We start from the raw sequence: 111634 nt of genomic DNA, 5'->3' as shown, positions 1-111634 counted from the left end.
GACCAGGCGTGGCAGGCGGAGCTGCAGAAGTATCTTTCGTCGCCGCAGGGCCGTCTGGTGAATCGTGGCTTCGATGTCGCCGATTTCAAGCAGATCTTCTGGCTCGAATACCTGCATCGCCTGTGGGGCCGCCTGATCGGCGTGGCGGTTGCCCTGCCGCTCCTGTGGTTCTGGCTGCGCGGGCAGCTCTCGCCGTGGCTCAAGCCGCGACTGTTTGCCCTGCTGGTCCTGGGGGGCCTGCAAGGCGCGCTGGGCTGGGCGATGGTCGCCTCGGGCCTCGTCGACCGCCCCTCGGTCAGCCAATACCGGCTGGCGGCCCATCTGCTGCTGGCGATCGTCCTCTACGGCTACACGGTGTGGCTGGTGCTCGAGCTCGGCTCGGCGCCGCGCCGCGACGATCCCAAGATCCGGCGCGAAGCAAGCGGGATGATCGCGTTCCTGCTCGTCGTCGTGACCTTCGGCGCCCTGATGGCCGGTCTTCGCGCCGGCACCGCGCACAACACATTTCCGACAATGTCCGGCTATTGGATCCCGCCCGGCATGTTCGATCTCTCGCCCTGGTGGATCAATCCGTTCGAAAACGGCACGACCATCCAGTTCATCCATCGCTGGCTCGCCAAGATCCTGGTCCTGGGCGTGATCGTGCTGGCGATCCGCACACGCCGCCCGGAGACGCTGGCCGCCGGCGCCATGGCCCTCGTGCAGCTCGGCCTCGGTATTGCCACGATCCTGAGCGGCGTCGACATCGCGCTCGCTTCGGCGCACCAGGCGGGCGCGGTCCTGCTGCTGACGACCCTGCTCGTCGTGCGGCATCGCGCGGCCGCTTCTCCGTCACGCCCGCTGTCGGCTATTGTCGGAGGATGACCGGCAGGCTCGCATGGCGCTCCGTCCGTCCGGCCCTGCTGGTCGGATTGCCGCTCGTCGCCGTCCTGGTCACCGCGGCCGTGATGCGCTCCCCCGACTCGCAGCCGGCATCGCCACCCGTGCCACCTTCGGCCCCGCCGACACTGCCGGCTCCGCCGCCGCGTCCCGAAACCGCCATCAGGCCGGCGCCTCTGCCGGCTCCACCACCGCCCGCGGCGGCTGCGCCTGCGCCGTCCCCGCCGCCGATTCCGATGTCCCCCAAGCCGACCAGCACGGCCGAATGGATGGCCCTGCCGATCGACGACCTGCGTGCCTTCGCCCATGGCGGCGACCTGCGCGCGATGGAGGAGCTGGCGCGCCGGCTGGTGTCGGGCATCGGGGTGCCGCAGGATTCTCAGTCCGGCGCCGGCTGGCTGCTGCGCGCGGCCGAAGCGGGCTCGCCCGCCGCGGCGTTCAACGTGGGCGTGATGTATGAGCGCGGCTTCGTCGTGGAGCGCGATTCGACCAAGGCTGTCGAATGGTACCGGAAGGCTGCCGACGGCAACGTGGCCGTGGCCAAGCACAATCTTGCCTTGCTGCTGCGCGACGGCAAGGGCGCACCGCGCGACGGCAGCAAGGCCATCGAGCTGCTCCGCTCGGCGGCGCTGCAGGGCATGGTGGCCTCGATGTTCCTGCTCGGCGACATCTACGAGCGCGGCGACGCGGCCTCCCGCGACGCGCCCCTGGCGCTGGCCTGGTTTGCGGTCACCGTCGAGTTCGAGCGCCAGGTCAATCACGCAGCGGAGACGCCGCTGGCGAAATCCGCGCGACAGAGGATAGAGATCCTGCACCGCGTCCTGACGCCGGCGGAACTCGAGCGCGCGGAGAAGATCGGCCAGGTCGAATTCCAGCAAATCCTCGGCGCGCTTGGCCTTCCGAAGGCCGGTTCCGCGCCGGGCGCTCCCCCGTCGGCAGCCGCAGGACCGGCGGTGCCGCCCGACGACGATCGGACCATCGGCTGGCCCAAGGCCCCGAGCGAGCGCGTCAGGGCGGTCCAGCAGGCGCTGATCGACCTGCGCCGCCTCAGCGGCAAGGCGGACGGCATCATGGGACCGGCAACGCGCGGCGCGATCATCGCCTTCGAGAAGAGTGTCGGCCTGCGCGAAACCGGCGAGGCCTCGCGCGAGGTCTATGTCGCAGCGCTCAACGCGATCGCCCAGCACGACGCCGTTGCTCGGTCGCCCTTGCCGCTGCCGCCCAGAAGCGAGCCGGCCGGGACCGGCAGCGCGACGCCGTAACCGTCGTGCTGGAAGTGCGGCTCTCCAGAGCTGCTCATGGGATGTGGCAATGCGAAGAAGAGCGGCTTTGGAAAGCCGCGCTCCCAGCAAACCAGGCACTCCGTGGCGCTCTTGCTCGTGAGACGAGCGCCCCGGGGCTTGTGAGGATATTGCCGCCTAGACGAAATCTCCGGTGGTGAGCGTGCCCGACAGGCCGTTGACCCGCATCACCAGATCCGCGCCCGATTGGTAGCCTGTGGTGCTGTTCTGGTCGACGACAAGGAACGTCACACCGGAAAGCGTGCCGGAATTCGCGGTGAAGAGCACCGCGTGGTTGGCCTGCAGTCCGCTCATCGCCGCGGCGAGGTTCGTGTCGAACGTCGCCGTGCTGAGGGTGCCAGTGGTGATTGGCGTGTCCACATCGGACACGCCCGTCACGACGTCGAAGAAGTCGATGGCGGCCTGGAAGCCGACGACGGTGTCGTAGTTCACACCGGTCGAATCCGAGGCACTGGTGTAGATATGAGTGTCGCTGCCGGCCCCGCCTGTCAGCGTGTCCGCTCCGGCGCCACCCGTGAGGGAGTCGTCGCCAGCGTTGCCGGTCAACGTGTCGTTGTTAGCACCGCCATCGAGGGTGTCGCTGCCATTGGTGCCGGTCAGCGTATCATTGCCGCCGTTGCCGTAGAGCGTGGCGTAGTACCCCGCCGTCGAGGGATCCAGGATCGTCACCGTGTCGGCGCCGGCACCGCCATTCACTGTGTACCAATAATCGTTGTCCAGGGTCAGGCTGTTGCCCGATCCCGACAGGTTGAAGGTCTGCGTTGAGACGGTGGCATTGGACAGATTGACCGTGCCGGCGCTCGACAGCGTGATGGCGCCCGTATTGATCGTGCCGGTGAACGAAGCGAGCTGAGTCGCCGTCAGCGTCAGGCCATTGTAAAAGTCCTGCAGGTTCTCGATATTGGTGAACGTCACACCCGCATCGATGGTGACAGCGACAATGCTGGTGCCACCGTCGGTCAGCCAGTCGTTGTCGGCGCCGCCATTGTAGGTCTCGCCCGCGGCCGTGTCGGCCGAGGCGTAAATATACAGGGTGTCGTTGCCCGCGCCGCCGGAAACCGTGTCCGCTCCAGCGCCGCCCGTCAGGTAGTCGTTGCCGTCTCCGCCCGTCAGCGTGTCGTTGCCGGTTCCACCGTCGATGGTGTCGCCGCCATCAGCGCCGGTTAGCGTGTCATTGCCATCATTGCCATAAAGTTGGGAGTAGTACCCACTTCCAGTTGCAAGGATCGTCACCGTGTCGGCGCCAGCGCCGCCATTCACTGTGTAGTAATAGTAGTTGTCCAAAGTCAGGCTGTTGCCTGATGCCGACAGGTTGAAGGTCTGCGTCCAGACGGTGGCGCCGGACAGATCGACGGCGCCGGCACTCGACAGCGTGATGGCGCCTGTATTGATCGTGCCGGTGAACGAATCGAGCTGCGCCGCTGTCAGCGTCAGGCCGCTGTAAAAGCCATACAGGTCCTCCAGGTTGGTGAAGGTCGCACCGGCCGTAAGCGTCACCGCAGAGCCGACGGCGGTTCCATCCAGGGTATCGATGTCGGCGCCACCGTCGTAGCTCTCGCCGGCACCGAGCCCATCGGCATCGACGTACAGAGTGTCATTGCCCGCGCCGCCGGAAACCGTGTCCACTCCAGTGCCGCCGGTCAGGTAATCGTTACCGTCTCCGCCCGTCAGCGTGTCGTCGCCAGCCCCACCCGTCAGGGTGTCACCGCCAGCGCCGCCGGTCAGCGTATCGTTGCCGGTTCCACCGTCGATGGTGTCGCTGCCATCAGCGCCGGTCAGCGTGTCGTTGCCGTCATTGCCGTAAAGCTGGGAGTAATATCCATACCCGGTTTCGAGGATCGTCACCGTGTCGGCGCCAGCGCCGCCATTCACTGTGTAGTAATAGTAGTTGTCCAAAGTCAGGCTGTTACCCGAAGCCGACAGGTTGAAGGTCTGCGTCCAGACGGTGGCGCCGGACAGATCGACGGCGCCGGCACTCGACAGCGTGATGGCGCCCGTATCGACCCCACTGGTGAACGAATCGAGCTGCGCCGCCGTCAGCGTCAGGCCATAGGAGAAGCCGTACAGGTTCTCCATGTTGGCGAAGGTCGCACCGGCCGTAAGCGTCACTGCAGAGCCGACGGCGGTTCCGTCCAGGGTATCGATGTCGGCGCCACCGTCGTAGCTCTCGCCGGCACCAAGCCCATCGGCATCGACGTACAGAGTGTCGTTGCCCGCGCCGCCGGAAACCGTGTCCACTCCGGCTCCGCCTGTCAGGGTATCGTTACCGTCGTCGCCCGTCAGCGTGTCGTCGCCAGCCCCACCCGTCAGGGTGTCACCGCCAGCGCCGCCGGTCAGCGTATCGTTGCCGGTTCCACCGTCGATGGTGTCGCTGCCATCAGCGCCGGTCAGCGTGTCGTTGCCGTCATTGCCGTAAAGTTGGGAGTAATACCCGTTTCCAGTTGCGAGGAGCGTCACCGTGTCGGCGCCAGCGCCGCCATTCACCGTGTAATAATAATAGTTGTCCAAAGTCAGGCTGTTGCCAGAAGCCGACAGGTTGAAGGTCTGCGTCCAGACGGTGGCGCCGGACAGATCGACCGCGCCGGCACTCGACAGCGTGATGGCGCCCGTATCGACCCCACTGGTGAACGAATCGAGCTGCGCCGCCGTCAGCGTCAGACCGGAGTAGAAGCCGTACAGGTTCTCCATGTTGGCGAAGGTCGCACCGGCCGTAAGCGTCACTGCAGAGCCGACGGCGGTTCCGTCCAGGGTATCGATGTCGGCGCCGCCGTCGTAGCTCTCGCCGGCACCGAGCCCGTCAGCATCGACGTACAGAGTGTCGTTGCCCGCGCCGCCGGAAACCGTGTCCACTCCAGCGCCGCCGGTCAGGTAGTCGTTGCCGGCTCCGCCCGTCAGCGTGTCGTCGCCGATTCCGCCGTCGATAGTGTCACCGCCATTAGCGCCGGTCAGCGTGTCATTGCCCCCGTTGCCGAAAAGTTGGGAGTAATACCCATACACGGTGTCGAGGATCGTCACCGTGTCTCCGGCAGCACCTCCGTTCACCAGGTAGTAGGTAAAGTTGTTCAAGATCAGGCTGTTGCCCGAAGCCGATAGGTTGAAGGTCGGGGTATAGACGCTCGCCTCGGACAGATCGACCGTGCCGGCGCTCGACAGCGTGATGGCGCCCGTATCAATCGTGCCAGTGAACGAATCAAGCTGCGCCGCCGTCAACGTCAGGCCGCTGTAGAAGCCCTGCAGGTTCTCGATGCCGGTGAAGGTCACACCGGTGTTGATGGTTACAGCGACGCCGCTGGAGTTGTCGTCGGTCAGCGTATCCGTGCCGTCGCCGCCATTGTAGGTCTCCCCTGCAGCTGTCTCGGCTGAGGCGTAGATGTACAGGGTATCGTTACCCGCGCCGCCGGAAACCGTGTCCGCTCCGGCGCCGCCATAGAGGCTGTCGTTGCCCGACGTGCCGACGATGGCGTTCGCGTTGGCGTTTCCGGTGAAAGTCGCTACACCCGAAATATCCGTCACGGCGCTCGCATCGACATTGTTGAAGCCGGTTTGGCTAGAACCGTCCATCGTGAGTTGGTCGACGACCGTGAGATTCACGTCCAGGTAGCCGTAATACAGAACGCTTCCTGTCAGGACGAGGGTGTCACCGGCATTGCCGCCGGCGCTGGCGCCATCCGTGGGGTCTTCCGTGATGTCGACCGTGATGCGGTCGTTGCCCGTCCCGCCTGTCAGATCATCCTGGCCCGCGCCGCCGACCAGCGTGTCGTCGCCGTCGCCGCCGTTCAGCACGTTGTTGCCGTCATTGCCGATGATGACGTTGGCCAGGCCGTTGCCGGTGCCGTTGATGTTGGCGGCCCCGGTCAGGGTCAGGTTCTCGGCATGCTGGCCCGACAGGCTGTAGGTGACCGAACTGAAGACCTGATCGGTTCCCGAGTCGGCCGCCTCGATCGCGGTGTCGCCGGAGGCGTTGACGTAGTAGGTGTCATTGCCAGCCCCGCCCGCCATCGTATCCGCGCCGGTCCCGCCGTTCAGCACGTTGTTGCCCGAATTGCCGGTCAACGTGTTGGCTTGGCCGTTGCCGGTGGCGTCGATGTTCGCGCTGCCGGTCAGGGTCAGGTTCTCGGTAAACTGGCCGGCCAGGCTGTACGTGACCGAGCTCTGCACCAGGTCCGTCCCGCCGCCCGTGGCCTCGACCGTCGTATCGCCGGCATTGTCCACCACGTAGGTGTCGTCGCCCGCACCGCCCGTCATCGTGTCGGCGCCCGCGCCGCCGTCCAGCAGGTTGTTGCCCGAATTGCCGAGGATCGCGTTCGCCAGCGCGTTGCCGGTGCCGTTGATGTTCGTGCTTCCGGTCAGGGTCAGGTTCTCGACCTCCACCCCCAGCGTGAAGCTCGCCGAGCTCTGCACAAGGTCGGTCCCGCCGCTCGCGGCTTCCACGGCCGTGTCGCCGGCATTGTCCACCAGGTAGGTGTCGTTGCCCGCGCCACCCGTCATCGTGTCGGCACCCGCCCCGCCATCCAGCAGGTTGTTGCCCGAATTGCCGGCGATGCTGTTGGCCAGTCCGTTGCCGGTGCCATTGAGATTGGCGCTACCGGTCAGGATCAGGTTCTCGACTTCCGCCCCCAGCGTGAGGCTCAACGAGCTCTGCACCAGGTCCGTCCCGCCGCCCGCCGCCTCGACGACCGTGTCGCCGGCAGTCTCCACAGTGTAGGTGTCGTTGCCCGCACCGCCCGTCATCGTGTCGGCACCGACCGCGCCGTCCAGCGCGTTGTTGCCCGAATTGCCGACGATGCCGTTGGCCAGCGAATTGCCGGTGCCGTTGATGTTGGCGCTGCCGGTCAGGGTCAGGTTCTCGACCTCCGCGCCCAGTGTGTAGCTCAACGAGCTCTGCACCAGGTCCGTTCCGCCGCCTGCCGCCTCGACGACCGTGTCGCCAGCATTGTCCACCGTGTAGGTGTCGTTGCCCGCACCGCCCGTCATCGTGTCCGCACCGACTGCGCCATCCAGCGCGTTGTTGCCCGAATTGCCGGTGATGCTGTTGGCCAGCGCATTGCCGGTGCCGTTGATGTGGGCGCTCCCGGTCAGCGTCAGGTTCTCGACCTCCGCGCCCAGTGTGAAGCTCACCGAGCTCTGCACCAGGTCCGTCCCGCCGCCTGCCGCCTCGACCACCGTGTCGCCGGCATTTTCCACCGCATAGGTGTCGTCGCCCGCGCCACCCGTCATCGTGTCCGCGCCGGTCCCGCCATCCAGTGCGTTGTTGCCCGAATTGCCGGTGAGGATGTTCGCCAGCGTATTGCCGGTGCCGTTGATATTGGCATTACCGGTCAGGGTCAGGTTCTCGACCTCCCCTCCCAGCGTGAAGCTCGCCGAGCTCTGCACCAGGTCCGTCCCGCCGCCCGCGGCTTCCACCGCCGTGTCGCCGGCATTGTCCACCAGGTAGGTGTCGTTGCCAGCACCGCCCGTCATCGTATCGGCACCCACCCCGCCATCCAGCAGGTTGTTGCCCGAATTGCCGGCGATGCTGTTGGCCAGCGCGTTGCCGGTGCCGTTGATGTTCGCGCTGCCGGTCAGGGTCAGGTTCTCGACCTCCGCTCCCAGCGTGTAGCTCAACGAGCTCTGCACCAGGTCCGTCCCACCGCCTGCCGCTTCGACGACCGTGTCGCCGGCATTGTCCACCGCATAGGTGTCGTTGCCCGCACCGCCCGTCATCGAGTCCGCGCCGGTCCCGCCATCCAGTGCGTTGTTGCCCGAATTGCCCGTGATGCTGTTCGCCAGTGCGTTGCCGGTGGCGTTGATGCTGGCGCTACCGGTCAGGGTCAGGTTCTCGACCTCCGCCCCTAGCGTGAAGCTCACCGAGCTCTGCACCAGGTCGGTCCCGCCGCCCGCGACTTCCACGGCCGTGTCGCCGGCATTGTCCACCCCATAGGTGTCGTTGCCCGCGCCGCCCGTCATCGTGTCGGCACCGGTTCCGCCATCCAGCACGTTGTTGCCCGAATTGCCGGTGAGGCTGTTGGCCAGCGTATTGCCGGTGCCGTTGATGTTCGCGCTGCCGGTCAGGGTCAGGTTCTCGACCTCCAACCCCAGCGTGTAGCTCACCGAACTCTGCACCAGGTCCGTCCCGCCGCCCGCGACCTCCACCACCGTGTCGCTGACACTGTTCACCCCGTAGGTGTCGTTGCCCGCGCCGCCCGTCATCGTGTCCGCGCCGGTCCCGCCGTCCAGCACGTTGTTGCCCGAATTGCCGGTCAACGCGTTGGCTTGGCCGTTGCCGGTGGCGTTGGTGTTCCCGCTGCCGGTCAAGGTCAGGTTCTCGATAAACTGGCCGGCCAGGCTGTACGTGACCGAGCTCTGCACCAGGTCCGTCCCACCGCCCGAGGCCTCCACCGCCGTGTCGCCGGCATTGTCCACCAGGTAGGTGTCGTCGCCCGCGCCGCCCGTCATCGTGTCCGCGCCGGTCCCGCCGTTCAGGACGTTGTTGCCCGAATTGCCGGTCAACGCGTTGGCCAGCGAGTTGCCTGTGCCGTTGGTGTTCCCGCTCCCTGTCAGGGTCAGGTTCTCGATATGCTGGCCCGACAGGCTGTAGCTGCGCGAGCTGAACACCTGGTCGATGCCCTCGTTGGCCACCTCGATCACGCGGTCGGTGCTGCCGTTGACGTAGTAGGTATCATTGCCCGCCCCGCCCGCCATCGTATCCGCGCCGGTCCCGCCGTTCAGGACGTTGTTGCCCGAATTGCCGGTCAAGGTGTTGGCTTGGCCGTTGCCGGTGGCGTCGATGTTCGCGCTGCCGGTCAGGGTCAGGTTCTCGGTAAACTGGCCGGCCAGGCTGTAGGTGACCGAGCTCTGCACCAGGTCCGTCCCGCCACCCGAGGCCTCGACCGTCGTGTCGCCGGCATTGTCCACAACGTAGGTGTCGTTGCCCGCGCCGCCCGTCATGGTGTCCGCGCCGGCCCCGCCGTCGATCAGATCGTTGCCGGCGTCGGCAAAGATAATGTCATCGTCACCGAGCCCGCTGATTACGTCATCGCCGGTCGTGACCCCCGTCACGTCCGCGTAGCCCACCGGTGCAACCTTCCCGTCGCCGAGCCGGTGGATGAAGTCCTTGCCCGCGCTGCCCGTTACCGTTGCCATTGTTCCCCTCCCAATAAATACAGCTGTAAATACAGCTGTGACATGGCGAACCGATGCGCGGCTCGCGCTTGTTCACCCATTCGAGTGATCGACAAACTTTCCAGAGACAACCGCGACGTGCGCGGCTCCTGGGTTCGAAAGCCTGGTCAGAAACCTGACATGCCAGTCACCAATGCGCGCCCCCGCGCGACGGTCCGGCGGGTTCCCCGTGGACAGCTCCGGCCGGTCCGCAACCGGTCCACCGAACGTGCACGCTTGTGCACTCTGCGGTTGCTCGACTGCTGTCATCCCACACTCCGACTGGCGGTACCCCAAGCTTCATTCCCGCTTGGCACGGTAGCGAAGATCGGAGCGAGGCTTGTCCCCCAATCGAGTGACAGGTGGAAAGAATTCTGGGGCAGCAACCGGGCCAATGGCGGTAACACCTATGCGCCTCCGGCCTCAGGCTGGCCTTCACCGCCAAGAACCGACCGCCCGATCAGCGAGCCATGCACGCTTCCCGTGACTTCTTTTCTTGTCCACAATCGAATAACGGGCCACAGTCGAAGGACGCTCGCTATGCATGGTGGTTCGCTGGGGGGCGGGGGGCAGGCATGGAATCAGGGGAGGAAAGCGGCCTAGTCGAAGCTCTCTACGATGCGGCGCTCGGGTATCGGCTCTGGGAAGAGGTGGCCCGGCAGATTGCGGACTACATGGGGGGCAACCTCCTGATGTTGTCGGCACACGATTCCCGCAGTTCCGCCGTCGATGTCGTGTCGACAGTGGGGCTGACGCCGGACCATATCCGGCAATACGGGCATTTCGCCCCGCACGATCTCTGGGCGTCGGGCTACCTGAAGCAGGGGCTGAACGGCACGCGCATCGGCTCGCATATCGTCGACGATCGTGTGCTGGTGAAGAGCTACATCTATAACGAGTATCTGCGGCCGCAGGTGGATTCGCGGTACGTGGCGGGAGCGGTGCTGCCGCTGGATGGCGGCCACCATGCCGTTTTCGGCGTTCATCGCCCCCATGGCGCCACGGACTTTTCACTGCAGGAAGCAGCCCGGCTCGACCGGCTTCTTCCGCATGTCCAGCGGTCAATGGAAGTGCGGCGGCGCCTTCAGGGCGTCCAACAGGGCAATCATTCGGCCTACGCCGTCCTGGACCGGCTGAGCCTCGGCGTCATCCTGATGGCGGCAACGGGGCGTCTGCTGCATGTGAACGCCGCCGGAGAGACGATCTTGCGCAGCGGCGATGGGCTTGTGCGCAGCCCCGAGGGCCTGCAGGCCGCGAACAAGGAGGATGACAAACGCCTGCAGCACCTCATCGACGGCGTTCGCCTTGGTTCGGGGGACGCTCGCTTGACCGGCGGACACCTGAGCGTCCGCCGCCCGTCCGGGCGGCAATCCTACGCCGTGATGGTGAGCCCGGCGGGACAAGGTCTGGTGACTGTGGCAAAGGCCTCGCCCGCCGTGCTCGTCTTCGTGTCCGACCCTGCGGCGAAGATCGTTTCCGATCTCGCCGTGCTGGCTGACGTGTTCGGTTTCACACCGGCAGAAGGCCAATTGGTCCTGGCGCTGCTTTCGGGCGTGGCGCTTCCCGAATATGCCCGACGGACAGGCGTTTCGTACCATACGGTCCGTACGCTCCTCGCCCGGGCCATGTCCCGGACCGACACCCGCTCCCAGCTCGACCTCGTCCTGTTGGTCGCGCGGTCCCAGCCATGAGGAAGCTGCAAGCCCGGACGGACACCCGCCCGAAATGATCCTAGCCGCAGAGCGTTCCGGCGTGATGCCACCACGCCGCCGGCACACGCGCGGCGGCGCGTTCGGCGTGTTGCGCGGTTTCGTAGAGCGCGAAGCAGGTCGCGCCGCTGCCGCTCATGGCGGCATGCAGTGCGCCCTCGCTCGTCTGCAGGAAAGCGAGCACCCGGGCGATCTCCGGCCGTAGCGCGACCGCCGCATCGGTCAGGTCGTTGCCGTGCCCGGCCAGCGTCGCGGCGAAGCTCGCCGCATCCGTCCAGGGTCGCAGGCTACGCGCCGGTGAAAACGCACCTTGCCGCCGGGCGAAGACCTCGGGCGTCGGCAACGGGGTGCCGGGATTGACCAGGAGGATCGCGCAGGGCGGCAAAGGCGGGGCCGGTGCCAGCCGCTCGCCGACACCCGAAGCCAGCGCGGCGCGGCCGGCGAGGCACATCGGCACATCGGCGCCCAGCCGTGCAGCCAGATCGAACAGTTCCTCGACCGGCAGCGCCACGCGCCACAGGTCGATCAGCAGGCGCAGCACGGCGGCCGCATCGGCAGATCCGCCGCCGAGGCCTGCCGCCACGGGGATATGCTTGCCGAGACGCAGCGCGACGCGCGGCGCGATGCCGGCCCGGTCGGCCAGCAGGCGCGCCGCCTTGAGCACGAGATTGTCGGCTTCATCCGCCAGCGTCCCGGCAAAAGGACCGTCGACGGCCAGGGAGAGGCGATCGGACGGCGAGGCCTCGATCTCGTCGGCGAGGTCGGTGAATGCGACCAGCGTGTCGAGCAGGTGGTAGCCGTCGGCGCGCCGGCCGACGACGTTCAGCCAGAGATTGATCTTGGCCGGCGCCAGCACGGAAGCCGCAGCGCGCGCGATCAGCCGCCCTGCTTGTTGTCGGCCGCCTTCTCGTAGACGGTCGGCTTGTCGTTGGTCGAGTTCAGCCCGTTGCTGACCTTGTCGAGGATCACGGGAATGCGGTCCTTGTCGGGCTTCTGGTTCATCGCGCGCGCCCACTGGAAGCGCGCCTCGCGGCGGCGGCCGACATGCCAGTAGGCGTCGCCGAGATGCTCGACCACGGTGGCGTCGTCGCCCTTCTGCTCGCTCGCGCGCTCCAGCCACTCGACGGCCTTGTCGAACTGGCCGAGCCGGTAATAGGCCCAGCCCACCGAGTCGGTGATGGCGCCGTCGTCGGGCCGCAGCTCGGTCGCGCGCTTGAGCATCTTCATGCCGGCGTCGAGGTTCAGGCCCTGATCGATCCAGCTGTAGCCCAGATAGTTCAGCACGTAGGGCTGCTCGGGCGAAAGCTCGAGCGCCTTCTTCATGTCCACTTCGGCCCGCGGCCACTGCTTGATGCGCTCGAGCACCATGCCGCGGCCGAAGAATACCGGCCAGTGGCGCTCCCCGACGGTGCCGATCCGCTGGATCGCGGTGTCGTAGGCGGCGACCGCGTCGGCGTAGCGTTCCTTGCTGCGCAGCAGGTCGGCCAGGGTCAAGGCGGCGTCGATGCGGTCGGGCTTCTCCGCCACCAGGGCACGCAGCTTGCTCACCGCCGCGTCGAACCGCTCGTCCTGGGCGTCGAGCGCCGCCGAGCGCAGGCGCGCCTGCCAATAGAGCGGCGAGGCCGGCCCGACCTTGCCATAGGCCGCCAGCGCCTTCGCCGAATTGCCCCATTGCTCGTAGAGGCTGGCGATGGTCAGCCAGGCGAAGTCGTGATCGGGCTTCAGGTCGACCGCGAACTGCTCGAAGATCAGGGCGAGGTCGCTGCGCTGGTTGCGCGCGTCGCCATTCAGCGCGCTGCCGATATCGAACAGGATTTCCGCGATTCCCGAGGCAGGCGACGGCGGCTTCGGTGCCGGCGCATTGGCCGCCATCACCCCGTCCATCACCACGGAGTCGCTGTACTTGTCGCCGAAGGCCTTGAGGAGCGCGCGCGCATCGTCGGCCTTGCCCAGACGCCGCAGCCCGTCGGCCGCGGTCATGACGACCCGCAGGGCCGACGGATCGAGCTCGACGGCGCGGCGATACTTGGTCTCCGCCGCCGCCTTGTCGCCGGCCATCTCCTCGATCTGCGCCTCGACCACCATGATCGGCGCCTGGGCGCGTTCATTGTCGGTCTTCAGCCGGGCAAGGGCGGTGCGCGCCGCGACGAAATCCTTCTGCCCGGCACGCAGCCAGGCCACGACGAGCTCGCGCAACGGACCGAACTGGTTTTCCGCACCGATGCGGCCGAGCTGCTGCTCGGCGGCGCGGTATTCGCCGCGCCTGATCTGCTGGACCGCCAGCACGAGATTGGCGATCCCGTCGCCCGGCCGGACGGCCAGGACCTGCGGGGCAAGCTGCGCGGCGGCGTCGATCCGGCCGGCATAGGTGCGCAGCCGGAAAGTGCTGTAGAGCAGCTCGAGATCGCCGGGCCGCTGCGCCAGGGCAAGGTCGAGCTGGTCGGCGCCGCCGTCGTAATCATGGTCCTGCTCGGCGACCCGGCTGGCCAGGTATCGGCCGCTGAGAGAGATCAAGGCAGCCTGTCGGCCGGAGACGCGCGGCTGTTGCCCGCCGCCGCCCGACTGGGCGTGACCGGCGAGAGGAAGGGAGAGCACGAGCGCCGCCGACAGCAGCGCGAAGGAAATGGGTCGCATACCTGTCACATGTTCGGGTAATTGGGCCCGCCGCCGCCCTCCGGTACCGTCCAGTCGATATTCTGCGCCGGATCCTTGATATCGCAGGTCTTGCAGTGAACGCAGTTCTGCGCGTTGATCTGGAAGCGCGGCTGGCCGCTGTCGGAGGTGACGACTTCGTATACGCCAGCCGGACAATAGCGCTGCGCCGGCTCGGCATAGAGCGGCAAATTGACCGCGATGGGAATGGACGGGTCGCGCAGCTTGAGGTGAACCGGCTGGTCCTCCTCGTGGTTGGTGTTCGACAGGAAGACCGAGGAGAGCTTGTCGAACGACACCACGCCGTCCGGCCGGGGGTACTGGATCGGCTGGAATTCGGCGGCGGGCCGTAGGGTCTCGTGGTCGGCCTTCTTATGATGGAACGTCCACGGCAGGCGGATGCCGAGGTCGTGGCACCACATGTCGAAGCCGCCATAGATCGTACCCAGCACCGAGCCCCACTTCAGCGCGGGCTTGACGTTGCGGACCTTGTCGAGGTCCTTCCACAGCCACGACGACTTCAGCGCTTCCGGATAGGCCGTCAGCTCGTCGCCGCCGGTCTTGCCTGCGGCCAGCGCCGCGAACGCTGCCTCGGCGCCCAGCATGCCGCTCTTGATCGCGTTGTGGCTGCCCTTGATGCGCGGCACGTTCACAAACCCGGCCGAGCAGCCGATCAGCGCGCCGCCGGGGAAGGTGAGCTTCGGCACCGACTGGACGCCGCCCTCGTTGATGGCGCGCGAGCCGTAGACCAGCCGCTTGCCGCCCTTGAGGTGCTTGGCAACGTCAGGATGGGTCTTGAAGCGCTGGAACTCGTCGAACGGCGAGAGGTACGGGTTCTCGTACGACAGATGCACCACGAGGCCGATGGCGACCAGGTTCTCGCCGAAATGGTACATGAACGAGCCGCCCTGACTGCCGGTTTCCGACAGCGGCCAGCCCTGCGTATGCACCACCAGGCCTTTCTTGAAGCTCTCGGCCGGGACCTCCCACAGCTCCTTGATGCCGATGCCGAATTTCTGCGGATCGACGCCGGCGCGCAGGTCGAACTTGGCGAACAGCATCTTCGACAGCGAGCCGCGCGCACCCTCGGCGATCAGCGTGTACTTGGCATGCAGCTCCATGCCCTCGGTGTAGGTGTCCTTCTTCGTGCCGTCCTTGCCGATGCCCATGTCGCCGGTGGCGACGCCCTTCACCGAACCGTCCTCGTTGTAGAGCACCTCCGCGGCAGCAAAGCCGGGATAGATCTCGACGCCCAAGGCCTCGGCCTGGGTCGCCAGCCAGCGGCAGACATCGCCCAGGCTGACGATGTAGTTGCCGTGATTGTTCATCAGCGGCGGCATGGTGAAATTCGGGAAGCGGAACGAGCCGGTCCTGGTCAGCCACAGGAACTGGTCGTCGCTGACCTGGGTCTCGATCGGCGCGCCCTTCTCCTTCCAGTCGGGAATGAGCTCGTTGAGGCCGATCGGATCGATCACCGCGCCGGACAGGATGTGGGCGCCGACCTCCGAACCCTTCTCGAGCAGGCACACGGAAACGTCGTGACTAAGCTCTGCAGCCAGCTGCTTGAGGCGAATTGCCGCCGCCAGCCCGGCCGGGCCGCCGCCGACGATCACCACGTCATATTCCATTGCCTCGCGTGCCATTGCCATCTCGCCTTGCCAAACCGTCAACTCTAATTAGCCTGTCGGGGGCCGGATCGCCACCGGCGGAAAAAGGGGACCCCTGTGCCGGCTTTGACCGATATCGAAAGCAAGATCTTCAGTTCCAGGGACTTCCGGCTGGAAAACGGCCAGGTCCTGCCCGTCCTCGAGCTCGCCTACGAAACTTACGGCACGCTCAATGCAAAGCGCGACAATGCCGTTCTGGCGGTCCACGGCTACACGTCGAGCCACCACGCCGCCGGCAAGAATGCCCCGGGCAAGCAGGGCCGCGGCGTGGCCGAGGGATCGGCCGGCTGGTTCGACGGGCTGATCGGGCCGGGCAAGGCGGTCGACACCGACAAGTACTTCGTCATTTCTGTCAATGCGCTGGGCTCCGCGCACGGCAGCACCGGACCGAACACGAACGATCCCGGGACCGGCAAGCCCTACGGCCCGACCTTCCCGGAGATCACGATGCGCGACATCGTGGCGAGCCAGAAGCGGCTGGTCGATTCGCTCGGCATTCCCGGGCTCGTCGCGGTGATCGGGCCGTCGATGGGCGGCTTCCAGTCGTTCCAGTGGGCCGCGTCCTATCCCGGCTTCATGAAAGGCATCGCCGCGTCGGTCACCGCACCACGCTCACCCGGCGGGCTCGAGCAACTGGCGGCGCTGCAGAAACGTTTGGCAAGCGATCCCAACTGGAACGGCGGCTGGTACTACGACAATGGCGGCATCAGGAAGGTGCTGGCCGAGATCCGCTTCGACACGCTCAGCAACTACGGCCAGAACGAGATCCTGGCCGAGACGATCGCCGATCCCGAGAAGCGCAAGGAGGCGATGCGCGCCAACGCCAGGGCGTGGGCCGAGATCTACGACGGTCATTCGATGGTGGCACTGCGCCGCGCGATCGGCTCGTTCGACATCACCGGGGAATACGACAAGCTCAAGGGCACCAAGGTGCTCTACGTCAATTCCAAGACCGACAAGCTGTTCAACATCGCGGATTGCCCCGCCTACGTGGCCGACATGCGCAAGGCCGGCGTCGACATCACCTATGTCGAGCTGCCCTCGAACAAGGGCCACATGGCAAGCCACGCCGATTCGGCGCTGTGGGCGCCGATCCTGGCGGCCTTCATGAAAGGTCTTTGATGGAGGGCGCTGCCGCCCTCCTGCGCTGGTACGTCGACAATGGCGTCGACGAGGCGATCGGCGAGGAGCCGGTCGACCGCTTCGCCATCCCGCCCCCACTACCGGCTGCCGCAGCACCGGTCGCGTCGCCTCCAGCAGCCCGTTCGCCCGTCCCGCTGCGGCCACCCCCGGCACCGTCGACACCGCCGCCGCCACGCGCGCCGGTGCCGCTCGAATCGCCCCAGCTCGTCGAGGATGCACGCGCGCTCGCCGAAGGCTGCACGTCGCTGGCCGAGCTCGAGGCAGCGATCCGGGGTTTCGACAGCTGCGCACTCAAGCGCACCGCGAAGAACACCGTCTTCGCCGACGGCACGCCGGGCGCGCCGGTGATGATCGTGGGCGAGGCGCCCGGTGCCGACGAGGACCGGCTGGGCAAGCCGTTCGTCGGCGTGAGCGGCCAGCTGATGGACCGCATGATGGCTGCCATCGGCCTGACGCGCGACGGCGGCTTCTACATCACCAACATCCTGTTCTGGCGTCCGCCCGGCAACCGCACGCCGACGCTCACCGAGCAGGGCATGTGCCTCGCCTTCGTCCGCCGCCATATCGAGCTGGTCCGGCCCAAGGTCCTCGTGCTGGCGGGCGCCACCGCCGCGAAGGCCGTTCTCGACACCACCGAGGGCATCACCCGCCTGCGCGGCAAATGGACGAGCCATCGCCTCTCCGACGGCACCGAGATCCCCACCATGCCGACCTTCCATCCCGCCTATCTGCTGCGCACCCCCGCCAGCAAGCGCCTGAGCTGGCAGGACCTGCTGGCGATCGACAAGAAGCTGAAGGAGCTGGCCTGAAACACGTTCCGAGTGGCGCGGTCCGAGCAAAGATGACGCCCTGAGCAGAGCCGGCCCCCTTACCGCAAAGACAAACCCAAATCGCGTTTGATGTCTGCCAGAGTGGCGACGGGCTCGTCTGGATTGGTGCGGTATTCGGCCAACCTACGGCGGACCAATTCACGCTGCGCATCGGTCACTTCCTCCACGGCGTCTTGGCGCGGCATGGCTTTGGCTCCGACAGTCTTGTCCATCTTCTATAACCTCTTCCTCAGGAAGAACTTCTTGTGGCCTTCGGGATAGTCGTCGAGCGTGCCGAACACCTCGTAGCCGCGGGCTTCGTAGAACGGCCGGGCCTGGAAGGAGTGGGTATCGAGCGTAGCCGAGTGGCAGCCGCGCTCGCGCGCGTAGGCTTCGGCATGGTCCATCAGGCGCGTGCCCCAGTCCTCCCCACGCACCGACTCGTCGATCCACAGGAAGGTGATGTGCAGCCAACCACCCCAGATGCCGCCCAGGACGCCGCCCCTGGTTTCGCCCAGGCTGCTCTTCACGAAGAAATGCAGCGGATAGTAGGTCGATACGCCGGTCGCGCCGACGTTAAACATATCGAGCCTTTCGCGCACGAGTTGAGCGTCCGCGCCGCCTTTCTCGTCGAAAACAATGGTGAGGTCGCTCGTCGTCATGGTGCGTGCTCCAACCGCCATCCGTGCTTTGCACGTCTCATCGACGAAACGCAACGAGCTGGCGTGCGATCTTGACGGGTTTACCCATGGCGCCCAAGATTGCCGCAAAAAACATGGGGATAGGCCTCGACGGCCTTGGGAGGAATAAGATGGCAATGACCGACTTCCGGTGGCGCTCGCGCGTCATGGCGATGGCAGCTGCTGTGGTCGCCAGCCTTTTTTGCCCCGCCGCATGGGCATGGGAGCCGACCCGCACCGTCGAGTTCATCGTCCCGGCGGGGACCGGCGGCGGCGCCGACCAGATGGCGCGCATGATCCAGGGGATCGTCGCCAAGCACGGTCTGATGAAGCAGACCATGGTCGTGATCAACAAGGCGGGCGGCGCCGGCGGCGAGGGCTTCCTCGACATCAAGAACGCCAAGGGCAACCCGCACAAGCTCGTGATCACGCTGTCGAACCTGTTCACGACACCGCTTGCCACGGGCATCCCCTTCTCCTGGAAGGACATGACACCGGTCTCGATGATGGCGCTCGACGAGTTCGTGCTGTGGGTCAACGCCGAAGCGCCGTTCAAGACGGCGCAGGAGTTCATCGCGGCAGTGAAGGCTGCTCCCGAGGGCCAGTTCAAATTGGGCGGCACGGGCTCCAAGCAGGAAGACCAGATCATCACCGTCGCGATGCAGCGGGCGATCGGCAAGAAGATGACCTACATTCCCTACAAGGGCGGGGGCGAGGTCGCTGTCCAGCTCGTCGGCAAGCACATCGATGCGACGGTCAACAATCCGATCGAGGCGGTCGCGCAATGGCGCGCCGGGGCGCTGCGGCCGCTGTGCGTGTTCGACGGCAAGCCGCTGCCGGTCAAGGACAAGATCGCCGGCGACATGTCGTGGGCCGACATCCCGACCTGCAAGTCGCAAGGCCTGGATATCGAATATCTGATGCTGCGCGGCATATTCATGCCGGCTGGCGTGCCCAAGGACGCGGTCGAATACTATGTCCAGCTCATGCAGAAGGTGCGTGCCACGCCGGAGTGGGCGCAGCTCATGCACGACGGTGCCTTCAATCCGACCTTCATGGCAGGCGCCGAATACGGCAAGTGGGTCGAGAGCGAGGAGAAGCGCCATCGCGAGCTGATGAAGGAAGCGGGCTTCCTGGCCAACTGACGGTGGGACGGACGATGCCTGTCCGGCCATCGCCCATCATTCCGTAGCGTCAGCGGGAACCGTCGATGTCCACTCCTCCGCAAACCTCCGGCTCGCCCGGACCGCGGCAGCGCACTGTCGAAGCGGGCGTCGCCCTCTTCGTCCTGGCTCTCGGCGTGATCACCATTGTCGGCAGCCTGAAGGTCGGCATCGGGTGGGCCGAGGAAGGGCCCAAATCCGGCTTCTTCCCGTTCTGGGTCGGCCTGATCGTCGTGCTGGCGAGCGTCGTGAACTTCGTGCGGGCGCTGGCCATCTCGCCGGGCAGGCTGTTCGCCGAATGGGGCCAGCTCGCAGAGGTGCGCAAGGTCGTCATCCCGATGGCGATCTATGTCTCGGCGGTGCCGTGGCTCGGAATCTATCTCTCGTCCGCGTTGTTGATCGCGGGCTTCATGCGCTGGCTCGGCCGTTACGGCTGGCCGTTGACCCTGTGCATCAGCCTTGCGTTGCCGATCCTGACCTATGTGACGTTCGAACGATGGTTCCTGGTGCCGCTGCCCAAGGGTCCGATCGAGGACTGGCTCGGGCTCTAGAGTCCGGAAGCGGAGAGGATCGATGGAAGGCATAAGCGATCTGCTGCACGGATTTTCCGTCGTGCTGAGCTGGACCAATTTCTTCTACATGCTGGTCGGCATCATCCTGGGCGTGATCATCGGTGTGCTGCCGGGCCTGGGAGGCGCCAACGGCGTCGCGATCCTGCTGCCGCTCACCTTCAGCATGCCGCCGACCTCCGCCATCATCCTGCTGTCCTGCATCTATTGGGGCGCCCTGTTCGGCGGTGCCATCACCTCGATCCTGTTCAACATCCCGGGCGAGCCGTGGTCGGTCGCCACCACCTTCGACGGCCATCCGATGGCCCAGAAGGGCCAGGCCGGCGAGGCGCTCACCGCCGCCTTCACCTCCTCCTTCATCGGCGCCCTGTTCGCCGTCATCGTCATCACCCTCGCCGCCCCGCTGGTCGCCAGCTTCGCCCTCCAGTTCGGCCCCGCCGAGAAATTCTCGGTCTTCTTCCTCGCCTTCTGCAGCTTCGTCGGCATGGGCAAGGAGCCACCGGCCAAGACCATTGCGGCGATGATGCTGGGCTTCGCGCTCGCCGCCGTCGGCACCGATACCGTGACCGGCAGCCTGCGGCTGACCTTCGGCTCGACCGAGCTGCTCAGCGGCTTCGACTTCCTCGTGGCCGTGATCGGCCTGTTCGGCATCGGCGAGATCCTGCTCACCATGGAAGAGGGCTTGAGCTTCCGGGGCAAGGCCGCCGCGATCAATCCGGCCGTGGTGTGGCAGACCTGGAGGGGCCTGCCGCGCCACTGGATGACGATGCTGCGCTCCTGCCTGATCGGCTGCTGGATGGGCATCACCCCGGCCGGCGCGACGCCTGCCTCGTTCATGAGCTACGGCATTGCCAAGCGTTCCTCCAGGAACGGCGGCAAGTTCGGCACCGGCGAGATCGAAGGCGTGATCGCGCCCGAGACCGCGGCGCACGCCGCCGGCACCTCCGCCCTGCTGCCGATGCTGGCGCTCGGCGTCCCCGGCTCGCCGACCGCGGCCGTGCTGCTGGGCGGCCTGCTGATCTGGGGGCTGCAGCCCGGCCCGCTGCTGTTCGTCGAGCAGAAGGATTTCGTCTGGGGCCTGATCGCCAGCATGTATCTCGGCAATATCGTCGGGCTGGCCGTCGTCCTCACCATGGTGCCGGTGTTCGCGGCGATCCTGCGCGTGCCGTTCGGCATCATCGCCCCGATCATCCTGGTGATCTGCGCCATCGGCGCCTACACCGTGCACAACAACAGCTTCGACGTGATCATGATGCTGGTGTTCGGTGTCGTCGGTTACTTCTTCAAGAAATGCAACTATCCGCTGGCGCCGCTGGTGCTGGCGATCGTGCTCGGCGACAGGGCCGAGGAGGCGTTCCGCCAGTCCCTGCTGATCTCCCAGGGCAGCGTTTCCATCTTCTGGTCGAGCGGGTTGGTGAGCACGATCATGGCCCTTGGCCTGGTGGCCCTGTTCTGGCCGGCAATCTCCAACCTCCTTGCCCGCCTCTTCCGGCAGCGCAGTCCCGCGTGATTATCCTCACCGGACCCTGCAGGTGGCTGGACGCGTCAGCCGCCGTGGAATAATGAATAATGTATCTCAGCAGCCGGCGGCCTCGAGGGGGACAAGCGGTTCATGAGCGAAGCGCGCCTGTTCATCGCTCCGATCGACAGCAAGGAGACGTTCAAGGACAAGGCGTACGCCGCCTTGCGCAACGTCATCGTGTCGTCGGACGTGTACCGCTCGCGCACCGACATCAGGCTCGACGAGCGCCAGCTGGCCCAGGATTTCGGCGTGTCTCGCACGCCGGTGCGCGAGGCCATGGCGCAGCTCGAACGCGAGGGCTTCGTCCGCTCCGTCCCGCGCCGCGGCGTCTACGTCGTTCGCAAGACCAAGCGCGAGGTCATCGAGATGATCACTGCCTGGGCGGCGCTGGAGAGCATGGCGGCCCGTCTCATCACCGAGACCGCCCGGGACGAGGACATCGCCGGCCTCAGGCGCATGTTCGCCCAGTTCGACGGCGAGACGCTGCACGCCAGGCTCGACGAATATTCCGAGGTCAACATCACCTTTCACCAGGCCATCATCGAGCTCAGCGGCAACCAGGTGCTGATCCGGCTGGCCGAGAACCTGTTCACCCACATGCGCATGATCCGCGGCCAGACGATCGGCGAGGACGACCGGGTCGACCGCTCGATCCACGACCACATGAACATCATCCGGGCGCTCGAGGCACGCGACACCACGCGCGCCGAGAACCTGGTGCGCCAGCATGCGCTCGGCCTCGCCGCGCATGTCGCCAAGCACGCCGACTATCTCGACTGAATTCGTAACGGGAGGAACCAATGGCCGAAGCAGCGGCAATCAAGAAACCCGAAACCGACACCGAGGAACTGACCGACGGCTTCAACCTCATCATCGACGCGATGAAGCTGAACGGCCTCACAACGATCTACGGTGTTCCGGGCATTCCGATCACCGACTTCGGCCGCATGGCGCAGGCCGCGGGCATCCGCGTGCTGTCGTTCCGCCACGAGCAGAATGCGGGCTATGCCGCGGCGATCGCGGGCTTCCTGACCAAGAAGCCGGGCGTCTGCCTGACCGTCTCCGCGCCGGGCTTCCTGAACGGCCTGACCGCGCTCGCGCATGCGACCACCAACTGCTTCCCGATGATCCTGGTCTCGGGCTCGTCGGAGCGCGAGATCGTCGACCTGCAGCAGGGCGACTACGAGGAGATGGACCAGCTCGCCGTCGCCAAGACGATGTGCAAGGCGGCCTATCGCGTGCTGCACGCCGCCGACATCGGCATCGGCTTCGCGCGCGCTATCCGCGCCGCCGTGTCGGGCCGTCCCGGCGGCGTCTATCTCGACCTGCCGGCCAAGCTGTTCGGCCAGGTGATGAATGCCGAAGCCGGCAGGAAGTCGCTGGTCAAGGTGATCGATGCGGCTCCGGCGCAGATCCCCTCGCCCGACTCGATCAAGCGCGCGCTCGATGTGCTGAAGGGCGCGAAGAAGCCGCTGATCATCCTCGGCAAGGGCGCGGCCTACGCGCAGGCCGACGAGGCGATCAAGGCGCTGGTCGAGAAGAGCGGCGTGCCGTTCCTGCCGATGAGCATGGCCAAGGGCCTGCTGCCCGACACCCATCCGCAATGCGCCGGCGCCGCGCGCTCGACGGTGCTGAAGGACTCCGATGTCGTGATGATGATCGGCGCCCGCCTCAACTGGCTGCTGAGCCACGGCAAGGGCAAGGCGTGGGGCGATGCGCCGAAGAAGTTCATCCAGGTCGACATCGAGCCCAGGGAGATGGACTCCAACGTCGAGATCGCCGCCCCGGTCGTGGGCGACATCGGCTCGTGCGTCGCGGCCCTGCTCGAGGCCATGGGCGGCAACTGGACCAAGGGCCCGTCGGACTGGATGGGCGCGGTCACCGCCAAGCGCGAGGAGAATGTCGCCAAGATGGCGCCGCGCCTGATGAACAACAACAACCCGATGGACTATCACGGCGCGCTCGGCGTGCTGCGCACCGTCATCAAGGAACGGCCCGACGCGATCCTGGTCAACGAGGGCGCCAACACGCTCGACCTGACGCGCGGCGTGATCGACATGTACAAGCCGCGCAAGCGGCTCGATGTCGGCACCTGGGGCGTGATGGGCATCGGCATGGGCCAGTGCATCGCCGCCGCGGTCGAGACCGGCAAGCCGGTGCTGGCGATCGAGGGCGACTCTGCGTTCGGCTTCTCCGGCATGGAGGTCGAGACGATCTGCCGGTACAACCTCCCGGTCTGCATCGTCGTCTTCAACAACGACGGCATCTATCGTGGCACCGACGTCAACAAGGCGGGTTCCGACCCGGCGACGACGGTGTTCGTGAAGGGCTCGCGCTACGACAAGATGATGGAGGCCTTCGGCGGCGTCGGCGTCAACGCCACGACCCCCGACGAGCTGAAGCGCGCCGTCAACGCGGCGATGGACTCGGGCAAGCCCACCCTCATCAACGCGGTGATCGATCCGGCGGCCGGCAGCGAGAGCGGCCGCATCGGCAATCTCAATCCGCAAAGCAAGCTGAAGAAGAAGTAGGGGACGACGATGGCGAAGAAGAAGGACAAGAAGGCGAAAGCCAAGGACAAGGACAAGCGCGAGAAGAAGGCCCTGAAGAACGCGAAGACGGCCAAGAAGCCCAAGCTGACGCTGGCGGCCAAGGCGCCGAAGATGTCGAAGAAGCCGTGGGGCGAAGACGGCAAGGCGCTCGACGGCGTGAAGATCCTCGACTTCACCCACGTCCAGTCGGGCCCGACCTGCACGCAGCTGCTGGCCTGGTTCGGCGCCGACGTGATCAAGGTCGAGCGTCCCGGCACCGGCGACATCACGCGCGGCCAGCTGCAGGACGTGCCGGGCGCCGACAGCCTCTATTTCACCATGCTCAACCACAACAAGCGCTCGATCACGCTCGACTCCAAGAGCAAGCAGGGCATGGCCGTGCTCGAGCGGCTGGTGAAGAGCTGCGACGTGCTGGTCGAGAACTTCGCGCCCGGTGCGCTCGATCGCATGGGCCTCACCTGGGAGCACATCCACGCGCTCAACCCGCGCATGATCGTGGCCTCGGTCAAGGGTTTCGGCCCCGGCCCGTACGAGGACTGCAAGGTCTACGAGAACGTGGCGCAGTGCGCCGGCGGCTCGGCCTCGACCACCGGCTTTCACGACGGCATCCCACTGGTAACCGGCGCGCAGATCGGCGACTCGGGCACCGGTCTGCATCTCGCGCTCGGCATCGTGAGCGCGCTCTATCAGCGCAACCGCACGGGCCGCGGCCAAAGGGTGCTCTGCGCCATGCAGGACGGAGTTCTGAATCTGTGCCGCGTGAAGCTGCGCGACCAGCAGCGCCTCGCGCACGGGCCGCTCAAGGAATACACCCAGTACGGCCAGGGCATCCCGTTCGGCGAGGCGACGCCGCGCGCCGGCAACGACTCGGGCGGCGGCCAGCCCGGCGTCATCCTGAAGTGCAAGGGCTGGGAGACCGATCCCAATGCGTATATCTATTTCATCACCCAGGCGCCGGTGTGGGAGAAGATCTGCGACCTGATCGGCGAGCCGGAATGGAAGACTCATCCGGACTTTGCCAAACCGCCGGCCCGCCTGCCGCGGCTGAAACAGATCTTCGAGCGCATCGAGCAGTGGACCATGACGCTGAGCAAGTTCGACGTCATGAACGCCTGCAACGAGCTCGACATCCCGGTCGGCCCCATCCTGTCGATGAAGGAGCTGGCCGAGGAACCGTCACTGCGCCAGACCGGCACCGTGGTCGAGGTCGATCATCCGACGCGCGGCAAGTACCTGTCGGTCGGCAACCCCATCAAGCTGTCCGACAGCGTCACCGAGGTCGCGCGTTCGCCGCTGCTCGGTGAGCACACCGACGAGATCCTGTCGAAGGTGCTGAAGTTCACGCCGCGCCAGATCGCCGAAATCAAGGCGTCCGGCGCGACCGGCGAAGCCCCCAAGGCCCCCGAAAACGCCATCGCGGCGGAGTAACCCCATGCGCATCGTGGTCCATGGACAGCAGGCCTTCGGCAAGGCCGTGCTCGAGGCACTCCTCAAGCGCGGCGACGAGGTCGTCGGCGTATATGTCGCGCCTGAGAAGCCCGGCCAGAAGGCCGACCCTCTCAAGGAGGCGGCACTCGCCGCAAAGCTACCGGTGTTCCAACCGGCCTCCTACCGCAAGCCTGAGGTGTGGGAAGAGTTCAAGGCGCTGAAGCCCGACCTGCAGGTCATGGCTTTCGTCACCCTGTTCGTGCCCGAGGAGTTTCTCAACATCCCGACGCACGGCTCGATCCAGTATCACCCGTCGCTGCTGCCGGCCTATCGCGGGGCGTCGGCGATCAACTGGCCGATCATCCTCGGCGAGAAGGAGACCGGCCTGTCGATCTTCTGGCCCGACAACGGCCTCGATACCGGCGATGTGCTGCTCGCCAAGACGACGCCGCTCGGCCCGACCGACACGATGGGCGACCTCTACTTCAAGCGCCTGTTCCCGATGGGCGTCGATGCGATGGTCGAAGCGGTCGACCTGGTGAAGGCCGGCAAGGCGCCGCGCATCAAGCAGGACGAATCGAAGGCGACCTACGAGGGCCGCGCCACCGCCGACATCGCCCGCATCGACTGGGGCAAGTCGTGGCGCCAGATCGACCCGCTGGTGCGCGGCTGCAATCCGGTGCCCGGCGCCTGGACGACGCTCGACGGCAAGACCCTGCAGATCTTCGAGGTGACGCCGCTGCCGGCCAAGGATCCCAAGGGCATCGGCGGCAAGTACGGCGACGTGGTCGCCGTCGATGCCGACGGCTTCACCGTCGTCTGTCCCGACGGCCGCATCAAGGTCACCCGCGTGAAGCCCGCCGACGGCCCGAAGGTCGGCGCCGGCGAATGGGCGGCGGCGAGCGGCCTCGCAGTCGGCGCGCGGTTCGTATGACCGACGCTCCTTAGCCATAGCCCCCTCCCCTTCGCGGACTCCGCGAAGGGGAGGTGTCGGCGTCATACGCCGACGGAGGGGTCGGGAGGCGACATCGTGCGCAACGCCCCCTCCGTCGCCGTATGACGGCGCCACCTCCCCCGAAGACGGGGGAGGGACAAGAAACTTGAGAGAGGAAACGTCCGATGCCCGCATCACAGCACACCAGTCCGAAGTCAGACATCCAGATCGCCCAGGAGGCCAGGAAGCGGCCGATCATGGAGCTGGCGAAGGAGAAGCTCGGCATCGCGCCGGAGAATCTCGAGCCCTACGGCCACTACAAGGCCAAGGTATCGATGGACTACATCAAGTCGCTGCAATCGAAGCCCAACGGCAAGCTGATCCTGGTCTCCGCGATCTCCCCTACGCCGGCGGGTGAGGGCAAGACCACCACCACCGTGGGCCTGACCGACGCGCTGAACCATATCGGCAAGAAGGCGATGCTCTGCCTGCGCGAGCCCTCGCTCGGGCCAAGCTTCGGCATGAAGGGCGGCGCGGCGGGCGGCGGCTACGCCCAGGTCGTGCCGATGGAGGACATCAACCTCCATTTCACCGGCGACTTCCACGCCATCGGCGCGGCACATAATCTCCTCTCGGCGCTGATCGACAACCACATCTACTGGGGCAACCCGCTCGGCATCGACGGCCGCCGCGTGGCCTGGCGCCGGGTCGTCGACATGAACGACCGCAGCCTGCGCCAGATCGTGTCCTCGCTCGGCGGCGTCGCCAACGGCTTCCCGCGCGAGGACGGCTTCGACATCACCGTCGCTTCCGAAGTGATGGCGATCTTCTGCCTCGCCAAGGACCTCGCCGATCTCAAGACGCGGCTCGGCAACGTGATCGTGGCCTACACGCGCGACCGCAAGCCGGTCCATGCCAAGGACCTCAAGGCGCACGGCCCGATGACCGTGCTGCTGAAGGACGCGCTGTCGCCCAACCTCGTGCAGACGCTCGAAGGCACGCCCGCCTTCATCCACGGCGGCCCGTTCGCCAACATCGCGCATGGCTGCAACTCGGTGCTGGCGACCACGACGGCGCTCAAGCTCGCCGACTATGTGGTGACCGAAGCAGGCTTCGGCGCCGACCTTGGCGGCGAGAAGTTCATCGACATCAAGTGCCGCAAGACCGGCCTCAAGCCCGACGCGGTCGTGCTGGTCGCCACCATCCGCGCGCTCAAGATGCATGGCGGCGTGAAGAAGGAAGAGCTCAAGACCGAGAACCTGAAGGCGCTCGAAGCCGGCATGTCCAACCTGCAACGCCATGTCGAGAACGTGAAGAAGTTCGGCCTGGTGCCGGTGATCTCGATCAACCGCTTCAGCGCCGACACGGCGGCCGAGATCGAGCTGGTCAAGTCGGCCTGCGCGAAGCTCGGCGTCGAGGCGGTGATGGCCGACCATTGGGCCGAAGGTGGCAAGGGCGCCGCCGACGTCGCCCGCGCCGTGGTGAAGGTCATCGAAAGCGGAAAGAGCGACATGAAGCTGCTCTATCCCGACGAGATGCCGCTGGTGGAGAAGATCCGCACCATCGCGAAGGAGATCTACCGCGCGTCGGACATCTCGGTGCCGAAGCCGGTGCGCGACCAGCTCGCCTCGTTCGAGGCGATGGGGTTCGGCAAGGTGCCGGTCTGCATCGCCAAGACGCAGTACAGCTTCTCGACCAACCCGGATGCCAAGGGCGCCCCGGTCGACCACATCGTCGCCGTGCGCGAGGTTCGCCTGTCGGCGGGCGCGGAGTTCGTGGTGGCGGTGTGCGGCGACATCATGACCATGCCCGGCCTCCCCCGCGTGCCCGCCGCCGACTCGATCGATGTCGACGCGGAAGGCAAGATCGTCGGGCTGTTCTAGGGCGAGATAGCCCGAACGCGCACGAACCTCCCTGCCCCGCTTGCGGGGGAGGGAATTCGGCCCAGACGGTCTAGTCGCGCTGCGCCACCCGTTGCTGACCCTGATGGCCGCAGGAGGTGAGCGGCACGCCGATCGCCACGGTCCGGTCGCCGCTCTTGAAGCAGCCCGCCCGCCATTGGCCGGAGAAGGTATGGCCGGCGATCGAGGCCGTGCCCAGGCCGTGCGGCACGTTGTTCTCGTAGAAGCCGACATACCACTCCGACTCGTTCCAGGTGTAGCGGCCGGGACCCTGGCGCTTGCCGTCGACGAAAGCCCCTTCGAAGCGGTCGATCGGGCGCTCGTGCTCGGTCCATTGCAGCTTGCCGGCGCCAACCATCGCGCCCTTCCGGCAGGCGCCCGTCCAGGTCACCTTGTCGGAGGGCGCGGGATGCCAATCCCACATCCGGCAGCCGACGCCGGGTTCGAACAACCAGGAGCCTTCGTCGCACGGGTCGTTCCAGCTGATCTGCACGGGGTCCGGCTCGATTCCGGCGCAGTCGGTCTTGTCCGACAGGGCGGCGATGCTTTGCGCCACGGCGACCACGGGGTTGGCGAGCCAGCCGATCAGCAAAGCGCCGCAGAAGGTCTTGGTGAGGAGCGATGCGAAGGTCATGCCGGTCTCTCGGATGAAGCGGCGCTGTCATACTTGAAGATCGTCGGCCTGGGTATCGGACAAAAGTAGCACCACCCTGAACAAAGGTATGAGCGGCAGCCGCGCCGTGACCTATTCTGCCACCATGCCTTCTGTCACCGAGACGATGACCATCTCCTCCCCGGCCGAGCAGGTCTGGCCGTTGCTGCGCGATCCGGCGCTCGTCGCATCCTGCATCCCCGGCGCCACGCTCTCGCCCGACCAGGGCGACGGCGTGTGGCGCGGCTCGGTGCGCGTGAAGTTCGGGCCGACCGTCGCGGTGTTCCGCGGCGAGGCGACGCTGGCTTTCGACGACACCGCCCGCACCTGCACGATCGAGGGCCGCGGCATCGACGGACGCGGCGCCTCGCGCGCGCTGGCCTCGGGCGTCGTCAAGGTGTCGGGCGGCGATACGACCGAAATCGCCGTCGACGGCAGCTTCTCGGTGAGCGGGCCGCTCGAAACCTTCGCCAATGCCGGCGGCATCCACGTGGCACGCGCGCTGCTGGCGGAATTCTCTGCCAACATGGCGAAGAAGATCGGCGAGCTCAGTCCGTCGGTTCAGCAAGAAGCTCCAGCAGACGCCATTCGGCCAGCATCCATTCCGCCTGACGGGGTCGACCCGCTTGCCGCACCGCCACCCGTGGCTCCACCATCGCCGCCGACGAGATCGACGCCAACACCAGCACCGACGCCCGCCGCGGAGATCAGCGGCTTCCGCATCCTGTGGCAGGCCTTCCTGTCCTGGCTGCGCGGCAAGAAATAGGGAGAGAACGAGGTTATGAGCAGCAAGCTTAAGGTCTCCGACATGCTGGCGCGCGCCTTCGCGGCCGAGGGCGTCGACCATCTGTTCACCCTGATGGGTGACGCCAACATGTACTGGTCGACGGCGATGGCCGAGCTGCCGGGCATGAAGGTCGTGCATGCCCGTCACGAGCATTGTGCCGTGGCGATGGCCGACGGCTACGCCCGCGCCACCGGCAAGGTCGGCGTCGCCTCGACGACCTGCGGCCCGGGCTTCACCCAGATCATGACCGCGCTCACCATCGCCGCGCGCGGCAACGTCCCGCTGGTGGTGTTCGCGGGCGATTCGCCGCTCGCTGCCGCGTGGTACCTCCAGCAGATCGACATGGCGCCTTTGGCGCTCGCCTGCGGCGCGCACTACGTCACCGTCAAGCACATGGACCGCCTGCTCGACTGCGTGCGCGAGGCATTCCTCGTCGCGGCGCTCGAGCAGAAGCCTGTGGTGCTGAGCGTGCCGATGGACCTGCAGAAGCAGGCCTGGCCGCACATGACCGACTATACGCCTTCCGCCGACCTGATGCCGGCGGCGCAGCGGCCGGTGCCCGATCCCACGATCGTCGACCGGGTCATCGACATGATCGCCGAGGCGGAGAAGCCGATCCTGATCGCCGGCCGCGGCGCGCTGCTGTCCGGCGCCGGCCCGGCGCTGGAAGCACTGGCCGCGGAAGCCGGCGCGCTGACGGCGACGTCGCTGCTCGGCAAGGGCCTGTTCGACGGCAATCCCTACGCGCTCGACATCGCCGGCGCCTTCGCCAGCGACTTCTCGCGCGAGCGCTTCGCCGAGGCCGACCTGGTGATCGGCGCCGGCGCGGCGCTCGGCCACTACACCACCGAGGGCGGCTACCTCTATCCCGGCGCGCGCACCATCCAGATCGACACCAACCCGCGCGGCCTGTGGCAGGGCCTGCGCACCGCCGACCTGCACGTCCGCGCCGACGCCAAGGCGGCGGCCGAAGCGATCGTGGCGCGCATGAAGCAGCGCGGCGTCGCGCGCACCGGCTTCCGCACCAACGAGATGGCGAAGCTCATCGCGGGCGACTCGCCCGACAGCAAGGAGTACCCGGTGCAGCCCAACACGCTCGACCCGCGCAAGGCGGTGCTCGAGCTCGACCAGGCCATCCCGAAGGATTGGGAGGTCGTGGTCGGCGCCGGCCACTACTTCAGCATGGTGATGACCCACATGAAGGGCCGGGCGGCCGAGCGCTATCATGTGGTCAACGACTTCGGCGCGATCGGCTCGGCGCTGCCCGCCGCCATCGGCATCGCCGCGGCGAAGGGCGACGGCAAGGTGCTGCTGGTCGAGGGCGACGGCAGCCTGATGATGCATGTGCAGGAGCTCGAGACCGTCCGCCGCCAGGGCATCCGCATGCTGATGGCGATCATGAACGACGGCGGCTACGGCGCGGAGTTCCACAAGTTCCGCGCCAACGGCGTCACCCCCAAGGAGGCAATCCACGGCCGCGGCGACCTCGCGGCGGCTGCCACCGGCTTCGGCCTGCGCGGCGCATCAGTCACACAGCCCGGCAAATTCGCGCCGCTGTTCAAGGAGCACCAGGGCGCCAACATCGGCACCGTGTGGGACGTCCACATCGACGACCTGATCCCGTCACGCGCCTATCGCCGGGTGCACTACGGCGAGGCGTAGGACGCGATGCGTTGATCATCTTCCCTCCCCCGCTCGCGGGGGGTGGTGTCAGCGTCTTACGCTGACGGAGGGGGAAGGCAGCGGAGATGGTGCGTCACACCCCCTCCGTCGCGGATTACCGCGCCACCTCCCCCGCGAGCGGGGGAGGCTCAGCTCATCTGGCTCTTAAGGGCCTGACCTGGTCTCTCAAACCCCGAGCGCGCGGCGGTAGTCGGCGAGGAGGGTGGCGCCATCGGCGCCCATGGCCGCGGTCCAGCGCCGGACAGCCGGTTCGGCAACCCGGCGCAACGCCGTCATGAGCTTGGCGGGAGGCTCGGCGGACACCAGCACGCCACGGCTGATGGTCTCCTGCTGGTCGCGCTGCACGAACGGCCTGATCTCGCGCCAGAGCTGGGCCTCGGTTGCCCGGCCGATGGCGAGGAGATCCTCGCGCTCCGCTTCGGTCATGGCCTCGAACGCCTCCCGGTTCGCCGTCAGGAACGAGAGCTGCAGGGCGAAGAAGATCTCGGCGACGCAAGCGAACTCCCGGGCCAGCGTGGCGCTCGATGCGTAACCGCTGGAGAGAGTGATTTCGGCTTCCGAATAGGAGGAGCGCTGGGCCCCCACCCTCTCGAACAGTTCCGCCCATCCGTCGCCGGTGTAGAACGTCTCGTCCAGCGCGAACCGCGCGCCCCGCAGATCGCCGGCCGAGCGGAGGCGGAAGGTGCTCCACAGCGCCGCCGGTCGCCACGGCTCGACCGCCAGCAGAACCTGGCCGTGCCGCGCCAGCGCGGCCTCGTAATGCGGCCGCGCGACGCGCAGCAGCGTCTCGGCCTCGTCGAAGGTGGCGGCCAGCATCGGTACGGCGGACAGGCCGAGGACGGGTTCGTCCCGCGCGAACATCGGCGCATGGAAGGACGCCAGGATCGACGCCCTGCCCATCGTGGCGAAGGGCAACGTGGGCGGCAGTTCCGACACCTCGATCCGGAACGGCCGGGCCGAAAGCGCGCCGGCCTTGTCCGCGAACCGCTGCGCCGCCGTGCCCACAATGGTCTGGGAGGAATAGGCCGCCAGATCGAGCCGCATCGGGTCGGCCTGGGCACGGCCGGCAAGCAACGCGGCCGGGAACGCAGCGAAAAGTACTCTACGACGCATGATCGACAATGCGGTAGCAAACGGCATGCCGACCTGTGCCCACAACGGCGCGCACCCGTGTGAGTGGCTCGCCAAATCGCCGCGGAGGGCGGGATCAGCGCCGACGGTCGGAAACCCCGAGTTCCTCCCATAGCCAGCGCGCGTCGTAGCTGGCGATCGCCGAGCCCGGCTCGAGTCGCGCGTTCGAGTTCTCGAGCCCCTTGAGCCAGCCGACCAGCCTTTCGCGGCCCTCCGTCGTCCTGGCGGACTCCCGCGGGCTCACATCTCCCAGTGCGGGAACGGGTTGGTCGAGCACAGCGCGATAATGACGGTCGAGTGTGTCGTGAACGAATTTGCGCTCTTCTTCCGCGGAGAGGTCCGCCAGCGGGGGCGGCTCTTCATTGGCCGGTTGCGAGGCCGCAATCTCGTCGAGCGTCTTCACTTCCACGACGGCTTCTCCAACGAACGGGCCGATGACGGCCTCGAGCAGGGCGCGGGCCCTTTCCGCACGCTGCGGCGAGTTGGTTTCCAGCTTCAGCCAATTGCCCTCGAACTCGACAATCCCCAGCGAGACGGAACCGTCCGGCAAGAGCATCATGAGGCGCTCGGCCCCCTCCGACGCGTCGTCGGGCGTAGGCGTGGCCGGCGGTCCGGCCCAGTCCCAGTGGCCGTCGTCCGCCTCGTGGAAGCCCGGAATCGCAGCAATTCCATCGCCGAGGGCCTTGCGGTCCGCACCCGGCTTCAGGGGATAGCGAACGGTCGTGAGCTCGATCGTGTCGCCGTCGCTGGTGACCAGCGCCGGCCGGATGGGATCGAGCACCTGCTGCAAGGCGTCTTGCAGCCACGCGGTGGTGAACATGGACGCCGCCTGACGCAGGACTTCGGTGTCGAAGGCATAGGGGTCGAGCTCGGGGGGCCCCTCCCCCCGCCGCCTTTGGATGTACGGGCGCATCTTCTCCCGCAGATCGGCGAAGCGGTCGCACAGGCCTTCGCCGACGTGGCGCGGCATAGGCAGCGCCCCTCCCGTGATCTCGGTCCTCGGCCCCATATTCACGATGCGGGCAGCGAGCACGTCCCATGGCTTCATGCCGCGCGTGGCGAGCTTCTCGCTGACCCTCACCGGCTCTCCGCCGCGGATCAGGTCGCGCGCCAGGAACGACTGGTCGCGCACGATGTCGCTCACCTCGTACAGGCTCATGACCGACGAGCGCAGAGCCATCAGGTAGCGCCTGTTGGGAACGGTCTCCTTCCAGCCGCGCCGCTTCAGGTAGTCGTCGACGATGTTGCTTCCGTCCTCGAGCTCGCCCGCCAGCATGTCCTCGAAGATGCAGCCGAAGAGGTTCGACACGAGGTCCTCGCCGATCAGGTCATCCAGCTCTTCGATCTCGATGCCGGCCGCCTCGCACGCCGCCTCCAAATGGATCTGGAGCAGTTCGTCGAACGCCTCCGCCCACTCCTCGCGCTCGAGCCACGTCCTCACGCCGGAAAGCCGATCAGCCTTTGCCATTGCCAAGCCTTGCGCGGGCGATGCTGCGGATCAAGCGGAAGCGGGTGTCGCTTTACCCACAAGGCCTCTCCACCACCCGGACCCGTTCCTCTTTGCCAAGGCGCAACGCGGGCTCCTCAACGTTCGCGCAACCAGTTCTCGCGCGGCAGCTCTTCGATACGGGCGAATTCGCGCTCGTTGTCGGTCACGATCGTGTGGCCGAGCGCCAGGGCCTGAGCGGCGATCAGCAGATCGTTGCCGCCGATCGGCGTGCCAGCCCGCTCGAGCCGCGCGCGAAGCAGGCCGTAGGTCACGTCGGCCGGCGCCTCGAAAGGCACGACGTCAATGGCGCTGAGCACCGCCTCCAATTGAGCGGTCAGCCTCGGCGACGCCCTCTTCGCAGCCCCGTAACGCAGTTCGGAGGCGACGATAATGCTGGTGCACACCCGGGCTTCGCCGACGTGGCCGACGTGCTCGGCCACTGGACCGTGAGGATGGCGAACGAACTCGGAAAGGACGTTCGTGTCGAGCAGGTAACGTGTCAAAGCCGGACGGGATCAGGCAGAGAGTCCGGGATCGGCGGAAAGTCCTCATCGAGCGACTCGAGGGTCGCGAGCACCGCCAACAGCGATTTCGGCGGCACTGGCTCGATGATCAGCTTCCCGCCTTCCTTGCGCATGATCGCATCTTCACCGGGAAGCTCGAATTCGCGAGGAATGCGCACCGCCTGGTTCCGCCCATTCTTGAAGAATTTGACGTGCCGCTCGGGGATCATGGTGGACCTCGTTGGCATATGCCATGGCATATGCTAAAATAGGACGAATGCCTTGTAGAGTCAAGTCACAGCGGTCACGTGCTCTCGCGCCAACCCCGCTTGGGCAGCGTCAGGGCCGCCGCCATGCCGGTCACGTTGGCAGCGGCGGCGATCATCATCACGATGACGTAGCTGTGCGTCGTGTCGAACAGGTAGCCGGCCAGCACCGGCAGGCCGATCGCCGCGGCGCACCAGGCGATGTACGTGCGGCCGGCGACGCGGCCGTAGTCGGCCGGCGGCCAGTAGAGGCCCACCCCGGCGGCCGTCGAGCCGGAGACGAAGCCGTAGCCCACGCCGATCATCGCCAGCCCCAGCACCGCCGTGACGGGTGCCGGAAGGAACGTCACCAGCAGGCCCCCGCACAGCGCCAGCGCATGCGCCGCGCACATCACGTGCGGCACGGCGAAGCGATCGACGAGCCAGCCGCCACTGATGCGCGCCGCCGCGATCGCGGCGGAAAGGCCGGTCGTGGCGGCGACCGCCAAGGTGGTCGCGCCGCCATAGGTGGCGATGATCTCGCGCGCCTGGCTCAGCACCATCAGCCCGGCCGAGGCGGCGAGGAAGAACGTGCCCGAGAGCTTGACGAAGGTCAGGCCGAGCGCCGCCGGACGCTCCGGCGCGGCACCGCCAGCCGGCACGACCAGCCGCGCCCCGCTGTGCCGGGCGAGCAGCGCCGCGGCGATGCCGCAGGCCAGCAGCACCGCCGCCAGCGCGCCGAGCGTGGTGCGCCAGCCGAACGCCTCGTTGCAGGCATGGAAGGCAGGCGTCGCGATCATGGCGCCCATCGGGTAGAGGCTCACGATATAGCCGTTCACCAGCCCGCGCCGACGCTGCACCAGCATGTTCACGCCCTGCTGGCACAGGATGTAGGCCGCGCCGCCGCCCGTGCCGAACACGACGCCGTAGCCCAGCAGCAGCTGCGGCAGCCCGGTCGCCGTCGCCGCGACCGCGACCCCGCCGGCCGCGACCACCGCGCTCGCGAAGATCAGGACCGGCGCGGAGGCGAGGCGGTACAGATAGGCCGCGCCGACCGAGCCCACGGTGAACCCCGCCGTCGCCAGGCCGAAGACGAGCGACAGCGACGAGCGCGTGACGCCGAGGTCCTGCTCGAGCGGGCGCAGGAGCACGCTGAAGGAGTAGACCGACCCGAGCGGCAGGTTCAGGAGCGTCGATGCCAGCAACGCCGCCCACAGGCGGCCGGCGTGGGCGGAAGCAATGGATGAAGAGACTGACATGACGCGGAGGTTTACTGATCCCGCCTTCGCCGCCAAGTGAACTCTGAGATCTTCATCCTGCCTTTCACGTCCAGTAGCAAGTTCTGCCATCCCTCCACGGGCCGACTACCCTAAGTTCGCCCTTCAGCACTGATACGCACCCGCTCCATTAAGCCAGCAAACCCCGAATTCTCGATCCGGAATACATATCTAGCGTTCCCCGCTCGCGTCGGCCCTTCAAAACGTCGACTGCCTACTCGTAGTTGCAGGCACCGGGCCAATTCCGTTACGGTTTCTGCAGGCAAGTTCATTCGAGTACAGGCTGAAAGGGCGAGCTGACACCACAGGGGCTTGCTCAAGAGAGCAAGGGTGAGTCCTCGTCGAAGAGGGGGGGTAGGAAAGATGGAAAATGAAGCCGGTCCAATGGGGTTACACGCCTTTGACCTTGGGGGTGCCCAAGGCGGTCTGCCAAGTGCGGTAGCACTTCCCTCTGACGCCAACGACCAAATCCTCCTCGGAGAAGATGCATTCACATCCGGCAAAGACTTCGCACTAGTAACCAATTGGAAATTGCTACTCGGCAAGACCGACCTTGAAGTGATGACAGAACGACGGAACAATGACCGACTCAACCGTGCCCTAGAACGAGCGACGCTCGACAAGATTTCCTACCACTACTTTGAGCATATCCTGAAGCGTATCATGGCATCCGGACGCTTTGAGAGCGTTCCCGAATTTGTAATTGGAATTCCATCAGCAGCTGCTCGGACCGGAGCATCCAGGACGAGGTATAGGCGGGCAATCGAGAAAACATTTCTACAGCTTAACGCGCCAAAACCGCGATTCTTTTTAGAACCGTTTGCAGTGTTTCAGTACCATTTGTTTAACGAGGACATCAAAGATACCGGCCAACCCCAGAACGTTCTTGTCGTTGATATCGGCGGAGGAACAACTAACGTTTGCGTCATACAAACCTCGCATCATGGCCGCTTGGCACGCGGCGGCGAGAACCACAAGCCGCATGGGGTGCAAACCTTCGACATCGGCGGCAGCGACATCGATACAATGATCCTAAATCGCGTAGTGCGCTCAACGCGCATACGAGATACCAAAGCCCCGCTGCTCGCGCGGAAGGCTAAGGAGAGTATTTCAAAGGTGCTAAATAGCAATAAGTTGTGGATGGAGCCGGAAGAGGCGCGCGCCATATCCCAGACAATAAAGCTTGAAAACCAAGGCGACTGGGAAGTTACTGGACACGATCTTATACAGATCGTTGAGCGGAATTTTTGGCCAAGCGTTAGAGCAACTATTGTCGAGTGCTTAACTACGACCGGCACAAGAAAGGATGCAACTGGAGTCGATAAAATCGACGTGGTTATCTTTGCTGGCGGCACGTGTCAAATCCAATTCTTACACGATTTGTTTCAAAGAGACTTTAGCGCCGTGCCCCAGCTACTAGGTCATCGATTTGTAGTGTCATCACAATACGATCGAGCAGTCGCTTCAGGGTTGGCCTTAGAAGCATGCGCAAACAGCAGATTGCACGATCTCAAGCCCACGCGTGTTGCGCCGTATCTGCAATCCAGTGTTCATTTCGAAGTTGGCCATTCACTTAATACGGTTGGCGCACCCGTAAAGCTTCAACTCAAGGAGGGTCCAGACGTCTGCTCACCTAAGGGTAGCACAATTCTAAATGCCCCCTTCAGCATTACGGAGTTAGTTGGTCAGCAAGTGGAGTGGCAATTCCAACTCCGACAGCAGCCAGATCGTGTCTCTATGCGCTTCTATCTAAATGACGACAAAGAACAGCCTATTGGCTCCATCAATACTGTGAAAGTCGCAAAAAAAGGTGAATTGGCCGGATCCAAATGCAAGCTCCGTTTGATGTTTCACGATGACGGCGTTGCCGACGTAGGGCTAGTAGCATGGAACAACGCAGCTCGCTCTGATGTCTACTTCGAATCTGGGTATTTGGACCTGCATGAACTTCATGGAATTTCTAGCGATGTCTTTGTCGGGATGGACTTCGGAACCACTAATACCTTCGTTGCGGAAGCAGTAGCCCGGCCAGATCATCACGAAGCGTTACCTTCTCGATACGAGGTAGATTCGGTCACGATGGAACGAGCTCATGCACTCCAAGTCGATTCTCAAGCGTTCTTGCAGTCCATACCTAACGCTAGACTGTTGCTGTCCAATCACGAATCGAACTTGTTGAAAGATTACGTATACCACTCAAATCGCATTGAAGGCAGCATACTTACACGAGGTCAAACTCAACGAATATTGCGAGAATTACCTGATGAGAAGAGCCTCCACGCTCGCAATATACAGCACGAAATTGAGGAAATCGCCTTCGTTGACGATGAAGGTGAGATTCGCACGGTGTCACGGCCGGTTCGCGATCAAGTTGCAGCAGTAAACCTGAGAGATGCATTTAATTACGTCCGAGAATCGGCCCTTGAAGGAAGAGATTTGTCACCTTTCTTCTTAAAGTCGATGCACAATCTTGTTGTTAGAGGAGAGACCGCAGCACGACCGGGGCAATTCAGAAATGACAATGTGAAAATCTCTCACGCCACATTCGTGCCCCCGGATCACACTCAAGTTGAGCATCTTATTTCCGAAATGTGCGACTTCTTCGCGAGCAAAGAATTCCAGAACTGGCCCCCCGTGTATCAGGCGACGTACGCGCATGCGCGCTTCGTGTCGATCCACCCGTTTCAGGACGGAAATGGACGCCTCGCACGATTGGTTGCGAATTACTTTCTTTGGCGAGCGAACCAGCCGAGCGTGATGTTGCCCTGGGAGAACAGAAATAGATACTATGATGCACTTGAGGAATGCAATTCCTATGAGAATCGCAATAGAGGCAGTCTTGCCGACTTAGCCGCACTATTCTGCGATCTGTTCGAAGACGCCATCAACAACGTCAGAGCATCCGCTACTCGAATTGATGTGTCTCCTCTCGATGAACCTGTTATCTCGACGGGCTCAGCTAAGTCCAAGAGGCTGAACGCTCTTCTTGAAAAAATTGGTAGTGGCCGGCGCGCAATCGACGTCGAAGCTCAATATAGCGCGTGGCAAGCCTCTTTCACAGCTCTCCTGGCGGAGGTGAAAGAGAGCGCAATTTTGGTCAGTAGCGCATTTCGGGAGCGTTGGGGAGGCGGCATAGATGTTCGCGAATTCCCAATCATAGACTTAGAGACCTTCCGATCGATTAAAGATGGCGGCGCATACTCCAGGACGTGGTTTTTGAACCTTAAGCTCAAGCTACCTAGGTCAACAGAGGATATCGTTTTCTACTTCGGTCGTGCGTCCATGCAGGTATGCCGTCTTGACAATCGTCTTGAGAGGACCGCGTCTCTTGGTATTTCGCGATTTAACCGAGATCTAATGAAGCACGTAAATGTTCATCAAGAGTCGTGGAGCCGCATAAAGGAAATTACGCACGATGGTGCAACGATGGGTTTGTGCAGCGGAGGGTCGCAAGGCTTGAGATTCTTTACTGCAGAAGAGTCTGACTTTAGCGATTGGTTTGCCGTACTTCTGGAGGACGCAACAGAAGCTTTGGGAGGCTTTCAACTAGAAGGCTTGGCTTCTGAGGAGTTCTAGCGTCTGGGACTGCTGCATTGCATTGAGTGAGTGGACGATGTGACGATCAGGCAAGCTTTCTAGGTTGCGCTTCAAGGATGTTCAGCGGATCAGGGCGGGTGATTTCCCCTCCATCAAATCTCATCTAATGTCGCCCCAGACCCTAGGAGGAGACACCCCGTGAACGTCCACGTCGCCGCGACCAAGCCCGCCCCGAAGAAGCCCCGGCCCGATCTCGATGCCGAGCTGAACAACCTCGCAATGTCGAAGGAGGCGCAACCGCTGTTCGATGCGGTGAAGGCGCATATCGAGGAGAACGTCGCGCCGATCACCGAGGAGTTCTTCCGCCTGGGCGAGGGCCGCAAGGATCGCTGGAGCTGGGCGCCGGGGCAGCTCGAGCTGCTCGAGGGCGCCAAGAACAAGGCCAAGGCGTCCGGCCTGTGGAACTTCTTCCTGCCCCACTCGGAGATCGGCCGCGGGCTCACCAACCTCGACTACGCCTACATCGCCGCCGAGCTCGGCAAGTACCAGCTCGCCTCGGAGTCGCTGAACTGCTCGGCACCGGACACCGGCAACATGGAGGTGCTGGAGAAGGTCGGCACGCCCGAGCAGAAGGAGAAGTGGCTGAAGCCGCTGCTCAACGGCGAGATCCGCTCGGCCTATGCCATGACCGAGCCGGGCGTCGCCTCGTCCGACGCCAAGAACATCGCCACGCGCGCCGAGCTCGACGGCGACGAATGGGTGATCAACGGCGAGAAGTACTACATTTCCGGTGCCGGCGATCCGCGCTGCAAGATCATGATCGTCATGGTCAAGACCAGCCCCGACGCCTCGCCGCAGTTCCAGCAGTCGCAGATCCTCGTGCCGATCGGCACGCCCGGCCTCGAGATCGTGGGACCGATGACCGTGTTCGGCCACGACCACGCGCCGCGCGGCCACATGCATCTCAAGTTCAACAACTGCCGGGTGCCGGCCTCCAACATCCTGCTGGGCGAGGGCCGCGGCTTCGAGATTTCGCAGGTCCGTCTCGGACCGGGCCGCATCCATCACTGCATGCGGTCGATCGGCGCGGCCGAGAAGGCGCTCGACCTGATGGTCAAGCGCGGCTCGACCCGCACCGCCTTCGGCAAGCAGCTCATCCAGCTCGGCAAGAATTTGGAACTGGTGTCGCGCGCCAGGATCGAGATCGAGGCGATGCGGCTGATGGTGCTGAAGGCGGCCAAGGCGATGGATGTGCTCGGCAACCGCGAGGCCCGCGTGTGGGTCAGCATGGTCAAGGCGATGGTGCCGGAGAAGGTCTGCACCATCATCGACCAGGCGATGCAGATCCACGGCGCCACCGGCATCTCACAGTGGTCGCCGCTGTCTGAGATGTACGTCAACCAGCGGCACCTGCGCTTCGCCGACGGTCCGGACGAGGTCCATCACATGGTCGTCGGCCGCGCCGAGATCAGCCGGCACTAATCTTTCTTCGTCTTCCGGACCGCGAGCGTCTCGCTCGCTCGGGCTCATGAGCGAGCGAGACGCTCGCGGTCCGGAAGAAACTACCCCAGCAATGCTTTCGTCACCTGCTCCCACTCCTCCTGGAGCGAGCAGGTCGCGACCGGCTTGCCGGCGTGGCGGTACCAGTAGCCGGCGTTGGACAGGTCGCCCTCCTCGCGGTGCAGGTGGGCGTGGACCCAGTCGCAGTCCTTGTCGCCCTCGTGGCCCTGGCACACCTCGTGCGCCTTGCTCCACTCGCCCTTCCGCAGCCACCACAGCGCCTGAAGCGCCGGCCCGACATCGCCCGGCGGCGCCGACTCCGACACGCTGCTCCGGAATCCATCGATCGTCGTCATGGTCACCTCATCATGGTCCTCCCTGCGCGCAGCGCGGGGAGGTATCAGCGTCTTACGCTGACGGAGGGGTCAGAGGCCGCACCGATCCCGTGGCCCATGACCCCTCCGCCCCTTCGGGGCACCTCCCCGGCTTATCGCCAGGGAGGAAGTAAAGATGTGCCCATGCGCGCGTCCATTGCAACGGCGCCCTCGACTGCAAAAACCCTCATGGCACGAGGGTTGCTCACAAAACTGTCATCACGCCACGTCGCTCGGGGGAGAAGTTCGATGGCCGATGCAAGCGTCCACCCGGTGGACGAGAAGTTGCCGCTCGTGCAGCTGCTGCCGCTCGGCCTGCAGCACGTGCTGGTGATGTATGCCGGCGCGGTCGCGGTGCCGCTGATCCTGGGGGGCGCGCTCAAGCTGCCCAAGGACCAGATCGCCATCCTGATCAATGCCGACCTGTTCGCCTGCGGGGTGGTGACGCTGATCCAGTCGATCGGCTTCCGCGGCTTCGGCATCCGCCTGCCGGTGATGATGGGCGTGACCTTCGCCGCCGTCGGTCCGATGCTTGCGATGGCCACCGACCCGCGCATCGGGCTGCTCGGCATCTACGGCGCGGTGATCGGCGCCGGCGTCTTCGGCATCCTGATCGCGCCCTTCATCAGCCGCCTGCTGCCGCTCTTCCCGCCCGTCGTCACCGGCACGATCATCGCCGTGATCGGCATCTCGCTGATGCGGGTCGGCATCAACTGGGCCGCGGGCGGCGTCGGCAACCCGCGCTTCGGCGATCCGCTCTATCTCGGCGTCTCGCTGCTCGTGCTGCTGGTCATCCTCGGCGTCACCAAGTACCTCAAGGGCTTCTTCGCCAACATCGCCGTGCTGCTCGGCCTCGTCGTCGGCTTCATCGTGGCGATGGTGCTGGGCGAGGTGAGCTTCGCGGGCGTGGGCGAGGCGGGCTGGATCGAGCCGGTCTATCCCTTCCAGTTCGGCCTGCCGACGTTCGACCTGCTGGCGATCCTCACCATGTGCCTGGTGATGATCGTGGTGATGATCGAATCGACCGGCATGTTCCTCGCCCTCGGCGAGCTGACCGAGCGCAGGATCGGCCAGGAGGAGCTGACGCGCGGCCTGCGGGTCGACGGGCTCGGCACCCTGATCGGCGGGGTGTTCAACACCTTTCCCTACACCTCGTTCTCGCAGAACGTCGGGCTGGTCGGGATCACCGGCGTACGCAGCCGCTGGGTCACGGTGGCGGCCGGCGTCATCATGCTGGTGCTCGGCCTGTTCCCGAAGATCGCGACGGTCGTCGCCTCGGTGCCGCAGTTCGTGCTGGGCGGCGCCGGCATCGTGATGTTCGGCATGGTCTGCGCCACCGGCGTGCGGATCCTGTCGCGGGTCGATTTCCGCGGCAATCCGAACAATGCCTATGTGGTTGCGATCAGCATCGGCTTGGGCATGATCCCTCTCGTGTCGGAACGCTTCTTCGTCCAGATGCCCAAGGCGCTCGGCCCGCTGCTGCACAGCGGCATCCTGCTCGCCTCGATCTCGGCGGTGGCGTTGAACGCCTATTTCAACGGCATGCGCGGCGGCGCCGAGGCCGCCGCCGATGCCGCCGCAGCCGGCCGCGAGGCCGAAGCGGCGCACTGAGCCCAAAGGCGGTAGAGAGACCGGGAGAGACAATGGACGCCGCCTTCCTCGCCGACTGGCTCAACCTCCTGCTGCGCTGGGCCCACATGATCGTGGGCATCGCCTGGATCGGGGCCTCGTTCTACTTCATCTGGCTCGACAACCATCTGCATCCGCCGCTCGATCCGGCCGATGCCGCGCGCGGCATCAGCGGCGAGGTCTGGGCGGTGCACGGCGGCGGCTTCTACACCGCCAAGAAGTTCAAGGTGGCGCCCGAAAAGCTGCCGCCCGAGCTGCACTGGTTCATGTGGGAAGCCTACACCACGCTGATCACCGGCTTCCTGCTGCTCTGCCTCGTCTATTATCACGGCGCCGAGGTCGCGCTGATCGACCCGAGGGTGATGGCTCTCGACAAGTGGGAGGCGATCGGCATCAGCCTCGTGTTCCTCATCGCCGGCTGGCTGTTCTACGACTGGCTGTGCCGCTCGGCGTTCGGCGAGGACGAGGCGATCCTGGGCGGGCTGGTCGCGCTCTACTGCGGCGTCGCCGCCTGGGCGCTGTGCCACATCTTCTCCGGCCGCGGCGCCTACCTGCATTTCGGCGCCATGCTCGGCGTCATCATGGTGCTGAACGTCTATTTCGTGATCATCCCGGGCCAGAAGGAGCTGGTGAAGGCCAAGCAGGAAGGCCGTGTCCCCGATTCGAAGTACGGGCTGATGGGCCGCCAGCGCTCGGTCCACAACACCTACTTCACCCTGCCGGTGCTGTTCACGATGATCAGCAACCACTACGCCGGCCTCTACGGCCACGAGTGGAACTGGGTCCTGCTGCTGATGATCTCGGTGGCCGGCGCGCTGATCCGGATCTGGTTCGTGCAGCGCCACAAGGGCAACCAGAATCCGCTGGTGCTGGCGTCGGGCCTGGTGATGCTGGTGTTGACCGCGATCCTATCCCTGCCCCGCCCAACCGTCGACATCGGCCCGGCGGCCAGCTTCGCCGAGGTCCAGCCGATCTTCCAGGCGCGCTGCCAGCCCTGCCACGCGACCAAGCCGACCCAGGAGGGCTTCTCCGCCCCGCCCAAGGGCGTCATCCTGGAGACCCAGGCGGAGCTGCGCGCGCGGGCGGCGATGATCAAGCAGCAGGTCTGGGACTCTGCCGTCATGCCGCCGGGCAACCTCACCAACATCACCGACGACGAGCGGCGGCTGATTGCGCGCTGGATCAAAGGCGGCGCACAATAGCGCATGATCCTGCGCTCAGGGCGTCTGCCGTGGCGCCGCCTGCTCACGGCGGCGCTCGCTGCGGCAGCGATCTTCGTCTACTGGACCCAGCTCGGCGACCGCAACGCGCGCGTCGCCGCGCGCGACGTGCCGGCCGCGGGCGAGTCACGCGACAACGCCGGCCCGGCGCGCTCCAACGTCGGCTTCGCCACCGAGCGCCGGCTCGAGGAGCATTACGAGAAGCACGGCGCCGAGTTCGGGCGCATCACCAAGCAGGACTATCTGCGCCAGGCCCAGCTGCTGCGCGACGCCCAGGTCGGCGGCCCGGTGCTGCAGACCGTGCGCGCCGACGGGGTGACGACGAAGTTCGACCGCCAGACCGGCGCGTTCGTCGCCTTCAACCCCAATGGCACGATCCGCACCTTCTTCAAGCCGAACGACGGCGAACGCTATTATCGCCGGCAAGCCGAAAGGGTTGGCGAATGAAGCCGCCGGTTCCGATGGGCCCGCCCGACGTGGCCGAGCTGCGCGACCTGATCGACCAGTGGGCGGAGTTCACCGGCGATCTCGAGCGCCGCGACTACACCTTCGACCTCGACAACTGGCGCAACGACGTCGACGTGCGCGAGCTGATCCTCGAGGCGCTGCCGATGTTCAGCCGCGAGGAGATGGGCGACCACGCGCTGAAGCTCGACGCGGCCGACACGGCGTTCACCGCCGGCACCCGCGTCTTCAAGCGCTGCATCTGGGGCCACGGCACGCAGAAGAAGGAAAAATGGACCCCCGAGAGGAACTGGTGGTACTTCCGCACCCCGCTCCGCTCCAACGCGCAGCTCGAGGACGAGCTGGCGACGGTGCGGTAGTTTCTGTCTTCCCACACCCTACCTCAGCCTGAGAGTTTGTGAATCATTCGGCTTATCGTGCAATGGGGCAGCATTGCTCCTCACCCTGAGGAGCGGAGCGAAGCGCAGCGTCTCGAAGGGTGGCGACGCGAAGAAAGCGGCATAAGGCCGCGACAACGCCGACGTTCGCCGGCGTCGTGCGTGTTGCCACCCTTCGAGACACTCGCTGCGCTCGCTCCTCAGGGTGAGGTGGTGGGTGGCGGCGACCGGAGAAACAAAGGACCGAGATGGCGACTGACAAGATCCTGATCGAACGCAACGGCCCGGTCACCACCGTCATCATCAACCGTCCGAAATCGAAGAACGCGCTCGACAACGAAGCGGCGCACGGTCTCGCCGATGCGCTGAAGGCATTCGAGTTGGATGACGAGGCGCGCGTCACCGTGCTGACCGGCGCGGGCGGGGCGTTCTGCGCGGGCGCCGACCTGAAAGAGCTCGGCGGCGGCACCGACTATTTCCCGTGGGCCGGCAGCGATGGCGGGCCATTGCGGGCGCCGTTGTCGAAGCCCGTGATCGCCGCCGTCGAGGGCCATGCCTGCGCGGGCGGGCTCGGGGTGGCGCTGTTCTGCGACATCCGGATCGTCGACGAGACGGCGGTGTTCGGCGTGTTCTCGCGGCGCTGGGGCGTGCCGATGAGCGACGGAACGACCGTGCGGCTGCCGCGCATCATCGGGCAGGGGCGCGCGATGGACATGCTGCTGACCGGCCGCGCGGTCGGGGCCGACGAGGCGATCGCGATCGGGCTCGCCACGCGCAAGGTGGCGCGCGGCACGACGCGCGCGGCGGCGGAGAAGCTCGCCGCCGAGATCGCGGGCTTTCCGCCGATCGCCATGACCTCCGACCGCCAGTCGGCCTACGAGAGCTTCGACCGCGACCAGGCTTCCGCCATCCGGCGCGAGATGGAATTGTCGCTGGCGGCGCGACGGCAGGAGTCGCAGAAAGGGGCGGCGCGCTTCGCATCGGGCGAAGGCCGGCACGGTTCGTTCGAGAGGAAGTGAAGAGATGCGTGCGTTGGTGTGTCATGCCTACGGTCCGGTCGACTCGCTGAAGCTCGAGGACGTGCCGAAGCCGCAGCCCGCGCCGGGCGAGGTGCTGGTCAAGGTCGGCGCGGCGGGCGTGAGCTTCGCCGCCATGCTCGGCATCCAGGGCAAGCACCAGAACAAGCCGCCGCTGCCCTTCGTGCCGGGCAACGAGATCGCCGGCGAGGTCGTGGCGCTGGGCGACGGCGTCACCGACCTGAAGGTCGGCGATCGCATCGCCACCGGTGGCAGCCGCGGCGGCTTCGCGGAATATTGCGTCACGGTCGCCGCCAATGCGGTGACGATCCCCGACGCGCTGCCCTATGCCGAGGCGACCAATTTTCCGACGCTCTATCCGACCGCCTACGGTGCGTTGAAGTGGAAGGCCAACCTGCTGCCCGGCGAGGTGCTGCTGGTGCACGGCGCGGGCGGCGGCTCGGGCCTGACCGGCATCGAGGTCGGCAAGGCGATGGGCGCGGTCGTGATCGCGTCCGCCGGCGGCGCCGACAAGCTGGCCGCCGCAAAGGAAGCCGGCGCCGATCACCTCATCGACTACCGCAAGGAGGATCTGCGGACGAAGGTGCTCGAGCTGACCGGCGGGCGCGGCGCCGACGTGATCTACGATCCGGTGGGCGGCGACGCCTTCGCCGCCTCGCTGCGCTGCGTCGCGCCCGAGGGCCGCATCATCCCGATGGGGTTCGCGAGCGGCACGATCCCGCAGATCCCGGCCAATATCCTGCTCGTCAAGAACGTGACCGTGATCGGCTTCTACTACGGCTACTGGAACGGCTGGGGCGGCAAGACCGAGCCCACGCCCAAGGAAGCCGTCGCGCTCGCCCATCGCCGCGCGATGGTGGCGGACGCGCAGAAGGAGCTGACGCGCTGGTTCGTCGAGGGCAAGCTGAAGGCGCTGGTCGCCGGCAAGTACGATCTCGCCGACTGGGTGAAGGCGTTCAAGCTGATCGAGGATCGAACGGTGGTCGGCAAGGCCGTGCTGGTCCCGTGAAGAAGCTGATCAACGCCCCGCGCGCGGTCGTGCGCGAGATGCTCGAGGGGCTCCCCGACCTGCATCCCGGCCTGGCGCTGCTCGAGTCGGAGAACGTCATCGTGCGGACGGGCCTGCCGTCCGCGGAGCACCGGCCGGTCGCACTTCTGTCCGGCGGCGGCTCGGGCCACGAGCCCGCGCACGCGGGCTACGTCGGCAACGGCATGCTGACGGCGGCGGTCGCGGGCGAGGTCTTCACCTCGCCGAGCGTCGACGCCGTGCTCGCCGGCATTCGCGCCGCCAGCGGACCCGCCGGTGCGATCCTGATCGTCAAGAATTACACCGGCGACCGGCTGAACTTCGGCCTCGCCGCCGAGCTTGCCCGCACCGACGGCATCCCGGTCGAGGTGGTGATCGTCGCCGACGATGTCGCGCTCGCGGGCACGGTGGCCAACGACCGCCGCCGCGGCATCGCCGGCACGGTGCTGGTGCACAAGATCGCCGGCGCAGCCGCGGCTGGCGGTCGTAGCCTGGCCGAGGTCGCGCAACTCGCGCGCGCCGCTGCCGCGGATGTCGGCACGATGGGTGTGGCGCTCGGCGCCTGCACCGTGCCGGCGGCGGGCCGGCCGGGCTTCGAGCTCGGCCCGGACGAGATCGAGCTCGGTCTCGGCATCCACGGCGAGGCAGGCGTCGAGCGCGCCCCGATGATGCCGGCCGACGCGCTGGTCGAGCGTCTCCTGTCCTCGATCCTCTCCGACCGCCAGCTGGTTGCCGGTGATCGGGTCGCGTTGCTGGTCAACGGTCTTGGCGGCACGCCACCGATGGAACTCGCCATCGTGGCGCGGCACGCGATGGCCGTGTCGCGCGCGCACGGCCTCTCGGTCGAGCGCGCCTGGGCGGGCACGTTCATGAGCGCGCTCGAGATGCCGGGCGTCTCGCTCTCGCTGCTGCGGGTCGACGACGAACGCCTCGCGCTGCTCGATGCGGCAACGACCGCACCGGCATGGCCCGGACCGGGCAAGGTTGCGACACGCGCAGTCGTGGCCGTGCCGTCCGTGCCCCAAGCTTCACGCCGCACCGACGGAAGGCCCGCCGATCTGCGCCTGCCGGAAGCACTGGTCGCCGTCGCGACCGCCCTGGAAGCGGCGGAAGGTCAGCTCACCGATCTCGACAGCCGCGCGGGCGACGGCGATCTCGGCGCCAGCATGGTGCGCGCCGCCGAGGCGTTGCGCACGCTCGCCACGCAGCCATGGTCCGACCCCGCCCCGCTGCTGGCCGCAGCGGCCGACGCTTTGCGGCGCGCGATCGGCGGCAGTTCCGGGCCGTTCTACGCGACGGGCCTGCTGCGGGCGGCGCGCCGGCTGCCCTCGCTGCCGACGCCGCTCGACTGGGCCCAGGCCTTCGAGGATGGCGTTGCCGCAATCGGCGCTCTCGGCGGAGCACAGCCGGGCGATCGCACGATGATCGATGCGCTTGCACCGGCCGCGCGTGCGGTCTCGCGACAGGTAAGCGACGGCGCACCGCTCGGCGACATCCTCAAGGCCGCCGCGCTTGCCGCCGAGACAGGCGCCGCCGCAACCGCCGGCATGGCGCCTCGCCTCGGCCGCGCGAGCTACCTCGGCCAACGCGCACTGGGCATTCCCGACGCGGGCGCAGCAGCGGTCGTGATCTGGCTGCGCGCCCTCGCCGACCGCTTCGCTTGAGGGCTACCCGCCGCGCCGCAAGCGTTCGGCTGCCCGTTCGAGCGCTGCAAGCGCGCGGCTTCGGCTGTCGTCGGTGAGCTTGGCGAGGTCGAGCCGGATCGCGACGCCATGGTCTTCGACCCGCAGGACCTGCTCGCGCTCCTGTTCGTCGGCGAAGATCGACGTCACGGTAAACGGCCGGACTTCGCTGCGGATGCCCTTGGCCAGGATCGGCTCGCGCTCCTCGGCGTCGACGGTGTCGCGCACCAGGACGTAGGTCTCGAACGACAGCAAGATGCCGTCGGCGTCTGCCGCCGTCTGAAGGCGGGCGGTCAGATTCACCTCGCCGCCGATGATCGTGTAGTCCATGCGGTCCGGGCTGCCGAAGTTGCCGACATTGCAGTAGCCGGTGTTGACGCCGATCCGCATGCGGAACGGCCGCTCGTAGCCCATGGCATTCCACTTGGCCTGGAGCCGGCGCATCCTGCGCTGCATGGCGACGGCCATGCGCACGCAGGCCCGGGCATCCTCTTCCGTGCCCTTCGATTCGGGGTCGCCGAAGAACATCAGCATGGCGTCGCCGATGAACTTGTCGATCGTGGCACCGTGCTCGAGCGCGAGCTTCGACATCTCGGTGAAGTAGTCGTTCAGGATGAAGGTGAGGTCCTCGGCCTGGAGGTCCTCGGTGGTGCGCGTGAAATCCTGGATGTCGCTGAAAAAGATGGTGAGCTTCTTGCGCCGCGTCACGAGCGAGGCATCCTGCTTGCCGGTGAAGATCGACTGGTAGACCTGCGGCGAGAGATACTTGGAGAGCTTGGCCGACAACGCCTCGAGCGTGCGGTTCTTGTCGGCCAGCAGGGCCTTCTGCTCGTTGAGGTCGGCCAGCAGCGTGGTGTAGAGCGAGTCGAAGCGGTCCTTGGCCTTCTCGAGGTTCACCCGGCTCTCTTCCGAGCGGCGCAGCTTGCGCTCGAGCAGGCGGATCTGGCGCTCGGCCTTTGCGATGTCGTCGGCCATCAGCTCCCCATCAGCAGGCAGACGAAGGCCTCGTTGTGGTAGTTCGAGGCCGGCGACGCGCCGGCGAGCGGGCCGATCTCGCCGTAGCCGTAGAAGCCGCACACCGGGACGTCCGTGCCGAGCACCTCGCGGACAATCCCGAACTCCTCGGCGGTGCGCGTCCCGAGCAGTAGCTTGCGGGCGGCACAGGAGAACACCAGGGCGGCCTCGGGAACCTTGCCTCGCGGATAGGCGGCGAAGGCGCCCTCGACCGACTTGCGGCAGCCGTCGAGGATGGCGTCGCGGCTGGCGATGGCGATCTGCACCATCGCCCCGATCGGCACGTCGCCGGCGAGCAGCACCGAGCCGCCCGTCTCATCGGCGAACCCGTTGCTCGCGCGCAGGTACTCGATGCCGCCGTCCGGACCGATGATTGCCAGCGGGCATTCCGGTGTCGGCAGCGCGCCCGGTCCGAGAAAGCGGCGGAAGAAATCGAGCGCCGGCCGGCCGTCGATCTCCAGCACCACCTGCCCCTCGGCACGCGTCACCAAGCCCGGCTCGCCGACCGGCTTCCAGCCGCTCGCCGCCGAGAACGCGCAATGCAAGGCGCCCGAGAACAGCAGGATGGGAACCGAATCCGACACCACCTCGGTGCCGAAGAACTGGCGCGTGCCGCTCATGCGAAACTGGTCGGCCGCACCGCCGCCGAACAGCGGCACCTGGTCGCCCAGCCCCTTCTGCAGCAGCTCGACGATCTGCTGGCCGCTGGTGGTCAGGCTTTCGGGCAGGGCGATGCAGAAGCGTGGCGGCAAGGTCATGCCGTCCTTCGCCATCGCGAGCGCCTGGGTGCAGGCGGCCTCGACGCCGGCACTGGCATTGCGCCCGAGCCCCGCGGTGATCTTCACGGTATCCGATCCGAACAGGATCAGGCTGACGGAATCCTCGCAAAAACCGCGCAGGGAAGAGACCTCGCCGTCAGTGGTGCAGCCGATCACCTGCAGGCCCGGCCATCTGGCCGCCAGGCCCGCCAGCACCGCCTCGTGCTCGACGTCGATGGCAGCGAACAGCAGGGCGGCCTGCGGCGTGCGGCCGGCGAGCTCTTCGGCGCACTGCTCCGCCAGTTCCTGGAGAATCGCTTCGGTGTCGAGATCCTCGCTGTGCGCGACGGCCACAAAGAACATGGCAGCCCCTCCCCGCAAGAAGATAGCGCAAGGACTACCGGCTAGATATTGCCGAAATCCCCGCCCCGGCCTTTTCCGGCGGCGAAGCGCGCGGCGCCCTTCTGCGTCTCCGCGGCGAGCGCGGGCTGGCCCAGCCTGCCCTCATGGATGAGCGCCGCCGGCAAGTCGAGGCTCCACTGCTCGTAGGACGAGCGGCGGTCTGACCGCATGCAGAGCTGCGGGAACTTCGCGATCCCCTCGGCCAACGCCTTGGCCGCAGGGAGGGTTTGGCCTTCCGGCACCAGCCGGTTGGCCAACCCCCAGTCGAAGGCCTCGTGCGCACCGACCTCGCGCCCGGTCAGGATCATGTCGAGCGCGCGGCTGTGGCCGATCAGGCGCGGCAGGCGCACCGTGCCGCCGTCGATCAACGGCACGCCCCAGCGCCGGCAGAAGACGCCGAACTTCGCGCTCTCCGACGCCACGCGCAGGTCGCACCACAGAGCAAGCTCGAGCCCGCCCGCGACGGCGTAGCCTTCGACCGCCGCGATCACCGGCTTGGAAAGCAGGTGCCGCGTCGGCCCCATCGGCCCCGGCCCGGCAGGATCGTGGATCGCCGTGCCAGTCCTCGCCGCCGCGACCTTGAGGTCGAAGCCGGCACAGAACGTCCCGTCGCGGCCGGTGAGGATCGCGACCGACTGGCTCTCGTCCCTGTCGAAAGCGAGGAAGGCGTCGCGCAGCAGGCTCGCGGTTTCCGGATCGACCGCGTTGCGTGCCTCGGCGAAGCGGTCGATCGAGACGATCGTGATCGCGCCCTCGGTCTCGACCGCGACCTTGGCCATGCTCAACGTCCCTGCATCATCCGCAAGGGCGTGTAGACCAGCACGGTCTCGCCCTTCTGGTTCTTCACCTCGTTGGTGGTGCGCACCAGCGCGCGAGTCGGATTCTTCGAGGTCGGCTTGATCTCTGTCACCTCGATCTCGACGTGGATGGTGTCGTTCACGTAGGTCGGGCCCTTGATGTCGAAGCCCATCGACAGGAAGGCGAGCCCGGTGCCTTGCAGCGTGGTCGGGATCACCAGGCCCTCGGCCATGGAATAGACGAGCGCGCCCGGCACGGGATGTCCGCCGCGCATGGGAGCATGGCCGGCGATGTATTCCTTGTTGGTGAACAGCTCCTCGGAAAAGCCGCAAAGCGTCACGAAGTTCAGGAGGTCGGCCTCGAACAATGTCCGGCCATAGGTGGTGAATTTGTCGCCGATCGCGAGATCGCGCCAGTTCCAGCCTTCGCCCAGTTGCTTCATTGTTTGCTTCCTTGCGGCCGGCTCTCAGTGCGCATGTTCTTGTGGACGGGCGCCTTCGCGCAATACGTAGAGGCGGCTGCAGTAGGGGCACTCGACGCGCTTCTCCGCACCGAGATTGAGGTACACTTTGGGATGGCCCAACGGGCCGCCGCCGCCGTCACAGGCTACGCGGTCGGTATCGACGGTGATGGTTTCGAAAGGCTCGGTCACGATCACACTCCTTGGACGTCGGCGGATGATAGCCGCCGCTTCACTCTCGGTCATGCTCGCCGCGTGCTCCCCGGTCGTCGTTCCGGCGGGCGGGAAGGCCGCGACCCCTTACCTGACCGCCGACCGTTATGTCGCAGCCGACGGCACGGCGCTACCGCTCGCCGTCTGGCCGGCCGCCGGAGGCGAGCATCCGACCGCCGTGATCCTGGGCCTGCACGGCTTCGGCGACTATCGCGACGCCTTCGAGGAGCCGGCCAAGATCTGGTCCGCCGCCGGCATCACCACCTATGCCTACGACCAGCGCGGCTTCGGCAAGAGCCCGACCCGGGGCCGCTGGCCTGGTACCGACACCCTGGCAGACGACGCCATCGCCGTCGCCAACCTGGTGCGGGCGCGCCATCCCGGCGTGCCTTTCTACGTGGTGGGTGAGAGCATGGGTGGAGCGCTTGCACTCGTCGCCGCCGACCGCGGAATGGAGGCCGACGGGCTGGTGCTGAGCGCCGCTGCCGTGCGCACGCGCGAATCGCTCGGACCGGTCGCGAGCTGGGGCCTGTGGTTCTTCGCCCACACCATTCCCTGGATGCCGGCCGGCCCGACCTCGATCGACTTCAAGCCGACCGACAACCCCAAGACGATCGAGAAGCTGCAGAACGACCCGCTGATGCTGCGCCAGCCCCGCTTCGACATGGGCTACGGGCTGGTCGACCTGATGGACGCGGGGCGCGATGCGGCCGAGCGAGTGCACGTGCCCTACATGATGCTGCATGGCATGGGTGACCGGCTGGTGCCGACCAACGCGGTGAAGATTGCGATCGAGGTCATGCCGCCGCGCCGCGATTCCAAGCTCGCCTTCTACAGGAACGGCTATCATCTGCTGATGCGCGACAAGGATGGACCCAAGGTCGCGGCCGACATCGCGGCGTGGATGTCGAATCACGAGACCACGCTGCCCTCGGGCGCCGACGCCAACCGCTCGCAGCCCGAGCTCGCCGCGCTTTGGGGCACGAAGCGGTCGCAGCAATCGATCGGAGAGAGTGTCCGATGACGCGAACAACCCGCTTTTGCTGTTCGCCGCCGGCCTGACTCATGGCCGGGAGCGCGGCTCTCCAGAGCCGCTCTTCGGATTACCACTTCCCATGAGCGGCTCTGGAGAGCCGCGCTCCCGGCAAGACTTTACGCCTCGACGACCGCCGTCGATTCGATCTCGACCAGCAGGCCGGGTACGGCGAGCTGGCTGACGCCGACCATCGTGGCGCTGACCACCGAGCCCTTGAGCGCCTTGTCGAGCGCCGTCGAGATTGCGGCCATGTCGCGGATGTCGGTAACGAAGATCGTGAGGCGCGTCAGATCCTTCAGCTTCGCGCCGGCCGACTTCAATGCCGACTCGATCTTGCGCATCGTCACCACGGTCTGCTGTGCGGCATCCTTGCCCTGTACCCGGCCCCTGGCGTCGAGCGAGGTCGTGCCGGAGACGAACACGAATGGTCCGGTCCTCAGCGCGCGAGCGTAGAAGCCCACCACCTCGGTACCGTCACGGAACACCTGCCTGGCCATGACTGCCCTCCGCAAAGATTCGGCCATGCCCATAGCATGTCTTCTTTCGCAAAGGTCACGGTTTCCGCGCCGCGGCACAACTCGACAAGGGCCTTCCCCCTCTACCCTTCGTGCACCTCCCCCGTCTGACGGGGGAGGCTGGGTGGGGGAGAGTAACGCGGCCTCTCTCAGATTGAAGATCAGGATCTCACTGCGAGCGCGAGACCGTGCCGTATTTCGGCGTGGTGCAGCCGCCGCACACCCAGGGCCAGGCCCAGTCGGCGATCTTGCCGGCATTGGCCTCGACATAGGGGCTCCATGCCTTGGGCGGCAGCGCCTTGCTCTGGTAGACGATCGAGAATTGGCCGTCGCCCTGGATCTCGCCGATCATCACCGGCTTGGCCATGTGATGGTTCGATCCCATCACCACCTCGAAGCCCGACGGGGACTTCACCTTCTGGCCGATCATCGCCTGGCGCACCGCATCGACGTTCGTCGTGCCGGCCTGCTGCACGGCCTGGACCCACATGTTGAACAGGATGTAGGCCGACTCCATCGGATCGTTGGTGACCCGCTTGGGGTTCTTGGCATAGGCGCGCCACTTCGCGACGAAGGCCTTGTTGTCGGGGTTGTCGACCGACTGGAAGTAGCTCCACGCCGCCAGATGGCCGACCAGCGGCTTGGTGTCGACGCCGGCCAGCTCCTCCTCGCCGACCGAGAAGGCGATCACGGGAATGTCCTTGGCCTGGATGCCCTGGTTCCCGAGCTCCTTGTAGAAGGGCACGTTCGCATCGCCGTTGACGGTCGAGATCACCGCCGTCTTCTTGCCGGCCGAGCCGAACTTCTTGATCGCGGCGACCTCGGTCTGCCAGTCGGCGAAGCCGAACGGCGTGTAGTTCTCCATGATGTCCTCGTCCTTGACCCCTTTGAACTTGAGGTAGGCGCGGATGATCTTGTTGGAGGTCCGCGGATAGACGTAGTCGGTGCCTTCGAGGACGAAGCGCTTGGCCTCGCCGCCGTCCTTGCTCATCAGATAGTCGACGGCCGGGATCGCCTTGTTGTCCGGCACCGAGCTGCCATAGAAGATGTTGTAGGACGCTTCCTCGCCCTCGTACTCGAGCGGATAGAACAGCAGGCCGTTCAGCTCCTCGAACACCGGCAGCACCGACTTGCGGCTGACCGAGGTCCAGCAGCCGAACACGGCGGCGACCTTGTCCTTGACGATCAGCTCGCGGGCCTTCTCGGCGAACAGCGGCCAGTTCGAGGCCGGATCGACCACTACCGCCTCGACCTTCTTGCCGAGCAGCCCGCCCTTGGCGTTGAGCTCGGCGACCTGCATCAGCATCAGGTCCTTGAGGATCGTCTCGCTGATCGCCATCGTGCCGGATAGCGAATGCAGGATGCCGATCTTGATCGTCTCCTGCGCCTGAGCCGAGCCGACGGCGCCTCCTGCCAAAAGAAAGCTGGCGCCGATCGCCGCCAGCCACGACTTGCATGTGCTTATCATTGCTCTCTCCTCGATGGTCGCGATTGAAAGGAAAGAGAGGTTCCCTGCCTCTCCGCTCATCCATTGAAGGCGTCAGCATGAGCGCAGGCGGTTGGCGGGCTGAGAGCCACGGTCGCAAAATGGCTTGGGGCCAGTTGGCGGGGCGGCAGGACAATGGCAGCGGCCCGATTTGACCAGTAAATGATCGATTACCCTTGGCTCCCCAAAAAATCTGCCGTTTCTCTGGGCCTACGGTGCTTTACCAAGCACGGATCGGTCCAGATATCGCGCCCACAATCGGGCCAGTTCGTCCTCTGGACGCCTCGACTATCAACCAACTGGACCTATCTCGGACCGCGGCTTGGCACCTCTCCTGCAAGATATGCAGCGGCACGCCGATGCAGATACCCCTGCTCCTCGATCGCTCGCGCCCGGCGACGCTGGCCAGTCAGATCGTCGAGCAGCTGCGCGACGCGATCCTGCAGGGCCGCATCGCTGCGGGATCGCGCATGCCCTCCTCGCGCAAGCTCGCCGCGCAGCTCGAGGTGTCGCGCAACACCGTCGTGCGAGCCTATGAGTCGCTGCTGATCGAGCGCTATGTCGAGGCGCGGCCGGCCTCGGGCATCTTCGTCGCGGCCCGTGTACCCGAGAAGCCGAGGCCGCCGGCGGCTCCGTCGCCAGATCCGGCCGGCCAGTGGCCCATGCCCCTGCCCTGCAGCCCGATCCGCGCGCAGGACCTGGTGGCGAAGAACCGCTACCGGCTGGCGTTCGACTTCTTCCCCGGCCGTCCCAGCGCCGCGCTGTTTCCGCTCAAGACCTGGCGCCGGCTGCTGCAGGCGAGCCTGTCGCACGGCGGCGCGATGGGGCTGGCGCAATATTCCGAACCGGCGGGTCTTGCCGTGCTGCGCACGGCGATCGCGAGCCATGTCGCCGCCGCACGCGGAATCGTCGCCGATGTCAGCCGCATCATCGTCACGGGCGGTGTGCAGGAGGGCATCAACATCGCCTCGCGCCTGTTCCTGGGAGCGGACACGGTCGCGGCGATCGAGAACCCCTGCTACCAGGGCGCGCGCTTCGCCTTCGAGGCGTGGGGTGCCGAGATCGCGGCGGTGCCGGTCGACCGTGAAGGCATCATGCCCGATGCCCTGCCGCGTGCCCCGGCGGCACTGATCTACGTCACGCCCTCGCACCAGTATCCGACCGGGCACGTGCTGCCGCTCGACCGCCGCCATGCCCTGATCGCCTGGGCGCGCCGCACGGGCTGCTACATCCTCGAAGACGATTACGATGGCGACTTCTGCTACGAGGGCTCGCCGCTGCCATCGATCGCCGCGCTGGCGCCGGACTGCACGATCCATCTCGGTACCTTCTCCAAGTCGCTCGGCGCGGGCCTGCGGCTGGGCTATGTCGTCGTCCCCGAGCCGCTCGCCGCTGCCGCGCGCAGCGCCAAGGCGCTGCTGAACAACGGCAACGCCTGGCTCGACCAGGCCGCGCTCGCCGAGATGATCCGCAGCGGCAGCTATGCCGCCCATCTCGCGCGCATCCGCGTTCGCTACAAGGAAAGTCGCGACAGCCTGCTGCTGGCGCTGCGCCGCCAGTTCGGCGGCGCGCAGATCAGCGGTGCGGCCGGCGGGCTGCATCTGCTCTGGCGGCTGCCGCCGGGCGTGCCCGACGCTCCGCTGCTCGAGGACATCGCGCGGCGGGCAAAGGTCGGCATCTATTCGCTCGCCAGCGGAGGCGCCTACGATGCGCTCGACACCGATCTCTCGCGGCGCGGCGTCATCCTGGGATACGCCGCGCTGCTGCCGCGGCAGATCGAGCAGGGCATCGCGCGTCTCTCGGAGGCGATCGACGAAGCGCTCGAGCTGCCGAGCGCCCACCTCAGGACCGCGCCGGGCAGCGGTGCACATCTGGCCCCGCGCTTTGCGCAACAACCGGCTCTACGCGTCGCGCCGGCTGCTCGGGCAAGTTCTCGCGCCGACGATCAAGCCGAGAGCCGCCCCTCCATGCCCGCCGTGAGTCACATCTACCGCTATCCGATCAAGGGGCTGAGCCCACAGCCCGTAACCGAGGTCGTTCTTCAGGCCGGGCGGCCGTTTCCGCACGACCGGCTGTTCGCTCTCGCGCGGCCGCGCAGCCCGATCGACATGCAGGTCGCCAAATGGGCCAAGAAGGGCCTGTTCGTCATGCTGATGCTCGACGAGACGCTGGCCCAGGTCCGCACCCATCTCGATGTCGAGACGCTCGACTTCACCGTTCGGCAGCAAGACCGCCAGCTCCTCTCCGTCAATCTCGGCAGCGAAGCGGCGCGCGGTGACGTCGAACGCTTCTTCGAGCAACTCGTGCCGACGCTGAACGGCGCGCCGCGCCTGGTGCGGGCCGAGACCGGCGGTCACTTCATGGACAAGCCCGACAACGTGGTGTCGCTGATCAACCTCGCCACCGTCCGCAGCCTCGAGGAGCAATGGGGCTTCGAGATCGATCCGCTGCGCTTTCGCGCCAACCTCTACATCGACGGCGTCCCGCCGTGGGAGGAGTTCGATTGGGTCGGCCGGGACATCGTCGTCGGAGAGGCGGTGATGCGGGTCGACCGCCGCAACGGCCGCTGCGGCGCAACCAATGTCAATCCGGCGAGCGGCCGACGCGATCTGGACATTCCCGGCTCGCTGCGTGCCGCCTTCGGGCACAAGGATCTCGGTGTCTACCTGGTGGTGCGCAAGACCGGGAGGATTGGCGTGGACGACCCGGTGATGACGCCGAACGATGCCATCCAGCGCCGTCCCAACGCGACCGTGCCGCCGGCACCTGCAATCCCGCGGCGACGCTTCATCTGCCGCGGCTGCTATTACGTCTATGAGGAGGATGGTGTCCTGCCCTCCCGGGACAGGCAGCCCGGCACGACCTTCGCCGGCCTGCCGGAGTCCTGGCGATGTCCCGATTGCGGCACCGACAAGGGGAACTTCCGGCCGCTCGTACTGAGCGCCGGCTGACGGTCAGGAATCGGCGGTGAAGCCGATCTTCTTCACGATCGGGCCCCAGTTTTCGTAGTCGGCCTTGAGCCGCTCGGCCAGCGCCTCCGGTGTCGAAGACCTTGCCTCGAGCCCCATCACGGCAAGGCCGTCGACCACGTCCTTCTGGGCGAGCGCCGCGCGCAGGGCGATGTTGGCGTTCATGATCACCGGCGCCGAGGTGCCGCCGGGCGCGAAGAAGCCGAACCATTCGCTGAAGTACATGTCCTGCAGCCCCTGCTCGATGTAGGTCGGCACGTTGGGCGCAAAGCGGCTGCGCGTTTTGCCCGAGACGCCGAGGATGCGGATCTTGCCGGCGGCGGCCTGCTGCAGGAACTCTCCGACCGGTCCCGACACCGCCTGGACCTGGCCCGCGACCAGGTCCTGGATCGCCGGCTGCGTGCCGCGATAGGCGATGTGCTTCAGCTCGATGCCGGCCGACTGGCCGAGCAGGACGCCGATGAAATGCGGCACGGAGCCTGCGGCCGGCGAGCCGAAGTTCGCCAGGGTCGGGTTGGCCTTGCACCAGGCGAGGAAGTCCGGAACCGTCTTGACGCTCGCCGGCACCGCGGGACCGACGGCCCACGCGAAGTCGAAGGTGCAGGCCATCGTTATGGCCGTGACATCGACGAAGGGGTCGTAGGCGAGCTTCTTGTAGATGTGCGGATAGATCATCAGCATCGAGGCCGGCGTCTGCAGGATCACGCTGCCGTCGGTCGGCGCGCCCTTCATCGACTGTATGGCGATCTGACCGCACGCCCCCGCCTTGTTCTCGACCACGGCAACCTTGGCATAGCTCCCGCCCTTCAACCCCTCGGCCACCCGCCGGCAGAGCGTGTCCGACGTGCCGCCCGGCGGGAATCCGGTGATGATCTTGACGAGATCGAGCGCCTGGGCCGAGGCCCGGCCGGCGCCGAGCGCGGCCAGCAGGGCTGCGGCGCCGGAGGCTTGCAGCAGGCGGCGGCGGGTATCATGCGACATTGTGCGGTTTCTCTCCCAGGGATGGCTTGACCCCACTGTAGCCAATCGTTGCGGCAGAAAGCACCCTCCGCTATGGTCCGCCGCGCCGGACCCGTAGCTCAGCTGGATAGAGCGCTGCCCTCCGAAGGCAGAGGTCGTGAGTTCGAATCTCGCCGGGTCCGCCATTTTCTACCATGTTTTCAGAGACTTACGAAGAGCGCGTTTTGTTCTAGCTGCGCTCCGATTTGCCACGGAAGCGCTGCGGAAGCAGTCGGATGCGTGTCGTAGCGTCGTGAAGTGTACGGCGTCGCAAATTGCCGACGACTCGCACGTCAAGTCGCGTCGTGAAGATGCGCGCATTCGGTTGATCCGACCGAATCAATCCCCGCCCAGATGCGCAGGAGCCGGACCCGCGGACATCAGGAGGAACGAACTAAAGATAGGGAAGTTGCCCTCGGCGTAGGTTCAAATCGGGGGCCCGCATTGATCTCAACTTGCGACGTGCCGCTGCCGACAATGGTCTGGCGCTAGCGAGCCGTTGCGGGCTGTTTCGCACGGCAGCGTAGCAAAGCGCTGAAACTCAAGCAGCTTTACTGCTTCAAGCAGCGACGTAGGCTCAGGACGTGGGCCGCATAAGGATAGTACCGCTCCCACCGTTCCGTCTGCAACCACTTGCCCACGCTTTCTTATTTATTAGTGCAGGATCCGGACGGACTTTGCCGACAGGCCCCTCGGCACCGCGCAAGACCTGCCCCACGACGGCGATCGGCGTCGATGGGTGTGATCTGCGGCCCTGTCGCCCAGTTCCCTCACGCCGGCGTTGCGGCGGTGTCTCGACGTTGTTCATGCATCCAAGAAGGTTTCTCCCGGCGGGTCGTAATGGTCGGGAAAGCCAGCGTTAGCGGCTTGGCAGCGAAACGCCGCGCACACGCAATAGAACGACAAAATCTCCGTCGCGCCAAAGCATTCCGCGGAACGCCGACGGTGACCGGTCGCAAGTACATTTGTTTCTGTCTGTTTCTGAAAGCCTTCTCGATACCTTCAGTGACAATCGAGCCGGCTCGCTGTCGCCTCGTTGCCCTCACCGTATGCCATACCGGGCGGCATCGAAGCGCCGCGCGGGAGCCCATGGCATCATGACTGTTCAAGCAAAACTTCTGCTGGCCGCCAGCGCCTCAGTGGTCTTCCTCGCGGCGGCCGTCTCGCCGGCCGCCGCCCAGCCCATGAACGACCCGTTCGCGACCCGGAGAACGGGCAAGGACTGGGCGGTGACGCTGGGCGTCGGCGGCGCGCTCACGCCCACCTACGAGGGCAGCGACACCTACACCGTCATTCCCGTGCCGCTGGTCAACGTCGTCTGGCGGGACATGGTCGCCCTCGATCCCTTCGGCCTCAATGCCTACTGGCGCTTCGACGGGCTGCAGGTCGGCGGCGGCCTCACCTTCAATCTCGGCCGCACCCAGAGCGGCGGGCTGTTCTCTCCGGGCAACTGGCGGCTCAACGGGCTGGGCGACATTCCGGCGGCGCTGGGCGTGCGCGGCTTCGCAAATTACAAGCTGGGCCCAGTCATGCTGGGATCGACCCTGACCAAGTTCCTGGCCGAGGGCAACAGCGGCTTGCTGCTCGACGCCAGCCTCGCCGTGCCGTGGCGCATCGACGATCGGCTCACGGTCATGGGCCGGGTCTTCGCGACCTGGGCCGACGCAACCTACATGCAGACCTACTTCGGCGTGAACGCCCTGCAGTCGATTAACTCCGGCTATGCGCCCTTCGCCACGACCTCCGGCATCAAGAACGTGGGGCTCGAGGTCAGGGCAAGCTATCGGCTGTCCCCGAGCTGGATGGTCTCGGCCAATGCCCGGGTCTCCCAGCTCGCGGGGTCGGCCGCGGACAGCCCGATTTCCGTCTCCGACACGGGCTTCACGCTGCTGACGACGATCGGCTACCGTTTCTGAGCGCCCCGACGGCGATGGGGATTGCGCCGGCACCCGGCCGCTCCTCGATGTTCTCCGACGTTCGCCAGGCCATCCTGCCGCTGGCCCTGCGCCGCAAGGGCCGCGACGACCTGGAACGCGCCGGCTTCCTGGTCGAATCGCTGGGCCGCCACTGGCGCGACCCTCAGCCGCTCGAGCTGCTGATCGTGGCGCCGCCGCGCGATGTCCAGCGGCTGCGCATGGCCATGCCGCGCGCGGCGAATGTCGAGGTCACGGTGCGCACCGAGAGCGACTTCTTCACGGCCTTCAGCCCCTTCCACGTCATGCCGGGCTGGTTCCGCCAGCAGGTCATCAAGCTCCACATCCCGGCGCGGCTCGGGTTCGGCGGCTATCTGACGCTCGACTCCGACATCGTCTGTGTCGGCGACTTCGACGCCAGGACATTCGTGCGCGATGGCCGCGCGCTGTCCCGCTGGGAGCCCAAGAGCGGCCAGGACTGGTGGCGCCATGTCGCCGGCGTCGTCGGCGTGCCCTACGACCGCCACGGCCATGGCCTGTCGGTCACGCCCAACATCCTGCACGGCGATCTCGCCGCCCAGGCCCTGGCCCATGTCGCCCCTGGCGCCGCCGATCCGACCGCCTCGCTCTGCCGCTGGATGGCGCGCAAGCTGGGCAGCGTGGCCTGGACGGAGTATTCGCTCTACACCAGCGTGGCGGAGCTCAAGGGCAACCTGCTGGCCTATCACCAGCATTGGGACACCTGCTACGGCGGCGACGTCCATCTCTTCTCGGACCGTTCCTGCGTCTGGGAGGCCCATGACTTCGACGGCCTCGCAGCGCTACCCCACGGCAGCGATCCGGGTGGCAAGTTCATCGTCGTTCAAAGCCACGCGCGCATTCCCATCGAGCGGGTGCGCAGCTACTGCTTGAGATTCGCCGGATGAGCGGGGACGCGAACTGCGACGGCTGAGTCTGCCGGCCGGCAGCCGACGATCCGGCCGTCCTCCATTTCGAGGATCCTGTCCGCGAGGTCGAAGACGCGGTTGTCGTGCGTGACCATCAGCACGGTCATGCCGCGATTGCGGGCTACCCGGCGCATGAGTGCCACGACGTCATGGCCGGTCTGCCGATCGAGCGCCGCCGTCGGTTCGTCGGCGAGGATGAGCGGCGGCTCGGCCACCAGCGCCCGGGCGATCGCCACGCGCTGGCGCTGACCGCCGGAGAGCTGGTCCTGGCGCTTGGCGGCGTGATCCTCGAGGCCGACGACCGCCAGCATGCGCCGGCAGCGTTCGTCGGCATCGGGCGGCAGTCCGCGGCCCTGCGCCTCGAGCCCCATGCGCACGTTCTCGAGCGCCGTCAGGGAGCGATGCAGGTTATGCGCCTGAAAGATGAAGCCGCAGTTTCGCCGGTTGGCGATCAACCCCGCCTCGTTCGCGCCGGCGAGTTCCCTGCCCACCACGCGGACCGACCCCTGCTGCACGGAGCGCAGGCCGCCGACCAGGGTGAGTACCGTGGTCTTGCCGCAGCCCGATGGGCCCATCAGGAAGACGACCTCGCCTTGCGGGATGACGAGACTGAGGTCGAACAGCACCTGACGCCGCGTGTCGCCAGTGCCGTACCAGTGCGACAGGCCCGAGAGCGCCACGGCGGGTTCTCGTGCATCCGGTGGGACCGCATGCTCTTGCATCAGAACACGTCCGCCGGATCGGCGTTGCGCACGCGCCGCATGGCGATCGCGCCGGAGATGGCGCACATGGCGACGGCGAGGCCGAACACCAGGGCGAGTCGCCCGGCCGTCATCCCGATGGGCATCGTGAGGGCCTCATGCACGACGGCGTAAAGTGCGAGCGACGCCAGCAGGCCCGGCACGAAGCCCGCGATCGCCAGGATCAGGGACTGCTCGAACACCACGGCGAGCAGCGCCCGGTTGGTGAAGCCCATGGCCTTGAGGGTGGCGTACTCGGCAAGATGGTCGTGCACGTCGGCCGACAGGATCTCCAGCACGATGACGACGCCCACGATCATGCCGATGATGGTGCCGAAGGTGAAGACGAAGGCGATCGCCGAATCCCGCCGCATGCGGCTCTTGGTGTGCTCGATGAAGTCGGACATGGTCATGACCGTGGTGTCGTCATAGCGGCCGAAGCGGGCGCGGATGGCCGATGCGACCTTCGCGACATCGTGGCCTGGCGCCACGTGCACCAATCCGGCACTGGGCGCCGCCGGAACCCTGTTGATGGCGAACTCGAAGAAGGTCTGGTCCGATACGATCAGCACGCCCTCGCTGTCGAACGAGGAACCGATCTGCATGGTGCCGACCAGCGTCACCGTACGTCCCGCAAGCTCGGTCTGGGGGCGTTCGCCCCGATCGATGGCATCGCTGAACGGCGTGTAGTCGCCGCGCGTCTTGCGGTCGAACAGCGCCGCGCCGGTCTCGACCAGCAGACGCTGCTTAGACGAGATCTCGGGATCGCGGAAGGCGTCGAAGTCGGGCCGAACACCGATGACGAGCATCTGGCCACGCTCGCCGCGGTCGTTCTCCGATTGCTTGATCCATTCGCGCGACGTCACGTACAGGGCCTCGGCATCGGCGACCCCCGGCACCCCCGTCGCCTGCAGGAGCCGGCTGCGCGGGAAGGTGCCGGGATTGGCAAGATCGCGCGAGGTCGACGACAGCAGGACGATGTCGGCGTTGAGCTGGCGATGCATCATGACCGCCGAGTCGAACAGCATGTTCATAAAGCCGAGCTGCATGAAGATCAGCAGCACGGCAAAGGCCACGCCTGCGATGGCTATCGCCAGCCGCCCCTTGGCATGGACGAGCTGCCTCCAGCCGAGCGGCGTGCGGCTGCCGATCCATCCTTTAATCAACACGGGACAGCTGCTGCGGGCTGCGGCCGGCGCCCGGCGCGGTGCGCTCGATCGCGACGCGGACCTGCAGGTTGGTCAGCGCCGAGACGCGGGCCGAGGAGACCGGGTCGAGCTTCACGATCACTTCCACGACCCGTGAGTCGAGCACCGCCGCGGGATCTTCGCGGATGATGCCTTGGGTGCCGACGGCCACGCCGATGCGGTCGACCGTCCCATGCAGCGGCGTGGCGAGCGACCGCGACGTCACGGTCGCGGGCTGGTCGAGCGCGACGGCGGCGATGTCCGCTTCGAACACCTCGGCCCGCACCACCATGGCCGACACGTCGCCCATCTCGGCAAACCCTTCCGTGCCGAGCTGCTGGCCGAGGCGCGCGTGCAGCCGCAGGATCGTGCCGTCCATGGGCGCCCGAAAATGCGACAGGGCGCGATCGGTGCGGGCCTTCTCCGCGGCGGCCTCGGCGGCCCGCAGCTCGGCGCGCGCCACCGCTTCCTCGAGGCGATGGCCATTGGCGTCGCGCTGCTGGATGCGCTCGAGCGCCAAGGTCGAGCTCCTGAGCTTGCGGTTCGCCGAGAGCAGCGCCAGCCGCTTGTCGATCAGGGCGGGGTCGCTGTACAGCCCGGCCTTGTTGAGATGGCTCAACCGGTCGAAGTCCCACTGGGCGCGGTCGCGCTCGGCCACCTGTTGCTCGAGCGCGGCGCCGAGGCTCTGCTCGGCATTGTCGAGCTCGGCGAGCTTCAGCGCGAGGTGCGCCGTCTTCGTCGCCACGTTGGCGTCGGCCTGGGCCTGCGCCGCCGCCAGCCGGGGCTCGGTGTCGAGGATGCCCAGCGCTTGGCCCCGGGTCACGCGCTGGCCCTCGGCGACGGAAAGAACGGCGATGCGGCCGGCGTCGTTGCCGGAGGGACCGGCCAGCCGGAGCACCCGGCTCGCCGGCTCCACGCGGCCCAGGGCCACGATGGCGCCGTCGACACCGTCACCGGCAGGCCGGGCCGCGAACTGTGTCGCCGAAGAGGGCGACGCGGCCGCCGGCGCATTCGCCGCGGGCCGCGACGACAGAACGAGGGCCGCTGCCAGCAAGGCAAACGCGGCTGCCAAGACCGGAAGAAGCTTGAGAGGTATCCTCATTAACTGCTCCACGGAAGCGCGGCTGTTCGCTTATTGCAGCTGGACGGATCGTGCTTCAAGCAACGCTCAGTCCACCGCGGGAACGGGGACGGGAGCCGTTTGGGCCGCCTCCTTGTTGCGGCCGACCTCGCCAGCCTTTCCCTCGGCGACAAGCGCCGCGCGCCGTTGTGCGACAGCGGATCGCGAGGCCGCATAGTAGTCGAGGTAATCGCGTTCCAAGGAGTCGGTCGCGCGCAGCGCGCGGGCGCGTCCATCGACGACTCCAGCCGCTTTCGCGGCAGTGTCGACCGTCGCGATCGTACCGCCCGGGATCAAGCCCACCGGGTTCGCCACGATGTCGACGACCTTGCCGACGGTGTCACGCACATTCGACGGGCCGAGCAGCGGCAACTGGACGCTCGGGCCGGGGCCGATGCCCCACACCCCCAAGGTCTGCCCGAAATCCGCCGAGTGACCAGGCCGGTCCCAGTCGGTCGCCACGTCGAACAGGCCCGCTCCGCCGACGGTGGTGTTGATGACGAAGCGCTGGATCGTGTTCCAACTCCGACTGAAGTTGCCCTGGAGCACATCGTTCAGGGCCACGGTCGGTTCGCCAAGGTTACTGGTGAAGTTATGGACGCTCTTTTTCACGCGGCTAGGCATGTGCTCCTGATAAGCCCGCGCAACAGGCTGGATAGCATTGTCATCGACATACTTGTTTCCTTGGAAGATCACGCGATTCGTCGGCTCAGCCGGGTCGTTCTTTTGCTCGTACTCCGCGCGGGCTTCGGTTCCCGCCGGTGGATGCGCGCATGCAGTGAAGGTAAAAGCCGAACCGGCGCAGATCGCTGCAGACAGCAGACGCCTTAAGGACCCGGAAATGAGCATATCGATCTCCTTTGGTTGGGGAGTGGTTGCAGTTAATTTGGAGGCGGGTTCAAGCCATTCCAAGAAAGCGCATGTTCAGTTGAACCCTTCAATCGGGTGCGCTTCGCAGGAAGAAGCAAGCCGGTTTGGGCATACTTGGCACGATCAGTCAGGCTAGCCTTCGCGGCCGGCACGCACAGCGGACGGGGGTAACGATGCGCTTGGCGCCTCGGTTGGGATTGGCAGACGCCGGTGAATGCCGCATTCGGTCTTGGCGAGACCGCGCCACCGGCCGGCACGGGGGTCTTCGCCAACAGCGACGCGGGACGTGCAGGGCGCGCAGCCGATCGAAAGATACCCTCGGTCGACCAGTGGATGCGGCGGTAGGCGATGATCGGCAACATAGGCTGCGACGTCGTCGGCGCTCCAGTTCGCGAGCGGATTGATCTTCACATGGTCGTCGTCGGCTTCGAACACCGGCAGGTCGAAGCGCGTGTCCGCCTGGAAGCGCTTGCGGCCGCTGATCCAGGCATCGAAGCCGGCCAGGGCGCGCTGCAGCGGCGCCACTTTGCGGAAAGCGCAGCAGCCGTCGGGATCCCAGACAGCGCGACTGGCGTCGGCATCGAGAGCCGCCACCTCGGCTGCATCGGGCCCGATGCTGCGCAGGCCCGTTAGGCCGAGATGGGTGGCCAGACGATCGCGATAGTCGAGCGTCTCGGGGAAGTGACGGCCGGTATCGACGAACAGCACCGGTGTTGCCGCATCGATAGTGGCAACGAGGTGCAGCAGAACTGCCGATTCCGCGCCGAACGACGAGACGACAGCGACCCGGCCCGGAAAGGTCTCGTGCACAGCGGCGGCGAGCACGCGGGCGGGCAACGCGTAGCCGAGGCGCCGCTGCAGATCGAGGGCGAGCGCCCTCCTGTCGTCTCCGGCCTCGCAGCTGAGGTGATCCGAAGGGCCAGTGGGGTCGGAGGCGTCAGCCCTGTTGCCGATAACCCTGTCCTCTGCGGGGCCACCTTCCCTTGAAAAACTCCGCGAAGGAGAGCCCGAGAGCTTGTCGATCGAGACCATCACACTCTCCTACCGCCAGGTGAACAGACGGGTAGTCGTCAGGGCAACCCGCAGGATTGCTGCGGCCAACAAGGCAAGCGGGACCGCCAAGAGCGGATAAAACCTTGGAGATATCCTCATGGAGTGCTCCCAGAAACAGGCGACATTGAAACGGTGGTCAGAGACAGGTCTTTGCTATAGGGCATTCGCTTGCCCTGGCCGGATCTGACTTGTTTCGCCCTGTATCTGCAGGCCCTCTGGTTACAAGCCGTTACAAATCGCCGTGGCGAAGGGCGTACCCGCGTGATGTAAGAGCCATGACCGCCCGGGTGTAAGGGACCATGAATCGCTCGCCGCATATCCTTGTCGTTGAAGATGACCGCGAGATCCGGACGATGGTTTCGCGCCTCCTGCAGAAGCAGGGCTACCGCGTCACCGCGAGCGAAGACGGCCGCTCGATGGACAAGGCGCTCGGCGCGGCCAACGTCGACCTCATGCTGCTCGACATTATGTTGCCGGGTGGCGAAGACGGGCTGAGCATCTGCCGCCGCGTGCGCGCAAATTCCTCGGTGCCGATCATCATGCTGACCGCCGCCGGCGACACCACGGCGCGCGTCGTCGGCCTCGAAATGGGCGCCGACGACTACATCAGCAAGCCGTTCGATCCGCAGGAGCTCGTCGCCCGCACCAAGGCGGTGCTGCGGCGCGCGGCGGCGATGCCCGCCCGATCCGACACTCCGGTCACGCCGATGCGCTTCGACGGCTGGCATATCGATCCGGCGCGCCGCGAGCTGCGCGACCTGGCCGGTGCGCGTGTCATCCTGACCGGTGCCGAGTTCGACCTGTTGCTCGCCTTCTGCCGCCATCCACGGCGCACGCTGAACCGCGACCAGCTTCTCGACTTGAGCCAGGGCCGCGGCGGCGGCCCCCTCGATCGCGGCATCGACATCCTGGTCAGCCGGATTCGTCGCAAGATCGAAAGCAACCCGCGCGATCCTCAGACGATCAAGACGGTTCGCTCGGGCGGATACATCTTCACACCCGACGTCGAGGCCGGATGAGCCGGTTCTGGCGCCTGCTGTCCCTCGACAGCATCTCCAGGCAGATCACGGTATTGCTGGCCGTGGCGATCGTCGGTGGCTCCATCATTACGACGATGGCGGTGCTGTTGGTGCTCTCGGATCAGGACTACCCGACAGCCGCGGCCACCGCGCCGGTACGCGTCGCAACCGTGCTATCGGCCCTTCAGAACCTCCCTCGTCCCCTGCGGCAACAGGTTGTTTCGCGATACGCTGAAGAGTCCCTGCGCATTCGGCTCGATGGGCAACCCTCGGCGGGCGGCGACTTGTTCTCCCCGAGCCTCGAGATGTTGAAGACCCTCATGACGCAATACCTGCCCGCCAATACGCAGCTGTTGTACCTTGCCGAACACCAACCGAACATTGTCACTATCGTAGCGCGGCTGGGCGATGGTCAGACCGTGATGATGGAGGCGCGCTACAGCAAGATCTCGCTCCTTTCGGCGCCTTTGCTGGTACCTCTTATTTTATTGGCCGTATCGGCCATACTGCTGTCGATCTGGGCGGCCCGCCAGGTCGCTGCTCCGCTCAGCCGCTTCGCGGCAGCCGCGGATCAGTTCGGTCGCGACGGCGCCACCGCGCCGCTCGACGAGCGTGGACCGGCCGAGATCAGTCGTGCCTCTCACGCCTTCAACCGCATGCGCGAGCGCATCGCCCGTCTGATCGAGGACCGCACCAATCTCCTGCTGGCGATCAGCCACGATCTGCGCACGCCGCTCACCCGGCTACGTCTGCGCATCGCCGAGCTAGCCGCGGGGGACGAGGCGCTCAAGCATCGTGGCCTCGACGACATCGCGGCCATGGAGAGCAGCATCACGGCGGCCGTCACCTATCTGCGTGAAGGCAACGCCGAGGAGCCCGTAGAGCGCGTCGAGCTCGTGTCGATGCTGGGGACGATATGCGACCAGTTCTCCGACCTCGGCCACTCGGTCGAATATGTCGGCCCGGCACGCCTTGCCCTCACCTGCCGGCCGCGGGCGATGGACCGCGCGGTGACCAATCTCGTCGACAACGCCTCGAAGTATGGTTCGCATATCCAGGTGGTCCTGTCGCAGGGGGCCGATCAGATCTCCATCGAGGTGCGGGACGACGGACCCGGGATCCCCGATGACGAAAAGCCGCGTGTCATCAAGCCTTTCTACCGCAGCGATCCGGCGCGTCAGGGGGTGCGCGGCTTTGGCCTGGGACTGGCCATCGTGACCAGCATTGTGCAGGCCGAGGGCGGAACCTTCACGTTGCTCGACAACGAGCCGCGCGGGCTTCGCGCCCTCATCACGTTACCGGCCTAGAGGCGCTGAAATTGCAATGGATCGCATCCGGCGATTCCATGGAAACGTTCAGATGCAACATTCATCGCATCGCTTGAGCTGCAGCACTAGCGCAAGCCCGGCACGCCCAGATGGGCGACCATGATACTCAGATCGGTGGTTACTTCGGTCGTCTGTCCAGCCACGAATAGCCGGCGGAGTTCCACCACGATGCCGGTGTCGGAGATCTATAGGGCAGCAGGCACCCTTTTCCTTCATGGACAATTCGTCAATCCGCGCGCCACGTCGAGCAAAAGCCGGCGAAACCACCGGTGTCTCGGATCGGCATTAGACCGCTCGTGCCAATAGAGTGCTCCCCGGAGCGGCGGCAAGGCGATCGGCGGACGCATGATGCGCAATGAAAGGTGATCACCGACGCCGCGCGCCAGCCGTTCGGGGATTGTGGCGATTGCATCGGACCCCGCGACCAGATCAGGAATAGTGAGCATACTTTGCGCCAGCATGGCGATCCTGATCCGCCGGGATGCGTAGCGCGCGCCCTTGTCGCGCATCCGATACGATACGCCGAGATACTGCTCGAGCGACAGAGTTCCTCCATCCGCTTGCAGACTGCGCGTCTTCACCGCTGCGGCGGGGCGCACATGCGGAAGCTCGAAGAAGTCGTCCAAGCGCAGTCGTTCCCCGACTATGGGGTGCCCTTCACGCACCAGACAGACCAGTCGATCCTCCGGCAATCTGGCGAAGCGCGATTCGGGCCGGGGATCATGAATCCAGGCTAGCCGAAAATCGACCTCGCCACTATCCAGCCAGGCCCGGGTGAGTTCTGGATTGGGTGCGCGCAGTTCTACTGCTATTCTGGGCCCCTCCTCCTGCAATCGGGCGAGAAGGTCTTTAGCGCCAGCACGTCCTTCAGCCGTGCGCGGCGATGCTTGCCGACATAGCGGAAGGGCAGATCGCCGCGGTCCATGCGCAGCACGACGAGCGGCCGCGAGATGCCGAGGACGGCGGACGCCTCGGTGGGGCTCAGTTCCTGATCCTCGGCGAGAACCGCTACACGCTCGCCGCTCAACAGGCGCATGATCAGCGTCTCGACGACGCTGGCCGCCGCCGGCGGCAGCGCGACAGTCTGGTCCTGCCCACCCTTGCGTCGGACACGCAGCTCGACGCGATCTCCCTCGGCCAGCTTGGGTAATGGCAACACATTCTTGCGGACCCGGTCCGAGAGACCGGCGAACTTGACGACTCGACTGGCCATCAGGGGCTCTCCTGACCAGCCGATATAGTCGACAGAGTCCGTAACTGCAATAACTGAAAGGTTCGAGGGGGTGGCAAGGGGTCACCCGTCGTCACGCCCGCATCGTCAGTCGGCTTCACAGCGCACCAACGCGACCCTGCAGCAGTGGCGAACGCCCCTGCCGAACGGGCAGGCCCGGGTGATCGTCCTGAAATCAATCGGCGGCAGGCATTTTGACGGCATGACCGGGCTCTGATAGGCGGGTCGCACGATGCCGATCCGGATAACGATCGATCATTTCAACCGCGTCGTGATCGGCGTGGGCGATGGCGTCCTGACGATCCCGGATCTGGTTGCCTACGGCCTGGAAGTGCTGCAGGCGAAGGTCGTCCACTACGGCAAGATCATCGACGTAGCAGGGAGCGAACCCGACTTCACCAAGGCCGAGCTGTCGGCCTTTGCCCAGGTCCTGCGCGAGACCCGTGCCGACGCCCCCCGCGGCCCGCTGGCGCTGGTCGTCGATCCGAAGCGCGGGGAGCTGGCCAAGATATTCGTCGGCCTGGAAATGGGCGGCCGGCAGGCCGAGGTTTTCCGGAGCATCCACGACGCACGACGGTGGATAGCCGCGCAGATGAAAGAACACGCGCGCAACGACCAAGGCTGAGAGCCCGGGCGCGTCTCCGACGGTCGTTGGTGCGATCTCCGCCTGAACCATCGGTGTGGCTTTTCCAAGCGCCGGGCGTGCCGGTCGTCGCTATCCGCCTCACCAAGCAGCAAGCGACGGCAGTCCCTAATAAGGCGAAAACAAGGCTTTTTGGATGCACCGTTGACTATAGAGCGTTCTAAGATATATCTAAGATATGTTGAAACCTAAAGAGAGACACTCAATGAGACATCAGCACCATCATCACGGGCCCGAACACGGGCACCACCCTCATTTCGGAATCGGCGGCCGCGGCGGTCGTCGCGGCTTTGGCCGGGGCGATTGGGGTGAACCCGAGGACGGGCGTGGCGGTCGCCGCCGCCGGGTCTTCGACGCGGGCGAGCTCCGCCTCCTGCTGCTCAAATTGATCTCCGACCAACCCCGGCACGGCTATGAGCTGATCCGGGCGATCGAGGAGCTGAGCGGCGGCTTCTATGTGCCCAGTCCCGGCGTTGTCTATCCGACCCTGACGATGCTCCACGAGATGGGCCAGATCGAAGAGGCCGTTTCTGGCGGCGCACGGAAGGCGTTCTCGGCGACGCCCGAAGGGACCGAGCATCTCGTAGCCCGGAAAGCGGAAGTCGACGCGCTGCTCGCGCGCCTCGCCCAGCTCGCCAGCGCGCACGAGCGAACCGATGGCGGGCCGATCCGTCGGGCCATGCAGAACCTGAAGGCAGCGCTGATGTACCGGCTCGACCGCGAGAATGTCCCTGCCGAAACCCTTCACCAGGCAGCGGCGATCCTCGACGAGGCGGCGCAAAGGATCGAGCGGCTATGAGCGACACGACGATGACCGTCACCAGCACCGCGCGGGTGCCGACCCTGCACGCCAGCCGCTACCTGCAACAGCTTTGCAAGCACTGGGGCCACAACCTGGCCGTCGAGTTCACCGAAACGAACGGCACGGTGACCTTTCCGCGCAACGCGCGCGGCGCCGACTGGCCGGGCGACGCCACGCTGCTGTTAAATGCGCACGAAGATGGCCTCGAATGCCGTCTCACGGCGAGCAGCGCCGGCCAGCTCGCCGCGCTCAAGGAAGCCGTTTCGCGCCACCTCGACCGCTTCGCCTTCCGCGAGGCGCCGCTCAGCTTCGATTGGCGGGAGCCGTAGCACGGCGGGATGCAAGCGCGTTCGCTGATCAAAACCGGCGTTCCGATAAACGGGGCGCAGAGGATCGCTTTCCCGTCCGCGCGATGTAAGATCGTCGTCAACCCGGAGGAAATCGAGCATGAAGTTCGGCATTTTCTACGAGCTGCAACTGCCGCGGCCCTGGACGGAAGGCGACGAGCATCGGCTCTACCAGAATGCGCTCGACCAGATCGAGCTGGCCGACCGTCTGGGCTACGACCATGCCTGGCAGGTCGAGCATCATTTCCTCGAGGAATACTCCCATTCGCCGTCGCCGGAATCCTTCCTCGCGGCGGCCAGCCAGCGCACCAAGCAGATCCGTCTCGGCCACGGCATCATGCAGCTCACGACCAACCATCCGGCCCGCGTCGCCGAGAAGGTCGCCAGCCTCGACCTGCTGTCGAACGGCCGCTGCGAATTCGGCATGGGCGAGAGCGCCTCGATCACCGAGCTCGAGCCGTTCGGCGTCGACATGGACAACAAGCGCGAGATCTTCGAAGAGGCCGTCCGCGCTGTCATGCCGATGTTCAAGGACGGGCCCAGCGAGCATCACGGCAAGTACTTCAACATGCCGCTGCGCCATGTCCTGCCCAAGCCGCTGCAGAAGCCGCACCCGCCGCTATGGGTCGCCTGCTCACAGCTCGACACGCTCGCCAAGTGCGGCGAATGGGGCATGGGCGCGCTCGGCTTCCAGTTCGTCTCGGCCGATGCCGCGCACGCCTGGGTGCATGCCTACTACAACGCCTTCGTGAAGCGGCAGAAGAAGCTCGCCGATTACCGGACCAACCCGAATATCGCGCTGGTCTCCTTCTTCATGTGCGCCAAGACCGACGAAGAGGCACGCGCGCGCGCCGACGGCGACACCTTCTTCCAGTTCGCGCTGCGCTTCTACGCAGCGGCGCCCGGGCGCCGGAGACCGCCGGCTGGCACCGTCAACATGTGGGAAGAGTACCAGAAGTGGAAGGCGGCCAATCCGGAGGCGCACGCCGCGGCGCTGCGTGGCGGCCTGATCGGTTCGCCCGAGACGATCCGGCGCAAGCTGCGGAGGTTCCAGTCCTCCAACATCGACCAGGTCGTGCTGCTCAACCAGGCCGGCCGCAACACCCACGAGGACATCTGCGAATCGCTCGAGCTGTTCGCAAAGGAAGTCATGCCGGAATTCCAGCAGGCCCATCCGCAGCTGCTGAAGTGGAAGGAGCAGGTGCTCAATCGCGAGATCGATCTCGAAGAGATCGACACCACGGCCTTCAAGGACCGCTACGGCGGCACGATGAAGGCCATCGCGCCGCCACCCGAGGCGCCGAAGGTGCAGGCGGCGGAGTAGATGGCCGCTCTCGCCCCTCGCATCCACGAGGCGCCGGACGATCTGCTCGCCGCCATCGACTATTGCTACGAGCAGGGCTGGACCGACGGCCTGCCGGTCGTGCCGCCGGCGGTCGACCGGGTGAAGGCTATGCTGGCGGCCGACAGCCGGCTGCCGGAAACCGTGATCGCCCGCCATCCCGCGACCGGTCTCGACCTCTCGCTGCATGCCGCCGCGGTCAACGCCGTGATGGCCGGCTGCCTGCCGGAGTATTTTCCGGTGATCGTCGCGGCCTTCGAAGCGATGGACAGGCCCGACTTCAACTTCCATGGCTCGACCGCCAGCACCGGCGGCTCGGCGCCGCTGCTGATCGTGAGCGGCCCCTATGCCGACGAGATCGGCATGAATGCCGACGTCAACCTGTTCGGCCCCGGCAACCGGCCCAATGCCACGATCGGCCGCGCGGTGCGGCTGATCCTGCGCAACGTCTTCCAGATGCTGCCCGGCATCTCCGACAAGTCGACGCAAGGCAACCCGGGCAAGTACAGTTTCTGCATCGCCGAGCGCGCGCGCGGCAACCCGTGGCCGCCGCTGTGCGAGGCGCAGGGCTATGCCCGGGGCGTCTCGAGCGTCACGGCCTATGCCGGCGGCGGCTTCTGCAATGTCGAGAACCACGGCGGCAACACGCCGGAGCAGGTCCTGGGCTCCGTCGCCGACGCGATGGCGAACTATGGCTGCATCACGCTGGGCCAGACCGTGGTGATCCTGGCGCCGGAGCACATGCTGATCGTCGCTGCGGCCGGCTGGACGCGCGAGAAGGCGCAGGACTTCCTGTTCAGCCAGGCCAAGCGCCCGGTCGAGGGGATGAAGGGCGTCGGCAAATACCGCGACCGCGAATACGACACGCAGCATGGCGAGGAAGGGCACGCGCTCGCCGAGTCGGGCTTCATGCATCGCGGCCTTCGTCCCGATGATATCCTGATCACGATGGGCGGCGGCGATGCCGGCGGCCATTCGTGCTTCATTCCGTCGTGGAGCCGCGGCCGCGGCTCGATCATGCAGCACGCGCCGATCGTCCTGCCCGCCGGCAAGAGGAGCTGAACCGAATGCAACTCTACTCGCCTTTGTCCACCACGCCGAAGCGCAAGGCGTTTCGCGCGCCCGCCCTCGCCAGCATCGACGGCCTGCGGATCGGCATCCTCGAGAACGGCAAGCTCAACGCCGAGGAGATGCTGAACGAGGTCGCCGCCCTGTTTGTCGAGCGCAACGGCTGCGTCGTCCGCACCCTTGCCTCGAAGAAGAACGCCAGCGCGCCGGCGCCGGGCAACACGCTGGTCAATGTCGCGCAGGAGGTGGATTTCCTCATCACCGGCCTGGGCGATTGAGGCTCCTGCTCGACGTGCAGTCTGCACGACGGCATTACCTTCGAGCAGCTCGGCAAGCGCGCCGTGGTGCTGTGCACGACACCGTTCGAGGTCACGGCGAGGAACATCGCCCGCGTCCTCGGCCTGCCCGATTATCCTTTCCTGACGGTCCAGCATCCGATCGGCAGCTGCACCCTGCCCGAGCTCAGGGCGCGGGCCGAGATCGCCTACGCCCAGGCGATGCCCATCCTGTTGCAGGGCTGAAGCCTATTTGACGGCCTCGGCCGCCGCGATGCCGGTGGCTTCCAGGCGCGCCAGCCAGTCGCGGCGGTGAGCTTCGATCAGTGCCGTAAGCTCGTCGGGTGAAGAGGTCTCGACCTCCAGCCCCAGCGGCTTCAGCAGCTCGACCACCTCGCGGTCCTCGATGACCGAGCGCAGCCGGCGGTTCAATTGTGTCGCCAGTGGAGCGGGCGTGGCGGGCGACGCGAAGAAGGCGAACCATTCCTCCATGTCGAGCGTCGGGTAGCCGAGCTCCAGCGCGGTCGGAATGCCGGGCGCCGCGGACAGGCGCCGGGAGCCCGTCGTCATGACGATGCGGGCGCGACGGCCACGGTGCGGCGGCAGCAGGGAGGTCACGGTATTGACAGTCGCCGGAATGCGCCCGTCCCGCAGGTCGTTCAGGATCGGCATGACGCCGCGATAGTACACGGGCTCGAGCGATTCACCGATCGATCGGCGCAGCAATATGTTCAACACCTCGACGAAGGTCGTGTTCGACGAGACCGCGATCCGACGGCGCGTCGCGTCGCCCTGATTGATCCAGTCGAGATAGTCCTTGAAGCTGTCGATGCCGAGCGTCGGCGACACGGCAAAGGCGATCGAGAAGTTCCCGATCTTCGTGATCGGCGCCAGGTCCTTGACGGGATCGAAGGGAAAGTTCCGGGTCGCCAGCCTGGAGATCAGCGTCGTCGACGACAGCAGCGCCAGCTCCGAGGCGTCGGGGCCGGCCTTCCTGACGATCTCTCCGGGCATGGCACCGAACGCGCCGGTTCGATTCTCGACCGTGATCCGCCGGCTCATCAACCGCTGCAGTTGGAGGGCAATGGCCCGAGCGACGGAGTCTGCGCCGCCCCCCGCCTCGAAACCGACGAAGATTCGCAGATCCTTCTCGCGCTGAAGGCTCTGGCCCCGAGCGGTACCGAGAAGGAAGGCGGAACCGGCAAAAGCGCCCGCCGCAAGGTACGTCCGACGTTTCACGTACACCGATCCCAATAAGCACTAAGCATCGCCAGCTACAGCGCCGCTGGCAACAGTTTATTGCTCTGAAGATGAAAACAGTTGCTTCGCATTCGCGCAACGGATTCTCGCCCTCCGTGGCTGGGCGGTAACGTCGACCATACCCCCGTCGAGTTGAATGCATCCTGCGTTACGTTCACACGTTCTTGACGGCGGAAGCGGCGATCTGCCCCGCCTTCGGCCCCGCGTCGGACATAAACACCGTCCTTATTGATGGCTGCCCCCGAGGTGATGGGGACCAGCGATCGGGAGTCAGGCGGAATGGCCACGCTCAGGAAATCCGGCATTGCGGTTGCGGTCACGGCTCTGTTGGCCGTCGCAGCCGCCGGATACTTTTTCATCGACCAGGCCGGCCTCGACAAGGCGCGCGCCGCGGACGTGCCGGCCGCACCGCCCGGCATCCCGGCTACCGTAGGCTTCGCCGAGAAGAAGGACATACCGGTCTATGTGCGCGGCATCGGCTCCGTGCAGGCCTTCAACATGGTCAGCGTGAAGAGCCGGGTCGACGGACAGATCATGAAAGTGGCCTTCAAGGAGGGCCAGGAAGTGAAGGCGGGCGATCCGCTGTTCCAGATCGATCCGCGGCCCTATCAGGCCGCGCTCGACCAGGCGACCGCCGCCAAGCAGCGCAGCAAGGCGCAGCTCGTCGGCGCGGAAGCCGACCTCGAACGCTACGGCAAGCTGATCGGCTCTGGATATCAGTCGCGCCAGAGCTTCGACCAGCAGAAAGCGATCACCGACGCGCTGAAGGGGGCGATCGCCGGCGACCAGGCCGCGATCGACACCGCCAGGCTCAACCTCGGCTATGCCGACATCCGCGCGCCGATCGACGGGCGCACCGGCTCGCGCCAAGTCGATCCCGGCAACCTCGTGCAGACCAGTCAGAACACCGCGCTCGTCACAATCACCCAGACCCGGCCGATCTTCGTCAACTTCACCGTGCCGCAGGATCAGACCGACACGATCCGCATCAACCAGAAGGTCGCGCCGTTGGAGGTCATCGCCTACAGCAGCGACGAGAAGACAGAACTGGCCAGGGGCAAGGTCACGCTGATCGAAAACCAGATCGACGCTGCGACCGGCACCCTGAAGCTCAAGGGCACGTTCGAGAACGCCGACGAGCGGTTGTGGCCGGGCGAGTTCGTGAGCGTCCGTCTGGTGCTGTCGACCCGCAAGGACGCCGTCACCGTACCGCAGCGCACGGTCATGCAGGGCGCCAGCGATTCCTTCGTCTATCTCGTGAAGGCCGACAACACCGTCGAGCGACGCACCGTCGAGATCGCCGCCTCGCAGGACGGCGTGGCGGTGATCGGCAAGGGCCTCGACGCCGGCGACAAGGTGGTCATCGACGGCCAATATCGCCTGACCAACGGTGCCAGGATCAGGGTCGAGGCACCCAAGACCGATCAGGCACCGGCACCGCCGCTTTCTGCCGCCGCTGCTCCCGCTTCGGCACCGCAGGCATCCACCCATGAGCGCTGACCTTGGCATGCTGGGAGCGCGGCTCTCCAGAGCCGCTCTTCTTCGAGTTGCCAAATCCCATGAGCGGCTCTGGAGAGCCGTGCTCCCAGCAACCCGATCCCATCAAGAAAATGGAACGAAGGTCGCGCCTATGAGGACCGGGCGGCGGCCATGAACATCTCCGAGACCTTCATCCGCCGCCCGATCGCCACCTCGCTGATGATGCTGGGCCTGCTGGTATTCGGAGCGGCGACCTACAATCTGCTGCCCGTCGCGGCGCTGCCCAACGTCGACTTCCCGACGATCACGGTGTCGGCCACCCTGCCGGGCGCCAGCCCGGAGACGATGGCCTCTTCGGTGGCCACGCCGCTGGAGCAGCAGTTCGCCGCCATCCCCGGCCTCGCCTCGATGAACTCGACCAGCGGGCTCGGCACCACCTCGATCACCCTGCAGTTCGATCTCAATCGCGCGATCGACGGCGCGGCAACCGATGTGCAGACGGCGATCAACGCCGCGAGCGGCCTGCTGCCCAAGGACCTGCCGAATCCGCCAACTTATCGGAAGGTCAATCCGGCCGACCGCGCCATCCTGATCTACGCCGTCTCGGCCGACGACCTTCCGATCTACAAGGTCGACGACTACGCCTTCACGATCCTGGCGCAGAAGATCTCGGCCGTGACCGGCGTGTCTCAGGTCCTGGTCGCCGGCCAGCAGGACTTCGCGGTGCGCGTGCAGGCCAATCCGTCGGCGCTCGCCGCCCGCGGCATCGCGCTCGAGGACGTGCGCACTGCGATTTCCAACGCCACGGTCAACCAGGCCAAGGGCAACGTCGAGAACGCCCACCAGCAGGCCACGATCGACACGAACGATCAGATCTTCAACGCGGCGGGCTACAAGAACATCATCGTCGCCTACCGCAACGGCGCTCCGGTCAAGCTGCAGGACATCAGCCAGGTGATCGACGCCACCAAGTCGCCGCGCAACGGCGCCTGGTTCAACGGCAAGCGGTCGGAGCTGCTGCTGATCTTCCGCCAGCCCGGCGCCAACACCGTCGAGATCGTCGACCGCATCAAGGCGATGATGCCCCGCCTGCTCGCCTCGGTGCCAACGGCCGTCCATGTTGAGCTGATGTCCGACCGATCGCAGTCGATCCGCGATTCGGTGCTCGACGTCGAGTTCACGCTCGTGCTCACCGTCGCGCTGGTGGTGATGGTGATCTTCATCTTCCTGCGCCACTTCTGGGCGACGGTCATCCCGTCGATCACCGTGCCGCTCGCCCTGGTCGGCACCTTCGGCGTGATGTACGTCGCGGGCTACTCGATCGACAACCTGTCGCTGATGGGCCTCACCATCGCGGTCGGCTTCGTGGTCGACGACGCGATCGTCATGATCGAGAACATCGTGCGCTACATCGAGGAGGGCGAGAAGCCGTTCGACGCGGCGCTGAAGGGCGCGGGCCAGATCGGGTTCACCATCATCTCGATCACCTTCTCGCTGATCGCGGTGTTCATTCCGCTGCTGTTCATGGGCGGCATCGTCGGCCGGCTGTTCCGCGAGTTCGCCGTCGTCGTCACCGTCGCCGTCGTCATGTCGGCCTTCGTGTCGCTCACCCTGACACCCGTGATGTGCGCACGTTTCCTGAAGCGCGAGACGAACCACCACCGTGGCCGGCTGAACCAGATGGCCGAGGACGCCTTCGACGCCGCGGTGCGCTTCTACGACCGCGGCCTGCAGTGGGTGCTGCGCCATCAGTTCCCGACCCTCGTGTCGACCATCGTGCTGATCGGCCTCACCGGCTATCTCTACGTCATCATCCCCAAGGGCTTCTTTCCCGAGCAGGACACCGGCTTCATCTTCGGCCAGGCCGAGGCGCGGCAGGATATCTCCTTTGCCGCGATGGCCGATCTCGCCAATTCGCTCTCGGCGGTGGTCCAGAAGGACCCGGGCGTGGGCGGCGTGGTGAGCTTCGTCGGCTCGACCGGCGGCAACTCCTCGGAGAACACCGCGCGCATGTTCATCCAGCTCAAGCCGTTCGGCGACCGCGATGCCTCGGCACAGCAGATCATCCAGCGGCTGCGGCCCAAAGTGGCCGAGGTCCCTGGCGTGAAGTTCTTCATGCAGGCGGGACAGGACATCAACGTCGGCGGCCGGCTCAGCAAGACGCAGTACCAGTATACGCTGACCTCGACCGATTCGGCGGAGCTGAACCACTGGGCGCCGATCATCGAGCAGCAGATGGCGAAGCTCCCAGGCCTGCAGGACGTAACGTCGGACCAGCAGATCGCCTCGCCGCACATCGCCGTCGACATTGACCGCGACTTGGCCTCACGGCTCGGCCTGTCGCTCTCGCAGATCGACCAGACGCTGTACGACGCCTTCGGCCAGCGCCAGGTGGCGACGATCTACACCTCGAGCACGCAGTACAAGGTCGTGCTCGAGGTGCTGCCGGAATTCCAGAACGACCCGTCGGCGCTGTCGCGGATCTATGTCACCGGCACCGGCGGCGCGCAGGTGCCGCTCGGCACCGTCGCGAAGTTCAGCCACAAGGTCGCGCCGCTCACCATCAACCACCAGGGCCAGTTCCCGGCGGTCACCGTCTCCTTCAACCTCGCGCCCGGCACGGCGCTTGGCCAGGCGGTCGAGCGCATCCAGCAGATGCAGCGCGACCTCAAGGTGCCGATCACCCTCGACGGCAGCTTCCAGGGCACGGCGCAGGCCTTCCAGTCGTCGCTCAGCTCGACGCCGCTGCTGGTCGCGGCGGCGATCCTCGCCGTCTACATCGTGCTCGGCATGCTCTACGAGAGCTACGTCCATCCGATCACCATCCTGTCCGCCCTGCCCTCGGCCGGCGTCGGCGCGCTGCTGGCGCTGATGGCGTTCGGCTACGATCTCAGCGTGATCGCGCTGATCGGCATCATCCTGCTGATCGGCATCGTGAAGAAGAACGCGATCATGATGATCGACTTCGCGCTCGAGGCGGAGCGCAACCACGGCAAGAGCCCGCTGGAGGCGATCCACGAGGCCTGCCTGTTGCGCTTCCGCCCGATCATGATGACGACCTTCGCCGCGATCGGCGGCGGCCTGCCGCTGGCCCTCGGATCCGGTGCCGGCTCCGAGCTGCGCCGGCCGCTCGGCATCGCCATTGTCGGCGGCCTGCTGGTGTCGCAATGGCTCACGCTCTACACCACGCCGGTGATCTACCTCTATCTCGACCGCTTCGCGCACTGGCTGGGCGGCAAGCAGCGCCGGCCGGCGGGTGAGATCCCGGACGCCGTGCCCGCGCTGCCGCCGCCTTCATCCGAAGCCGGCATCCGGGCAGCCGAATGAGGTCGCGCCATGACCGGCCGTCACGAGGACGAGGAATACCTGGAGCAGGATGAGGACGAGCGCGAGGCTGCCGGTCGCCGCAAGAGCCTGATCGCGCTCGCCGTGATGGCCGTGCTCGTGGTCGCCGGGATCGTGCTGGTCGACCGGCTGCGCAACGTGTCGGCCGTGCAGGACTGCCTGATGACGCGGGCGACCAACTGCAACGACCTGGTCACGCCGGCGGTGCCGACACGCAACCGGTGAGGGCATCTCATGGTCATCCCTTCGGGTTGCTCGACATGGCTCCTCCGTCGTCTCGACCGGAGCGCGAAGCGCGGAGAGACCTTGCCTCAATCGGTAATGGCGTATGGTGGAAAGAAGGTCTCTCCACGCGGCCCTGCGGGCCTTGGTCGAGACGACGAAAAGGTCATAGGCGATTGCCCTGGGTCGTCCTCGCGGTTGAGGCATGCAGGCGGCGAAGCAGAAGTATTGACCGGCGCGGCAGGAGCGTCTCTATGGGCCGGTGGCGCAGCTCTGGACCCATGCAATCTTCCTGGTCTTCGTTACAGGCGCCGTTTATGCGCAGGCACTAACCGGGTTCGCGCTCGCGCTCATCCTTCTCGGCCTGATCGGCGCCACCAATCTGATGCCGCTAACCGACGCCGTGAATGCCACGACGATCATCGGGCTGTGCACCTCGTGGACCTTCCTCTATCGCCGCAGGGCGATCCGCATCGACCGCATCCTCATGCCGACCGTGGTCACCAACGCGGTGGGGGTCGTCGTCGGGGCCTTGTTGCTGTTCTGGCTCGTCGGAACGGCGTACCAGGTGCTTCGCCTCGTTCTCGGCCTCAGCATCGTTGCCTGCGCCCTGTCGCTATGGCATGCGGCACGGCCGCTGCCGGCCCTGTCGTCGCCCACGGTGTACGCCCTGACCGGCGGCATCGCCGGCATCATGGGCGGGATGTTCTCAGCCTCGGGGCCGCCGTTGGTCTATCTGATGTATCGACAGCCGATTCCGCTCGCGCAAATCCGGGAATGGCTCATGCTGATCTTCGGGCTCAGCACCGCGCTGCGCCTGCTCCTCGTGGTGCCGTCCGGCCAGTTCTCGCTCCTGTCCCTGCAGCTCGCGGTGGAAGCGCTGCCTATCGTGTTCATCGTGACATTCCATGCCGCGCGGCACCCGCCGCCCTTGTCGCCCAGGCTGCTCAAGGGCTTCATCTGCGTGCTGCTGATCGGCACGGGACTCAGCATGAGCATCGGCGCATTTCTCGAGATGCGATAGCCCTACGGCCAACGCTGGGTGCGCCGCCTGCACGCAGCGTCGCGGTAAACTCAGCCGGCATGGATTCAATTGTCGATCCGGTCCCAGCGATGGAAGGAGCCTCAGCCTGGCTTCCGCGCCTTCCACCAGGCGCTGAGCTCGCCGACGATGCCGCGGCGGGCGGCGAGCACGATGACCACGAAGATGAAGCCCTGGATGACCAGCACGAGCTGGCCCACGAAGGCGAGATAGTCCTGCATGGCGATAACGACGAAGGCGCCGATCACCGGGCCGATGATCGTGCCGAGCCCGCCGATCAGCGCCATCAGCACGACCTCGCCCGAGGTGCCGGCGCTCACGTCGGTCAGCGTCGCGAAATGCACGACCATCGCCTTGGTGGCGCCGGCGAGGCCCGCGACCGCGGCCGACAGGACGAAGGCGAGCAGCTTGTAGCGGTCGGCCTCGTAGCCCAGCGACACCGCGCGCTGCTCGTTATCGCGGATCGCCTTCAGCACCTGGCCGAACGGCGAATGGATGAAGCGGTAGATCGCGCCGTAGCCGAACAGGAAGATCGCCAGCACGATGTAATACATCGTGTAGTCGTTCTCGGTCGGGATGATGCCGAGCAGCGGCTTGCGCGGGATGCCCTGCAGGCCGTCCTCGCCGCCGGTGAAGGGCATCTGCACGCACAGGAAGTAGATCATCTGCGCGAAGGCGAGCGTGATCATGGCGAAGTAGATGCCCTGGCGGCGGATCGCCAGCGCCCCGGTGACCAGGCCGAGCGCCGCGGCGCCGAGCACGCCGGCGAGCAGGCCGAGCTCCATCGGCCAGTTCCAGACCTTGACGGTGTGGCCGAAGAAGTACGCCGCCATGCCGAAGAACATGGCATGGCCGAAGCTCATCAGGCCGACATAGCCGAGCAGCAGGTTGAAGGCGCAGGCGAACAGCGCGAAGCACAGCGCCTTCATCAAGAACACCGGATAGAACACCCATGGCGCAGCGAGCGCCACGACCGCGACCACGACGGCGATGAGGACGCGGTTGCTCATTTGGTCTGCCCGAACAGGCCGGCCGGCTTGATCAGCAGCACCAGCGCCATGACGACGAAGATCACCGTGTTGGACGCCGGCGGATAGCAGACCTTGGTGAAGCCCTCGACGATGCCCAGCCCAAAGCCGGTGACGATCGAGCCCATGATCGAGCCCATGCCGCCGATCACCACCACGGCGAACACGACCAGCACGAGGTTGGTGCCCATCAGCGCCGAGACCTGCTGGATCGGGGCGGCGAGAACGCCTGCCATGGCGGCGAGGCCGACGCCCAGCCCGTAGGTCAGCGTGATGAGCCGCGGCACGTTGATGCCGAAAGCGCGCACCAGCGTCGGGTTCTCGGTCGCGGCCCGCAGGTAGGCGCCGAGCTTGGTGCGCTCGATCGCGAACCAGGTCGCCAAACAGATCACCAGGGCCGCCACCACGACGAAGCCGCGGTAGGTCGGCAGGAACATGAAGCCGAGATTGGTGCCGCCGGGGATCGGGCTGGGATAGGGCGCGCCGGACGAGCCCCAGCGCCACTGGAACAGGCCCTCGATCATCAGCGCGAGGCCGAAGGTCAGCAGAAAGCCGTAGAGATGGTCGAGATGGTAGATGCGCTTCAGGAGCAATCGCTCGAGCACGATGCCGAACAGCCCGACCACGATCGGCGACAGGACCAGCGCCGCCCAGAACGGGATGTCGAGCTCGGTCAGCATCAGCCAGGCGGCGAAGGCGCCCATCATGTACTGCGCGCCGTGCGTGAAGTTGATCACGTTCAGCATGCCGAAGATCACGGCAAGGCCGAGGCTCAGCATGGCGTAGAAGGCGCCGTTGATCAGGCCGAGCAAGAGCTGGCTGAACAGAAGCTGCGACGAAACTTCAAAGATATTGCACGCACCCATCGCGCCCTACACCCCGAGATAGGCTTGCAGCTTGCCGGTATTCGCGGCGAGGTCGGCTGCGGAAACCATGTCGACCACGCGGCCGTCCTCCATGACGTAGTGGCGGTCCGCGACCGTCGCGGCGAAATGGAAGTTCTGCTCGACCAGCAGGATGGTGAAGCCGCGGCTCTTGAGCGTGCGGATCACCTCGCCGATGCGCTGGACGATGACCGGGGCGAGGCCCTCGGTCGGCTCGTCGAACAGCAGCAGGGTCGCTCCGGTGCGCAGGATGCGGCCGATCGCCAGCATCTGCTGCTCGCCGCCCGACAACTTGGTGCCCTGGCTGCGGCGGCGCTCCAGCAGGTTCGGAAACAGCTCGTAGATCTCCTTCAGGCTCATCCCGCCCGGCTTCACGACCGGCGGCAGCAGCATGTTCTCCTCGACATTCAGGCTCGAGAAGATGCCGCGCTCCTCCGGGCAATAGGCCAGGCCGTGCCGCGCGATCACGTCGGACGGCAGCCTGATCGTCTCCTGGCCGTCGAACGTCACCGAACCGCGACGCTTCTCGACGATGCCCATGATCGACTTCAGGGTCGTCGTCTTGCCGGCCCCGTTGCGGCCCAGCAGCGTGACCAGCTCGCCCTTGCCGATCTCGAATCCGACACCGTGCAGAATGTGCGATTCGCCGTACCAGGCCTGCAGATCTTCCACTTTCAGGAGAATTTCAGCCATGACCCGTCCCGACATAGGCTTCGATGACCAGAGGATTGCGGGAGACGGTCGCGTACGGCCCCTCGGCCAGCACCTCGCCCCGCGCCAACACCGTGATGATGTCGGACAGGTCGGCGACCACGCTCATGTTGTGCTCTACCATCAGCACGGTGCGGTCCTTGGCGACGGTGCGGATCAGCGCGGCGATGCGCTTGATGTCTTCCTGGCCGAGGCCCGCCATTGGCTCGTCGAGCAGCATCATCTCCGGTTCGAGGGCCAGCGTCGTGGCGATCTCCAGGGCGCGCTTGCGGCCATAGGGCAGATCGACCGCCTGCTGCTCGGCGAAGGCCGTCAGGCCGACGGCCTCGACCAGCTCGAGGGCGCGGGCATTCAGCTTCTCGAGCACAGACTCGGACCGCCAGAACTGGAAGGAAATGCCGAGCTTGCGCTGCAAGGCGACCCGAACGTTCTCTCGAACCGACAGATGGGGAAACACAGCCGAGATCTGGAAAGAGCGCGCGAGCCCCATGCGGGCGATCGCAGCCGGCGAGGAGCCGGTGATATCGCGCCCGTTGAACGCGATGCGTCCCGCCGTCGGCGTGAGGAAATGGGTCAGGAGGTTGAAGCAGGTCGTCTTGCCGGCGCCATTGGGGCCGATCAGCGCGTGAATCGTATGACGCCGCACGCGCAGGCTCACATTCTTGACCGCGACGAAGCCCTTGAACTCCTTGGTCAGTCCTTGAGCTTCGAGAATTGTTTCTTGTGCCGCCATTCACTCCCCTTGCAACGAAATAAGCGAAGCTTGGTGTCGCTGTCCAGCACTGGCATCCATTGGGAGTGGAAGTTAAGGTCCGCGCCTTCGTGAAAAGACAAGATGGAGGAAATGATCGTGAAGTTCGTCGCCGCTGCGCGTTCTTGCAGCCTGATCGCTGTTGCCCTGGGCCTCGCGACCGTCGGAGCGCTCGCCCTTGCCCCTCTCCAGACCCGGGCCCAGTCGCCGCAGCCGCTCAAGATCGCCGTGCTCGCCGGCCTGTCCGGCGTCTATGCCGACATCGCCCTCGGCCAGGCCGAGGCGATGCAGCTGGCGGTCGACGAAGTCGGCGGCAAGGTGCTCGGCCGCCCGATCGAGGTTCTCTCTGCCGATCACCAGAACAAGCCCGACGTCGCCGCCTCCGTGGCGCGCAAGTGGTATGATGACGGCGTCAGGATGATCAGCGGCCTCGACACCTCGTCGGTCGGCCTCGCGGTGCGCAAGGTGGCGCAGGAAAAGGGCCAGATCGACCTCAATGTCGGCTCGGCCACGGCCGATCTCACCGGCCCGGCTTGCTCGGCGACCGGCGCGCACTGGGTCTACGACACCTATGCCCTCGCCCAGGTGACCGGCAGCGCCGTCGTAAAGGACGGCGGCGACACCTGGTTCTTCGTCACCGCCGACTACGCCTTCGGCAAGTCGATGGAAGACCAGGCCACCGCCGTCATCAAGGCGGCCGGCGGCAAGGTGCTGGGCGGCGTGAAGCATCCGCTCAGCACGCAGGACTTCTCGTCCTTCATGCTGCAGGCGCAAGCTTCCAAAGCCAAGATTGTCGGCCTCGCCAATGCCGGCATGGATACGGTGAACGCGATCAAGCAGGCGGGAGAGTTCGGCCTGGTCAAGGGCGGCCAGCGGATCGCCGGCCTTATCATCTTCGAGAGCGACGTTCAGTCGCTCGGCCTGCAGACTGCGCAGGGCCTGGTGCTGACCACCGCCTTCTACTGGGACCAGAACGACGAGACCCGGGCGTGGACGAAGAAGTTTCGCGCCAAGCGCGACAAGGTGCCGAACCTGACGATCGCCGGCGTCTACAGCGCCACCCTGCATTACCTCAAGGCCGTGCAGGCGGCCGGCACCGACGAGCCCAAGGCGGTGATGGCCAAGATGAAGGAGATGCCGGTCAACGACATGATGACCAGGAACGCCCAGCTGCGCGAGGACGGCCGCCTCATGCGCGACATGTACCTCGCCCAGGTCAAGGCGCCGTCGGAATCCAAGGGCAAGGACGATATCTACAAGATCCTCGCCACGGTCCCGGCCGAGCAGGCCTGGCGTCCCCTCAAGGACGGCAAATGCCCGCTGATCAAGGACTAGCTTGGCACAGGGCATGACCGGACGGTAAGTGTTGCACATCTGCGGCAACGCCGCGTTTGGGAGGATTTACGTATGAGAGTTGCAAAAACCGTCCGGTACGCCGGACTGGTCGCGGCGGCCCTTGGTCTGACGGCTGTTGGGCTTGCCGCCATCGCGCAGGCGCAGACGCCTCCGCCGCTCAAGATCGGTGTGATGGAAGGCTTTTCCGGCGTGTACGGCGACCTGACCGCCGGCGAGGTCGAGGCCATGCAGCTGGCGATCGAGGATGTCGGCGGCAAGGTGCTGGGTCGCTCGATCGAGATCCTGTCGGCCGACCACCAGACCAAGCCCGACATCGGCTCGGCGATCGCCCGCAAATGGTACGACGTCGACGGCGTCAAGATGATCACCGGCCTCGGCACCTCGTCGGTGGCCCTGGCCGTGCGCAAGGTCGCGCAGGAAAAGGGCCTGATCGACATCAACACCGGGGCGGCCTCGGCCGATCTCACCGGCCCGGCCTGCTCGCCGACCGGCGCACACTGGGTCTACGACACCTATGCCCTGGCGCACGTCACCGGTGATGCGATGGTAAAGGCGGGTGGCGACAGCTGGTACTTCCTCACCGCCGACTATGCCTTCGGCCATGCGCTCGAACGCGACGTATCAGAGGTGGTGAAGGCGGCCGGCGGCAAAGTGCTGGGCGCCGTGCGCCATCCGCTCAGCACGCAGGACTTCTCCTCTTTCCTGCTACAGGCCCAGGCCTCCAAGGCGAAGGTGATCGGCCTGGCCAATGCCGGCCAGGACACGATCAACTCGATCAAGCAGGCGGGTGAGTTCGGCATCGTCAAGGGTGGCCAGAAGCTGGCCGGCCTGCTGGTGTTCGCGACCGATGTGCAGGCCCTCACCCTGCCGGTGGCGCAGGGCCTGGTGCTGACCGAGTCGTTCTACTGGGATCTCAATGACGAGACGCGCGCATGGACCAAGCGGTTCCGCGCCAAGAAGGACAAGCTGCCGTCGATGCTGACGGTCGGCGTCTACAGCTCGACCCTGCACTACCTCAAGGCCGTGCAGGCCGCCGGAACCGACGACGCCAAGGCCGTGATGGCCAAGATGCGCGAGATGCCGGTCAACGACGTGATGACCAAGAACGGCAAGCTGCGCGAGGACGGCCGGCTGGTGCGCGACATGTACCTGTTCCAGGTCAAGGCGCCGTCGGAGTCCAAGAACAAGGACGACATCTACAAGCTGATCGCCACGGTACCGGGCGACAAGGCCTACCGTCCGCTGAACGAAGGCAAGTGCCCGCTCGTGAAGTAGGCAAAGGACTCGATCGAAGAGGGGCGCCGCGGCGCCCCTCTTCTTTGTCTGCTCATCGGAGCGCGCCACCAATATGAAACTGGATTTGGGAAGAGGGTGAGATCACCCCACCAACCGTGTCATCCCGAGCGCAGCGAGGGATTATGGGCCGCAGCATAGATCCCTCGCTGCGCTCGGGATGACACCGGATGTGCGGCGCGGCCGGGGTTCGCCGCCAGTTTCATGCCCGAGGGTCGGCGCTGCCGACGGTGAACTACTCCAGTGGCGCTCGGATTCATGAGCGCCACTGGAGTGGCGCGCTCCTTCGATCATTCGATCTTGATGTTGGCGGCGCGCACCACCTTGCGCCAGGCCTCTATCTCGCTCTTGGTGAACTCCATCAGCCCGTCGGGCGTGGTGAAGCTCGGCCCACCCGCCATGCTGTCCAGCTTGGCCGCGATTTCCGGCGCGGTGCCGGCGGCAATGATGTCCTTGTTGAGCTTGAGCACGATCTCGCGCGGCGTGCCCTTGGGCGCATAGAACGCCGACCAGGTCGTGAACAGCAGGTCAGGCATGCCGGCCTGCACTGCGCTCGGCACGCCGGGCAGCGCGGGGAAAGGCTCTGTCTGGGTGATCGCAAGCGCGTCGGCCCAGCCGGATGTCAGGATCATCTTGGCGCTGCCGACATCGCAGATCATGAAGGTGATGATGCCGTTGTTGAGGTCGGGCGCGGCGAGCTGGTTGTTCTTGTAGCCGACATAGACGGCATCGACGCCGGCCAGCATCTTGTAGAGTTCTCCCGCGACGCTCGCGGAGATCGCGCCGGCGCCGTAATTGTGCTTGCCGGGCTCGGCCTTGAGCCTGGCCGTCAGCTCGGCCAATGTCCTGATCCCGAGCTTCTTGGTCACCAGCACGCACATCGGCACCAGGCTCATGCGCGTCACCGGCTCGAAATCCTTGATCGGATCGTACGGCAGCTTGTCGTACAGCACCGGATTGCCGGCATGCGTCATCGACGACGTGGCGAGCAGCGTGTAGCCGTCCGGCCTGGCGCTCTTGACAGCCTCGGCCGCAATGATGCCGTTGCCACCGCCCTTGTTGTCGACGATCACCGGCTGCGACCAGATCTGCCCGAGCTTGTCGGCCATCACCCGCATGGTGGTGTCGGTCGAAGCGCCCGGCGGGAACGGCACGACCAGCGTGACGCGGCTCGACGGAAACGTATCCGCCCGCACGATCCCCGGTGACGCGAGCGCCATTCCCAAGCCGGCAAGCGCACGGCGACGCCCGAACCGCGTGTCCATTCCGTTTCTCTCCCCACCCTTTGTCAGCACGAAGTATGGCAACGCGTTCTCTTGCGCGCCACAAGCGAGCCTTGTCTTATGTGCAACGAGGCTCGGCGTAATCGGGCCCTGGGAGTGACGCCGACGTGACTGTGCAGGACCGCCCGCTCAAGGGCGCATGGGGCATGACCGCCCTCCTCTTCCTCTTCATGCTGATCAACTTCGCCGACAAGGTCGTGGTCGGGCTGGCCGCGCAGCCGATCATGAAGGATCTCAACCTCGACCCCAGGCAGTTCGGCCTGATCGGCTCGTCCTTCTTCTTCCTGTTCGCGATTTCGGCCATCGTCGTCGGCTTCATGAGCAACCGGATCGAGACGCGCCGCACGCTGCTCGTCATGGCGATCCTCTGGTCGGTCGTGCAGTTTCCGATGCTGGGCACGGTGAGCCTCGAGGTGCTGATCGCCTGCCGGATCATCCTGGGCGCGGGCGAAGGCCCAGCCGCGCCGGTCGCCACGCACGCGATCTACAAATGGTTTCCCGATTCGCTGCGCGGCCTGCCGACGGCAATCATCGCCCAAGGCTCGGCGCTGGGCGTGATCATCGCGGTGCCGGCCCTCAACTGGATCATCGTCACCTACTCCTGGCACTGGGCGTTCGGCGCGCTGGGCATCGTCGGACTCCTGTGGGCCGTCCTGTGGCTGATCTTCGGCCGCGAAGGCACGCTGGTCGATGCGCCGGTCAGCGACTCCGGCGGCAGCGACGAGCGCGTGCCCTATCGCTACCTGCTGACCTGCCCGTCGATCCTCGCCGCCTGCTGCGCCGGCTTCGCAAGCTACTGGGGCCTGGCGCTCGGCCTCACCTGGTTCACCTCGTACCTGGTCGGCGGCCTCGGCTACAGCCAGAAGGTCGGCGGCAACCTCAGCATCCTGCCCTGGGTGTTCGGCCTCGTCGTGGTGCTGACCGGTGGCTACGTCTCCCAGCGCCTCAAATCGAGCGGCGTCTCGAGCCGCCTCAGCCGCGGCGTGCTCGCCGCGGCCACGGTCACCCTGGGCGGCTGCGCCCTCCCCTTCATCGCGCAGGTCTCCGCCCCCGAGGCCAAGATCGCGCTGCTGGTGTTCGGTGCCGCCGTCGGCAGCACGATCTACGTGGTGCTGCCGATGATCGTGAGCGAGCTGACCCCGCAGCCGCAGCGCGCCGGCATGCTCGCCATCACCACATCGCTGGTGACATTCGCCGGCGTGCTCGCACCGCTCATCATGGGCTCGATGATCGAGAACGCCGCGACTCCTCTCGCCGGCTACGAACAGGGCTACACGATCCTGGGAGTCCTGCTGATCGCTGGCGGCGTCATCGGCCTGCTCTTCATCCGGCCCGAGGCCGACCGCAAGCGCCTGGCCGTCCACGCTGTTTCCTCGACAACGAAGCTTCCCCTCCGCCCCGCACGCGCCTGAACCCGATGAGGTCATCATGCCACTCACCCTGTCCCGCCGGCCGCTGCTCGCGGCCCTGCCCCTCGTACCGCTGATGACGGCGACCGCCGCCCGTGCGGACGGCGCGCTGACCAATGTCGAGCGGCGGTCCTTCACGACCAAGGCGTTCCGGCTCGAAAACGGCACGGTGATGCCCGAGATCACGCTCGCCTACGAGACCTACGGCACGCCGGCGCCGGACGGCCGCAACGCCGTCCTGCTGACCCACGGCTACACCTCGAGCCAGCACATGGCGGGGCGCTACGCCGGCGCCGGACCGGACAGTGGCGCGGAGGGCTCGTGGGACGGGTTGGTCGGTCCGGGCAAGGCAATCGACACCGACCGGCTGTTCGTCGTGTCGTCCAACATGCTGGGCTCGTCCTACGGCTCGACCAGCCCGGCCCACAAGAATCCGGCGACCGGCAAGCCCTACGGCCCGGACTTCCCGGAAATCACTCTCGCCGACATCGTCAACGCGCAGAAGGCGCTGCTCGACGCGCTGGGCGTGAAGCATCTCGTTGCCGTCGCCGGCCCGTCGTTCGGCGGCTACCAGGTCTTCCAATGGGGCGTCAGCTACCCCGACTTCATGGAGGGGCTCGTGGCGGTCGTCAGCGCGCCCAAGGGCTCGGGCGGCGAGGCCTCGGTCACGGCGCTGATCAATGCCTTGGCCAAGGATCTCAACTGGAACGGCGGCTGGTATTACGACAATGGCGGCATCGGCGAGATCCTCACCGCCATGCGCGTGGCGACGCTCAAGCGCTACGGCATCGACGACCAGCTTGCCGCCAAGTTCCCCGACAAGACCGAGCGCGAGGCCGAGATCGTGCGCCGCGCCACGCCGTGGGCCAAGGCGTTCGACGGCAACTCGCTGGTCGTGCTGCGCCGCGCCAGCGTGCGCTTCGATGCCGAGAAGGACTTCGCCAAGGTAAAGGCCAAGGTGCTCTACGTGCTGTCGCGCACCGACAAGGTCTTCCCGCCCTCGATCGCACCGGACGTGATGGCGAAGATGAAGGCGGCCGGCATCACCGCGGACTATTTCGAGATCGACAGCGACCTCGGCCACTCCGCCTCGGGCCTCGACGCCGCCAAGTGGGCACCGCGGCTCAAGGCCTTCATGGCGGACCTCGAGAAGGGAAGCTAGGGCGATCTCCCGCGGCGCGGCTTGCGCATCGCCGCCGGCTCACCTTCGAGCGCGGCGCGGATGCGGCTCATAGAATGGAGAGGCGAGGCCGCGAGGACCTCGCGCGACAGGCCGAGGGTCGATATGGCGTTGGTCTGCATCATGCTCGCGATGCCGTGGACCGCCGACCACACGAAAAGAGCGTCGAGATTGACTTCGTCGTAGCTCGCCCCCTTGCCGGGCACGGAGGGCCGGCGCCCCAGTACAGCCTGCAGCACCGCGAAAGCGTGGCGTGCGTTCCTCATCATGTCGGGATGCGCGCCGGGATTGGGAAGCGGCGTGCCGAACATCAGCCGGTACTGCAGCGGATGGTGCGATGCGTAATCGAGGTAAGCTCTTCCCAGCGCAGCCAGGTCGGCGCGCGGATCGTCGTTCGGCGGGCGGGCATCGAGATGCGCGGCGAACGCCGCGAAGGCTCGGGCGACGAGCTCGGCGAGGATATGATCACGGCTGGGAAAGTGCTTGTAGGGCGCCTGGTGCGAGACGCCCAGCCGCCGCGCCACCTCGCGCAGGCTCAGGGCCTCGACCCCTTGCTTTTCGATGATGGCTAGCGCCTCGTCGATGCACGCGTCACGCAGGCTCCGGGTCTTTGCTGAACGTCTTGCCATTCCGATGTCTTGTCATTCCCGCCATTACGGCCGCCATGATCCGCACGCGCCCGGACCGGGGCAACCCTGCCAGCGAGAATTCGAGCGCCTTCGACAGCCAGCCCGGCCGCACCGTCGCGCGACGGCCCAGCACCGCGAGCGTCGCTCCGGCCACGGCCTTCGGACTCTGTGCCAGCGACAGGCGCATCGCGGCGCGCGCGCCGAAGCCGCTATGGATCGGGCCGGGCGCGCAGGCGACGACATCGACGCCAAGGGGCGCCAATTCCAGCCGCAGCCCTTCGGCCAAGGACTGGATATAGGCCTTGGTGGCCGCGTAGTTCGCGGCGCGCGCCACACCCTGGAAGGCCAGCAGCGAACTCATCAGCACGACTCCACCGCGCCTGCGGGCCGCGAGGCGCGGGCCGAAATGCAGCACCTGGGCCGCCACCGCGCGGCAGTTTACGTCGATCATCTCGAGCTCGGCGCACGGCAGGGCATCAATCATCGGACCCGACGTACCGAACCCTGCGGCGGCGACCAGAAGGCCGACATCGAGTCCCACGGTCGCCGCCGCCAGAGCGTCGATCGCCTCGGCACGCGCGAGGTCAAGGCCAAGCGCGACGGTCCGGATGCCGTGAGCGGCCGATAGCTCCGCAGCAATGCCGTCCAGCAGGGGACGGCGACGAGCGACCAGCACGAGATCGAGGCCAGCTCCTGCGAGGCAGCGCGCGAATTCCCGGCCGATTCCGTCCGACGCCCCGGTCACCACTGCCCACGGACCGTATCGATCCCGCAGCCGCTCGGACTGTCGCGGCCGTAGGGTCACGGTGCCACCGTCACGACGACGCGCGTCGCGCCTTCCGCCGGAAGCGCGAACGCCGCGTCGGAGAATCGCGGTGCGCGCGCCAGGATTGCAACAAGGAAGATCGACCTGGCCGACATCTGTGGTCCTCCGAAGATCAGCTACGGAGTAGCAGAACCACTTTAGTTGACATCGTCAACTAAGAAAATTTCTTTCTTGTGTTGCATAATCTGCCTCGGACAATCCAACGTAATACCAGTGTCTACCTAGTTCGACATGTCGCTGGAGGCCCGCATGGACTGGCTCGACAATTATCGTACCGAGCGGCTCTGGTGGACCACCGTGGCCGTGCTGGTCCTCCTTCTCGCTGCAACCGCCGTCGTCTCGCTGGCCGACCGGCGCGTGCTCGACGGCGACGGTGTCTGGGCCAAGCCACTGAAGTTCGAGCTCGCGCTCGCGCTCCATTTCGCGACCCTTGCCCTGATCATGGGCAGCCTCGGCGAGGCCTGGCGCCAGAGCACCGGCCTCTGGTGGGTCGCCATAGCCTCTGCCGCCTGCACCAGCTTCGAGATGGCCTACATTCTCGTCCAGGCCGGACGGCAACAGGCGTCCCACTTCAATCTCGCCACGCCGTTTCTGGCGGCGATGTACGGCCTCATGGCGGCCGGTGCTGTCGTGATCACGGTGGCTGCGGCCGTTGTCGGCGCAGTGGCGCTGATCGACGGCGATGCTCGGTTGGGGCCGGCCACCCGACTGGGCATCGGCCTCGGGTTGATCGGCGGAACAATCCTAACCCTGGTGATCGCCTTCAGGATGGGCGGTGCGCTCGACCATCATGTCGGACGCGAACCGGCGGGCGCCCCTCGCCTGCCGCTCACCGGCTGGTCGCTCGCTGTTGGAGACCGCCGCGTGCCGCACTTCTTCGCGACCCACATGATGCAAGCCCTGCCGCTCGCAGGGCTCGGGTTCGACTGGCTTCTGCCGCGCCTGACCGCCACGATCGCGATGCTCACCCTTGCCGCCGGATGGACCGCAATCACGCTCTTCTTCTTCCACCAGGCCAACTCGGGCACGCCGTTCCACCGCTGGCCGAATTGAACGCGCAATATAACCTGCGCCGACGGTCCCCTACTCCAGCGCCGCCGTTATGCAGATGGCGGCAGCCACACCGTTGTCGCGCGCGACGTCCCAGGCGATCTTCTTGGAGTCCACGAGTTCACGGGTCACGCGCCCGACCGTGCTCTCTATCGTTTCCTTCGTCGGGCCTGCGGCCATGCTGGCCGCATATATGGCTTTCGCGTCGGGCGTCGTCAGCTGACCGGCACAGGCTTCGCCCGCTGCGCGGTCCGCCCTGGCCGCACCGGCGGCGCCGATGATCGCGAGGACGAGCATGGTCCCCTTGAGTGTCGACATGTGCAAAGAACCTTTCCAAGCATCCACGAACATGCGGACCTCCCGCCGAGCGTTCCGTCGCTCGCCGGCGCTGACCGCGCGTGCTGCATGATAGCACTTCGCCGCCTGACGCAAGGCGGCGTGCTGGGCCTTCCGTCACGGCTTCGAAATCATACCGCCAGGTTGAAGGCGATCGAGATGCGTTCCGCGCCGCCGCGATAGGGGCGAACGCCGTGCATCATCCAGGCCGGGAAGATCACCATCTTGCCGGCTTCGGGTGTCACGCGTTCCGTGGCGCCTGCCGACAGGCTGCCGGACATGCGCAGGTGGGGCGCGTTCATCAACGGTACCGACCCGCGCGGATCCAGGAACTCGAGCTCGCCGCCGAGCGAGGGATCGGCGGCAATGCCGCCGTCGTCGACGTAGTAGACGCCTGACCAGTAGGCGCCGGGGTGCGAGTGGAACTCGTTGGCGTCGCCGCTGCGATTGACGTTGGCCCACATGTTGCCGATCCATGTCACGGCGAAGTGATCCGGGTACGGCCCCTTGCCAACCACGCCTTGGTGATCGGTCGTCATTTGGTTGGCGAGATTGCGGGCATGGGCCAGCAGCTTGATCGCCGCCACGCCGCCCCAGCGATCCATGTCCCAGCTCGACTGCCAGCCGCCCTGGTTCGATTTGTGCGTGCTGGGATGGGACCGCATTCGTTGCTCGATCACGCGGCGCAATTCGATGTTGAGCGCCGCCGAATCCGGCACGTCGAAGGTAACCAGCGGCGTCGAGAACAACGGGACGACTTCAGGCACGGAACTCATAAGCACAACGCTATCTACTCCCGACCGCGCCAAATGAGCTGCGCGAACGGCGCAATGAAGAACTGCCATGTAAGCAGCATCACTTCATCGTGCAATGACGGGGCGGCGGCTCAAGCAACCGTGCGCATCCTGCGAGAAGAATGAAACCAAATTGACGGACACCTACCGCCATGCTGGCGTGCCGCTCGGGAGGCGGAATGACGATCGAGGCACAACTTCGCGAGAAGCTCGCGAAAATCGAAGCGGTCTTCGCGGGAGCCGGCACCGCCGGCGAGCGGCTCGCCGCGCAGGCGGCGCTGGAGCGCGTCCGGGCGCGCCTGGCCGAGCTTCAGAAACACGATCCGGCAACCGAGACGCAATTCTCGATGCCCGACCAGTGGTCGCGACGCCAGTTCGTCGCGCTCTGCCGGCGCTACGGGCTGTCGCCCTATCGCTATCGCCGGCAGCGGCTCACGACCGTGGTGCTGCGCGCACCGCGCGGCTTCATCGACGAGGTGCTGTGGCCCGAATTCCAGGAGCTGAACCAGGCGCTCAGGACCTACCTCAACGATGTCACGCTGAAGGTGATCCGCCAGGAGATTCATACCGACGCGAGTGAGGCCGCAGAGATCACCGGCGCCCTCCCCTCCGGCCCTAACCCTTGACCGCTCCCGCCGTCAGGCCCGACGACATGTACTTGCGGAAGGCGTAGTAGATTGCTGCCGGCGGCAGGGCGTAGATGAATCCCGCCGTCATCAGGAGCTCCCACGGCGAATCGTCGGCAGAGAGGAAGTTGCCGAGCGCCACCGGCAGGGTCAGCGTCTTCTCGTTTGACAGCAGCAGGAAGGCGTAGAGATACTCGTTCCACGCCAGCAGCAGCGCATAGGTGCCGACGGCGATCAGCGACGGCACCATCAGCGGAATATAGACCAGGCGGAAGAGCTGGAACGGCGAGGCGCCGTCGATCAGGGCCGCCTCGTCGAGCTCGACCGGAAGCTTGTCCGACGCCTGGCGCAGGATCCAGATCGCGTAGGGCGAGGCCACCGTCACCATGGCAAGGATCAGGGCAAGGTCGTTGTTGAGCAGCCCGTACATGCCCATGGTCTTGTACATCGGGACGGCGAGGAACGCGGCGGGAATGAAGTAGGTGAACAGCGCCAGGTTCATCACCAGCCGGCCGCCGTTCATCCGCAGGCGGCTGATCGCGAAGGCCGCCATGCTGGCGACCAGCAGCGTGAGAACCGCGGTCGCACACGAGATCGCGATCGAGTTCCACATCTGGCGCCAGAAATTATAGAGGAAGTGATGCTCCTGGCCGAACACGATGCCGAAATTGCGCAGGGTCGGATGAGTCGGCCAGAGCTGGCCCGAGAAGGCCGCATCCTTGGGCGAGATCGCGAACAGGAACATGTGATAGATCGGAATGAGGGCCCAAAGCAGGACCGGGATGCCGATCAGCAGCAGCCCGGCTTCGGCGCCGACGCCGCGCAGGATCCTTGTGCGGGTCATCGGCTGAGCCGCTTCATCATGAAGAACACCAACGGCAGCACCAGCGGCAGGCAACAGACGATCGAGGCCATCGCCAACCCGACCTGGTCGAGCCGCAGGTAGCGGATGCCGAGCGTCGCCAGCACGTGCGTGAGGTCGGCCGGGCCGCCGCCGGTCAGCAGGTAGACGCTGTTGAAGTCACCGACGGTGAAGATCATCGAGAGCAGGGTGCAGGTGACGTAGAGCGTGCTGATCGACGGCCAGGTGATGTAGGCGAAGCGGTGCCGGGCACCGGCACCGTCGACCGAGGCCGCCTCGTAGAGCTCGAGCGGAATGGCAAGCCGGCCGGCGAGCAGGATCAGGGTCCAGAACGGCAGCGACTTCCAGATATGGACGACCATCGACAACGACAGCGCGAGGGTCGGATCGTTCAGCCAGTTCGGCCCGTCGTCGCCGGTCAGCTTGAAGATCAGCTGGTTGATCACGCCCCATTCGGGATTGAGCATGAAGCGGACCGAGATGATCGTCGGGATCGAGGGCACCGCCCAGGGCAGCACGAACAGCACGGCAAGAATCTTCACCCACCATCGCTTGTGGGTGAAGAAGCCCGACAGGAACAGCGCGAGCACCATCTTGATGTTGATCGCCACGATCAGGAACACCAGCGTGTTCACGGCGGTACGCAGGAAGATCGGGTCCTTGGCGAGCTCGACATAGAGCTGCGGGCTGCGCGCCAGCCAGAAGGCGTAGCCGACCGGAAAGACTACGAAGCCGAGGAAGATCGCGATGTAGGGCGCGACGAACAGCAGGCCCCAGGTTTGCCGGGAAGAGAGGGCGAAGCCGAAGATGGCTCGCCGGGGAACGCGCTGCGCCGTCGAGGTGATCGTCGTGGCGGTCATTGAGAGCCTTACTCCAACTCTTACGCCCCCTTCTCCCTCCCCCGCTCGCGGGGGAGGTGTCGGCGTCTTACGCCGACGGAGGGGGAAGGCGAAGATGATGCTTCAACCTGTGACACCTTTCTTACCGTCCTCCCCCTCCGTCGCGGATTACCGCGCCACCTCCCCCGCGAAGCGGGGGAGGCAAAAGAGGGAATGAGGAGGAAGGATCAGCCCGCGACTTCCTTGATGCGGACGATCAGCTCGTCGACTGCCTTGTCGACCGGCACCTTCTCGTTGACCACCCGGTTCATCGCCTTGGCCCAGGCGTTCTCGTTGTTCAGGATGGTGAACTTCCAGTTCCTGGTGAACTCGAACGGCAGCGTGCCGGCCTTGAACTGGTCGTAAACGGCCTTGCGATGCTTGTCGGCCTGCCAGAACGGGCTCTCCTGGCTTTCCTTGGTCACCGGGAACCAGCGGCCGAGCGCGCCCTCGACGTAGGGGCGGAGGTTGTCCTCCTGCATCAGGAACGCGAGGAACTCCTTGGCCTTCGCCTTGTTCTTGGAGGCTTCGAAGATCACGCCGACCTTCACCGCCGTGCGATAGGTCATCGGCGAGCCGTCCGGTTTCTTCGGGAAGCCCGACGTCGCGATCAGCTCGTCATAGGCCTTGCGGCCGGCCGCGCGCTGCTCGGGGGTCAGGCTCGCGTTGTTGGCGTCGTCGAGCCACTTGGCAGCGATCGAGATCGTGTAGTTGTGCGTCATCACCGTCGTCTTGTTGTGGAAGGCGACGTTGTTGTCGGGATCCTTCCACGTTGTCGAGGACGGCGGCGTGCACCCCTTGATGTAAGGCTGGGTGTAGTCGGTGAGCGCCGAGACGAGGCCCGTCTTCACCTTGGGATCGTCGACCAGCAGCTTGCCGTTGTCATCGACCAGCTTGACGTTATAGGCGTCGACCCAGCTCAGGAACGACTGGAAGGAGTCGGTGGATTCGACACCCATCGGAAAGCCGGTGCCGAAGACGCGCTGGCCGGTCGCCTTTCGGATGCCGGGCTGCACCTTGTCGCACCAGAACGACCAGTATTCCTTCCAGGTGCCGGGAATGTCGTTTTCCTTGAAGCCGGCCTGGCCAAGCATGTCCTTCCAATACTGGATATGGAGCGTCTGCTGCTTGATCGGAAAGGCGTAGTAGGCCTTCTTCCTGGCCTTGTCGCTGTAGAGGTTGGCGGTCGAGAGCGCGACCGGCTCGAAGCGGTCCTTCATCGGCCCGAGCACGTCCGAGAGGTCCTCGAGCTTGCCGTCGAACGCCCACTTGCCGGCGGTCTGCACATCATATGTGTCCGAATAGGCGATGTCCGGCACGGTGCCGGCATCGAGCGCAGCAACCGATTTGGCGTTCATGTCCTGCACGGCGTACTGCGACAGCTCGACCTTGACGCCGGTCTTCTGCTCGTACTTCTTGATCGCGGCGTAGAGCGCGTCGTCCTCGGACTTGTAGAAGCCCTTCACCCACCAGACGGTAAGCTTGTCCTGCGCGAAGCCCGGAACAGCAGAAAATGCGATCGTCGCCGCGACGGCGACGGCCAATACCCGTCTCATTGTTTCCCCATTAGTTGTCTGACAACTTGAGTGGTATCAGCCCGCCCCGCGCGAGTCGAGGAAAGTCCGCAACAGTGCCGCGCACTGCTGAGCATGGGAAAAAGGCAGGCCGTGCCGGGCTGGACCGATCACGTTCAGCGCCGCATTGGGCAGCAGCTTGTGCAGCTCGGCCATGACCGGAACCGGGATGAAGGGGCTGCCGTCAGGATGGAGCAGAAGGGTGGGACATTCGATCTCCCCCAGCCGCGGCGTGAGATCGGCGCCGATCAGCACGCTGAGCGCCTCGAGGATCGAATCGCGCGGCCACTCGGCCTGCTGCGCCTCGAACCAGTCCCAGCGCGCGCGGCTCAACGCATCGGCGTGGAAGCGGTCGGGCATGAAGGCCTTCGACCAGCCGGCCGGCCCGCCCTCGTCGAGCTGCTTCTTCCACGCGTGGACCCGACCGATGGTAGCGCCGAGGTGCGCGCCGTTGCTGACGGCGAGCGTAGCGATGCGATCCGGCCGGGCGATGGCCGCGGCCAGCGCGATGGTGCCGCCGATCGATTCGCCGACGAGATGAAAGCGCTTCAAGCCGGCTGCATCCGCCACCGCGAACAGATCCTCGACCATGAGGTCGAGGGACCAGCCGAACGTCGCGTCGGGGATGTGCGAGCGCCCGCAGCCGCGCATGTCGAAGACCGCCAGCGGATAGCGATCGATCAGCGCCGGATACCAGCCGCGCCACAGCATCGAGCTGCTGCCGATGCCGTGATGGAACAGGATCGGCAAGCCTCGCACCTGCCAAGGCGCCGTCTGCTCGACGACTTCATAATGTAGCGCACCGTGCGCCGTTTGCGCGAAAGCCATTATGCACCATACTCAATCCAATGACCAACCTCAGCCGCCGCACGATGATTTGCGAAACGGCCGCCGGGCCGTTTCTGCAGGCGCGGCTGATCGCCTCGGGTCGGAAAACGGCTCGGCCGCAACGTCGTGGTCACGGCCGCCTCGGTTGCAAGGCCCCGAATGACGGCTGCCCTGCCGCACCCGAAGTCCGGTAAGGTGCGCGCGCCGGTCGGCCGGATGCATGGGACGATCGACGCCACGATACGCTCGCCCGACATTGCAGGACCTTCGTCGAACTCGGCGCCGATCCGCAGTTCGGATCGCCGTCCGAGTGTGACAGGTACGTCGTCGACGATCTCGCCAGGTGGGGCAGACTCGCCCGCGATACCGGCTTGTAGATCGAGCAGAGCGGCTACTCGTTCTTCATTCCCACGGACTGGATGATCTCCTGCCACTTCTTGCGGTCGGACGCGATCGTCGCCTTCAGCTCGGCCGGCGAGCTGGTGAATATCTCCATCGCATTCTCGGCGTAGCGCTTCTGGATCTCGGGCTTGGCGAGCGCGGCACGCAGCACCTTGTTCCACAAATCGACCAGGTCGGCCGGCATGTTGCGCGGGCCGAACACCGCGAACCAGTTGTCGACCCTGTAGCCCGGCAGGTACTGCGACATCAATGGCAGGCTGGCGAACGCCGGCGCGCGACTGGCGCCCCCGAAGCAGATCGGGATGAGGTTGCCGGCGGAGATCTGCCCCAGGAACTCAGGCAGATTGCCGAACATCATCTGCACGTTGCCGGACACCATGTCCTGGATGGCGGGCGCGCCGCCGCGATACGGCACGTGCAGGAGGTCCACGCCGGCCATCTTCTTGAACAGCTCGCCCGCGAGATGCTGCGACGTGCCGTTGCCGGCCGAGGCGTAGGTCAGCTTGCCCGGATCCTTCTTCGCCGCCGCGATCATCTCCGGTACCGAGCGGAACGGCGCCGACTTGGCGAATACCAGGATGTTGTAGACGTTGGCGACCGGGCTGATCGGCGTCAGGTCGGTGTCGACGTTGATCGGCAGCTTCAGCCCGGGCATCACCGGCGAGACGGCCATCGCCGCCATCGCCGCCAGGCCAATGGTGCGGCCGTCGGGCGCGGCGTTGGCGAGCGTCTCGTTGGCGATGAAGCCTCCGGCGCCTGCCTTGTTCTCGACGACGATGTTCTGGCCGACCTCGGACTTGGCCGACTCGGCCAGGAGGCGGCACAGCAGGTCGGCGTTGCCGCCCGGCGGAAAGCCGCAAAGCAAGCGCACGTCGCCCGCGATCCTGCCCTGTGACCAGGCCGGCGAGCCCGCAGCAGCGGCGCCCAAGAGAGCGCTGCCTGCGCCTACGAATGTCCTTCGTTTCATGTTGTTTCCTCCCTGAGAAGGGAAGCCTAGCATAGTCGGCGATGACCACGCTTCGCCGTCGTTCCCTCCTCGCCGGGCTCTGCAGCCTGCCGCTCGCTGGCCCGCGTGCCCAGGCCGTCGATTTCCCAGAGCGGCCGTTGCGCTTCGTGGTCGGCTTCCCGCCCGGCGGGCCGAATGATCTCCTCGCGCGGCTGATCGCGCCGGGCATCGGCGAACGGCTCGGCCGCAGCGTCGTGGTCGAGAACCGCGCCGGCGCCAACGGCGAGATTGCCGCCGCCTCGGTCGCCAAGGCGCCGGCCGACGGCAGCGTCTTCATGCTGGCGTCGAACGGCTCGACCACTGTCGCCGCGGCGCTCGCCAAATCGATGCCCTACGACGTACGTACCGACTTCGCGGCGGTAGCGCCGGTCGGCATCAATCCCATGCTGCTGGTGGTGCGGCCCGACCTGCCGGCGAAGGATGTCGCCGAGCTGCTGAAGCTGGCGCACGACAAGCCGGGCAAGCTGAACGGAGCCTCGGCCGGCGCCGGCGGCGCCACGCATCTCGCGCTCGAGCTCTTCAAGTCGCTGGGCAAGGCCGACATCGTGCACGTGCCCTACAAGGGCGGGGGGCCGGCGATGGCCGACCTGATGGCCAGCATGGTCGACGTCTATTTCGGCGGCCTGTCGACGGCGCTGCCGCACGTGAAGTCGGGCAAGCTGCGCGCCCTCGGCCAGACCGGCGAGAAGCGCTCGGTCGCCGCGCCCGACGTCCCGACCATCGCCGAATCAGGCCTGCCGGGCTACGAGGCAGCGATCTCCTATGGCGTCTTCCTGCCCGCAGGTGCGCCGCAGCCGCTGGTCGACAAGCTGCACGCAGCTGTCGACGCAACGGTCCGTTCGCCCGAGGTGGCGAAGAAATTCACCGACCTGGGCGCCGATCCGCAATTCGGCACGCCAGCGGCGTTCGCCAGGTACGTCGCCGACGACATGGCGAAATGGGCCCGCACCGCGAAGGATGCGGGCCTCAAGCCGGACTGACGGCTACGCCGTCACTTGACCGACGAGAAGGCCGTCGGCGCCAGCATCTGCACCAGCACGTTGGCGACGATCGGGCCGTCCTTCTCCGTCTCGGCGCGCTTGGCGTGCCACTCCGGGTCGGCCTGGAAGGCGTTCCACTTCGTCTCGCGATCGGCCAGCGATTCCCAGGCCAGGAAATAGGTCAGCTCCTGGTTGGACTCGCCGATCAGCGTGGTGAAGAAGCCGGCCTGCTTGATGCCGTGACGCTCCCAGATCTTGAGCGTGATGTTGGCGAAGCGGTTGAGCAGCGCCGGGAGCTTGCCCGGCACGCAACGATAGACGCGCATCTCGTAGATCATTTTCTCTCTCCCTCTAGAAGTTGTTGGCAAAGCGTGGTGCAAAGCCCGCGCCCTTGTGGTCGATATGGCAATGGAACGGCGCGCCGAAGTGGCACGGCATCAGGAGCGCCCCCGAACCCGCGCAATGCTCGATCGCCGCACGCCGGCTCTTGCGCGCATTGTCCTGGTCGAGGCAGGCGAAGCTGTTCCACTCGGGATGATAGACCTGCACCGCGTGATGCAGGATATCGCCGCAGAACAGCGCCTTGTTCCCCTTGGATTCGAGCTCGATGCGGATCGTGCCGGGCGTGTGGCCGGGCGCCGGCGTGATCCTGAGCCCGTCCTCGAGCTCGGCCGCGCCCTTGATCATCTGCACCCTGCCCATCTCGACGACCGGCAGCACCGAGTCGCGGAACGAGCCGCCGTTGGCCGGGCCCTTCTGCGGGTCGGCGTCAAGCGCCTTGTAGAAGTCGAAGTCTTCCTGGCTCCAGACGTACTGGGCATTCTTGAAGGTCGGCACCCAGCGGCCGTCCTCGAGCTGCGTGTTCCAGCCGACGTGATCGACATGCAGATGGGTGCACATCACCATGTCGATCTGGTCCGGCGTCACGCCCGCCGCCTTCAGGCGATCGAGGTAGGGTGTGTTCATCATGTCCCATTTCGGGCGGTGCTTGCGGGACTTGTGGTTGCCGACGCAGGTGTCGATCAGGATCGTCTTGCCGCCGACCCTGAGCAGCCAGCTGTGGATGCTGAGCTTCAGCCAGCCCGACGCCTCGTCGTAGTGGTTGGGACTCATCCACGCCCCGTGCTCGCGCACCACATCGGGCGTCCAGTCGGGAAAGAACACCTTGGCGTCGAAGTTGGGCTCGTAGCTTTCCTCGATGCGCGTTGCCGTGGCAGCGCCGAGCTTTACCTCGACCATTCGTTTCCCTCCCGCTTCGGTCGGTGAGCTTAGGGAAATCGATGATGTCAGAACAGGCCGCGTCCCAGCGATTTTCGATAGCCGAACGATGCCCCGAACGCGCCGACCAAAGGCGCCGCGATCATCAGGACCATGAAATGCACACCCACCTGTCGTGCGTCGAGAACGCCGGGCGACATCCGGCCGACCCAGTTAGCAACGGCAAAATAAACGGCTGCGCAAACTGCCCCTGCCACGAGCCCCGCGATCAGGTGCCACGGCGGACCAAGCGTCCAGCGAAAGCCGAGCATCAGGCCGATCGCCAACGCCGCACCGCAACCGACCAGGGCACCGATGGTTTCCACGGGATGCGACGCTCCTCTACTCGGCACTCGACTTGCGGCAGTCCGCAGCCGAAACTGACCGGCACGTCACACTTTGTATCAACTGCAAAAATATCGAAACGAACGAACACGCATGTCTGATGCCATATTCTGGAGCCCCGCGTCCGAGCTCGGCCGAGCTTTCGGGCGGAAGGAACTCTCTCCCGTCGAGCTGGTCGATCAAATCCTGAAGCGCGCCGAGCAGCTGCAGCCTCATCTGAATTTCCTCGTGCTGATCGACCAAAACGGTGCTCGCGCCGCGGCGCGCGAGGCGGAAACGCGCTGGCTGAAGGGCGAGCCGCTGTCTCCGCTCGATGGCGTACCGACATCGATCAAGGACACGACAACAGTAAAAGGCTGGCCGACGCGTCTCGGTTCCCACGCGACGGACGAAACACCGGCCTCGGAAGACGCGCCGGTCGTCGCCCGCCTGCGCGCCGCGGGCCAGCCGATCCTGGGCAAGAGCACGACGCCCGAATTCGGCTGGAAGGCGCTGACCGATTCGCCGTTGCAAGGCACCACCCGCAATCCCTGGAACCCCGGCCATTCACCGGGCGGCTCATCGGGAGGCGCCTCGTCGATGACCGCGGCCGGCGTAGCGCCGTTCAACCACGGCAATGACGGCGGCGGCTCGATCCGCATCCCCGCCGCCCACACGGGCCTGGTCGGGCTGAAGCCCTCTTTCGGGCGAATCCCGCAATATCCGGCCGATTCGCCGTTCGCCGACGTCGTGAGCCAGGGCGTGCTGGCGCGCAGCGTGCTCGACACGGCACTGGTGCTGAATGCCACCGCCGGTCCCGACCCGCGCGATTGGCGCTCGCTGCCAGCCGAGGGGCGCGACTACACGATCGGTCTCGACCAGGGTGTGCGCGGCTGGAAGATCGGGCTCAGCCTCGACTTCGGTCACGTCAAGGCCGACCCCGAGGTCCGCGCGCTCGTGGAAGCGGCGGCGAAGCTCTTCGAGGCGCTCGGCGCACATGTCGATGATGTCGGTCCGTTGATCGAGCCGCTGCAGAACTCGTTCGAGCCGGTGTGGATCGGCAGCTTCGCCACCCGCCTCCGCCAGATCCCGACGCAATTGCAGGTCAAGCTCGACCCCGGCTTCCGCGCCGCAGCGGAGAAAGGCCTGTCGATCACACTTGCGGACTACGCCAGATCCTACGAGGCGAAGTCGAAGCTCGCGCGCGACATGGCTGTCTGGCACGAGAAGTACGACCTCTTGTTGTCACCGGTGACGCCGACCGCCGCACCGCCGGTCGACACGCTCTACAACTCTGACGCCTTCCCGCGCTGGACCAAGGGCGCACCCTACACCCTGCCGTTCAACCTGACCGGCCAGCCGGCGGCCTCGATGCCGGCCGGGCTCACCGCCGCCGGGCTGCCGGTCGGCCTGCAGATCGCCGGGCCGCCGCGCGCCGATCACCTCGTGCTGCGGGCGATGCGCGCCTACGAAAGCGCGAGCGGCTGGACCTGGCCGCAGCCGAAGGTGCTGGAGGCGCTGGCGAAGATGTGACTTCGGCGTGTGCAGCATCGTCGTTCACAATCCCTGCAATCAAAGCAGGGAGGATCCATGAGTCGCCAACTTCGTCTTGCCGCCCTCGTCGGCACGGTCGGCCTTCTATTCGTGAGCGCGAGCCCGCAGGCCCAGCAGCCGCCGCCGCAATTTCCCAACATGACGTTCTTCATTACCAGCGTTGGCGGACCGTCGGGCGCCAACTACGGCGGCCTCGAGGGCGCGGACAAGCATTGCCAGACCCTGGCCGAGAAGGCCGGCGGCGGCAGCAAGACTTGGCGGGCCTATCTCAGCACCCAGGCCGTGAACGGCGCCACGGCGGTCAATGCCAAGGATCGCATCGGCAAGGGGCCGTGGGTGAATGCCAGGGGCGTTCAGATCGCCGCCAGCGTCGCCGACCTCCATTCGGCCAACAACAAGATCGCGCCGGAGACCCTCGTCGCCGAGAACGGCCGCCTCATTCCGTCGCGGCTTTACACCGTCAACCAGCACGACATCCTGACCGGCTCGCAAGCCGACGGCACTGCGTTCCCGCCCGACAAGGACATGACCTGCGGCAACTGGACCAAGTCGGGCGAAGGCAGCGCGATGGTCGGTCATGCCGATCGCATGGGCCTGCGTGACGACGAGGCTTCGAAGTCGTGGAACACCTCGCATCCGTCGCGCGGCTGCGACGCGGCCTCGCTGGTGGCGACTGGCGGCGCCGGCCTGCTCTACTGCTTCGCGGCGAACTGATCGACCGGCAGCGTCGTGGGACCGTGGCTCGCCGCGCTGTTCACGATGCTGTTCCTTATATCGTCGGCCGCTGCGGAGACGGTTCGCTTTCGCAGCGCCAGCTGGCCGCCGACGCCGCTGCAGCATTGCCGGGAGATGATGGCGCGGCGGAGCGGCCTCGGCGCGCCGCTGCGGCTCGTCGTCTATCCCGAGGCCCATCACGCCTTCAACCTTCCGCTCGAGCCGCGCCGCTCCTATGGCCATCGCCTCGAATACAGCGAGACGGCGGATCGCGCGGCCTGGAGCGAGACGGTCGTGGCCTTACGCCAGGCCTTTTGCCGATAGCGCCGTGCCTTTCAGGAGTCGGCCTTCACGCCGGCCGTCGTGATCACCTTGCCCCACTTCTCGATCTCATCGTTCAGGAACTTCGCGGTTTCGGCCGGCGAGGTGCCGGCCGGGATCACGGCGAACTCGGCGAAGCGCTTGCGCAGCTGGGCGTCGGTCATCGCCTTGGCGACCTCGCCCTGCAGGCGATCGACGATCTCCCTGGGCGTGCCGGCAGGTGCGAGGAACATCACCCAGCTCGAGCCTTCGATCGGCGGGCCGCCCGCCTCGACGATGGTCGGCACTTCCTCGACGCCCGGCACCCTCTCCTTCGAGAGCATGCAGAGCGCGCGGACCTTGCCGGCGCGTACGTTGGAGATCACGCCGATCGGCGCGTCGATCAGCATCTGGAGGTTGCCGGCCGCGAGATCGGCCAGCGCTGGAGCGGTGCCCTTGTACGGCACGTGCACCATCTCGACGCCAGTAACCTGCTTCAGGAGCTCGCTGGTGAGATGCGCCGCGGCGCCGACGCCCGACGAGCCGAACGAGATCTTGCCGGGATTCTTCTTGGCGTAGGCGATCAGCTCGGCGACGTTCTTGACCGGCAGGTCGTTGGTGACGCACAGGATCATCGGCGCGATGCCGACCAGCGACACGGGGGTGAAGCTCGAAACCGGATCGAACTTCAGCTTGCCGGCGTAGAGCGTCTTGTTCGCCGCGTGGGCCGCGATCACGGTCAGGAAGGTGTAGCCGTCGGGGGCTGCATTGGCGACGAACTCCGCGCCGATCAGCGAATTGGCGCCCGGCTTATTCTCGACCACGAACGTCTGGCCGAGATTGATCTTCTCGAGCGTCAGGCGTGTAGCGACATCGGTCAGGCCGCCAGCCGTGTAGGGCACGACCCAGCGAATCGACTTGTTCGGCCATCCACCTTGCGCCTGAGCGCCGCCGGCCAGGAACGGCGCAGCCGCACCTGCGGCCAGCACGGTCCGGCGTTTGATCTCGTTCATTCCCTACTCCCTGCTCACTATTCTTTTTGTCGACCCGCTCAATCGAGCCGCAGATTGTGCCGGCCGATCAGGTTGCCGAAAAATACCCAATCTTTTTCCATCCGGGCCTTCAGCTCGTCCGGTCCGATATAGATCGGGTATAGACTGTAAGTCATCAGCTTCGCGGCCGTGTCCGGTGCGCCGACGAAGGACTTCGCCACCGCGGCAACCCGTTGCACGATTGCCGCCGGGGTGCCGGCCGGAGCAAGCAGCCCAAACCAGAGCTCGTCGGTCATGTCCGGCAGTCCCTGTTCGGCGAAGGACGGGATGTCCGGCAGCCCCGCAAAGCGCTTGCCGCCCTCGCTGCGCGTCGCCAGCACCTTCAAGGCACCCTCCTTCACGCGCGGCAGCGCCGACGGATCGAAACCGAGGTCGATCCGTCCGCCCAGAAGGTCGACCTGGGCTTCGCTCGATCCCTTGTAATGCACCATCAGCAGCTTGACGCCCAACAGTTCGGCGAAAAGCTCACACGCCATATGGCCTCCCGAACCGGGGCCTGCCGTTCCGCAGCTCACCGTGTTCGGCATCTTGAGCGCTATCGCCTTCAGCTCCGCGACGTTGTTGGCAGGAAAATCCTTTCGGGCAACCAGCAAGGTGAAGTTGGCGGCAAAGGTCGCGATCGGCACGAGATCCGTGCGCGGATCGTAGCTGACCTTGCGCATCTGCGCGGTCGCCGATATCGACGCGGAGTGGCCCAGGAGCAGCGTATAGCCGTCGGCCGGCGCACGCGCCGCGATCGCCACACCCAGCGAAGCTCCGGCGCCCGGCTTGTTGTCGACGATGACCTGCTGCCCGAGGTCTTTCGTCAATGCGGCCGCCACGTTTCGGGCGACGACATCGGACGGCCCGCCGGCCGCGAAGGGGACGATCAGCCTGATCGGCTTGGTCGGCCAGGCTTCCTGCGCGCTCGCCCCTGTCGCGAACGCCAAGGCCAGGCTCAACGCCGCGGCCACCCGGCCAATGTATGAAGTAGGCATCGCTCTCGAACCTCGCTGCGTGCGGTGACGTCGTCTCATTGGACCGCGCGCATCCTGCGCGCTCATGGGTTCGAGCGCGCAGGGTGCGCGCGGGCCAATGAACTTGACCTCGCTGCGCCGCGGTCAGCGTAGACGTGTCCGCGGCGATTCGAGCTGAGCTAGTCCAGATCCAGCCCGTTCATGCCGGCGTTCTTGCGCGCCTTCTTCGCCAGCTCGGTCAGGATCTTGCCGGCCTCGCGCGGATCGAGGACCGGCTTGGACTCCGGCCCCTTGTGCCAGCCCTCGGCGACGGCGAACTGGCCGTTGCCGGCCTGGAAGACGCGGCCGGTGATCTCGCGGCTTTCCTCGCTCGCCAGCCAGGTGGCGACCGGCGCGATCCATTTCGGGCTGCGCGTCTCCTTGTCCTCCTCGGTGTAGTTGCGCAGGTCCTCGGTCATGCGGGTGAAGGCCGACGGCGAGATCGAGTTCACCGTTACGCCGTAGCGGCCGAGCTCGCGCGCGGCGATCACCGTGAACGAGGCGATGCCGGCCTTGGCCGCGCCGTAGTTGGTCTGGCCGATATTGCCGTAGATGCCCGACACCGACGTCGTGGTGATGATGCGGGCATCGACCGGCCCACCGGTCTCCTTTGCCTTGTCGCGCCAATAGGCTGCTGCGTGCCGCGCCGGCGCGAAGGTGCCCTTGAGATGCACCTTGATCACGGCGTCCCACTCGTCCTCGCTCATGTTGACCAGCATGCGGTCGCGCAGGATCCCGGCATTCAGCACCACGGCGTCGAGCTTGCCGAACGCCTCGACCGCCTGGTCGATCATGTGCTTGGCGCCGTTCCAGTCGGAGACGTCGTCGCCGTTGGCCACCGCCTCGCCGCCCATGGCCTTGATTTCATTGACAACCTGCTGGGCGGGGCCGACATCGTGGCCCTTGCCCGCCCGGTCGCCGCCCAGGTCGTTCACCACCACCTTGGCGCCATGCTCCGCCAGCATCAGGCAGTGCTCCCGCCCGACGCCGCGCGCGCCACCGGTCACGATCGCCACCCGGCCTTCGCACAATCTCGCCATTGCTCCCTCCCGTCTTTTGCGTGTCTGGACCCGTGTGTCCTGCGCTACTCTAGCGGCCAACCGAGGAGGATCGCCATGGACACCCTGCCGCTCACCGCCCCCGAACAGGTCGGCCTTTCCGCAGCGCGGCTCGCACGAATCGCCAGCTGGATGAAGGGCTGGGTCGACAGCGGCAAGCTGCCGGGGCTTCTGGTTGCCGTCATGCGGCGCGGCGAGCTCGCCTTCGCAGAGACCTACGGCAAGGCCGATGTCGAGCGCAACAAGCCCGTCCGGCCGGACACGATCTACCGCATCTACTCGATGACCAAGCCGCTGACCTCGACGGCGATCATGATGCTCTACGAAGAGGGGCGCTTTCAGCTCGACGATCCGATCTCGAAGTTCATTCCCGCCTTTGCCAACCAGCGCGTCTTCATGGGCGGCAGCCGCGGCAAGATGGATCTGGTGCCGGCCGAGCGTGACATCACCTTCCGCGACCTGCTCAGCCATACATCTGGCCTGACCTACGGCATGATGGAGACCAACGCCGTCGACGCGCTCTATCGTGCAAAGGAAGGCGGCGTCGATTTCCAGACGTCCACGGCAACCCTGAAGGAGGTCGTCGAGAACGCCGCGCGCCTCCCGCTGATCGCCCAACCGGGCAAGGCCTGGAACTACAGCATCTCGACCGACGTGCTGGGCTATCTCGTCGAAGTGATCTCAGGCCAGCCGTTCGAGAAATACCTGCTCGAGAAGGTGATCAAACCGCTCGGCATGGTCGACACCGATTTCCATGTGCCGACCGATAAGCACGAGCGCTTCGCGGCCAACTACGGCGCGGGTGCCGGCGGCAAGCTCAGCCTGATCGACGATCCGGGCAAGAGCCGATATCTCGCGCCGCGCACGGTGAATTCCGGCGGCGGCGGCCTGGTGTCGACCGCTTCGGACTATCTGCGGTTCTGCAAGTTCATGCTCAACAAAGGCGAGCTCGACGGCGTGCGCCTGCTCGGCCGCAAGACCGTCGAGCTGATGACGTCGAACCACCTCAAGGGCGACATGGGCGACATGGGCGCGCCGCGTTTTTCCGAATCGACCTATCTCGGCATCGGTTTCGGACTCGGCTTCTCGGTCATGCTCGATCCCGCCAAGGCGCAGATCCTGGGCACACCCGGCGAATATGCCTGGG

101 protein-coding genes and 1 tRNA gene (2 of these 102 cut by a window edge) are annotated in these 111634 nt (G+C 66.1%); 52 read left to right on the top strand and 50 right to left on the bottom strand.

The annotated features are described in order from the left end of the window. Positions 1 to 864, top strand: the 3' portion of a protein-coding gene (locus ACQY8M_RS13660) for a COX15/CtaA family protein (RefSeq protein WP_428672828.1). The gene continues 156 nt to the left of window position 1, outside the view; the window shows 864 of its 1020 coding nt (coding positions 157-1020); its start codon lies off the left edge, out of view; the stop codon is at positions 862 to 864. On the opposite strand, the gene ACQY8M_RS13655 is transcribed toward ACQY8M_RS13660, so the two are convergent. Next, a complete protein-coding gene (locus ACQY8M_RS13655; protein ID WP_428672826.1) occupies positions 848 to 1042 on the bottom strand; it encodes a hypothetical protein in 195 nt (64 codons plus the stop codon). The genes ACQY8M_RS13660 and ACQY8M_RS13655 overlap by 17 nt on opposite strands. 73 nt (positions 1043 to 1115) lie before the next feature. Between ACQY8M_RS13655 and ACQY8M_RS13650 the strand changes: the two genes are divergently transcribed. Continuing rightward, on the top strand, positions 1116 to 2141 hold the full coding sequence (locus ACQY8M_RS13650) for a peptidoglycan-binding protein (RefSeq protein ID WP_428672824.1): 1026 nt from the start codon (positions 1116 to 1118) through the stop codon (positions 2139 to 2141). Between the two features lie 156 nt (positions 2142 to 2297). Here ACQY8M_RS13650 and ACQY8M_RS13645 read toward each other — a convergent pair whose 3' ends face one another. Continuing rightward, positions 2298 to 9302 (bottom strand): hypothetical protein, encoded by a 7005-nt coding sequence (locus ACQY8M_RS13645; RefSeq protein ID WP_428672822.1) that lies wholly within the window; start codon positions 9300 to 9302, stop codon positions 2298 to 2300. A 593-nt stretch (positions 9303 to 9895) separates the two neighbouring features. On the opposite strand from ACQY8M_RS13645, the gene ACQY8M_RS13640 reads away from it, so the two are divergent. After that, positions 9896 to 11011, top strand: a complete 1116-nt coding sequence (locus tag ACQY8M_RS13640) for a helix-turn-helix transcriptional regulator (protein ID WP_428672820.1) — start codon at positions 9896 to 9898, stop codon at positions 11009 to 11011. A 40-nt stretch (positions 11012 to 11051) separates the two neighbouring features. On the opposite strand, the gene ACQY8M_RS13635 is transcribed toward ACQY8M_RS13640, so the two are convergent. Genes ACQY8M_RS13635 through ACQY8M_RS13625 form a run of 3 tightly spaced genes read right to left on the bottom strand, consistent with a single transcriptional unit; the run spans position 11052 to position 15324 of the window. Next, complete coding sequence (locus ACQY8M_RS13635) at positions 11052 to 11885, bottom strand: 4-(cytidine 5'-diphospho)-2-C-methyl-D-erythritol kinase (RefSeq protein ID WP_428672818.1); 834 nt, start codon at positions 11883 to 11885, stop codon at positions 11052 to 11054. 20 nt (positions 11886 to 11905) lie between these two features. Beyond that, positions 11906 to 13663, bottom strand: a complete 1758-nt coding sequence (locus ACQY8M_RS13630) for a tetratricopeptide repeat protein (RefSeq protein WP_428672816.1) — start codon at positions 13661 to 13663, stop codon at positions 11906 to 11908. 5 nt (positions 13664 to 13668) lie between these two features. After that, the gene (locus ACQY8M_RS13625) at positions 13669 to 15324 is read right to left on the bottom strand and encodes an electron transfer flavoprotein-ubiquinone oxidoreductase (protein WP_428672814.1); all 1656 of its coding nucleotides are present in this window, start codon (positions 15322 to 15324) and stop codon (positions 13669 to 13671) included. A gap of 81 nt (positions 15325 to 15405) precedes the next feature. Between ACQY8M_RS13625 and ACQY8M_RS13620 the strand changes: the two genes are divergently transcribed. Beyond that, complete coding sequence (locus ACQY8M_RS13620; protein ID WP_428672812.1) at positions 15406 to 16470, top strand: homoserine O-acetyltransferase family protein; 1065 nt, start codon at positions 15406 to 15408, stop codon at positions 16468 to 16470. Continuing rightward, positions 16470 to 17300, top strand: a complete 831-nt coding sequence (locus ACQY8M_RS13615; protein ID WP_428672810.1) for a uracil-DNA glycosylase — start codon at positions 16470 to 16472, stop codon at positions 17298 to 17300. Before ACQY8M_RS13620 ends, ACQY8M_RS13615 begins: the two co-directional genes overlap by 1 nt. 59 nt (positions 17301 to 17359) lie before the next feature. Here ACQY8M_RS13615 and ACQY8M_RS13610 read toward each other — a convergent pair whose 3' ends face one another. Next, entirely contained in the window at positions 17360 to 17533 is a 174-nt protein-coding gene (locus ACQY8M_RS13610; RefSeq protein WP_428672808.1) for an addiction module protein, read from the bottom strand. A gap of 3 nt (positions 17534 to 17536) precedes the next feature. Then, positions 17537 to 17962, bottom strand: a complete 426-nt coding sequence (locus tag ACQY8M_RS13605) for a GNAT family N-acetyltransferase (protein ID WP_428672806.1) — start codon at positions 17960 to 17962, stop codon at positions 17537 to 17539. 185 nt (positions 17963 to 18147) lie between these two features. Between ACQY8M_RS13605 and ACQY8M_RS13600 the strand changes: the two genes are divergently transcribed. The 8 genes from ACQY8M_RS13600 to ACQY8M_RS13565 all read left to right on the top strand — a co-directional run bounded on the left by ACQY8M_RS13600 (position 18148) and on the right by ACQY8M_RS13565 (position 28031). After that, entirely contained in the window at positions 18148 to 19125 is a 978-nt protein-coding gene (locus ACQY8M_RS13600) for a Bug family tripartite tricarboxylate transporter substrate binding protein (protein ID WP_428675358.1), read from the top strand. A gap of 65 nt (positions 19126 to 19190) precedes the next feature. Then, positions 19191 to 19694, top strand: a complete 504-nt coding sequence (locus ACQY8M_RS13595; RefSeq protein WP_428672804.1) for a tripartite tricarboxylate transporter TctB family protein — start codon at positions 19191 to 19193, stop codon at positions 19692 to 19694. Positions 19695 to 19716: 22 nt separating this feature from the next. Then, positions 19717 to 21222, top strand: a complete 1506-nt coding sequence (locus ACQY8M_RS13590) for a tripartite tricarboxylate transporter permease (protein WP_428672802.1) — start codon at positions 19717 to 19719, stop codon at positions 21220 to 21222. A 102-nt stretch (positions 21223 to 21324) separates the two neighbouring features. After that, on the top strand, positions 21325 to 22014 hold the full coding sequence (locus ACQY8M_RS13585; protein WP_428672800.1) for a GntR family transcriptional regulator: 690 nt from the start codon (positions 21325 to 21327) through the stop codon (positions 22012 to 22014). A gap of 20 nt (positions 22015 to 22034) precedes the next feature. Continuing rightward, the gene (gene oxc / locus ACQY8M_RS13580) at positions 22035 to 23765 is read left to right on the top strand and encodes an oxalyl-CoA decarboxylase (RefSeq protein WP_428672798.1); all 1731 of its coding nucleotides are present in this window, start codon (positions 22035 to 22037) and stop codon (positions 23763 to 23765) included. 132 nt (positions 23766 to 23897) lie between these two features. After that, positions 23898 to 25214 carry a formyl-CoA transferase gene (gene frc, locus ACQY8M_RS13575; RefSeq protein ID WP_428675357.1) on the top strand — a complete coding sequence of 439 codons (1317 nt, stop codon included), beginning with the start codon at positions 23898 to 23900 and terminating at the stop codon, positions 25212 to 25214. Between the two features lie 4 nt (positions 25215 to 25218). Continuing rightward, entirely contained in the window at positions 25219 to 26148 is a 930-nt protein-coding gene (locus ACQY8M_RS13570; RefSeq protein ID WP_428672796.1) for a methionyl-tRNA formyltransferase, read from the top strand. Between the two features lie 185 nt (positions 26149 to 26333). Continuing rightward, complete coding sequence (locus ACQY8M_RS13565; protein WP_428672794.1) at positions 26334 to 28031, top strand: formate--tetrahydrofolate ligase; 1698 nt, start codon at positions 26334 to 26336, stop codon at positions 28029 to 28031. Between the two features lie 70 nt (positions 28032 to 28101). Here the strand turns inward: ACQY8M_RS13565 and ACQY8M_RS13560 are convergent, their stop codons facing one another. Continuing rightward, the gene (locus tag ACQY8M_RS13560) at positions 28102 to 28683 is read right to left on the bottom strand and encodes a hypothetical protein (protein WP_428672792.1); all 582 of its coding nucleotides are present in this window, start codon (positions 28681 to 28683) and stop codon (positions 28102 to 28104) included. A gap of 88 nt (positions 28684 to 28771) precedes the next feature. Between ACQY8M_RS13560 and ACQY8M_RS13555 the strand changes: the two genes are divergently transcribed. Then, positions 28772 to 29467, top strand: coding sequence for an SRPBCC family protein (locus tag ACQY8M_RS13555; protein ID WP_428672790.1), 696 nt, complete (start codon positions 28772 to 28774; stop codon positions 29465 to 29467). 15 nt (positions 29468 to 29482) lie between these two features. Continuing rightward, positions 29483 to 31150, top strand: a complete 1668-nt coding sequence (locus ACQY8M_RS13550) for a thiamine pyrophosphate-binding protein (protein ID WP_428672788.1) — start codon at positions 29483 to 29485, stop codon at positions 31148 to 31150. Between the two features lie 186 nt (positions 31151 to 31336). Here ACQY8M_RS13550 and ACQY8M_RS13545 read toward each other — a convergent pair whose 3' ends face one another. The 5 genes from ACQY8M_RS13545 to ACQY8M_RS13525 all read right to left on the bottom strand — a co-directional run bounded on the left by ACQY8M_RS13545 (position 31337) and on the right by ACQY8M_RS13525 (position 35798). Then, positions 31337 to 32311: a hypothetical protein gene (locus ACQY8M_RS13545; protein ID WP_428672786.1), complete on the bottom strand. Its 975-nt coding sequence runs from the start codon at positions 32309 to 32311 to the stop codon at positions 31337 to 31339. A gap of 67 nt (positions 32312 to 32378) precedes the next feature. Then, positions 32379 to 33770: a hypothetical protein gene (locus tag ACQY8M_RS13540; protein ID WP_428672784.1), complete on the bottom strand. Its 1392-nt coding sequence runs from the start codon at positions 33768 to 33770 to the stop codon at positions 32379 to 32381. Positions 33771 to 33886: 116 nt separating this feature from the next. Continuing rightward, positions 33887 to 34231 carry a PIN domain-containing protein gene (locus ACQY8M_RS13535; protein WP_428672782.1) on the bottom strand — a complete coding sequence of 115 codons (345 nt, stop codon included), beginning with the start codon at positions 34229 to 34231 and terminating at the stop codon, positions 33887 to 33889. A gap of 59 nt (positions 34232 to 34290) precedes the next feature. Next, positions 34291 to 34524: an antitoxin gene (locus ACQY8M_RS13530; protein WP_428672780.1), complete on the bottom strand. Its 234-nt coding sequence runs from the start codon at positions 34522 to 34524 to the stop codon at positions 34291 to 34293. A 74-nt stretch (positions 34525 to 34598) separates the two neighbouring features. Continuing rightward, positions 34599 to 35798 carry an MFS transporter gene (locus ACQY8M_RS13525; protein ID WP_428672778.1) on the bottom strand — a complete coding sequence of 400 codons (1200 nt, stop codon included), beginning with the start codon at positions 35796 to 35798 and terminating at the stop codon, positions 34599 to 34601. A gap of 381 nt (positions 35799 to 36179) precedes the next feature. Between ACQY8M_RS13525 and ACQY8M_RS13520 the strand changes: the two genes are divergently transcribed. Together ACQY8M_RS13520 and ACQY8M_RS13515 are read left to right on the top strand one after the other, a co-directional pair. Further along, positions 36180 to 39392, top strand: a complete 3213-nt coding sequence (locus tag ACQY8M_RS13520; protein ID WP_428672776.1) for a Fic family protein — start codon at positions 36180 to 36182, stop codon at positions 39390 to 39392. A 240-nt stretch (positions 39393 to 39632) separates the two neighbouring features. Then, positions 39633 to 40835 (top strand): acyl-CoA dehydrogenase family protein, encoded by a 1203-nt coding sequence (locus ACQY8M_RS13515; RefSeq protein WP_428675356.1) that lies wholly within the window; start codon positions 39633 to 39635, stop codon positions 40833 to 40835. Between the two features lie 80 nt (positions 40836 to 40915). On the opposite strand, the gene ACQY8M_RS13510 is transcribed toward ACQY8M_RS13515, so the two are convergent. After that, positions 40916 to 41209, bottom strand: a complete 294-nt coding sequence (locus tag ACQY8M_RS13510) for a hypothetical protein (protein WP_428672774.1) — start codon at positions 41207 to 41209, stop codon at positions 40916 to 40918. Between the two features lie 267 nt (positions 41210 to 41476). Here ACQY8M_RS13510 and ACQY8M_RS13505 point away from each other — a divergent pair, with 267 nt between their 5' ends. From ACQY8M_RS13505 to ACQY8M_RS13475, 7 genes are all read left to right on the top strand, one after another. After that, positions 41477 to 42838: a nucleobase:cation symporter-2 family protein gene (locus tag ACQY8M_RS13505; protein ID WP_428672772.1), complete on the top strand. Its 1362-nt coding sequence runs from the start codon at positions 41477 to 41479 to the stop codon at positions 42836 to 42838. Between the two features lie 32 nt (positions 42839 to 42870). Then, the gene (locus tag ACQY8M_RS13500) at positions 42871 to 44058 is read left to right on the top strand and encodes a urate hydroxylase PuuD (RefSeq protein WP_428672770.1); all 1188 of its coding nucleotides are present in this window, start codon (positions 42871 to 42873) and stop codon (positions 44056 to 44058) included. A 3-nt stretch (positions 44059 to 44061) separates the two neighbouring features. Then, entirely contained in the window at positions 44062 to 44523 is a 462-nt protein-coding gene (locus ACQY8M_RS13495; RefSeq protein WP_428672768.1) for a hypothetical protein, read from the top strand. Beyond that, positions 44520 to 44900, top strand: a complete 381-nt coding sequence (locus ACQY8M_RS13490; protein ID WP_428672766.1) for a hypothetical protein — start codon at positions 44520 to 44522, stop codon at positions 44898 to 44900. The genes ACQY8M_RS13495 and ACQY8M_RS13490 overlap by 4 nt, the downstream gene beginning before the upstream one ends. A gap of 266 nt (positions 44901 to 45166) precedes the next feature. Further along, positions 45167 to 45937 carry a crotonase/enoyl-CoA hydratase family protein gene (locus ACQY8M_RS13485; protein WP_428672764.1) on the top strand — a complete coding sequence of 257 codons (771 nt, stop codon included), beginning with the start codon at positions 45167 to 45169 and terminating at the stop codon, positions 45935 to 45937. 4 nt (positions 45938 to 45941) lie between these two features. Continuing rightward, positions 45942 to 46964: an NADPH:quinone oxidoreductase family protein gene (locus tag ACQY8M_RS13480; protein WP_428672762.1), complete on the top strand. Its 1023-nt coding sequence runs from the start codon at positions 45942 to 45944 to the stop codon at positions 46962 to 46964. After that, positions 46961 to 48646 carry a dihydroxyacetone kinase family protein gene (locus ACQY8M_RS13475; protein ID WP_428672760.1) on the top strand — a complete coding sequence of 562 codons (1686 nt, stop codon included), beginning with the start codon at positions 46961 to 46963 and terminating at the stop codon, positions 48644 to 48646. The genes ACQY8M_RS13480 and ACQY8M_RS13475 overlap by 4 nt, the downstream gene beginning before the upstream one ends. A gap of 3 nt (positions 48647 to 48649) precedes the next feature. Here the strand turns inward: ACQY8M_RS13475 and ACQY8M_RS13470 are convergent, their stop codons facing one another. From ACQY8M_RS13470 to ACQY8M_RS13450, 5 genes are read right to left on the bottom strand one after another with little or no spacing between them, the layout of a single operon-like run. Next, positions 48650 to 49639 carry an adenylate/guanylate cyclase domain-containing protein gene (locus ACQY8M_RS13470; protein ID WP_428672758.1) on the bottom strand — a complete coding sequence of 330 codons (990 nt, stop codon included), beginning with the start codon at positions 49637 to 49639 and terminating at the stop codon, positions 48650 to 48652. Next, positions 49639 to 50799: an FIST signal transduction protein gene (locus tag ACQY8M_RS13465; protein ID WP_428672756.1), complete on the bottom strand. Its 1161-nt coding sequence runs from the start codon at positions 50797 to 50799 to the stop codon at positions 49639 to 49641. Before ACQY8M_RS13465 ends, ACQY8M_RS13470 begins: the two co-directional genes overlap by 1 nt. 41 nt (positions 50800 to 50840) lie before the next feature. Then, positions 50841 to 51617, bottom strand: coding sequence for a crotonase/enoyl-CoA hydratase family protein (locus ACQY8M_RS13460; RefSeq protein WP_428672754.1), 777 nt, complete (start codon positions 51615 to 51617; stop codon positions 50841 to 50843). 2 nt (positions 51618 to 51619) lie between these two features. Then, positions 51620 to 52078, bottom strand: coding sequence for a MaoC family dehydratase (locus ACQY8M_RS13455; protein ID WP_428672752.1), 459 nt, complete (start codon positions 52076 to 52078; stop codon positions 51620 to 51622). 24 nt (positions 52079 to 52102) lie between these two features. After that, positions 52103 to 52288: a zinc-finger domain-containing protein gene (locus tag ACQY8M_RS13450; protein WP_428672750.1), complete on the bottom strand. Its 186-nt coding sequence runs from the start codon at positions 52286 to 52288 to the stop codon at positions 52103 to 52105. Between the two features lie 25 nt (positions 52289 to 52313). On the opposite strand from ACQY8M_RS13450, the gene ACQY8M_RS13445 reads away from it, so the two are divergent. Then, entirely contained in the window at positions 52314 to 53333 is a 1020-nt protein-coding gene (locus tag ACQY8M_RS13445) for an alpha/beta hydrolase (protein ID WP_428672748.1), read from the top strand. A gap of 128 nt (positions 53334 to 53461) precedes the next feature. Here ACQY8M_RS13445 and ACQY8M_RS13440 read toward each other — a convergent pair whose 3' ends face one another. After that, positions 53462 to 53842 carry a Rid family hydrolase gene (locus ACQY8M_RS13440; RefSeq protein WP_428672746.1) on the bottom strand — a complete coding sequence of 127 codons (381 nt, stop codon included), beginning with the start codon at positions 53840 to 53842 and terminating at the stop codon, positions 53462 to 53464. 187 nt (positions 53843 to 54029) lie between these two features. Continuing rightward, positions 54030 to 55328: an urea ABC transporter substrate-binding protein gene (gene urtA / locus ACQY8M_RS13435; protein ID WP_428672744.1), complete on the bottom strand. Its 1299-nt coding sequence runs from the start codon at positions 55326 to 55328 to the stop codon at positions 54030 to 54032. Positions 55329 to 55705: 377 nt separating this feature from the next. Here urtA and ACQY8M_RS13430 point away from each other — a divergent pair, with 377 nt between their 5' ends. Next, a complete protein-coding gene (locus tag ACQY8M_RS13430; RefSeq protein ID WP_428672742.1) occupies positions 55706 to 58297 on the top strand; it encodes an aminotransferase class I/II-fold pyridoxal phosphate-dependent enzyme in 2592 nt (863 codons plus the stop codon). 3 nt (positions 58298 to 58300) lie between these two features. Here the strand turns inward: ACQY8M_RS13430 and ACQY8M_RS13425 are convergent, their stop codons facing one another. Further along, entirely contained in the window at positions 58301 to 59296 is a 996-nt protein-coding gene (locus ACQY8M_RS13425) for a Bug family tripartite tricarboxylate transporter substrate binding protein (protein WP_428672740.1), read from the bottom strand. Between the two features lie 87 nt (positions 59297 to 59383). Here ACQY8M_RS13425 and ACQY8M_RS13420 point away from each other — a divergent pair. The 3 genes from ACQY8M_RS13420 to ACQY8M_RS13410 all read left to right on the top strand — a co-directional run bounded on the left by ACQY8M_RS13420 (position 59384) and on the right by ACQY8M_RS13410 (position 62153). Beyond that, positions 59384 to 59460, top strand: a tRNA-Arg gene (locus ACQY8M_RS13420). Positions 59461 to 60411: 951 nt separating this feature from the next. Further along, positions 60412 to 61230: a MipA/OmpV family protein gene (locus ACQY8M_RS13415; protein WP_428672738.1), complete on the top strand. Its 819-nt coding sequence runs from the start codon at positions 60412 to 60414 to the stop codon at positions 61228 to 61230. 47 nt (positions 61231 to 61277) lie between these two features. After that, entirely contained in the window at positions 61278 to 62153 is an 876-nt protein-coding gene (locus ACQY8M_RS13410; protein ID WP_428672736.1) for a DUF6492 family protein, read from the top strand. Here ACQY8M_RS13410 and ACQY8M_RS13405 read toward each other — a convergent pair. The 5 genes from ACQY8M_RS13405 to ACQY8M_RS13385 all read right to left on the bottom strand — a co-directional run bounded on the left by ACQY8M_RS13405 (position 62129) and on the right by ACQY8M_RS13385 (position 67123). Beyond that, positions 62129 to 62854 (bottom strand): ATP-binding cassette domain-containing protein, encoded by a 726-nt coding sequence (locus ACQY8M_RS13405; protein ID WP_428672734.1) that lies wholly within the window; start codon positions 62852 to 62854, stop codon positions 62129 to 62131. The two genes, ACQY8M_RS13410 and ACQY8M_RS13405, sit on opposite strands and share 25 nt — an antisense overlap. 41 nt (positions 62855 to 62895) lie before the next feature. Beyond that, complete coding sequence (devC, locus tag ACQY8M_RS13400) at positions 62896 to 64083, bottom strand: ABC transporter permease DevC (protein WP_428672732.1); 1188 nt, start codon at positions 64081 to 64083, stop codon at positions 62896 to 62898. Beyond that, positions 64073 to 65203: an efflux RND transporter periplasmic adaptor subunit gene (locus ACQY8M_RS13395; RefSeq protein WP_428672730.1), complete on the bottom strand. Its 1131-nt coding sequence runs from the start codon at positions 65201 to 65203 to the stop codon at positions 64073 to 64075. The genes devC and ACQY8M_RS13395 overlap by 11 nt, the downstream gene beginning before the upstream one ends. Before the next feature lie 66 nt (positions 65204 to 65269). Continuing rightward, complete coding sequence (locus tag ACQY8M_RS13390; RefSeq protein WP_428672728.1) at positions 65270 to 66070, bottom strand: MlaA family lipoprotein; 801 nt, start codon at positions 66068 to 66070, stop codon at positions 65270 to 65272. Between the two features lie 153 nt (positions 66071 to 66223). Then, entirely contained in the window at positions 66224 to 67123 is a 900-nt protein-coding gene (locus tag ACQY8M_RS13385) for a phosphoadenylyl-sulfate reductase (protein ID WP_428672726.1), read from the bottom strand. 374 nt (positions 67124 to 67497) lie between these two features. Between ACQY8M_RS13385 and ACQY8M_RS13380 the strand changes: the two genes are divergently transcribed. Together ACQY8M_RS13380 and ACQY8M_RS13375 are read left to right on the top strand one after the other, a co-directional pair. Then, positions 67498 to 68163 (top strand): response regulator, encoded by a 666-nt coding sequence (locus ACQY8M_RS13380; RefSeq protein WP_428672724.1) that lies wholly within the window; start codon positions 67498 to 67500, stop codon positions 68161 to 68163. Next, positions 68160 to 69470 carry an ATP-binding protein gene (locus ACQY8M_RS13375; RefSeq protein WP_428672722.1) on the top strand — a complete coding sequence of 437 codons (1311 nt, stop codon included), beginning with the start codon at positions 68160 to 68162 and terminating at the stop codon, positions 69468 to 69470. Before ACQY8M_RS13380 ends, ACQY8M_RS13375 begins: the two co-directional genes overlap by 4 nt. Positions 69471 to 69703: 233 nt before the next feature. Here the strand turns inward: ACQY8M_RS13375 and ACQY8M_RS13370 are convergent, their stop codons facing one another. Together ACQY8M_RS13370 and ACQY8M_RS13365 are read right to left on the bottom strand one after the other, a co-directional pair. Further along, complete coding sequence (locus ACQY8M_RS13370; RefSeq protein WP_428672720.1) at positions 69704 to 70324, bottom strand: LysR substrate-binding domain-containing protein; 621 nt, start codon at positions 70322 to 70324, stop codon at positions 69704 to 69706. After that, entirely contained in the window at positions 70300 to 70704 is a 405-nt protein-coding gene (locus ACQY8M_RS13365) for a DNA-binding protein (RefSeq protein WP_428672718.1), read from the bottom strand. The genes ACQY8M_RS13370 and ACQY8M_RS13365 overlap by 25 nt, the downstream gene beginning before the upstream one ends. 250 nt (positions 70705 to 70954) lie before the next feature. On the opposite strand from ACQY8M_RS13365, the gene ACQY8M_RS13360 reads away from it, so the two are divergent. From ACQY8M_RS13360 to ACQY8M_RS13335, 6 genes are all read left to right on the top strand, one after another. Continuing rightward, positions 70955 to 71347 carry a hypothetical protein gene (locus tag ACQY8M_RS13360; RefSeq protein WP_428672716.1) on the top strand — a complete coding sequence of 131 codons (393 nt, stop codon included), beginning with the start codon at positions 70955 to 70957 and terminating at the stop codon, positions 71345 to 71347. Between the two features lie 223 nt (positions 71348 to 71570). Further along, positions 71571 to 72164 carry a PadR family transcriptional regulator gene (locus ACQY8M_RS13355; RefSeq protein WP_428672714.1) on the top strand — a complete coding sequence of 198 codons (594 nt, stop codon included), beginning with the start codon at positions 71571 to 71573 and terminating at the stop codon, positions 72162 to 72164. Continuing rightward, entirely contained in the window at positions 72161 to 72496 is a 336-nt protein-coding gene (locus ACQY8M_RS13350; protein WP_428672712.1) for a DUF2218 domain-containing protein, read from the top strand. The genes ACQY8M_RS13355 and ACQY8M_RS13350 overlap by 4 nt, the downstream gene beginning before the upstream one ends. A gap of 118 nt (positions 72497 to 72614) precedes the next feature. After that, positions 72615 to 73838, top strand: a complete 1224-nt coding sequence (locus tag ACQY8M_RS13345; RefSeq protein WP_428672710.1) for an LLM class flavin-dependent oxidoreductase — start codon at positions 72615 to 72617, stop codon at positions 73836 to 73838. Continuing rightward, complete coding sequence (locus ACQY8M_RS13340; protein WP_428672708.1) at positions 73839 to 74918, top strand: hypothetical protein; 1080 nt, start codon at positions 73839 to 73841, stop codon at positions 74916 to 74918. It begins immediately after the preceding gene. Between the two features lie 5 nt (positions 74919 to 74923). Then, entirely contained in the window at positions 74924 to 75445 is a 522-nt protein-coding gene (locus ACQY8M_RS13335) for a UGSC family (seleno)protein (RefSeq protein ID WP_428672706.1), read from the top strand. A 3-nt stretch (positions 75446 to 75448) separates the two neighbouring features. Here the strand turns inward: ACQY8M_RS13335 and ACQY8M_RS13330 are convergent, their stop codons facing one another. Then, entirely contained in the window at positions 75449 to 76261 is an 813-nt protein-coding gene (locus ACQY8M_RS13330; protein ID WP_428672704.1) for a tripartite tricarboxylate transporter substrate-binding protein, read from the bottom strand. A gap of 477 nt (positions 76262 to 76738) precedes the next feature. On the opposite strand from ACQY8M_RS13330, the gene ACQY8M_RS13325 reads away from it, so the two are divergent. The 4 genes from ACQY8M_RS13325 (at position 76739) to ACQY8M_RS13310 (ending at position 82529) form a co-directional block, all read left to right on the top strand. After that, entirely contained in the window at positions 76739 to 77959 is a 1221-nt protein-coding gene (locus ACQY8M_RS13325) for an efflux RND transporter periplasmic adaptor subunit (protein WP_428672702.1), read from the top strand. A 150-nt stretch (positions 77960 to 78109) separates the two neighbouring features. Further along, complete coding sequence (locus tag ACQY8M_RS13320) at positions 78110 to 81265, top strand: multidrug efflux RND transporter permease subunit (RefSeq protein ID WP_428672700.1); 3156 nt, start codon at positions 78110 to 78112, stop codon at positions 81263 to 81265. Positions 81266 to 81274: 9 nt separating this feature from the next. Continuing rightward, entirely contained in the window at positions 81275 to 81508 is a 234-nt protein-coding gene (locus tag ACQY8M_RS13315) for a hypothetical protein (RefSeq protein ID WP_428672698.1), read from the top strand. 259 nt (positions 81509 to 81767) lie between these two features. Further along, positions 81768 to 82529 carry a TSUP family transporter gene (locus ACQY8M_RS13310; RefSeq protein WP_428672696.1) on the top strand — a complete coding sequence of 254 codons (762 nt, stop codon included), beginning with the start codon at positions 81768 to 81770 and terminating at the stop codon, positions 82527 to 82529. Between the two features lie 101 nt (positions 82530 to 82630). Here ACQY8M_RS13310 and ACQY8M_RS13305 read toward each other — a convergent pair whose 3' ends face one another. The 4 genes from ACQY8M_RS13305 to ACQY8M_RS13290 are packed head-to-tail and all read right to left on the bottom strand — an operon-like array spanning position 82631 to position 85903. Next, positions 82631 to 83557: a branched-chain amino acid ABC transporter permease gene (locus ACQY8M_RS13305; protein ID WP_428672694.1), complete on the bottom strand. Its 927-nt coding sequence runs from the start codon at positions 83555 to 83557 to the stop codon at positions 82631 to 82633. After that, on the bottom strand, positions 83554 to 84441 hold the full coding sequence (locus ACQY8M_RS13300) for a branched-chain amino acid ABC transporter permease (RefSeq protein ID WP_428672692.1): 888 nt from the start codon (positions 84439 to 84441) through the stop codon (positions 83554 to 83556). Before ACQY8M_RS13300 ends, ACQY8M_RS13305 begins: the two co-directional genes overlap by 4 nt. A 6-nt stretch (positions 84442 to 84447) precedes the next feature. After that, the gene (locus ACQY8M_RS13295) at positions 84448 to 85152 is read right to left on the bottom strand and encodes an ABC transporter ATP-binding protein (RefSeq protein WP_428672690.1); all 705 of its coding nucleotides are present in this window, start codon (positions 85150 to 85152) and stop codon (positions 84448 to 84450) included. After that, a complete protein-coding gene (locus tag ACQY8M_RS13290; protein WP_428672688.1) occupies positions 85145 to 85903 on the bottom strand; it encodes an ABC transporter ATP-binding protein in 759 nt (252 codons plus the stop codon). The genes ACQY8M_RS13295 and ACQY8M_RS13290 overlap by 8 nt, the downstream gene beginning before the upstream one ends. A 111-nt stretch (positions 85904 to 86014) precedes the next feature. Here ACQY8M_RS13290 and ACQY8M_RS13285 point away from each other — a divergent pair, with 111 nt between their 5' ends. Both ACQY8M_RS13285 and ACQY8M_RS13280 read left to right on the top strand, forming a co-directional pair. Then, positions 86015 to 87256: an ABC transporter substrate-binding protein gene (locus ACQY8M_RS13285; protein WP_428672686.1), complete on the top strand. Its 1242-nt coding sequence runs from the start codon at positions 86015 to 86017 to the stop codon at positions 87254 to 87256. Between the two features lie 72 nt (positions 87257 to 87328). Further along, complete coding sequence (locus ACQY8M_RS13280) at positions 87329 to 88552, top strand: ABC transporter substrate-binding protein (RefSeq protein WP_428672684.1); 1224 nt, start codon at positions 87329 to 87331, stop codon at positions 88550 to 88552. Between the two features lie 308 nt (positions 88553 to 88860). On the opposite strand, the gene ACQY8M_RS13275 is transcribed toward ACQY8M_RS13280, so the two are convergent. Beyond that, entirely contained in the window at positions 88861 to 89835 is a 975-nt protein-coding gene (locus ACQY8M_RS13275; protein ID WP_428672682.1) for a Bug family tripartite tricarboxylate transporter substrate binding protein, read from the bottom strand. Between the two features lie 125 nt (positions 89836 to 89960). Between ACQY8M_RS13275 and ACQY8M_RS13270 the strand changes: the two genes are divergently transcribed. Continuing rightward, on the top strand, positions 89961 to 91265 hold the full coding sequence (locus tag ACQY8M_RS13270; RefSeq protein WP_428672680.1) for an MFS transporter: 1305 nt from the start codon (positions 89961 to 89963) through the stop codon (positions 91263 to 91265). Between the two features lie 16 nt (positions 91266 to 91281). Further along, positions 91282 to 92424: an alpha/beta fold hydrolase gene (locus ACQY8M_RS13265; protein WP_428672678.1), complete on the top strand. Its 1143-nt coding sequence runs from the start codon at positions 91282 to 91284 to the stop codon at positions 92422 to 92424. Here ACQY8M_RS13265 and ACQY8M_RS13260 read toward each other — a convergent pair. Both ACQY8M_RS13260 and ACQY8M_RS13255 read right to left on the bottom strand, forming a co-directional pair. Beyond that, positions 92421 to 93071 (bottom strand): TetR/AcrR family transcriptional regulator, encoded by a 651-nt coding sequence (locus tag ACQY8M_RS13260; RefSeq protein WP_428672676.1) that lies wholly within the window; start codon positions 93069 to 93071, stop codon positions 92421 to 92423. The genes ACQY8M_RS13265 and ACQY8M_RS13260 overlap by 4 nt on opposite strands. Then, positions 93034 to 93816 carry an SDR family NAD(P)-dependent oxidoreductase gene (locus ACQY8M_RS13255; RefSeq protein ID WP_428672674.1) on the bottom strand — a complete coding sequence of 261 codons (783 nt, stop codon included), beginning with the start codon at positions 93814 to 93816 and terminating at the stop codon, positions 93034 to 93036. The genes ACQY8M_RS13260 and ACQY8M_RS13255 overlap by 38 nt, the downstream gene beginning before the upstream one ends. Before the next feature lie 330 nt (positions 93817 to 94146). On the opposite strand from ACQY8M_RS13255, the gene ACQY8M_RS13250 reads away from it, so the two are divergent. After that, the gene (locus ACQY8M_RS13250) at positions 94147 to 94950 is read left to right on the top strand and encodes a hypothetical protein (protein WP_428672672.1); all 804 of its coding nucleotides are present in this window, start codon (positions 94147 to 94149) and stop codon (positions 94948 to 94950) included. A 30-nt stretch (positions 94951 to 94980) separates the two neighbouring features. Here the strand turns inward: ACQY8M_RS13250 and ACQY8M_RS13245 are convergent, their stop codons facing one another. Both ACQY8M_RS13245 and ACQY8M_RS13240 read right to left on the bottom strand, forming a co-directional pair. Continuing rightward, entirely contained in the window at positions 94981 to 95298 is a 318-nt protein-coding gene (locus ACQY8M_RS13245; protein ID WP_428672670.1) for a hypothetical protein, read from the bottom strand. A 116-nt stretch (positions 95299 to 95414) separates the two neighbouring features. Then, the gene (locus ACQY8M_RS13240) at positions 95415 to 96050 is read right to left on the bottom strand and encodes a TIGR02466 family protein (RefSeq protein ID WP_428672668.1); all 636 of its coding nucleotides are present in this window, start codon (positions 96048 to 96050) and stop codon (positions 95415 to 95417) included. Between the two features lie 206 nt (positions 96051 to 96256). On the opposite strand from ACQY8M_RS13240, the gene ACQY8M_RS13235 reads away from it, so the two are divergent. After that, positions 96257 to 96703, top strand: a complete 447-nt coding sequence (locus tag ACQY8M_RS13235) for a hypothetical protein (protein ID WP_428672666.1) — start codon at positions 96257 to 96259, stop codon at positions 96701 to 96703. Here ACQY8M_RS13235 and ACQY8M_RS13230 read toward each other — a convergent pair. From ACQY8M_RS13230 to ACQY8M_RS13210, 5 genes are all read right to left on the bottom strand, one after another. After that, positions 96693 to 97547: a carbohydrate ABC transporter permease gene (locus ACQY8M_RS13230; protein ID WP_428672664.1), complete on the bottom strand. Its 855-nt coding sequence runs from the start codon at positions 97545 to 97547 to the stop codon at positions 96693 to 96695. The two genes, ACQY8M_RS13235 and ACQY8M_RS13230, sit on opposite strands and share 11 nt — an antisense overlap. Continuing rightward, complete coding sequence (locus tag ACQY8M_RS13225) at positions 97544 to 98425, bottom strand: carbohydrate ABC transporter permease (RefSeq protein ID WP_428672662.1); 882 nt, start codon at positions 98423 to 98425, stop codon at positions 97544 to 97546. Before ACQY8M_RS13225 ends, ACQY8M_RS13230 begins: the two co-directional genes overlap by 4 nt. Before the next feature lie 206 nt (positions 98426 to 98631). Further along, positions 98632 to 99999, bottom strand: coding sequence for an ABC transporter substrate-binding protein (locus ACQY8M_RS13220; protein ID WP_428672660.1), 1368 nt, complete (start codon positions 99997 to 99999; stop codon positions 98632 to 98634). 36 nt (positions 100000 to 100035) lie between these two features. Beyond that, a complete protein-coding gene (locus ACQY8M_RS13215; protein ID WP_428672658.1) occupies positions 100036 to 100845 on the bottom strand; it encodes an alpha/beta fold hydrolase in 810 nt (269 codons plus the stop codon). A gap of 391 nt (positions 100846 to 101236) precedes the next feature. Next, positions 101237 to 102214, bottom strand: coding sequence for a Bug family tripartite tricarboxylate transporter substrate binding protein (locus ACQY8M_RS13210; protein ID WP_428672656.1), 978 nt, complete (start codon positions 102212 to 102214; stop codon positions 101237 to 101239). Between the two features lie 41 nt (positions 102215 to 102255). Between ACQY8M_RS13210 and ACQY8M_RS13205 the strand changes: the two genes are divergently transcribed. Further along, a complete protein-coding gene (locus ACQY8M_RS13205; protein ID WP_428672654.1) occupies positions 102256 to 103233 on the top strand; it encodes a Bug family tripartite tricarboxylate transporter substrate binding protein in 978 nt (325 codons plus the stop codon). An 11-nt stretch (positions 103234 to 103244) separates the two neighbouring features. Here ACQY8M_RS13205 and ACQY8M_RS13200 read toward each other — a convergent pair whose 3' ends face one another. From ACQY8M_RS13200 to ACQY8M_RS13190, 3 genes are read right to left on the bottom strand one after another with little or no spacing between them, the layout of a single operon-like run. After that, the gene (locus tag ACQY8M_RS13200; protein ID WP_428672652.1) at positions 103245 to 103571 is read right to left on the bottom strand and encodes an NIPSNAP family protein; all 327 of its coding nucleotides are present in this window, start codon (positions 103569 to 103571) and stop codon (positions 103245 to 103247) included. A gap of 13 nt (positions 103572 to 103584) precedes the next feature. Further along, on the bottom strand, positions 103585 to 104472 hold the full coding sequence (locus tag ACQY8M_RS13195; RefSeq protein WP_428672650.1) for an MBL fold metallo-hydrolase: 888 nt from the start codon (positions 104470 to 104472) through the stop codon (positions 103585 to 103587). A 47-nt stretch (positions 104473 to 104519) separates the two neighbouring features. Then, the gene (locus ACQY8M_RS13190; RefSeq protein ID WP_428672648.1) at positions 104520 to 104816 is read right to left on the bottom strand and encodes a hypothetical protein; all 297 of its coding nucleotides are present in this window, start codon (positions 104814 to 104816) and stop codon (positions 104520 to 104522) included. Between the two features lie 112 nt (positions 104817 to 104928). Between ACQY8M_RS13190 and ACQY8M_RS13185 the strand changes: the two genes are divergently transcribed. Genes ACQY8M_RS13185 through ACQY8M_RS13175 form a run of 3 tightly spaced genes read left to right on the top strand, consistent with a single transcriptional unit; the run spans position 104929 to position 107406 of the window. Next, the gene (locus ACQY8M_RS13185; protein ID WP_428672646.1) at positions 104929 to 106347 is read left to right on the top strand and encodes an amidase; all 1419 of its coding nucleotides are present in this window, start codon (positions 104929 to 104931) and stop codon (positions 106345 to 106347) included. A 57-nt stretch (positions 106348 to 106404) separates the two neighbouring features. Continuing rightward, a complete protein-coding gene (locus tag ACQY8M_RS13180; RefSeq protein WP_428672644.1) occupies positions 106405 to 107082 on the top strand; it encodes a lectin in 678 nt (225 codons plus the stop codon). A gap of 15 nt (positions 107083 to 107097) precedes the next feature. Then, positions 107098 to 107406, top strand: coding sequence for a dienelactone hydrolase family protein (locus tag ACQY8M_RS13175; RefSeq protein ID WP_428672642.1), 309 nt, complete (start codon positions 107098 to 107100; stop codon positions 107404 to 107406). An 11-nt stretch (positions 107407 to 107417) separates the two neighbouring features. Here the strand turns inward: ACQY8M_RS13175 and ACQY8M_RS13170 are convergent, their stop codons facing one another. The 3 genes from ACQY8M_RS13170 to ACQY8M_RS13160 all read right to left on the bottom strand — a co-directional run bounded on the left by ACQY8M_RS13170 (position 107418) and on the right by ACQY8M_RS13160 (position 110469). Further along, positions 107418 to 108395 carry a Bug family tripartite tricarboxylate transporter substrate binding protein gene (locus tag ACQY8M_RS13170; protein ID WP_428672640.1) on the bottom strand — a complete coding sequence of 326 codons (978 nt, stop codon included), beginning with the start codon at positions 108393 to 108395 and terminating at the stop codon, positions 107418 to 107420. Between the two features lie 38 nt (positions 108396 to 108433). After that, positions 108434 to 109411 carry a tripartite tricarboxylate transporter substrate binding protein gene (locus ACQY8M_RS13165; protein ID WP_428672638.1) on the bottom strand — a complete coding sequence of 326 codons (978 nt, stop codon included), beginning with the start codon at positions 109409 to 109411 and terminating at the stop codon, positions 108434 to 108436. A gap of 158 nt (positions 109412 to 109569) precedes the next feature. After that, positions 109570 to 110469, bottom strand: coding sequence for an SDR family NAD(P)-dependent oxidoreductase (locus ACQY8M_RS13160; protein WP_428672636.1), 900 nt, complete (start codon positions 110467 to 110469; stop codon positions 109570 to 109572). Between the two features lie 75 nt (positions 110470 to 110544). Between ACQY8M_RS13160 and ACQY8M_RS13155 the strand changes: the two genes are divergently transcribed. Continuing rightward, positions 110545 to 111634 carry the 5' portion of a serine hydrolase domain-containing protein gene (locus ACQY8M_RS13155; RefSeq protein ID WP_428672634.1) on the top strand. 140 nt of this gene lie beyond the right edge of the window, so 1090 of the gene's 1230 nt are visible here — the first part of the coding sequence; it begins with the start codon at positions 110545 to 110547; the stop codon falls past the right edge of the window.

The sequence above is a fragment of the Reyranella sp. genome (assembly GCF_965279465.1).
Taxonomy (GTDB): Bacteria; Pseudomonadota; Alphaproteobacteria; order Reyranellales; family Reyranellaceae; genus Reyranella.
Note: the sequence above shows the minus strand (reverse complement) of the source record. Positions and strands in the feature narration are given on the sequence as shown.

What these genes read in the sequence shown, in the direction of transcription:
- ACQY8M_RS13280 (WP_428672684.1), top strand. Translation starts at nt 87,329, where the DNA reads ATGAGAGTTGCAAAAACCGTCCGGTACGCCGGACTGGTCGCGGCGGCC.
- ACQY8M_RS13380 (WP_428672724.1), top strand. Translation starts at nt 67,498, where the DNA reads ATGGTTTCGCGCCTCCTGCAGAAGCAGGGCTACCGCGTCACCGCGAGC.
- ACQY8M_RS13460 (WP_428672754.1), bottom strand. Translation starts at nt 51,617, where the DNA reads ATGGCCAAGGTCGCGGTCGAGACCGAGGGCGCGATCACGATCGTCTCG.
- ACQY8M_RS13165 (WP_428672638.1), bottom strand. Translation starts at nt 109,411, where the DNA reads ATGCCTACTTCATACATTGGCCGGGTGGCCGCGGCGTTGAGCCTGGCC.
- ACQY8M_RS13285 (WP_428672686.1), top strand. Translation starts at nt 86,015, where the DNA reads ATGATCGTGAAGTTCGTCGCCGCTGCGCGTTCTTGCAGCCTGATCGCT.
- urtA (WP_428672744.1), bottom strand. Translation starts at nt 55,328, where the DNA reads ATGATAAGCACATGCAAGTCGTGGCTGGCGGCGATCGGCGCCAGCTTT.
- ACQY8M_RS13250 (WP_428672672.1), top strand. Translation starts at nt 94,147, where the DNA reads ATGGACTGGCTCGACAATTATCGTACCGAGCGGCTCTGGTGGACCACC.
- ACQY8M_RS13205 (WP_428672654.1), top strand. Translation starts at nt 102,256, where the DNA reads ATGACCACGCTTCGCCGTCGTTCCCTCCTCGCCGGGCTCTGCAGCCTG.
- ACQY8M_RS13510 (WP_428672774.1), bottom strand. Translation starts at nt 41,209, where the DNA reads ATGACGACGATCGATGGATTCCGGAGCAGCGTGTCGGAGTCGGCGCCG.
- ACQY8M_RS13305 (WP_428672694.1), bottom strand. Translation starts at nt 83,557, where the DNA reads ATGAGCAACCGCGTCCTCATCGCCGTCGTGGTCGCGGTCGTGGCGCTC.
- ACQY8M_RS13195 (WP_428672650.1), bottom strand. Translation starts at nt 104,472, where the DNA reads ATGGTCGAGGTAAAGCTCGGCGCTGCCACGGCAACGCGCATCGAGGAA.
- ACQY8M_RS13625 (WP_428672814.1), bottom strand. Translation starts at nt 15,324, where the DNA reads ATGGCACGCGAGGCAATGGAATATGACGTGGTGATCGTCGGCGGCGGC.
- ACQY8M_RS13555 (WP_428672790.1), top strand. Translation starts at nt 28,772, where the DNA reads ATGAGCGGCAGCCGCGCCGTGACCTATTCTGCCACCATGCCTTCTGTC.
- ACQY8M_RS13560 (WP_428672792.1), bottom strand. Translation starts at nt 28,683, where the DNA reads ATGACCTTCGCATCGCTCCTCACCAAGACCTTCTGCGGCGCTTTGCTG.
- ACQY8M_RS13570 (WP_428672796.1), top strand. Translation starts at nt 25,219, where the DNA reads ATGCGCATCGTGGTCCATGGACAGCAGGCCTTCGGCAAGGCCGTGCTC.
- ACQY8M_RS13630 (WP_428672816.1), bottom strand. Translation starts at nt 13,663, where the DNA reads ATGCGACCCATTTCCTTCGCGCTGCTGTCGGCGGCGCTCGTGCTCTCC.
- ACQY8M_RS13525 (WP_428672778.1), bottom strand. Translation starts at nt 35,798, where the DNA reads ATGTCAGTCTCTTCATCCATTGCTTCCGCCCACGCCGGCCGCCTGTGG.
- ACQY8M_RS13375 (WP_428672722.1), top strand. Translation starts at nt 68,160, where the DNA reads ATGAGCCGGTTCTGGCGCCTGCTGTCCCTCGACAGCATCTCCAGGCAG.
- ACQY8M_RS13480 (WP_428672762.1), top strand. Translation starts at nt 45,942, where the DNA reads ATGCGTGCGTTGGTGTGTCATGCCTACGGTCCGGTCGACTCGCTGAAG.
- ACQY8M_RS13360 (WP_428672716.1), top strand. Translation starts at nt 70,955, where the DNA reads ATGCCGATCCGGATAACGATCGATCATTTCAACCGCGTCGTGATCGGC.
- ACQY8M_RS13565 (WP_428672794.1), top strand. Translation starts at nt 26,334, where the DNA reads ATGCCCGCATCACAGCACACCAGTCCGAAGTCAGACATCCAGATCGCC.
- ACQY8M_RS13540 (WP_428672784.1), bottom strand. Translation starts at nt 33,770, where the DNA reads ATGGCAAAGGCTGATCGGCTTTCCGGCGTGAGGACGTGGCTCGAGCGC.
- ACQY8M_RS13615 (WP_428672810.1), top strand. Translation starts at nt 16,470, where the DNA reads ATGGAGGGCGCTGCCGCCCTCCTGCGCTGGTACGTCGACAATGGCGTC.
- ACQY8M_RS13505 (WP_428672772.1), top strand. Translation starts at nt 41,477, where the DNA reads ATGGCCGATGCAAGCGTCCACCCGGTGGACGAGAAGTTGCCGCTCGTG.
- ACQY8M_RS13640 (WP_428672820.1), top strand. Translation starts at nt 9,896, where the DNA reads ATGGAATCAGGGGAGGAAAGCGGCCTAGTCGAAGCTCTCTACGATGCG.
- ACQY8M_RS13605 (WP_428672806.1), bottom strand. Translation starts at nt 17,962, where the DNA reads ATGACGACGAGCGACCTCACCATTGTTTTCGACGAGAAAGGCGGCGCG.
- ACQY8M_RS13230 (WP_428672664.1), bottom strand. Translation starts at nt 97,547, where the DNA reads ATGACCCGCACAAGGATCCTGCGCGGCGTCGGCGCCGAAGCCGGGCTG.
- ACQY8M_RS13350 (WP_428672712.1), top strand. Translation starts at nt 72,161, where the DNA reads ATGAGCGACACGACGATGACCGTCACCAGCACCGCGCGGGTGCCGACC.
- ACQY8M_RS13430 (WP_428672742.1), top strand. Translation starts at nt 55,706, where the DNA reads ATGCAGATACCCCTGCTCCTCGATCGCTCGCGCCCGGCGACGCTGGCC.
- ACQY8M_RS13225 (WP_428672662.1), bottom strand. Translation starts at nt 98,425, where the DNA reads ATGACCGCCACGACGATCACCTCGACGGCGCAGCGCGTTCCCCGGCGA.
- ACQY8M_RS13340 (WP_428672708.1), top strand. Translation starts at nt 73,839, where the DNA reads ATGGCCGCTCTCGCCCCTCGCATCCACGAGGCGCCGGACGATCTGCTC.
- ACQY8M_RS13245 (WP_428672670.1), bottom strand. Translation starts at nt 95,298, where the DNA reads ATGTTCGTGGATGCTTGGAAAGGTTCTTTGCACATGTCGACACTCAAG.
- ACQY8M_RS13235 (WP_428672666.1), top strand. Translation starts at nt 96,257, where the DNA reads ATGACGATCGAGGCACAACTTCGCGAGAAGCTCGCGAAAATCGAAGCG.
- ACQY8M_RS13260 (WP_428672676.1), bottom strand. Translation starts at nt 93,071, where the DNA reads ATGGCAAGACGTTCAGCAAAGACCCGGAGCCTGCGTGACGCGTGCATC.
- ACQY8M_RS13515 (WP_428675356.1), top strand. Translation starts at nt 39,633, where the DNA reads ATGTCGAAGGAGGCGCAACCGCTGTTCGATGCGGTGAAGGCGCATATC.
- ACQY8M_RS13465 (WP_428672756.1), bottom strand. Translation starts at nt 50,799, where the DNA reads ATGTTCTTTGTGGCCGTCGCGCACAGCGAGGATCTCGACACCGAAGCG.
- ACQY8M_RS13445 (WP_428672748.1), top strand. Translation starts at nt 52,314, where the DNA reads ATGATAGCCGCCGCTTCACTCTCGGTCATGCTCGCCGCGTGCTCCCCG.
- ACQY8M_RS13455 (WP_428672752.1), bottom strand. Translation starts at nt 52,078, where the DNA reads ATGAAGCAACTGGGCGAAGGCTGGAACTGGCGCGATCTCGCGATCGGC.
- ACQY8M_RS13330 (WP_428672704.1), bottom strand. Translation starts at nt 76,261, where the DNA reads ATGAGCCGGCGGATCACGGTCGAGAATCGAACCGGCGCGTTCGGTGCC.
- ACQY8M_RS13485 (WP_428672764.1), top strand. Translation starts at nt 45,167, where the DNA reads ATGGCGACTGACAAGATCCTGATCGAACGCAACGGCCCGGTCACCACC.
- ACQY8M_RS13180 (WP_428672644.1), top strand. Translation starts at nt 106,405, where the DNA reads ATGAGTCGCCAACTTCGTCTTGCCGCCCTCGTCGGCACGGTCGGCCTT.
- ACQY8M_RS13495 (WP_428672768.1), top strand. Translation starts at nt 44,062, where the DNA reads ATGATCCTGCGCTCAGGGCGTCTGCCGTGGCGCCGCCTGCTCACGGCG.
- ACQY8M_RS13160 (WP_428672636.1), bottom strand. Translation starts at nt 110,469, where the DNA reads ATGGCGAGATTGTGCGAAGGCCGGGTGGCGATCGTGACCGGTGGCGCG.
- ACQY8M_RS13415 (WP_428672738.1), top strand. Translation starts at nt 60,412, where the DNA reads ATGACTGTTCAAGCAAAACTTCTGCTGGCCGCCAGCGCCTCAGTGGTC.
- ACQY8M_RS13595 (WP_428672804.1), top strand. Translation starts at nt 19,191, where the DNA reads ATGTCCACTCCTCCGCAAACCTCCGGCTCGCCCGGACCGCGGCAGCGC.
- ACQY8M_RS13325 (WP_428672702.1), top strand. Translation starts at nt 76,739, where the DNA reads ATGGCCACGCTCAGGAAATCCGGCATTGCGGTTGCGGTCACGGCTCTG.
- ACQY8M_RS13395 (WP_428672730.1), bottom strand. Translation starts at nt 65,203, where the DNA reads ATGAGGATACCTCTCAAGCTTCTTCCGGTCTTGGCAGCCGCGTTTGCC.
- ACQY8M_RS13220 (WP_428672660.1), bottom strand. Translation starts at nt 99,999, where the DNA reads ATGAGACGGGTATTGGCCGTCGCCGTCGCGGCGACGATCGCATTTTCT.
- ACQY8M_RS13365 (WP_428672718.1), bottom strand. Translation starts at nt 70,704, where the DNA reads ATGGCCAGTCGAGTCGTCAAGTTCGCCGGTCTCTCGGACCGGGTCCGC.
- ACQY8M_RS13185 (WP_428672646.1), top strand. Translation starts at nt 104,929, where the DNA reads ATGTCTGATGCCATATTCTGGAGCCCCGCGTCCGAGCTCGGCCGAGCT.
- ACQY8M_RS13320 (WP_428672700.1), top strand. Translation starts at nt 78,110, where the DNA reads ATGAACATCTCCGAGACCTTCATCCGCCGCCCGATCGCCACCTCGCTG.
- ACQY8M_RS13530 (WP_428672780.1), bottom strand. Translation starts at nt 34,524, where the DNA reads ATGATCCCCGAGCGGCACGTCAAATTCTTCAAGAATGGGCGGAACCAG.
- ACQY8M_RS13650 (WP_428672824.1), top strand. Translation starts at nt 1,116, where the DNA reads ATGTCCCCCAAGCCGACCAGCACGGCCGAATGGATGGCCCTGCCGATC.
- ACQY8M_RS13315 (WP_428672698.1), top strand. Translation starts at nt 81,275, where the DNA reads ATGACCGGCCGTCACGAGGACGAGGAATACCTGGAGCAGGATGAGGAC.
- ACQY8M_RS13655 (WP_428672826.1), bottom strand. Translation starts at nt 1,042, where the DNA reads ATGGCGGTTTCGGGACGCGGCGGCGGAGCCGGCAGTGTCGGCGGGGCC.
- ACQY8M_RS13585 (WP_428672800.1), top strand. Translation starts at nt 21,325, where the DNA reads ATGAGCGAAGCGCGCCTGTTCATCGCTCCGATCGACAGCAAGGAGACG.
- ACQY8M_RS13610 (WP_428672808.1), bottom strand. Translation starts at nt 17,533, where the DNA reads ATGGACAAGACTGTCGGAGCCAAAGCCATGCCGCGCCAAGACGCCGTG.
- ACQY8M_RS13520 (WP_428672776.1), top strand. Translation starts at nt 36,180, where the DNA reads ATGGAAAATGAAGCCGGTCCAATGGGGTTACACGCCTTTGACCTTGGG.
- ACQY8M_RS13345 (WP_428672710.1), top strand. Translation starts at nt 72,615, where the DNA reads ATGAAGTTCGGCATTTTCTACGAGCTGCAACTGCCGCGGCCCTGGACG.
- ACQY8M_RS13600 (WP_428675358.1), top strand. Translation starts at nt 18,148, where the DNA reads ATGGCGATGGCAGCTGCTGTGGTCGCCAGCCTTTTTTGCCCCGCCGCA.
- ACQY8M_RS13590 (WP_428672802.1), top strand. Translation starts at nt 19,717, where the DNA reads ATGGAAGGCATAAGCGATCTGCTGCACGGATTTTCCGTCGTGCTGAGC.
- ACQY8M_RS13500 (WP_428672770.1), top strand. Translation starts at nt 42,871, where the DNA reads ATGGACGCCGCCTTCCTCGCCGACTGGCTCAACCTCCTGCTGCGCTGG.
- ACQY8M_RS13215 (WP_428672658.1), bottom strand. Translation starts at nt 100,845, where the DNA reads ATGGCTTTCGCGCAAACGGCGCACGGTGCGCTACATTATGAAGTCGTC.
- ACQY8M_RS13390 (WP_428672728.1), bottom strand. Translation starts at nt 66,070, where the DNA reads ATGCTCATTTCCGGGTCCTTAAGGCGTCTGCTGTCTGCAGCGATCTGC.
- ACQY8M_RS13295 (WP_428672690.1), bottom strand. Translation starts at nt 85,152, where the DNA reads ATGGCTGAAATTCTCCTGAAAGTGGAAGATCTGCAGGCCTGGTACGGC.
- ACQY8M_RS13645 (WP_428672822.1), bottom strand. Translation starts at nt 9,302, where the DNA reads ATGGCAACGGTAACGGGCAGCGCGGGCAAGGACTTCATCCACCGGCTC.
- ACQY8M_RS13265 (WP_428672678.1), top strand. Translation starts at nt 91,282, where the DNA reads ATGCCACTCACCCTGTCCCGCCGGCCGCTGCTCGCGGCCCTGCCCCTC.
- ACQY8M_RS13545 (WP_428672786.1), bottom strand. Translation starts at nt 32,311, where the DNA reads ATGCCGTTTGCTACCGCATTGTCGATCATGCGTCGTAGAGTACTTTTC.
- frc (WP_428675357.1), top strand. Translation starts at nt 23,898, where the DNA reads ATGTCGAAGAAGCCGTGGGGCGAAGACGGCAAGGCGCTCGACGGCGTG.
- ACQY8M_RS13470 (WP_428672758.1), bottom strand. Translation starts at nt 49,639, where the DNA reads ATGGCCGACGACATCGCAAAGGCCGAGCGCCAGATCCGCCTGCTCGAG.
- ACQY8M_RS13300 (WP_428672692.1), bottom strand. Translation starts at nt 84,441, where the DNA reads ATGGGTGCGTGCAATATCTTTGAAGTTTCGTCGCAGCTTCTGTTCAGC.
- ACQY8M_RS13550 (WP_428672788.1), top strand. Translation starts at nt 29,483, where the DNA reads ATGAGCAGCAAGCTTAAGGTCTCCGACATGCTGGCGCGCGCCTTCGCG.
- ACQY8M_RS13440 (WP_428672746.1), bottom strand. Translation starts at nt 53,842, where the DNA reads ATGGCCAGGCAGGTGTTCCGTGACGGTACCGAGGTGGTGGGCTTCTAC.
- ACQY8M_RS13355 (WP_428672714.1), top strand. Translation starts at nt 71,571, where the DNA reads ATGAGACATCAGCACCATCATCACGGGCCCGAACACGGGCACCACCCT.
- ACQY8M_RS13170 (WP_428672640.1), bottom strand. Translation starts at nt 108,395, where the DNA reads ATGAACGAGATCAAACGCCGGACCGTGCTGGCCGCAGGTGCGGCTGCG.
- oxc (WP_428672798.1), top strand. Translation starts at nt 22,035, where the DNA reads ATGGCCGAAGCAGCGGCAATCAAGAAACCCGAAACCGACACCGAGGAA.
- ACQY8M_RS13425 (WP_428672740.1), bottom strand. Translation starts at nt 59,296, where the DNA reads ATGTCGCATGATACCCGCCGCCGCCTGCTGCAAGCCTCCGGCGCCGCA.
- ACQY8M_RS13385 (WP_428672726.1), bottom strand. Translation starts at nt 67,123, where the DNA reads ATGGTCTCGATCGACAAGCTCTCGGGCTCTCCTTCGCGGAGTTTTTCA.
- ACQY8M_RS13200 (WP_428672652.1), bottom strand. Translation starts at nt 103,571, where the DNA reads ATGATCTACGAGATGCGCGTCTATCGTTGCGTGCCGGGCAAGCTCCCG.
- ACQY8M_RS13275 (WP_428672682.1), bottom strand. Translation starts at nt 89,835, where the DNA reads ATGGACACGCGGTTCGGGCGTCGCCGTGCGCTTGCCGGCTTGGGAATG.
- ACQY8M_RS13410 (WP_428672736.1), top strand. Translation starts at nt 61,278, where the DNA reads ATGTTCTCCGACGTTCGCCAGGCCATCCTGCCGCTGGCCCTGCGCCGC.
- ACQY8M_RS13290 (WP_428672688.1), bottom strand. Translation starts at nt 85,903, where the DNA reads ATGGCGGCACAAGAAACAATTCTCGAAGCTCAAGGACTGACCAAGGAG.
- ACQY8M_RS13210 (WP_428672656.1), bottom strand. Translation starts at nt 102,214, where the DNA reads ATGAAACGAAGGACATTCGTAGGCGCAGGCAGCGCTCTCTTGGGCGCC.
- ACQY8M_RS13490 (WP_428672766.1), top strand. Translation starts at nt 44,520, where the DNA reads ATGAAGCCGCCGGTTCCGATGGGCCCGCCCGACGTGGCCGAGCTGCGC.